The sequence below is a fragment of the Alcanivorax xiamenensis genome (genome assembly GCF_009846745.1).
Taxonomy (GTDB): domain Bacteria; phylum Pseudomonadota; class Gammaproteobacteria; order Pseudomonadales; family Alcanivoracaceae; genus Alloalcanivorax; species Alloalcanivorax xiamenensis.
In genome coordinates, this window is sequence record NZ_AQPF01000001.1 from 1 (window position 1) to 114,835 (window position 114,835).

Annotated in this window: 104 protein-coding genes; 53 read left to right on the plus strand and 51 right to left on the minus strand. The window is 61.7% G+C overall.

Going from position 1 to position 114,835, the window contains the following annotated elements; genetic code table 11:
• The first annotated feature begins 179 nt into the window (after nucleotides 1-179).
• The 10 genes from A6D6_RS00005 (at nucleotide 180) to A6D6_RS00050 (ending at nucleotide 15,188) form a co-directional block, all read left to right on the plus strand.
• Nucleotides 180-1,235 carry a helix-turn-helix domain-containing protein gene (locus A6D6_RS00005; protein WP_159659587.1) on the plus strand — a complete coding sequence of 352 codons (1,056 nt, stop codon included), beginning with the start codon at nucleotides 180-182 and terminating at the stop codon, nucleotides 1,233-1,235.
• Nucleotides 1,232-2,764: a BCCT family transporter gene (locus A6D6_RS00010; protein WP_159659588.1), complete on the plus strand. Its 1,533-nt coding sequence runs from the start codon at nucleotides 1,232-1,234 to the stop codon at nucleotides 2,762-2,764. Before A6D6_RS00005 ends, A6D6_RS00010 begins: the two co-directional genes overlap by 4 nt.
• Nucleotides 2,765-2,936: 172 nt before the next feature.
• Nucleotides 2,937-3,356, plus strand: a complete 420-nt coding sequence (locus A6D6_RS00015; RefSeq protein WP_159659589.1) for a TA system antitoxin ParD family protein — start codon at nucleotides 2,937-2,939, stop codon at nucleotides 3,354-3,356.
• 3 nt (nucleotides 3,357-3,359) lie between these two features.
• Complete coding sequence (locus A6D6_RS00020; protein WP_159659590.1) at nucleotides 3,360-3,962, plus strand: ATPase; 603 nt, start codon at nucleotides 3,360-3,362, stop codon at nucleotides 3,960-3,962.
• Between the two features lie 3 nt (nucleotides 3,963-3,965).
• The gene (locus tag A6D6_RS00025) at nucleotides 3,966-4,331 is read left to right on the plus strand and encodes a SecDF P1 head subdomain-containing protein (RefSeq protein WP_159659591.1); all 366 of its coding nucleotides are present in this window, start codon (nucleotides 3,966-3,968) and stop codon (nucleotides 4,329-4,331) included.
• Nucleotides 4,332-4,853: 522 nt separating this feature from the next.
• Entirely contained in the window at nucleotides 4,854-5,456 is a 603-nt protein-coding gene (locus A6D6_RS00030; RefSeq protein ID WP_159659592.1) for a hypothetical protein, read from the plus strand.
• Between the two features lie 45 nt (nucleotides 5,457-5,501).
• Nucleotides 5,502-6,101 carry a PI-PLC domain-containing protein gene (locus A6D6_RS00035; RefSeq protein ID WP_159659593.1) on the plus strand — a complete coding sequence of 200 codons (600 nt, stop codon included), beginning with the start codon at nucleotides 5,502-5,504 and terminating at the stop codon, nucleotides 6,099-6,101.
• Nucleotides 6,102-6,158: 57 nt separating this feature from the next.
• Nucleotides 6,159-13,040: an autotransporter domain-containing protein gene (locus A6D6_RS00040; RefSeq protein WP_159659594.1), complete on the plus strand. Its 6,882-nt coding sequence runs from the start codon at nucleotides 6,159-6,161 to the stop codon at nucleotides 13,038-13,040.
• A gap of 229 nt (nucleotides 13,041-13,269) precedes the next feature.
• Nucleotides 13,270-13,923: a hypothetical protein gene (locus A6D6_RS00045; protein ID WP_159659595.1), complete on the plus strand. Its 654-nt coding sequence runs from the start codon at nucleotides 13,270-13,272 to the stop codon at nucleotides 13,921-13,923.
• A gap of 89 nt (nucleotides 13,924-14,012) precedes the next feature.
• Nucleotides 14,013-15,188 (plus strand): hypothetical protein, encoded by a 1,176-nt coding sequence (locus A6D6_RS00050; RefSeq protein ID WP_159659596.1) that lies wholly within the window; start codon nucleotides 14,013-14,015, stop codon nucleotides 15,186-15,188.
• 197 nt (nucleotides 15,189-15,385) lie between these two features.
• On the opposite strand, the gene A6D6_RS00055 is transcribed toward A6D6_RS00050, so the two are convergent.
• The 5 genes from A6D6_RS00055 to aqpZ all read right to left on the minus strand — a co-directional run bounded on the left by A6D6_RS00055 (nucleotide 15,386) and on the right by aqpZ (nucleotide 21,244).
• Nucleotides 15,386-16,486 carry a fimbrial protein gene (locus A6D6_RS00055; RefSeq protein ID WP_097058302.1) on the minus strand — a complete coding sequence of 367 codons (1,101 nt, stop codon included), beginning with the start codon at nucleotides 16,484-16,486 and terminating at the stop codon, nucleotides 15,386-15,388.
• Nucleotides 16,483-17,199: a fimbrial biogenesis chaperone gene (locus A6D6_RS00060; protein ID WP_159659597.1), complete on the minus strand. Its 717-nt coding sequence runs from the start codon at nucleotides 17,197-17,199 to the stop codon at nucleotides 16,483-16,485. The genes A6D6_RS00055 and A6D6_RS00060 overlap by 4 nt, the downstream gene beginning before the upstream one ends.
• 20 nt (nucleotides 17,200-17,219) lie before the next feature.
• Nucleotides 17,220-19,700, minus strand: a complete 2,481-nt coding sequence (locus A6D6_RS00065; RefSeq protein WP_159659598.1) for a fimbria/pilus outer membrane usher protein — start codon at nucleotides 19,698-19,700, stop codon at nucleotides 17,220-17,222.
• Between the two features lie 98 nt (nucleotides 19,701-19,798).
• Nucleotides 19,799-20,341 carry a fimbrial protein gene (locus A6D6_RS00070; RefSeq protein WP_097058305.1) on the minus strand — a complete coding sequence of 181 codons (543 nt, stop codon included), beginning with the start codon at nucleotides 20,339-20,341 and terminating at the stop codon, nucleotides 19,799-19,801.
• A 210-nt stretch (nucleotides 20,342-20,551) separates the two neighbouring features.
• On the minus strand, nucleotides 20,552-21,244 hold the full coding sequence (gene aqpZ, locus A6D6_RS00075) for an aquaporin Z (protein ID WP_097058306.1): 693 nt from the start codon (nucleotides 21,242-21,244) through the stop codon (nucleotides 20,552-20,554).
• Between the two features lie 284 nt (nucleotides 21,245-21,528).
• On the opposite strand from aqpZ, the gene A6D6_RS00080 reads away from it, so the two are divergent.
• Complete coding sequence (locus A6D6_RS00080; RefSeq protein ID WP_159659599.1) at nucleotides 21,529-23,640, plus strand: TonB-dependent receptor; 2,112 nt, start codon at nucleotides 21,529-21,531, stop codon at nucleotides 23,638-23,640.
• Here the strand turns inward: A6D6_RS00080 and A6D6_RS00085 are convergent.
• Together A6D6_RS00085 and prlC are read right to left on the minus strand one after the other, a co-directional pair.
• Complete coding sequence (locus A6D6_RS00085; protein WP_097058308.1) at nucleotides 23,637-23,831, minus strand: YheV family putative metal-binding protein; 195 nt, start codon at nucleotides 23,829-23,831, stop codon at nucleotides 23,637-23,639. The two genes, A6D6_RS00080 and A6D6_RS00085, sit on opposite strands and share 4 nt — an antisense overlap.
• A gap of 232 nt (nucleotides 23,832-24,063) precedes the next feature.
• Complete coding sequence (gene prlC / locus A6D6_RS00090; RefSeq protein WP_159659600.1) at nucleotides 24,064-26,097, minus strand: oligopeptidase A; 2,034 nt, start codon at nucleotides 26,095-26,097, stop codon at nucleotides 24,064-24,066.
• Between the two features lie 45 nt (nucleotides 26,098-26,142).
• Here prlC and A6D6_RS00095 point away from each other — a divergent pair, with 45 nt between their 5' ends.
• On the plus strand, nucleotides 26,143-26,676 hold the full coding sequence (locus tag A6D6_RS00095) for a gamma carbonic anhydrase family protein (protein WP_133491250.1): 534 nt from the start codon (nucleotides 26,143-26,145) through the stop codon (nucleotides 26,674-26,676).
• 99 nt (nucleotides 26,677-26,775) lie between these two features.
• Here the strand turns inward: A6D6_RS00095 and A6D6_RS00100 are convergent, their stop codons facing one another.
• The 6 genes from A6D6_RS00100 to A6D6_RS00125 all read right to left on the minus strand — a co-directional run bounded on the left by A6D6_RS00100 (nucleotide 26,776) and on the right by A6D6_RS00125 (nucleotide 32,575).
• Nucleotides 26,776-27,759, minus strand: a complete 984-nt coding sequence (locus tag A6D6_RS00100) for a lipid A deacylase LpxR family protein (RefSeq protein WP_133491249.1) — start codon at nucleotides 27,757-27,759, stop codon at nucleotides 26,776-26,778.
• Nucleotides 27,756-28,574 (minus strand): shikimate dehydrogenase, encoded by an 819-nt coding sequence (aroE, locus tag A6D6_RS00105; protein WP_159659601.1) that lies wholly within the window; start codon nucleotides 28,572-28,574, stop codon nucleotides 27,756-27,758. The genes A6D6_RS00100 and aroE overlap by 4 nt, the downstream gene beginning before the upstream one ends.
• Nucleotides 28,571-29,479 carry an oxygen-dependent coproporphyrinogen oxidase gene (gene hemF, locus A6D6_RS00110; protein WP_133491247.1) on the minus strand — a complete coding sequence of 303 codons (909 nt, stop codon included), beginning with the start codon at nucleotides 29,477-29,479 and terminating at the stop codon, nucleotides 28,571-28,573. The genes aroE and hemF overlap by 4 nt, the downstream gene beginning before the upstream one ends.
• 37 nt (nucleotides 29,480-29,516) lie before the next feature.
• On the minus strand, nucleotides 29,517-30,065 hold the full coding sequence (tsaC, locus tag A6D6_RS00115; RefSeq protein WP_133491246.1) for an L-threonylcarbamoyladenylate synthase type 1 TsaC: 549 nt from the start codon (nucleotides 30,063-30,065) through the stop codon (nucleotides 29,517-29,519).
• A gap of 115 nt (nucleotides 30,066-30,180) precedes the next feature.
• Nucleotides 30,181-31,251, minus strand: a complete 1,071-nt coding sequence (dprA, locus tag A6D6_RS00120) for a DNA-processing protein DprA (RefSeq protein ID WP_133491245.1) — start codon at nucleotides 31,249-31,251, stop codon at nucleotides 30,181-30,183.
• 253 nt (nucleotides 31,252-31,504) lie between these two features.
• A complete protein-coding gene (locus tag A6D6_RS00125) occupies nucleotides 31,505-32,575 on the minus strand; it encodes a LysM peptidoglycan-binding domain-containing protein (protein ID WP_201303668.1) in 1,071 nt (356 codons plus the stop codon).
• Between the two features lie 150 nt (nucleotides 32,576-32,725).
• On the opposite strand from A6D6_RS00125, the gene def reads away from it, so the two are divergent.
• The 5 genes from def (at nucleotide 32,726) to A6D6_RS00150 (ending at nucleotide 38,635) form a co-directional block, all read left to right on the plus strand.
• Entirely contained in the window at nucleotides 32,726-33,232 is a 507-nt protein-coding gene (gene def, locus A6D6_RS00130; protein ID WP_097058313.1) for a peptide deformylase, read from the plus strand.
• A gap of 181 nt (nucleotides 33,233-33,413) precedes the next feature.
• Complete coding sequence (gene fmt / locus A6D6_RS00135; RefSeq protein WP_133491244.1) at nucleotides 33,414-34,379, plus strand: methionyl-tRNA formyltransferase; 966 nt, start codon at nucleotides 33,414-33,416, stop codon at nucleotides 34,377-34,379.
• Nucleotides 34,372-35,676, plus strand: a complete 1,305-nt coding sequence (rsmB, locus tag A6D6_RS00140; protein WP_159659602.1) for a 16S rRNA (cytosine(967)-C(5))-methyltransferase RsmB — start codon at nucleotides 34,372-34,374, stop codon at nucleotides 35,674-35,676. The genes fmt and rsmB overlap by 8 nt, the downstream gene beginning before the upstream one ends.
• Nucleotides 35,677-35,689: 13 nt before the next feature.
• Nucleotides 35,690-37,066, plus strand: a complete 1,377-nt coding sequence (gene trkA, locus A6D6_RS00145; RefSeq protein WP_133491242.1) for a Trk system potassium transporter TrkA — start codon at nucleotides 35,690-35,692, stop codon at nucleotides 37,064-37,066.
• 117 nt (nucleotides 37,067-37,183) lie between these two features.
• A complete protein-coding gene (locus A6D6_RS00150; protein ID WP_159659603.1) occupies nucleotides 37,184-38,635 on the plus strand; it encodes a TrkH family potassium uptake protein in 1,452 nt (483 codons plus the stop codon).
• 80 nt (nucleotides 38,636-38,715) lie between these two features.
• Here the strand turns inward: A6D6_RS00150 and A6D6_RS00155 are convergent, their stop codons facing one another.
• Both A6D6_RS00155 and A6D6_RS00160 read right to left on the minus strand, forming a co-directional pair.
• On the minus strand, nucleotides 38,716-39,750 hold the full coding sequence (locus A6D6_RS00155; protein ID WP_159659604.1) for an amidohydrolase family protein: 1,035 nt from the start codon (nucleotides 39,748-39,750) through the stop codon (nucleotides 38,716-38,718).
• A 209-nt stretch (nucleotides 39,751-39,959) separates the two neighbouring features.
• Nucleotides 39,960-40,607, minus strand: a complete 648-nt coding sequence (locus A6D6_RS00160) for a TetR/AcrR family transcriptional regulator (protein ID WP_159659605.1) — start codon at nucleotides 40,605-40,607, stop codon at nucleotides 39,960-39,962.
• A 230-nt stretch (nucleotides 40,608-40,837) separates the two neighbouring features.
• Between A6D6_RS00160 and A6D6_RS00165 the strand changes: the two genes are divergently transcribed.
• From A6D6_RS00165 to A6D6_RS00185, 5 genes are all read left to right on the plus strand, one after another.
• Nucleotides 40,838-42,022: a thiolase family protein gene (locus tag A6D6_RS00165; protein WP_133491238.1), complete on the plus strand. Its 1,185-nt coding sequence runs from the start codon at nucleotides 40,838-40,840 to the stop codon at nucleotides 42,020-42,022.
• Between the two features lie 332 nt (nucleotides 42,023-42,354).
• A complete protein-coding gene (locus tag A6D6_RS00170) occupies nucleotides 42,355-43,071 on the plus strand; it encodes an acyl-CoA dehydrogenase family protein (RefSeq protein ID WP_159659606.1) in 717 nt (238 codons plus the stop codon).
• Nucleotides 43,068-44,216 carry an acyl-CoA dehydrogenase family protein gene (locus A6D6_RS00175; protein ID WP_133491236.1) on the plus strand — a complete coding sequence of 383 codons (1,149 nt, stop codon included), beginning with the start codon at nucleotides 43,068-43,070 and terminating at the stop codon, nucleotides 44,214-44,216. Before A6D6_RS00170 ends, A6D6_RS00175 begins: the two co-directional genes overlap by 4 nt.
• Nucleotides 44,217-44,422: 206 nt before the next feature.
• Complete coding sequence (locus A6D6_RS00180; protein WP_159659607.1) at nucleotides 44,423-45,226, plus strand: crotonase/enoyl-CoA hydratase family protein; 804 nt, start codon at nucleotides 44,423-44,425, stop codon at nucleotides 45,224-45,226.
• A gap of 78 nt (nucleotides 45,227-45,304) precedes the next feature.
• A complete protein-coding gene (locus tag A6D6_RS00185; protein WP_133491234.1) occupies nucleotides 45,305-46,579 on the plus strand; it encodes an MFS transporter in 1,275 nt (424 codons plus the stop codon).
• Here the strand turns inward: A6D6_RS00185 and A6D6_RS00190 are convergent.
• Nucleotides 46,555-47,136: a GNAT family N-acetyltransferase gene (locus tag A6D6_RS00190; RefSeq protein WP_133491233.1), complete on the minus strand. Its 582-nt coding sequence runs from the start codon at nucleotides 47,134-47,136 to the stop codon at nucleotides 46,555-46,557. The genes A6D6_RS00185 and A6D6_RS00190 overlap by 25 nt on opposite strands.
• 164 nt (nucleotides 47,137-47,300) lie before the next feature.
• Between A6D6_RS00190 and A6D6_RS00195 the strand changes: the two genes are divergently transcribed.
• The gene (locus tag A6D6_RS00195) at nucleotides 47,301-47,999 is read left to right on the plus strand and encodes a response regulator transcription factor (RefSeq protein WP_133491232.1); all 699 of its coding nucleotides are present in this window, start codon (nucleotides 47,301-47,303) and stop codon (nucleotides 47,997-47,999) included.
• 7 nt (nucleotides 48,000-48,006) lie between these two features.
• Here the strand turns inward: A6D6_RS00195 and A6D6_RS00200 are convergent, their stop codons facing one another.
• Genes A6D6_RS00200 through A6D6_RS00215 form a run of 4 tightly spaced genes read right to left on the minus strand, consistent with a single transcriptional unit; the run spans nucleotide 48,007 to nucleotide 51,581 of the window.
• Complete coding sequence (locus tag A6D6_RS00200; RefSeq protein ID WP_159659608.1) at nucleotides 48,007-49,269, minus strand: sensor histidine kinase; 1,263 nt, start codon at nucleotides 49,267-49,269, stop codon at nucleotides 48,007-48,009.
• Nucleotides 49,259-50,281: an SAM-dependent methyltransferase gene (locus A6D6_RS00205; RefSeq protein WP_201303669.1), complete on the minus strand. Its 1,023-nt coding sequence runs from the start codon at nucleotides 50,279-50,281 to the stop codon at nucleotides 49,259-49,261. Before A6D6_RS00205 ends, A6D6_RS00200 begins: the two co-directional genes overlap by 11 nt.
• A complete protein-coding gene (locus tag A6D6_RS00210; RefSeq protein WP_133491230.1) occupies nucleotides 50,278-51,054 on the minus strand; it encodes a DUF1295 domain-containing protein in 777 nt (258 codons plus the stop codon). The genes A6D6_RS00205 and A6D6_RS00210 overlap by 4 nt, the downstream gene beginning before the upstream one ends.
• Complete coding sequence (locus A6D6_RS00215) at nucleotides 51,051-51,581, minus strand: DUF2878 domain-containing protein (protein WP_159659609.1); 531 nt, start codon at nucleotides 51,579-51,581, stop codon at nucleotides 51,051-51,053. The genes A6D6_RS00210 and A6D6_RS00215 overlap by 4 nt, the downstream gene beginning before the upstream one ends.
• 103 nt (nucleotides 51,582-51,684) lie before the next feature.
• Between A6D6_RS00215 and A6D6_RS00220 the strand changes: the two genes are divergently transcribed.
• Nucleotides 51,685-52,245: a nuclear transport factor 2 family protein gene (locus A6D6_RS00220; protein ID WP_159659610.1), complete on the plus strand. Its 561-nt coding sequence runs from the start codon at nucleotides 51,685-51,687 to the stop codon at nucleotides 52,243-52,245.
• Nucleotides 52,246-52,326: 81 nt separating this feature from the next.
• Here the strand turns inward: A6D6_RS00220 and A6D6_RS00225 are convergent, their stop codons facing one another.
• The 7 genes from A6D6_RS00225 to A6D6_RS00255 all read right to left on the minus strand — a co-directional run bounded on the left by A6D6_RS00225 (nucleotide 52,327) and on the right by A6D6_RS00255 (nucleotide 60,317).
• Nucleotides 52,327-53,583, minus strand: a complete 1,257-nt coding sequence (locus tag A6D6_RS00225) for an SAM-dependent methyltransferase (RefSeq protein ID WP_159659611.1) — start codon at nucleotides 53,581-53,583, stop codon at nucleotides 52,327-52,329.
• Nucleotides 53,567-54,352, minus strand: coding sequence for a DUF1365 domain-containing protein (locus A6D6_RS00230; protein WP_133491227.1), 786 nt, complete (start codon nucleotides 54,350-54,352; stop codon nucleotides 53,567-53,569). Before A6D6_RS00230 ends, A6D6_RS00225 begins: the two co-directional genes overlap by 17 nt.
• A complete protein-coding gene (locus A6D6_RS00235; protein WP_159659612.1) occupies nucleotides 54,349-55,614 on the minus strand; it encodes an NAD(P)/FAD-dependent oxidoreductase in 1,266 nt (421 codons plus the stop codon). The genes A6D6_RS00230 and A6D6_RS00235 overlap by 4 nt, the downstream gene beginning before the upstream one ends.
• Entirely contained in the window at nucleotides 55,611-57,056 is a 1,446-nt protein-coding gene (locus tag A6D6_RS00240; RefSeq protein WP_159659613.1) for a cryptochrome/photolyase family protein, read from the minus strand. Before A6D6_RS00240 ends, A6D6_RS00235 begins: the two co-directional genes overlap by 4 nt.
• On the minus strand, nucleotides 57,034-57,918 hold the full coding sequence (locus A6D6_RS00245) for a MerR family transcriptional regulator (RefSeq protein ID WP_159659614.1): 885 nt from the start codon (nucleotides 57,916-57,918) through the stop codon (nucleotides 57,034-57,036). The genes A6D6_RS00240 and A6D6_RS00245 overlap by 23 nt, the downstream gene beginning before the upstream one ends.
• Nucleotides 57,915-58,886 carry a YbgA family protein gene (locus A6D6_RS00250; RefSeq protein ID WP_159659615.1) on the minus strand — a complete coding sequence of 324 codons (972 nt, stop codon included), beginning with the start codon at nucleotides 58,884-58,886 and terminating at the stop codon, nucleotides 57,915-57,917. Before A6D6_RS00250 ends, A6D6_RS00245 begins: the two co-directional genes overlap by 4 nt.
• Nucleotides 58,887-59,168: 282 nt before the next feature.
• Complete coding sequence (locus A6D6_RS00255) at nucleotides 59,169-60,317, minus strand: alkane 1-monooxygenase (protein ID WP_133491223.1); 1,149 nt, start codon at nucleotides 60,315-60,317, stop codon at nucleotides 59,169-59,171.
• Between the two features lie 132 nt (nucleotides 60,318-60,449).
• Here A6D6_RS00255 and A6D6_RS00260 point away from each other — a divergent pair, with 132 nt between their 5' ends.
• The 3 genes from A6D6_RS00260 (at nucleotide 60,450) to A6D6_RS00270 (ending at nucleotide 63,812) form a co-directional block, all read left to right on the plus strand.
• Nucleotides 60,450-61,112 (plus strand): GntR family transcriptional regulator, encoded by a 663-nt coding sequence (locus tag A6D6_RS00260; RefSeq protein WP_159659616.1) that lies wholly within the window; start codon nucleotides 60,450-60,452, stop codon nucleotides 61,110-61,112.
• A 101-nt stretch (nucleotides 61,113-61,213) separates the two neighbouring features.
• On the plus strand, nucleotides 61,214-63,211 hold the full coding sequence (locus tag A6D6_RS00265) for a marine proteobacterial sortase target protein (RefSeq protein ID WP_159659617.1): 1,998 nt from the start codon (nucleotides 61,214-61,216) through the stop codon (nucleotides 63,209-63,211).
• Nucleotides 63,204-63,812, plus strand: a complete 609-nt coding sequence (locus tag A6D6_RS00270; protein ID WP_201303670.1) for a class GN sortase — start codon at nucleotides 63,204-63,206, stop codon at nucleotides 63,810-63,812. The genes A6D6_RS00265 and A6D6_RS00270 overlap by 8 nt, the downstream gene beginning before the upstream one ends.
• On the opposite strand, the gene A6D6_RS00275 is transcribed toward A6D6_RS00270, so the two are convergent.
• Complete coding sequence (locus A6D6_RS00275; protein WP_159659618.1) at nucleotides 63,784-64,923, minus strand: acyl-CoA dehydrogenase family protein; 1,140 nt, start codon at nucleotides 64,921-64,923, stop codon at nucleotides 63,784-63,786. The genes A6D6_RS00270 and A6D6_RS00275 overlap by 29 nt on opposite strands.
• Nucleotides 64,924-65,251: 328 nt before the next feature.
• Between A6D6_RS00275 and A6D6_RS00280 the strand changes: the two genes are divergently transcribed.
• From A6D6_RS00280 to A6D6_RS00290, 3 genes are all read left to right on the plus strand, one after another.
• Nucleotides 65,252-65,923, plus strand: coding sequence for a histidine phosphatase family protein (locus A6D6_RS00280; RefSeq protein WP_133491219.1), 672 nt, complete (start codon nucleotides 65,252-65,254; stop codon nucleotides 65,921-65,923).
• A gap of 125 nt (nucleotides 65,924-66,048) precedes the next feature.
• A complete protein-coding gene (locus A6D6_RS00285; protein ID WP_236563927.1) occupies nucleotides 66,049-67,206 on the plus strand; it encodes a C4-dicarboxylate TRAP transporter substrate-binding protein in 1,158 nt (385 codons plus the stop codon).
• Between the two features lie 30 nt (nucleotides 67,207-67,236).
• Nucleotides 67,237-68,397, plus strand: coding sequence for a C4-dicarboxylate TRAP transporter substrate-binding protein (locus tag A6D6_RS00290; protein ID WP_159659619.1), 1,161 nt, complete (start codon nucleotides 67,237-67,239; stop codon nucleotides 68,395-68,397).
• Between the two features lie 72 nt (nucleotides 68,398-68,469).
• Here A6D6_RS00290 and A6D6_RS00295 read toward each other — a convergent pair whose 3' ends face one another.
• Together A6D6_RS00295 and A6D6_RS00300 are read right to left on the minus strand one after the other, a co-directional pair.
• Nucleotides 68,470-68,922, minus strand: coding sequence for an OsmC family protein (locus A6D6_RS00295; protein ID WP_133491217.1), 453 nt, complete (start codon nucleotides 68,920-68,922; stop codon nucleotides 68,470-68,472).
• Between the two features lie 100 nt (nucleotides 68,923-69,022).
• Nucleotides 69,023-69,874, minus strand: a complete 852-nt coding sequence (locus tag A6D6_RS00300) for an esterase/lipase family protein (protein ID WP_133491216.1) — start codon at nucleotides 69,872-69,874, stop codon at nucleotides 69,023-69,025.
• Between the two features lie 184 nt (nucleotides 69,875-70,058).
• On the opposite strand from A6D6_RS00300, the gene A6D6_RS00305 reads away from it, so the two are divergent.
• Nucleotides 70,059-70,982, plus strand: a complete 924-nt coding sequence (locus A6D6_RS00305; RefSeq protein WP_133491215.1) for a hydroxymethylglutaryl-CoA lyase — start codon at nucleotides 70,059-70,061, stop codon at nucleotides 70,980-70,982.
• 76 nt (nucleotides 70,983-71,058) lie between these two features.
• Here the strand turns inward: A6D6_RS00305 and A6D6_RS00310 are convergent, their stop codons facing one another.
• The 3 genes from A6D6_RS00310 to A6D6_RS00320 all read right to left on the minus strand — a co-directional run bounded on the left by A6D6_RS00310 (nucleotide 71,059) and on the right by A6D6_RS00320 (nucleotide 73,584).
• Entirely contained in the window at nucleotides 71,059-71,607 is a 549-nt protein-coding gene (locus A6D6_RS00310; protein WP_022997221.1) for a YggT family protein, read from the minus strand.
• A 427-nt stretch (nucleotides 71,608-72,034) separates the two neighbouring features.
• Nucleotides 72,035-72,847 (minus strand): pyrroline-5-carboxylate reductase, encoded by an 813-nt coding sequence (proC, locus tag A6D6_RS00315; protein WP_133491214.1) that lies wholly within the window; start codon nucleotides 72,845-72,847, stop codon nucleotides 72,035-72,037.
• Between the two features lie 32 nt (nucleotides 72,848-72,879).
• The gene (locus A6D6_RS00320; protein WP_133491213.1) at nucleotides 72,880-73,584 is read right to left on the minus strand and encodes a YggS family pyridoxal phosphate-dependent enzyme; all 705 of its coding nucleotides are present in this window, start codon (nucleotides 73,582-73,584) and stop codon (nucleotides 72,880-72,882) included.
• A 118-nt stretch (nucleotides 73,585-73,702) separates the two neighbouring features.
• Here A6D6_RS00320 and A6D6_RS00325 point away from each other — a divergent pair, with 118 nt between their 5' ends.
• The 4 genes from A6D6_RS00325 to A6D6_RS00340 all read left to right on the plus strand — a co-directional run bounded on the left by A6D6_RS00325 (nucleotide 73,703) and on the right by A6D6_RS00340 (nucleotide 76,775).
• Nucleotides 73,703-74,737, plus strand: a complete 1,035-nt coding sequence (locus A6D6_RS00325; RefSeq protein WP_159659620.1) for a type IV pilus twitching motility protein PilT — start codon at nucleotides 73,703-73,705, stop codon at nucleotides 74,735-74,737.
• 18 nt (nucleotides 74,738-74,755) lie between these two features.
• On the plus strand, nucleotides 74,756-75,877 hold the full coding sequence (locus A6D6_RS00330) for a PilT/PilU family type 4a pilus ATPase (RefSeq protein ID WP_159659621.1): 1,122 nt from the start codon (nucleotides 74,756-74,758) through the stop codon (nucleotides 75,875-75,877).
• 276 nt (nucleotides 75,878-76,153) lie between these two features.
• Complete coding sequence (locus A6D6_RS00335) at nucleotides 76,154-76,438, plus strand: type II toxin-antitoxin system RelE/ParE family toxin (RefSeq protein ID WP_133491211.1); 285 nt, start codon at nucleotides 76,154-76,156, stop codon at nucleotides 76,436-76,438.
• Between the two features lie 22 nt (nucleotides 76,439-76,460).
• Nucleotides 76,461-76,775: a HigA family addiction module antitoxin gene (locus A6D6_RS00340; protein WP_133491210.1), complete on the plus strand. Its 315-nt coding sequence runs from the start codon at nucleotides 76,461-76,463 to the stop codon at nucleotides 76,773-76,775.
• Nucleotides 76,776-76,862: 87 nt separating this feature from the next.
• Here A6D6_RS00340 and A6D6_RS00345 read toward each other — a convergent pair whose 3' ends face one another.
• From A6D6_RS00345 to A6D6_RS00355, 3 genes are all read right to left on the minus strand, one after another.
• A complete protein-coding gene (locus A6D6_RS00345; protein ID WP_159659622.1) occupies nucleotides 76,863-77,717 on the minus strand; it encodes a pirin family protein in 855 nt (284 codons plus the stop codon).
• 357 nt (nucleotides 77,718-78,074) lie between these two features.
• Nucleotides 78,075-79,079, minus strand: coding sequence for a glutathione S-transferase family protein (locus tag A6D6_RS00350; RefSeq protein WP_159659623.1), 1,005 nt, complete (start codon nucleotides 79,077-79,079; stop codon nucleotides 78,075-78,077).
• Nucleotides 79,080-79,127: 48 nt separating this feature from the next.
• Nucleotides 79,128-79,736 (minus strand): FMN-dependent NADH-azoreductase, encoded by a 609-nt coding sequence (locus A6D6_RS00355; protein ID WP_159659624.1) that lies wholly within the window; start codon nucleotides 79,734-79,736, stop codon nucleotides 79,128-79,130.
• Nucleotides 79,737-79,833: 97 nt separating this feature from the next.
• Between A6D6_RS00355 and A6D6_RS00360 the strand changes: the two genes are divergently transcribed.
• Both A6D6_RS00360 and A6D6_RS00365 read left to right on the plus strand, forming a co-directional pair.
• Nucleotides 79,834-80,727 carry a LysR family transcriptional regulator gene (locus tag A6D6_RS00360; protein WP_159659625.1) on the plus strand — a complete coding sequence of 298 codons (894 nt, stop codon included), beginning with the start codon at nucleotides 79,834-79,836 and terminating at the stop codon, nucleotides 80,725-80,727.
• Nucleotides 80,728-80,774: 47 nt separating this feature from the next.
• Nucleotides 80,775-81,308: a DUF4136 domain-containing protein gene (locus A6D6_RS00365; RefSeq protein ID WP_159659626.1), complete on the plus strand. Its 534-nt coding sequence runs from the start codon at nucleotides 80,775-80,777 to the stop codon at nucleotides 81,306-81,308.
• On the opposite strand, the gene A6D6_RS00370 is transcribed toward A6D6_RS00365, so the two are convergent.
• On the minus strand, nucleotides 81,274-82,584 hold the full coding sequence (locus tag A6D6_RS00370) for a sensor histidine kinase (RefSeq protein ID WP_133491204.1): 1,311 nt from the start codon (nucleotides 82,582-82,584) through the stop codon (nucleotides 81,274-81,276). The genes A6D6_RS00365 and A6D6_RS00370 overlap by 35 nt on opposite strands.
• Nucleotides 82,581-83,243: a response regulator gene (locus A6D6_RS00375; protein WP_133491203.1), complete on the minus strand. Its 663-nt coding sequence runs from the start codon at nucleotides 83,241-83,243 to the stop codon at nucleotides 82,581-82,583. Before A6D6_RS00375 ends, A6D6_RS00370 begins: the two co-directional genes overlap by 4 nt.
• A gap of 273 nt (nucleotides 83,244-83,516) precedes the next feature.
• Here A6D6_RS00375 and A6D6_RS00380 point away from each other — a divergent pair, with 273 nt between their 5' ends.
• Nucleotides 83,517-84,326, plus strand: a complete 810-nt coding sequence (locus A6D6_RS00380) for a TlpA disulfide reductase family protein (protein ID WP_159659627.1) — start codon at nucleotides 83,517-83,519, stop codon at nucleotides 84,324-84,326.
• 4 nt (nucleotides 84,327-84,330) lie between these two features.
• Nucleotides 84,331-84,921, plus strand: coding sequence for a thiol:disulfide interchange protein DsbG (gene dsbG / locus A6D6_RS00385; protein WP_159659628.1), 591 nt, complete (start codon nucleotides 84,331-84,333; stop codon nucleotides 84,919-84,921).
• Nucleotides 84,922-84,943: 22 nt separating this feature from the next.
• Here dsbG and A6D6_RS00390 read toward each other — a convergent pair whose 3' ends face one another.
• The 3 genes from A6D6_RS00390 to pyrR form a co-directional block, all read right to left on the minus strand.
• The gene (locus A6D6_RS00390) at nucleotides 84,944-86,227 is read right to left on the minus strand and encodes a dihydroorotase (protein WP_159659629.1); all 1,284 of its coding nucleotides are present in this window, start codon (nucleotides 86,225-86,227) and stop codon (nucleotides 84,944-84,946) included.
• Nucleotides 86,217-87,224, minus strand: coding sequence for an aspartate carbamoyltransferase catalytic subunit (locus A6D6_RS00395; RefSeq protein ID WP_133491199.1), 1,008 nt, complete (start codon nucleotides 87,222-87,224; stop codon nucleotides 86,217-86,219). The genes A6D6_RS00390 and A6D6_RS00395 overlap by 11 nt, the downstream gene beginning before the upstream one ends.
• A 144-nt stretch (nucleotides 87,225-87,368) precedes the next feature.
• Complete coding sequence (gene pyrR, locus A6D6_RS00400; protein WP_133491198.1) at nucleotides 87,369-87,881, minus strand: bifunctional pyr operon transcriptional regulator/uracil phosphoribosyltransferase PyrR; 513 nt, start codon at nucleotides 87,879-87,881, stop codon at nucleotides 87,369-87,371.
• A gap of 184 nt (nucleotides 87,882-88,065) precedes the next feature.
• On the opposite strand from pyrR, the gene A6D6_RS00405 reads away from it, so the two are divergent.
• Complete coding sequence (locus A6D6_RS00405; protein ID WP_133491197.1) at nucleotides 88,066-88,668, plus strand: DUF2780 domain-containing protein; 603 nt, start codon at nucleotides 88,066-88,068, stop codon at nucleotides 88,666-88,668.
• A gap of 49 nt (nucleotides 88,669-88,717) precedes the next feature.
• On the opposite strand, the gene ruvX is transcribed toward A6D6_RS00405, so the two are convergent.
• From ruvX to gshB, 4 genes are all read right to left on the minus strand, one after another.
• The gene (ruvX, locus tag A6D6_RS00410; protein WP_133491278.1) at nucleotides 88,718-89,122 is read right to left on the minus strand and encodes a Holliday junction resolvase RuvX; all 405 of its coding nucleotides are present in this window, start codon (nucleotides 89,120-89,122) and stop codon (nucleotides 88,718-88,720) included.
• A complete protein-coding gene (locus A6D6_RS00415; protein ID WP_022997464.1) occupies nucleotides 89,122-89,685 on the minus strand; it encodes a YqgE/AlgH family protein in 564 nt (187 codons plus the stop codon). Before A6D6_RS00415 ends, ruvX begins: the two co-directional genes overlap by 1 nt.
• 70 nt (nucleotides 89,686-89,755) lie before the next feature.
• A complete protein-coding gene (locus tag A6D6_RS00420) occupies nucleotides 89,756-90,619 on the minus strand; it encodes an energy transducer TonB (RefSeq protein ID WP_159659630.1) in 864 nt (287 codons plus the stop codon).
• 111 nt (nucleotides 90,620-90,730) lie between these two features.
• Nucleotides 90,731-91,684: a glutathione synthase gene (gene gshB / locus A6D6_RS00425; protein ID WP_133491195.1), complete on the minus strand. Its 954-nt coding sequence runs from the start codon at nucleotides 91,682-91,684 to the stop codon at nucleotides 90,731-90,733.
• A 232-nt stretch (nucleotides 91,685-91,916) separates the two neighbouring features.
• On the opposite strand from gshB, the gene pilG reads away from it, so the two are divergent.
• From pilG to A6D6_RS00480, 11 genes are all read left to right on the plus strand, one after another.
• Nucleotides 91,917-92,300: a twitching motility response regulator PilG gene (pilG, locus tag A6D6_RS00430; protein WP_014992438.1), complete on the plus strand. Its 384-nt coding sequence runs from the start codon at nucleotides 91,917-91,919 to the stop codon at nucleotides 92,298-92,300.
• A gap of 46 nt (nucleotides 92,301-92,346) precedes the next feature.
• Nucleotides 92,347-92,715 carry a twitching motility response regulator PilH gene (gene pilH, locus A6D6_RS00435; protein WP_133491194.1) on the plus strand — a complete coding sequence of 123 codons (369 nt, stop codon included), beginning with the start codon at nucleotides 92,347-92,349 and terminating at the stop codon, nucleotides 92,713-92,715.
• 15 nt (nucleotides 92,716-92,730) lie between these two features.
• The gene (locus A6D6_RS00440; protein WP_133491193.1) at nucleotides 92,731-93,279 is read left to right on the plus strand and encodes a chemotaxis protein CheW; all 549 of its coding nucleotides are present in this window, start codon (nucleotides 92,731-92,733) and stop codon (nucleotides 93,277-93,279) included.
• 202 nt (nucleotides 93,280-93,481) lie between these two features.
• The gene (locus A6D6_RS00445; protein WP_159659631.1) at nucleotides 93,482-95,500 is read left to right on the plus strand and encodes a methyl-accepting chemotaxis protein; all 2,019 of its coding nucleotides are present in this window, start codon (nucleotides 93,482-93,484) and stop codon (nucleotides 95,498-95,500) included.
• Between the two features lie 11 nt (nucleotides 95,501-95,511).
• Nucleotides 95,512-96,375 carry a CheR family methyltransferase gene (locus A6D6_RS00450; protein ID WP_370450522.1) on the plus strand — a complete coding sequence of 288 codons (864 nt, stop codon included), beginning with the start codon at nucleotides 95,512-95,514 and terminating at the stop codon, nucleotides 96,373-96,375.
• A 38-nt stretch (nucleotides 96,376-96,413) separates the two neighbouring features.
• Nucleotides 96,414-102,752 (plus strand): Hpt domain-containing protein, encoded by a 6,339-nt coding sequence (locus A6D6_RS00455; protein ID WP_159659632.1) that lies wholly within the window; start codon nucleotides 96,414-96,416, stop codon nucleotides 102,750-102,752.
• Nucleotides 102,749-103,774: a chemotaxis protein CheB gene (locus A6D6_RS00460; protein WP_133491189.1), complete on the plus strand. Its 1,026-nt coding sequence runs from the start codon at nucleotides 102,749-102,751 to the stop codon at nucleotides 103,772-103,774. Before A6D6_RS00455 ends, A6D6_RS00460 begins: the two co-directional genes overlap by 4 nt.
• Nucleotides 103,775-103,799: 25 nt before the next feature.
• Nucleotides 103,800-104,309 (plus strand): chemotaxis protein CheW, encoded by a 510-nt coding sequence (locus A6D6_RS00465; RefSeq protein ID WP_133491188.1) that lies wholly within the window; start codon nucleotides 103,800-103,802, stop codon nucleotides 104,307-104,309.
• Nucleotides 104,309-105,337, plus strand: coding sequence for an MBL fold metallo-hydrolase (locus A6D6_RS00470; protein ID WP_159659633.1), 1,029 nt, complete (start codon nucleotides 104,309-104,311; stop codon nucleotides 105,335-105,337). The genes A6D6_RS00465 and A6D6_RS00470 overlap by 1 nt, the downstream gene beginning before the upstream one ends.
• 147 nt (nucleotides 105,338-105,484) lie before the next feature.
• The gene (locus A6D6_RS00475) at nucleotides 105,485-106,504 is read left to right on the plus strand and encodes a lysophospholipid acyltransferase family protein (RefSeq protein WP_133491186.1); all 1,020 of its coding nucleotides are present in this window, start codon (nucleotides 105,485-105,487) and stop codon (nucleotides 106,502-106,504) included.
• A gap of 28 nt (nucleotides 106,505-106,532) precedes the next feature.
• Nucleotides 106,533-107,018 carry an FKBP-type peptidyl-prolyl cis-trans isomerase gene (locus A6D6_RS00480; protein WP_133491185.1) on the plus strand — a complete coding sequence of 162 codons (486 nt, stop codon included), beginning with the start codon at nucleotides 106,533-106,535 and terminating at the stop codon, nucleotides 107,016-107,018.
• A gap of 204 nt (nucleotides 107,019-107,222) precedes the next feature.
• Here the strand turns inward: A6D6_RS00480 and A6D6_RS00485 are convergent, their stop codons facing one another.
• Entirely contained in the window at nucleotides 107,223-108,671 is a 1,449-nt protein-coding gene (locus A6D6_RS00485) for a helicase HerA-like domain-containing protein (RefSeq protein WP_159659634.1), read from the minus strand.
• A gap of 122 nt (nucleotides 108,672-108,793) precedes the next feature.
• Here A6D6_RS00485 and gloA point away from each other — a divergent pair, with 122 nt between their 5' ends.
• A complete protein-coding gene (gene gloA / locus A6D6_RS00490) occupies nucleotides 108,794-109,339 on the plus strand; it encodes a lactoylglutathione lyase (protein ID WP_133491183.1) in 546 nt (181 codons plus the stop codon).
• On the opposite strand, the gene A6D6_RS00495 is transcribed toward gloA, so the two are convergent.
• A complete protein-coding gene (locus A6D6_RS00495; protein WP_133491182.1) occupies nucleotides 109,336-110,199 on the minus strand; it encodes a LysR family transcriptional regulator in 864 nt (287 codons plus the stop codon). The two genes, gloA and A6D6_RS00495, sit on opposite strands and share 4 nt — an antisense overlap.
• 141 nt (nucleotides 110,200-110,340) lie before the next feature.
• Here A6D6_RS00495 and A6D6_RS00500 point away from each other — a divergent pair, with 141 nt between their 5' ends.
• Nucleotides 110,341-111,543: an MFS transporter gene (locus A6D6_RS00500; RefSeq protein WP_159659635.1), complete on the plus strand. Its 1,203-nt coding sequence runs from the start codon at nucleotides 110,341-110,343 to the stop codon at nucleotides 111,541-111,543.
• Here A6D6_RS00500 and A6D6_RS00505 read toward each other — a convergent pair.
• The 4 genes from A6D6_RS00505 to A6D6_RS00520 form a co-directional block, all read right to left on the minus strand.
• Complete coding sequence (locus A6D6_RS00505; protein ID WP_159659636.1) at nucleotides 111,526-111,945, minus strand: DUF6691 family protein; 420 nt, start codon at nucleotides 111,943-111,945, stop codon at nucleotides 111,526-111,528. The genes A6D6_RS00500 and A6D6_RS00505 overlap by 18 nt on opposite strands.
• Complete coding sequence (locus tag A6D6_RS00510; RefSeq protein ID WP_159659637.1) at nucleotides 111,942-112,406, minus strand: YeeE/YedE family protein; 465 nt, start codon at nucleotides 112,404-112,406, stop codon at nucleotides 111,942-111,944. Before A6D6_RS00510 ends, A6D6_RS00505 begins: the two co-directional genes overlap by 4 nt.
• Nucleotides 112,403-112,729: an ArsR/SmtB family transcription factor gene (locus A6D6_RS00515; protein ID WP_133491178.1), complete on the minus strand. Its 327-nt coding sequence runs from the start codon at nucleotides 112,727-112,729 to the stop codon at nucleotides 112,403-112,405. The genes A6D6_RS00510 and A6D6_RS00515 overlap by 4 nt, the downstream gene beginning before the upstream one ends.
• Before the next feature lie 414 nt (nucleotides 112,730-113,143).
• A complete protein-coding gene (locus A6D6_RS00520) occupies nucleotides 113,144-114,817 on the minus strand; it encodes an amidase (RefSeq protein WP_133491177.1) in 1,674 nt (557 codons plus the stop codon).
• Nucleotides 114,818-114,835: the final 18 nt, after the last annotated feature.

The following is a 114,835-nucleotide window of genomic DNA, read 5'->3' on the forward strand; positions in this document are numbered from 1 at the left end:
TGGGAAGCTTGCTTGCAAGCGAATGGGATTCGCCCAGGTGGTTTGGACTATTCGCTTGCAAGCAAGCTTCCCACGGCGGCTGCATGGCACGGTCTGGTCGCTCTCTCTGTTGATTTTCAAGCCTCTCCACGGCATAACATGAGCAAAGATCAGAATAAGGCCATGCAGCGGGGCGGGTTTTGGATAAGCGGCACTCAGCGGCACAGTGGGACTGGACACCGGACATTTGGGAATGGACACCGGAGCATGGGCGCTGGTCGCCGCGCTATGGCCAGCCCCGGGACTGTGTCTTCCTGACGCTCTCCACCGATGCCCTGCGTCCCCGGGATGCCTACGACTACTGGCGGGAAACCGTTTTCTACGGTTTCGAGGCCGATGTTCCCGACAACACCCAGCGACGCGGATTCCTGGCCCGGAGCGCCGCGCTGATCGCGCCGCGCGGTAATCTGTATTGGTATACATCGGACCCGGTGTCCGGTTATCGAGCACGCCGCCATTGCCTGGCCGATGATGAGGAGCGGCTGGACTTGGGGCTGGTTCTGGCCGGCGAGCGCCATCATCAACAAACCGGAGATCGCCCGCTTCGGGCCGGCCCGGGGGAGCTTTTCGCCTATGATTCCGCCCGCCCGTCCCAGGTCGCCTGGAACGCCCATAGCGGCTTACACCTTTCCCTGGACCGGCAGGCAGTGCGCCAGGCCCTGGGGAGCGATCTGCCCGCACCCAGCAAACTGATTCCAGCGTTACAACACCATCCTTTGTTTCCGTTCCTGCGCGATCAACTACAACTCATGGCCAAGCACGGCGCCAAGCTGAACCGCTCACAGCAGGCACTGGTTCTCGACCACATCATCGAGTTGACCTTCAGTGCGCTCAATGCCATCGGCGGGGCACCGGAACAAAATCCTCCCTCGTTGTTGTTCGCAGCCCGCCAGTTCATCCACCGTCATCTGGCCGACCCGAATCTGGACACGGAGCAACTGGCGCGCCAGTTGGGCTGCTCCCGAGCGACGCTTTACCGGGCCTTCGCCGAACATGATCTTACCGTGGCCGGCTATCTGCGCGAGGCACGGCTGCGCCGGGTGCACCGCTTGCTGGCACGCGCGCCGGATCAGTGGAGCATCGCCGATATCGCCGCCCGTTGCGGCTTTCTGGACAGTGCCAGTTTCAGCCGTCTGTTCCGTCAACGCTTTGGCGTGCGGCCCCGCGATCTTCGTCAGCGGCATCAATCCCGGTGATCCGGCAGCTCAAACCCATCGCCTTCTGGCCCGCCCTGACCGCCATGCTGGCCGCGCTGATCCTGATCGCCATTGACCAGCAGCGCTTCATCCACATCACCACCCAGATCAACACCATACTGATCCATACTTTGTCGCCCCTTTTTCTCTACTCGGCTCTGGGCCTGTTGCTACTGTGCCTGGCGACCTTCATCTCGCCTCTTGGCAAAGTACGCATCGGCGGTGCCGCGGCCGAGCCGATCTATTCGCCGTTTCGCTGGTTTTCGGTATCCCTGACCACGGTCATCGCCATGGGCATTCTGTTCTGGGCGGTGGCGGAACCGGTGGTGCATTTTCATGAACCGCCGGCTTTTTCCGGCTCCCATCCCGGTAGCGACGACGCCTTGCGGTTTGCCATGTCCTCCGTGTTCGTGCACTGGACGCTGGCCCCTTACGCCATTTACACCGTAGCGGCACTGACCTTCGCGCTCGGTTTTCACAATCGCGGCTACGATTTTTCCATCGACGCCTTGCTGCGCCCATTGATCGGCGACCGGTTTCAGGGCCGCTTCGGAGAGCTGGTGGACGGATTGGTTTTGTTTTCCGTGGTAGTCGGCATGTCCGCGGTATTGAGCGGCGGCCTGCTGCTGATCGGTGACGGCCTGCGGGTACTGTTGGACATCCCCAAGAGCGGCACGGTCTACGCGCTGGCCGCGTCGTTCATTATCTCCGTGGCGTTATTATCGGCGGCCACCGGCCTTCGCGGTGGCATCCAATTGCTTGCCCGCGTCAATGCCGTGCTGTTCATCGCCCTGATGCTCTATCTGCTACTGGTGGGGCCGGGCGGCTTTATTCTCCGGGTAAGTGGTGACGCCCTGACCGCCTATCTGGGCGATTTTTTTCCACGCCATCTGATGACCCGGGAGCCCGCATCCAGCCAATGGTCCGCCTGGTGGACCACCGCGTTCTTCGCCAGTTGGTTCGCCTGGGCGCCTCTGTCCTGCCTGTTCCTCGGCAAAATCGCCCGGGGCTATACGGTGCGTCAGTTCATTCTCGTCAATCTGGTGCTGCCTTCGGCGTTCGGCATCCTCTGGTTCTCCGCCTTTGGCGCCTCCGCGCTGTATTTCGACATCCACGACCATGGCGCTTTGTACCAGACCTATAAGGACCAGGGACTGGCGGCCATTTCCTATCAGTTGTTCAGTTATCTGCCCGGCAGTTTTGTCCTCGGCCTGTTTTTTATCTTCGCCTGTCTGATCTCCTTCATCACCGCCGCCGACTCCAACACCGATGCCATCAGTGGCCTGTGCACCCGGGCAGTGACGGCGGAAGCCATGACCTCGCCCTTCACCATCAAACTGCTCTGGGCGGCCATCATCGGCGCCGTGGGTTGGAGCAGCGCCACCTATCTGGGGGTGGACGGCATCAAGATGCTCGCCAACCTGGCCGGGCTGCCCGGTTTGGTCATCGTACTTGGCAGCGCCGGCAGTTTGATCCGGATGCTCACGCAAGCCACCAGGCAAAGTGCCCAAGTCGAGTCGGAAAGCTGAGCCGTTATCCCGTCCACAATTCACGGGCGCCCTTAGAGCCTGTGCGCCTATACATCAATTCGCTGCCAAGGCAGCTTCCCACAAACCCCTCTACAAAGCCGACGATATTCGCCATTGCGAGCCTTGTAGCAAAATGCTACAAACAATCAAAAGCGATGATTGGGAGACACTCATGGGTAAATCCGCCTCGCCGGTCCGGCTGCAATCGGAATTGATGGATGCCGCCAAAATCTATGGAGAGCTGCTGCATCGCAGCGCCGCCGAGCAGATCGAGCAATGGGCCGATCTGGGCCGCGCCGTGGCGCAACAGCTCAGTCCACAGGACCTCCTGGAGATCACGGCGGGCATTGCCACTCTGCGGGTGGAGCGGACAGTGGCCAATCCGGTCACAACCGAGACGGTATTCGACAACCTGGAGGCCCGCCGTGCTGCCGGCACCCTGAACCAACGGGTCTCCTCCTGTGCCGTGCGCTACCAGGCCTCGCGCCGGCATCCCGGCCGTCTGGAGCAGATCAGCGCCTCCGGCGAAATTCGCGTGGGGCGGTTCGTTGACGGTACTTTTGTTGCCGATACTTTCACCAACGAGAACTGAATCATGGCCTCGCAACCCCCGCCGGAAAAACAGTTGTGGATTCTGGTGGGCGGCAACGGTGCCGGCAAAAGCACCTTTTATCGGGAAGCCCTGCGGAGCACCGGACTGCCATTCGTCAATGCGGATGTGATCGCCCGCCAACGCTTTCCCCAGGCCCCGGAAGCGCATAGCTATCAGGCCGCCGCCCTGGCCCGGCAACTGCGCGATATACTGATTCGTCAGGGGCAAAGTTTTTGCTACGAGACGGTGTTTTCGCACCCTTCCAAAATCGACTTTATCGCCGACGCGAAAGCCGGAGATTATCAGGTGATCCTGGTTTTCATTCACCTGGGTGATCCGCAACTCAACCAGGCCCGTGTTCATCAGCGCACCGAGGAAGGTGGACACCAGGTGCCGGCCGACAAGATCCGCGCCCGTTTGCCCCGCACTTTCAGGCATGTGCGCCTGGCCCTGCCGCTTTGCGATCAAGCCCATCTGATCGACAACAGCAGCGCGGAAGTTCCGCTTTTACGAGTGGGTCATGTGGAGGCAGGGCAATACACTCCCCTTACCAATGTACAACCGGACTGGGTCGACACTTTGCTGTTCGGCCAGGAGAAGGACTAAGCCATGCGTATTCTGAAATATTTTCCGGTGTTGTTGCTGTCCACCGCGATACAAGCGGAAACGGTAACCCTGCATGTGGACAGCGCGAAGAAGAGCCCGTCACCCGACACCAGCGGCGACGTCATTGATATCGTGCTTGAATCGGAAAGCCGGCAAGCCCTGGCGGATTTCACTCGCGACCGTGTCGGCCGGCCAATCCATCTGTTCGTGGATGGCCAGTTGCTGACTTCGCCCACCTTGCAAAGTGTCATCGACACAAGCAGCCTGCGGCTGTCCGCCGGGGAGGACGGCTTTAACGGCAAAAGCGCCGGAGAAATCGCCGAAACTCTGAACGAAGGTGGGGCGCTGACGCTCTCCGACGATCGCTGACCGCCAGAGTGAAAGCGAAGAGGCGTTGGAAACCCCGAACCGGAAGCTCCGTCCGTGGGGCTACTCCGGCCAGGCCCGGCAAAGCCGGGAAGGAGAAATGAAGAAAGCTATGAAAACCAAATCATGAAATCGACATGCGGGAACGCAATATCCCCGAATGACGATTCAAACCATGGCCTTTTTTGTGCCATGGTGCAAGAAAAACCCACCCCAAAACGCCAAGTAATAAGAGCGGTCCGCGCTCCAGGTAACTTCTGAAAAACACCCGGTCATCCGGGGGTAGAGAGTTCCACCGCTTAAGACCACTGAACGCCCCCGCGGGGCGTCCAAACGGTGCTCCAAGCACCGTTGTGTGACCCGGGATCTCCCTCCGCAGGGCGTACAATAATCCTGCCCCCTGAGACATCTTGCAAAGTCGCCTGAGACGCCTCGCATAACACCCTCTCTCTGTTTACCCCAATAATGTGCCCGAAAGCGCATAAACATCAGTTTGACCATGGGGTTCTTTCAAAGGGGATAGCCATGCCAACGATTCGAGATAACTACGCCTACATTCACAGCAATGAAATTGAAAAAATTACCGCCTTGCCCGACACCTGGGCCGTCTCCGAGGGGCAGCCGATGGAGCCTCCACCGAAGGTAATTGCGAAGGGAGAGCAATTCTTGATCCTGTTCCAATCCGGTCGTCATAAAACAGGCGAGGTAGCGGATAAGTTCAGCAATGATAGCGGCGGCAGAAGCCACCTTTTCTCTCCATTCTCGATAATGGATGAGGAACCGAGCCAACTGAACTTTTGTTTCGGCCTAAGGGTTCACTGGAAGTCCGGCGAAACGTCCGAAGTTTACCTGGGGCAAGGCAGCACCATGGGACGTAATAACTGGTGGATAGGCTCGACTTCCATCACCAATAAGAATGGCAGCGCCATCCTACAGGCGGGCGGGGATGTTTTTCGTATCACAGGCTACGACTCGAAGAAGGATTCGATCTCCAGTATCGAAGACATCGGCGCACAAGCCATACCTCCGGCACTCGTTTGGATCATCAAGGAAGTTGGACAAAAAGTCGCGGAGGGGGTGATTAAGCTGATCACGGCCAACGTCAATTCATTCAGGATATCCAAATAACCTGCTTCTTTTAGGGGAAAAGGGGATGGTGTCGTGCTGAGGCCCATGAATAAATCATCGATCTTGTTTATACGCAATGCCATTTCTGACATTGGAGACGAACTCACGGACCGGGGTGACTGGCTCTCTCATATCAGCGATGACACGCTCATATCCGAGATTAATCTGCCGGGCACGCACGACACCGCCGCGATAAGTACCCGATTCAATCCGTATGCTTGTCATCGCTTCTCCGTCACTGATCAGCTCAGAGGCGGCATCAGACTTATGGATGTACGGTTAAAGGTCAAGAAATCCGAAGAAGGGCGATATGAATTTACAACCTGCCATGGAAACTTAGGCAGCGGGATCGGGCTCAATGAGTTCCAGAGTTTTCCCTCGCTACTGCAAGAGTTTAGAAGTTTTCTTGAAGCGCACGGCACGGAAACCGTGCTCAACAAAGGTCTGCCTGATTCAGGCGCGACGGAAGAAAAACGGACGGAAGTTATCTCGACGTTTACACCAGCTGAATTTTCGGCCCGGGTAAGGTTGGCGGCACAGCAAAACGGAGTCTGGCACGGCACTCGTATTTTCGGTCACAGCGATGCCGTGGCGGGGCCGGTTCCACCGCCTGGTGATATCCGCTGGTTCGAAATATTCGCCTGACCACGGCCTGCAATCCGCTCCGCCCGCGCCTTGTCACACGATCAACGGGAAGACACCATGAACCGCATTTACCGCACCCTCTTCAACCGCCGCACCGGGACCTGGCAGGCGGTGCCCGAATTCACCAAGAGGCGGGGCAGAGCTTCCGGCCACCGGGCCACCGCCCTGGCTGCATTATCAACCGCTCTAGGGACACTGACACTCCCCTTCCGCCTCACGCTACTGCCGTCACTACTGGCGCTGGCTTTGACATTGCACGCATTGCCCGCGCAGGCGGACTGCGAGTGGACGGGGGGCACGGGAAGCTGGTTCGACGCGGACAAGTGGACCAGCCGGGACGGCACGTGCTCCGGGATCCCCACCTCGTCGGACTGGGTCGAGATCAGCCGGTCCGACGCGGACATCGTCATCAGCGGCGGGCAGGCCTACGACAACTCGTTCCACTTCCGCTCCGGGCGCGTGGTCATCCTCGACGGTGGCAGCCTCGACAGCGACAGCAGCTACCACTTGGTGGGCCAGACGCGAGACGGACAGGCGGAGCTGATCATCTCCGGCACAGGTTCGGCCTGGAACGTCCGGGGCGAGGCCTGGGTGGGCCGGGGCTCAACCGGCACGATCCGGCTCACGGACGGCGGCCTGCTCAACTTCACCCACGGGGACGATCTGGTCCTCGGGGACGCCCCGCCGAGCCAGCAGGCGTCCCGCGGCACCCTGGTGATCGGCGCGGATGCGGGCGCGGGCGCCGTTGCCCCGGGGCGCGTGCAGACCCCGTTGATCGAAATGGGGCGCGGCGACAATGGTGAGCGCAACGCCACTGGCTTGATCGTGTTCAACCACACTGACCTCAGCGGCACCTATACCTTCACGCCAGATATCACCGGCACTGGCGACATCGAACACCACGCCGGCATCACCGTGTTAACGGGCAGCAATGACTATATTGGTGCTACCCGTCTGCAAGGCGGCACCCTGCGCGCCGGCAACGCCGGCGCTTTCGTCCAGAACGGCGCCTACACCCTCAATGGTGGCATCCTCGACCTGAACGGCCACGACCTGGCGCTGAGTGCCCTTTCCGGCTCCGGCGGCCAATTGATACTGGGAGGTGCCGTCGGCCGGCTCAGCCAGTCCGGGGATACCGCCTATGGCGGAGAGATCAGTGGCGCGGGACGATTTATAAAAGACGGGCCCGGCACTTTGACGTTGGAAGGGGAGGTCACCGGTTTGAACCAGGGGCTCTATGTCCAAGGTGGCACGCTGGTGCTCAACGGCGACAACAACCACGGTTATACCAATCTTCAACAAGGCGCCGTTCTGGAGCTCGGCCACGACCGGGCGCTGGGGGACGCGGCTTTGGCGTTGATGGGCTCCGGCACCCTGCGGGCCAATACCCAGGTCGTGCTCGCCAATCACATCTCATTCCAGAACTCGATCGAAAATACCTTGACCATCGCCGGAGACCACGACATCACCCTGCTCGGCGACCTTATCATCCCTTTTCCCGATGAAACCACCAGAAACAGCCTGACCAAAGCAGGCAACGGCATTCTGACCCTGGGCGGCGACAGCGGCGGCTTTGCCGGCGCCACCACGGTAACTGGCGGCGCTCTACGCGTGGATGGCACCCTGGGCGGCTCCCTCACCGTGGAAGACGGCGCCACGCTGGGCGGCAGCGGCACGGTGGGCGACACCACCATCGCGTCCGGCGGTACGCTTCTGGGCGTGCAGGGCGACACTCTGGCCTTCGAGGGCAATCTCGTCCTTTCCAGCGGCGCCCATGTCAATGTTCAACTCGGTGCAGCGGACACAATGGCGCTGTTCGATATCGCCGGCAACCTGGCCCTGAACGGCACCACCCTCAATGTCACCGATACCGGCGACTTCGGCGCCGGCCTCTACCGCCTGTTCGACTACGGCGGCAGCCTTTCCCAGAGCAACGGCGGCCTGCTGTTCGGCACCACGCCGGGCGGCTCGGCACTGTCGCTACAGTACCTGACCAGCCAGATCAACCTGCTCAATGCCGACGGTGTGACCCTGATCTTCTGGAACGCCAACGGCCAGGCAGGCCCGGGACAATTGGGGGGTGGCAGCGGCACCTGGTCCACCACCTCGGCGGTGTGGTCGGACGCCAGCGGCCGCTTCACCGGTGCCATGCAGCCGCAGCCGGGCTTCGCTGTCTTCGGCGGCGAGGCGGGCACGGTGACACTGGATGACGGCGATGGCGACATAAGGGCCACCGGCCTGCAGTTCGCCGGCGATGGTTATCGGCTCACTGGCGCCGCGCTACACCTCACCGATGGCAACGAAATCCGCGTCGGCGACGGCGGCACCGGCAGCGAAAACTGGACCACCACCATCGACAGCGAAATTGCCGGCGGCGAGGGCCTCACCAAGACCGGCGCCGGCACCCTGCGGCTTACTGGCGCGAATACCTATACCGGTGGCACCACCGTGCAGACCGGCACCTTGATCGGCGACACCGGGTCCCTTCGCGGTGATATCGCCAATGCCGGCACCGTGGTGTTCGAGCAGACCGGCGATGCCGCCTTCGCGGGCAACGTCACTGGCCTGGGGGAGACTGACGGCACCATGATCAAACGCGGCGCCGGCGATCTGACTCTCAACGGGGTTTCCTCCCTGGATTGGGCCGTGGACGGCGGCGGTCTGATTACTTCCGCCGGCCGATTCACCGGCGACATTGCCATCGGCGACGGGGCCTCCGTTACCTTCGAGGACACGAACGACACCGACTATAACGGCGCCCTCACCGGCCAGGGCCGCATGATCAAGGAAGGGGCCGGCACCCTTACCCTCACTGGCGAGCAACAGATCGGCCGCCTCTATATCGGCCGGGGCACGGGCACCCCTTGGGGTGAGCAAATGGATGGCGGCACCCTGCTACTGAGCGACAGCGCGCGGCTCACCGGCAGCTATCTGCACCTGGGTGGCGTCAATGGCCGGGGCGTGCTGGCACTGACCGGCGAGGCTACCCGCGCCACCTTCAGCAACAACGCGCTGATCGGCGACATCAACAGCGATGCCGAATTACGCCTCAGTGACGGCGCCCTTCTGGAAAACGGCAACGGCTACCTCGGCCGCTCCCCGGACTCCCGGGCCATCGCCATTATCCAGGACCAGGGGTCCCTGTGGCGCAACACGGGCACCTTGTATGTAGGGGGTTCCGGGCAGGCCGGCGAGGGGGAATTGCGGGTCGAGAATGGCGGGCGCGTTGAAAGCGGCGCCGCACGGATCGGCTATGGCGCGGGCGCCATCGGCAACGTTACCGTCACCGGCCCGACAAGCCATTGGGAGACGCAAGGCGAAATCGAGGTGGGCTACGCGGGCGACGGCACGCTGGTGATCGATGACGGCGCCACCGTAACGTCCCATGTCGGCACGAGTTGGATGACAGGGCAGATCGCTCGGTACTATGACTCCGCCGGGGCGGTTTCCCTCCGCAATGACGGTTCGTGGGTAAATGACGGCGCGGTGATCGTCGGCGGTTACGATGGGGCGGATGGGCACCTGACGCTTTCCAGCGGCGGGCGGTTGCAAACAGGCGTCACATCCTCGGATTGGGACTTCGTGCGCTTGGCGGATTCAACGGCGTCCTCCGGTACGTTGAATATCGGCGCGGCCGCCACCGAACAGGCCGTGAGTGCCGGCACGCTGGAAAGCGCGCGTGCCGAGTTCGGCGACGGGATCGCGACGCTCAATTTCAACCATAGCGAAGACAATTATGTGTTTGCCGCCGCGCTCGCAAGCACGGGTTCCGGCGCTCACCGCATCAATCACTATGCCGGCACCACGATGCTGATCGGTGAAAGCTCGGCGTTCACCGGCATCACTCAAATCAAAGGCGGTACCCTTAAAGTCAACGGCACCCTCGGTGGCACGGTCACCGTTGATAATGGCGGCGCCCTGGGCGGCGACGGCAACATCGGCGACACCACGGTTGCGGCTGGCGGCACACTGGCCCCGGGCAACAGCCTGGGCCACCTCACCGTGGACGGCGATCTCACCCTGGCACAAGGCTCGCTGCTGGATTTCGAGTTCGGCGCCCCGGGCGGGGACTTCCATACCCTGGGGCAAAGCGACAGCGTCACCGTCAACGGTGATCTGACCCTCAACGGCTCAACACTCAATCTGATCGACGACGGCGGTTTTGGTGTGGGCCTGTATCGGTTGTTCGATTACAGCGGCACCTTGACGCAAAGCCATGACGGTATTGCCCTGGCCGGTGAGCCAGAAGGGGCTCAGTTGCAGTTCCTTGGCGATCAAGGCCAGATCAATCTGCTCAACACCGCCGGCATGACCCTGAACGTCTGGAGCGGCGACAACGCGGATGGCGGCGAGGGTGTCTGGTCCAACGGCACCGCCAGTTGGACCGACGTCGATGGCCGGGTCGTCGCACCGATGCAACCGCAACCGGGCTTCGCTCTGTTCGGTAATATCGGCAACGGCGAAGGCGGCACCGTCACGCTGGATGACACCGACGGTGACGTCCAGGCCACCGGTCTGCAGTTCGCCGGTGACGGTTATGTCCTGCAAGGCGACACGTTGACCCTGACGGACGGCGACGGCGAAATCCGTGTCGGCGATGGCAGTGGCGACAGCACGGATTACACCGCCACCCTCAACAGTGTTATCGCCGGTACCGACGGTGTTAACAAAACCGGCGCCGGCACCCTGGTACTGGGCGGCGACAACACCTATAGCGGCGGCACCACTCTCAACGGCGGGGTGTTGTCGGTGGCCAGCGACGCCAACCTGGGCAACACCGACGGCGGGCTCACCTTCAATGGCGGCGTATTGCGGGTGACCGACGGCCAGTTCCTCTCCACCCAGCGCTCGATCACCTGGGGCGACCAAGGTGGCGGTTTCGATATCGTCGGCACTCAACAGCAATTCTTCGTCAATCAAGACCTGGCCGGCGCCGGCGACCTGATCAAACGCGGCGAGGGCCTTCTTCATTTGCGTGGTGACAACAATTACGGCAACACCTTTGTCGAGGCCGGCCGCCTGTTTGGCACCGCCACCTCGATCCGCGGCGATCTGGCCAACGCCGGCAACGTGGTATTCGAACAGGATACCGACGGCACTTTCACCGGCAATATCAGCGGCTTCGACGGTACCGACGGCACCCTGATCAAGAACGGCGGGGGCGTCCTCACACTGACCGGCGCCTCGACCCTGGACTGGTCCGTGCATGACGGGGCACTGGTGACGGCGGCCGGGCGCTTCAGCGGCGACCTCGTCGTATTGGCCGATGGCGGCGTCACCTTCGATCAGCAGCAGGACGGTGAATACCAGGGGCAATTGTCCGGCACCGGCACGGTGCGGAAAACCGGCGACGGCCAGTTGCGGCTCAACGGTGGCCATGGCGGCTTCGGCGGCACCACTGAAGTGGCCGCGGGCCGATTGAGCGTCGGTGGCCGTCTGGGTGGTACGGTTCTGGTCGGTGACGGCGGCACGCTCGGCGGCGACGGTATCGTCGGTGACACCACCATCGCCTCGGGTGGCACCCTGGCGCCGGGCAACAGTATCGGCACCCTCACCGTGGACGGCGATCTTACTTTCGAGAACGGCGCCGTCTACGAGGTGGAAACCGATCCCGACAACACCGACAGCGATCTGACCCACGTCACCGGCACCGCCAGTCTGTCCGGTTCCGTGCTGCACGTGGGTAACGACGGCGACTACCAGCCGTTCACCGAATATACGATTTTAAGCGCCGATGGGGGGATCCTCGGCCAGTTCGAGGCGGTCCGATCCCGCTTCGCTTTTCTTGATGCCGGTCTGAACTACGGGAACAATGACGTTCGGCTGGAACTGACCCGCAATGACGTCACGTTCGACAGTGTCGCGTTGACCCGCAACCAGCGCTCGGTGGCCAGCGCGGTAGAGACTCTGGCGCCAGATCATGCGGTGTATCAGGACATCGTCACCCAGGCGACCGACGCGGCCCCGGCCGCCTTCGATCGCTACAGCGGCGACGCCCTGGTGGCCGGGCTGAGCGCCACGGACCGGCTGATCGGCCAGTTCGGTGATCGGCTGCGGCAACGGGATCAAGGCGAAACCGCGTCCAGGGAGCAGCGTACCCTGACCGGTGACAAGGCCAACGGCGTCTGGTTGCAGGCCGGCGCGCTGGACAGCGAGGAAAAGCGCAACGGCTACACCGGTAATGCCGGCTACGAAATGACCGGCGAGCACCTGACCCTGGGGCTGGATCGGACCCTGGAAAAAAGCCGTGTCGGGTTCGCCGTGAGCCAGGCTCAAGGACGCCTGGATTTCGACCGGCGCCGGGCCGAGGGCGATCTGGACGGTTGGTTCGTGGGCGCCTACGGCCGTCGCGACCTCACCGACACCCTCTATGTGCGCGCGGATCTGAGTTACGGCGAAACCGATCAGGACCACAAGCGCACCTTCGAGAACGGCACCCAGGCGCGATCTTCCAGCACCATCAAGGCCATACGAGTAGCACTGGAGAGTGGCCTGAATCTGAGTGCCGGGCGCGCCGACCTACGACCTTACGCCCAGGTGGCGATGACTCGCCTGGAGCGGAGCGGCTTCCAGGAGGAGGGGGCCGGAGCGGCCAGTCTGGAGGTGGAGAGAACCACGCTGCAGTTGGGCGAAGCGGAATTGGGCGTGGATCTGGGGCGGACCTTCTGGTCAGACCGCCATCCCACCCGGCTCCACGGCGGCCTGGCCCTGGTCCAGCCGTTTGGCGACACCCAGAGCGAACAAGACTCCCGATTCGTCGACGCCGGCGACACCTTCACGGTGTACGGCGCGGACCGGAACGATCCGCGCTTGCAGGCGCGCCTGGGCGCCGCCGTACGACTGAGTCCGCGTGTCGAATTGTCGCTGGATTATCAGGGCCGGGTGGATGATCAAGGGGACGAGCATCTCGGCCAGTTGGGGATCTCCGTACACTGGTAAGGACACGTGGTGTCACCCTTCTTGCGGTAGAGGCTACGGAGCCGCTGTGGGACGCTTGCTTGCAAGCGAATGAAGTTTGCTCAGGCCTTTAACTATTCGCGAGCGAGCTCGCTTCCCACAGCGGCTCCGTGGCAAGTTCATGGGAAAGCGACGGCAGCGCGATTGGCGCCCTTCCACATTCCTATGCGATCATCGCGCTCATTGTCCGCCTCAATGAGAAGGAGCTCCCATGTTCGATCCAGGCCAAGCGCTGATCTCCCTGATGTATGCACTTCCCTTGCTGATCCCCTCGGTCGTTGGCGTCATTCTTGGTGCCATCCACATGCAGCGGGCGCGCAAAGCCTCGACTCTGGTGATCATCGCCAGTGTCTTGCTGTTCCTGGAAGGAGGATACAACGTTGTTTCCCAGATTTTCATCATACCTCTGGTAGGCGATGCCCTGTCCTGGGAGGTGTACGGCGCCATCAATGGCGGCGTATATGCTCTCCTCACGCTGTCCGCCACCCTTCTGTTGATCTCCGCCGCTTTTGTGGGTCGTGAGAAGAACCCGGCCGCGACCGACGGCAATACCCACCAGGATGCCGGCGCGGGACTTTCCCACGAGCCCCCGCAACTGGCTCAGGCGCCAAATCATCGCGGCGCCCTTGTGCTGACGCTCGGTCTGATCTCTTTGCTGGTGTTCCAACCATTGGGCATCGCCCCCTGGGTGATCGGCGTGCAGGATCTGCGTGCCATGCGCGAAGGCCGTATGGATCCGGAGGGCCGTGGCACCACCATGGCGGGCATGATCCTGGGTATCATCGCCATTATCTTGTTCGTGCTTACCTTGATCGCCGTGGGGTTCTTTATCGCCGCTTTGGCGAATACTAATTGGAGCTATTAAGCGGGCCACATTTGACGCGGGCGCCGCTACGGCGCCCGCCAATATTGCACTGAAACCTGGATTTTATTGTTTTCAGGAGAAGGAACTCCATGTCATCCGATTCAGATCTGTCGATCCTCACCGCTTTTAATATTCTGCAACTGCTGATCCCTTTCCTGGTCGGGGTCTCGCTGAGCGCAAAGCACATGCGGCATTATCGCGTGCCCGCCCTTCTGGTTCTGATCGCAAGCGTTCTGATGCTCCTGGATATGGGCTATGGCGCTCTTGCGCCAGCGCTGTCGTTTTTCAGACTCCCATCAATCACCGGCGTTTTTATCAACAACAGCATCCACAGCATACTCGGCGTCTCTACCGTTCTGTTGCTGATGTCCGCCATCTTCGTCCGGCACGGCCCTCCTCCAGCAACCGTTACTTTGGACACTGACCGGACATCCCGGGTGCCCGCTCATCGGGGCGCTCTGATTGCGACGCTTGGCCTGATTTCCTTTCTGCTGCCACCGGTCGGATTGCTTGCCTGGATCCTTGGCGCCCGGGATCTGCGTGCCATGCGCGAAGGCCGTATGGCAACAACAGGAAAGGACAGCACCCTGGTTGGCATGATCCTCGGTATCATCGTCTGCACCGTCTTTATTCTGGCTCTGCTCACGGCGGGTTGTTTTATTCTCGGTGTTTCGAGCTCAACCATGCTCTCCGTGCCACCCGGCTTGCGGACCCTGGTTCAGTTTGGTGTCGGTATCAGTTTCGCGGCGCTGCTGTTGTCGCGCGATCGCAAAGCCGCGCTACTCATGTTCATCGCCAGCATTCTGGTGCTCTTGCCGGTGGTTTACGGCTTCATCGTCAGCCTTTGGCTGCCGACAGGAGGCCCGTTGCCAGATCTCGCCTTGATCAGCGGCAGCGTCCTGGGCGTGCTGACCCTTTCCCTATTGCTCCTTTTGATCGGCGCGGCTTTTTCCGGATGCCGACATCGTTCTCCAGGTTCAACCGAGGAAGAGGCTCAACAGTCCACCCATCACCACGGCTCCCCGGTACTCGCCCTCGGCCTGGTTTCACTACTTGCGATCCAACCTCTAGGCATCATGGCCTGGGTTCTCGGTGTACAAGATCTGCGCGCCATGCATGAAGGTCGCATGAACCCGGAAGGCCGCACGGCTACGCTGGTCGGCACCGTGCTGGGTATTATCTCCGTCGTCCTCTTTCTGGCGGCCCTGAGCGCATTGGCTTTTACCGTTACGCACTTCTTTGAGCGTTATCGACCTTTTCACTGACCCCGACAGTCGCAGGGGCGCCACCACGAAGTTTCTTCCATGCTTTACTGGGTGCGGAGCCAACATTCTTGCCAGCGATCATGACAGTGATTGGCGGCGGCTTGTATTTCCGCCATTTTCTCGCAAACTCGCCTTTCCTATAGTCGTGATAATCGCGGCCGGCTTGGCCGTGCGGATTGTAACAATGCCTCTCCCTACTATCGGTATTCCACTTCGAATGTCACCGCACCACTCAACAGGCCGGGGACCACGGTTTCCCCAGCCACCGGCACCAGTCCCACCTTGAACTGAAAGATTTCGGTGGTATCGGCCGGATCACGGCCACCAAACGGCGCCGTGATTTCAGTTGCGCCATCCAACACTACTGGAGCGTTGCTGGCACGCTGGCGAATCTGGAACGCCACACCACCGGCCACACCAGGCTGTCCGGCATCAGCGGGCAGCAAATCCGTGCCGCTGCCCGAAGCCAACTGCCCCGAGGAGGGAAGGAAAGTCATTCGAATCAATGAGCCGGCGAAGGTGCTGGTGCTGATGGACAACGACCGGGGTACGACACAGTTGTTCAAACGAATATCGAAATCCGTACTTCCCGCGAAACCACCCGTAGTGATATCCGTGCTACCCACTGTCGGCAGATTGATCACCTGAGAGACATCCACAAGGTCACAACTGGCGCGGTCGAACACATAGTTCAGACCTGCATTTACGTCCACATAGATCGACCCCAAAAGGCCTTGGGTAACGGTCAGACGCCCCAGGGAGCTGGAAACTGACTGCGTGGTACCGATGAGGCTATTGATACCGTCGACCACCAGCACTGTGTAAGTGCGAAATGTAACCGAAGAGCCGATTTGCAAGCCGATCAGACTGAGATCACATAATCCGCCGGTGAGACCACAATAAACGCTACTGCTACTGCTTATAATCTCAAAAAAATTCTGAATGTAAATGTTTCCGTTAACCTGGAAGCGGCGAGCGCTTATTCCGCTGAATCCCGCTGGCAAACCGGCCGCTGCCGGGGCAGTACTGTTCCCACCATTACCAAAGCTGCTGTTTATAGTACTGGATACAGAGGGAAGCAGGCCGAGGCTGGTGCAGCCGGTATAGGTGGAATCCTGCTGAATCACCAGTACGTGCTGTCCTGCGTCATCCTGAGGCACACGCACGGACAAACCATCTCGCTGAAAGGTGACCGTCTGCGTATAAGGCCCGCCGTTACAAAACCCGATTGCCGACGCCAATTCCGGAAATAGCAGAAGGTATAGCATGAGCCCCATGGTCCATTGCAAGGTTTTCACCCTTTCACCTCAAGGATAGGACCATCGTGGTGGCCACCATAATCACTGATGTAACGAAAATAAACCTTAAATGGAGGCGTGACCCCGGGTGGCAATGACACCATTTCCATATGTTTGGGCAGTATCATGGCCGGCTCCTTAAGAGACCATTCCTTCCCGCCTTTTTTAATTACCATCTGAATAAAGGAGATGGAAAACGGGCTGTTGTTGGAAAGGGCCAGCCTGCCCCCGGAAAAAGCAGCGCCGAGCTTTCTTGCCGCCTCCCTGGAATCGGTGCCGAGCATACTCCGGGGCCGGTAGAACAGTTTGATCCGCACTCTCTGAGCAAACTGGACAACATTTTTTCCTTTCACCTGAGGCGGGATTTCCTGAACGTTCAACCAGAACACGCTTTCTTTATCCTTTGGCAAAACACCTTCCGTACGGAAGAAACGAAGTAATTGCTCTTTCCCACTCTCCAGCCGGAAAAGAGGTGGCGTTACCGCGAAGTACGAAGGGGGTTCACCATCGTTTTTCTCACCCACGGGAAAAGGGTCCAGCCACACCTGACCGGCATAGGCTATCGACGAAGTATTGGTCACCGCCAGACTGACATCCCGGTCATCTTCATCGAAAACGATCCGGGTACTTCCCAGTACGAAGGCAGCATGAGTGGATGAGACGAGCATCCATATCAGAGCGGATATTATTCCGCTACGCGCCACCACGCTCATAGTGTTTCTCCTCTCTGGCATCACAGCTCGCACTGTTTCGATATTGTTTCCACTGCTGTTTCCGTCGCCGCCGTCAAGCGCTCCAGAGCAATCCTGAATCGGCAAACGCGATCGTCCAGGTGTACGCGAAACCAGCCCTTATCAGTTGATTTCACGGTGATCATCGCCCGACTATGCTCGGCCACCATGCCAACAACGTCGGACTGCTCGTTCAGAACCTCAGCTCCCAATGGCAAGGTCTCCGCGTCAGGCCACTCCAGAGAAACGAGGAAACGCTTAACTCGGTGCGCCGGAAAAACCACTCTGGCGATTGCCCCTCTTTCTGGCACCACTGATTGAGAACGACCGGGCACCTCCACATCGTAATCCACGGATTCCAGGCCAACCCGTAGGCGATTCGGTCGATACGGCTGAGCATAGGGTAGCAACGCATACCCGTTGGAATCAGTTCGCACGGGGGCGGCGCCGCTGGCAAAACTGGCACCCTGGACTTTCGGAACATAGGCCAACAACGCAGTCTCACCAACTCCCCGCCCAAAGGCTAACCCGGCTTGATGCAGAACCGCCGAGCCCTGTGCCTGTAGGTATTGCCTGCGGCTGTCACCATCGAAAGCGGCTCCGACGGATAATCCGATACGATCGCCGGCATAGGCCAGCTGTGCATTACCATTGTTTCTCCTCTGCTCCTCCTGGTGCCCGGCCCGGATACCATAGGACCATTCAGGATGTTCGCTCAGCATCCCACTAGTACCGATTCCATGGTCCGCATTGCCGTCTTCATCGACAGTCAGCCGGTAGTCGACATAGCCACGACTGACCGGAGTATCAAGTGGCAAGCTCAAGGACAACATATACAGTCGTTCGCGCTCCGCGCCCTGATAGCGGCTATCGGTGACGGTCAACCCAAAGCTCAGAGGCCCGACATGCCCGTTATAGCCTAAAGAAAAGAGACTCTGGCGATTATTGTTATGCCAATAGCTTTCCTGGCTGGCGGAAACATAAGCCGATCCATAGCGTCCCAGATTCTGAGATATTGTGGCTTCCATTCTCTGCTTGCGACCCGGTACTAAAACGACGCTTTGGTCCTGCATAAGAACGGCTTCATTGAAAGTGCGAAAACGCTCCGAGGAGTAGCGGTAACCTAATAACTGTAAATTGGTTCCCCGTCGCAACCCCTTCGCGTACAGCAGACGGTAACTTTGACCATGCCAGATATCCTCGTTCCATGTGCGTGTCCGCGCGTGGGTAATATCGGCGGAGACACTCCCAACCCTACCCAGGTTCAACCCCACACCAGCCAGGCCATTATAATAATTCTCGCTGATCGTCAGTGAGCCATAGGCGGTTACATTTCCCGGCAAACCGTGACTCAACTCTGTTTGCACAAAACCAGGTTCATCGCCATGATCACTGCGATAGCGACCCGCCACCAGGCTGTATTCCCAGAACCCTTCCCGAACCAGATTGGGAACCAGACTGTAAGGCTGACTGAATCGGCGTATCTCACCATCCTGTTCCTGGATCTCAACGTCTAGGTCACCATTGCTCAAGGAAGGTAGATCATCAATGGAGAAGGCACCAGGCGGAACATAGGTGCTATAAATAACGAATCCGTTCTGACGTACCACGACCCTGGCATTACCCCGTGCAATACCACGAATCACCGGAGAAAAGCCCTGCTGGGAAACTGGCAGCATGGCGGTATCGGAGCGCAGCTGAATACCAGTATACGGGAGGCTTTCGTTGATACGGCTCCGAGTAAAACTCTCGCCCAGCGTCAGCTCTCCGCGAACTCCAGGCAAGGCCCGATAGGCGTACATCTCCCGATCCGCCCACCTCCCCCGTTCACGGTCGTCGCGCTGATACACATGGCTGCTGCGTATATGCCAACCCCGCCAATCGACTCCAAGGCGGAAGTCTCCGTATTCGTCGCGGTAGCGCCCTCCATCAGCTTCCTCATTCCAGGCATGATTGACGGTATAATCCAGGCGTAACGCGGTAATACCCTGGTCCCACTCATCCGAATCAATGTAATCAGCGGCACGACGCTGCAGAGCCGCCTGAGGAATGCTGAGCTCAAGTACCAATCGGTCCGGTCGAAAATGGGCCTCGGCCTGCTCCATAAAATAAAGAAGGTCACAACCACTGTATTCCGGCGCCACCCCCCGAACCAACAAGTAAGCAGAATTAATCCCAAGCCACTCAGCGCTCCGCGCCGAGAGACATGGAGTCAGCCCGGAGGCTTCCTCCGACTGGTTGAAAGTAACGGGCATGCGCCCCACGGGGTGGCCATTCACCAGCACGTCAACCTGGTATTCACCGGCGGGTAGTTTCCGATCACGGGCCAGGGACTGGAGACTTACGGCGGATTGTCCACCTTCCAGAGACAGAAAGTGAGGGTTGAATTCAAGCGTACCCTCTCCCACACCCTGTTCCAGTTGCCGATCCGCCCCCCCGGCCCGAACCATGGTCGTCGCGCCGACAAACAGTATCGCACCCATCAGGCACGCGCCTACCCACCCACTCCTTGGGGCCATAGCGCACCAGATCAGTTAAACGATGGGACGGGGAACCTCTATTCCCCCTTCCGGTTCGGTACTTAGTTGAATACCACCGAGTAGTTGGCCACGGCACGAACATGCCCCGCTGTCACGGTGGCCGTATCCGTTGTGCCATAGGCGGCGTTGAACTGAAGTTCACCCGATGAGGCATCAACAATGCCTACCGAAGCCCCATTGATCTGCACTGGCGTGGTGCCATCCTGTTGCAGCAACATCACACCGACAGAAGCGGCGGGGTCCGTGGCGATATTTTCGAGAATGTTGTGTCCCGCATAGGCTTGTCCAGTCCATAGAACCGTAGCGCCAAGGCCGGTGAGATCACAGGTCGCACTGCCAGCATCGGTGGCAACCAAAGAAAAAGCAGCCGGCGAATATGGTGTGTCCGCCGCAACGAAGTCGGCGGTAGCGATCGGAGCCAGCGTCACGGTGTTGTCGGCTTGCAGAACACCGTTCTGTGCCACGCCCACCGTACAGGTGGTGTCCGTAACTACCCCATTAAAATACACCTCGCCGCTATTGGCGAAGACAACGGAAGTAGAAAGTGTTGAGGCCATCAACACAGCCAGTTTGAAAGTGCGCATCGTTCAGTTCCCTCTAAAAATCCCGTTTTGGAATAATCGCGCCGTTGTGATGGGCATCACAAAACAATGCCCATTTCCAAGCTAGCACAGTGCATGTCGGAGGAAACCTAATCACGGAATATTTTACATTTCCCTGATAAACGGATAAATATCAGCTCCATTGCCCCATTTTAGAAATTTATATCAATACATTGATTTATATTAATTTCTCTATTCATTATTTCTGGTAAGCAGCGCACGGTAAATGAGCGCCCCCGAAACCCCGCCCACCATTGGCGCCACCCAGAACAGCCACAGTTGCGCGGTGGCCCAGTCTCCAACATAGAGTGCCACTCCAGTGCTGCGCGCCGGGTTCACCGAGGTGTTGGTGACAGGAATGCTGATCAGGTGGATCAGAGTCAGTCCCAGGCCAATGGCGATGGGGGCAAAGCCTTGCGGGGCACTGCCATGGGTCGAGCCCATGATGATGATCAGAAACATTGCCGTCATCACCATTTCAGTCAATGCGGCAGCCATCAGAGAGTAGCCACCGGGAGAGTGTTCGCCATAGCCGTTGGAAGCGAAGCCGCCACTCACGTCGAAGCCCGCCTTGCCAGAGGCGATCAGGTAGAGCACACCGCCAGCGATGACCGCCCCGATCACCTGAGCCAGAATATAGGGGATCACCTGTCCACCAGGGAAACGTCCGCCGGCCCACAATCCCACCGAGACCGCCGGGTTCAGATGGCAGCCAGAGATGTGCCCGATAGCAAACGCCATGGTCAGGACGGTAAGCCCGAACGCCAAGGCCACCCCCACGAAACCGATACCCAGTTCCGGGAAGGCGGCGGCCAGGACCGCGCTACCACAACCACCAAGAACGAGCCAGAAAGTCCCAAAACATTCCGCTATGTATTTGTTCATTACACAATCCTTTGTACGAGGGTTGCTTTTATATACATAAGGACCGCTCTCCATGACCAGCGTTATCTCCGTCAAGTAACGCCTTAGTGTCATTGTTTTACGAAGACAAGGTCTTTGTTCACCAAGGGCGGCCGGTCCGCCCTGCATGCCAACACCCTTCATTGACTTACATTTCTTACATGATATGATAATGGTTTTCATTCGTGATTGATGTTCCTGGCAAGCTTTCCGGCCAAGAACGTCTCGTTGTCCTTTCGTGTTTTTCAAGGTAAGGGAGAATCCCCATGCACCACAGACAGCTCTGGCCGGCATCGGCCATCGGGCTGGTATTGGCATGCCCGGTATATGCCGCCGAACCGCCCCAGAACCATGTTCTCGACCCCGTGGTTGTCACCGCCTCCCGAACCGGTACCACGCAAGAAGACTCTCCCCAGGTGGTCCGGATCATCCAGAAAGAGGAGATCGAGGAACAGCGCCGAATCACCTCCGATTCCTCCCAAATCCTGAGCAACCTGCTGCCCTCGTTCTCGCCCAGCCGTCAGAAAATGAGCGGCAGCGGCGAGACCCTGCGTGGCCGCACGCCTTTGGTACTGATCGATGGTATTCCCCAATCCAATCCGCTGCGCCCCACCGGGCGGGAAATGCACACCATCGACTTCGCCATGGTCGAGCGCATTGAGGTGATTCAGGGCGCCAACGCCACCAATGGCCTGGGCGCCACCGGTGGGGTCATCAACCTGATTACCAAAAGACCCGAACCCGGCTCTCTGAATCAAAACATCGACGTACAGGTCTCCACTCCCACCTCCGAAATGAAATCGGAAACGCTAAGCTATAAAACCCATTACGGTGTGAGCGGCAACGCCGGCAACGTCGATTATCTGTTCGCCCTTGGTTACGAGGAACAGGGCATGTTCCTGGATGGCGACAATCACCTGATCGGGGTGGACAACACCCAGGGTGACCTGATGAATTCGCGCGCCTATGACGCCATGGGGAAACTGGCTTACTGGCTGGATGACAATCAGCGTTTGCAGTTGAGCGTGAACCGGTACCGGATCAAAGGCCTGAATGAGTACGTCAGCGTTACCGGAAAACGGGACGATGGTGTACCGACCACCTCCACTCGTGGCACCCCCGAAGGCGACGCGCCTTACAACGAAGTGTGGACCACCGGCCTCAGTTACGACCACTACGATCTGGCGGGTATGCAGTTCAGCGCTCTGGCGTTTTATCAGGACTACGAGTCGCTGTTCGGTGCCACTGATTCCAATTCTTTTCAGGACCCGGCCATCGTCCCGGCTCCAGGCAGACTTTACGACCAAACCATGGCGGAAACCACCAAGTACGGCACCAAGGTTTCCCTGACCAAGGACGGCCTCTGGAATGGCCGGCTGAAATTCACCGGCGGCTTCGACACCCTGTTTGATAATACCGAGCAGTTCCTGTGGCTGACCGACCGCACCTACGTGCCGGAAGTGGAGTACACCGATCTCTCGCCCTTCATCCAGATTCAGCTCAAACCCATTGACTCCCTGACGCTCTCCGCCGGCGCCCGTTATGAATATGCGGAGTTGAAGATCGACGGCTATCACACCGTGGCCGCCAATAATGGTGTGTATGTTGAAGGCGGCGACCCCAGCTTCAATGACACTCTGTATAACGTGGGATTGGTCTGGGCGCCGCGGGATAACTGGAGCCTGTTCGCCAGCTACTCGGAAGGGTTCGCGCTTCCCGATGTGGGTCGCGTTCTGAGAGGCATTCAGGACCCTGGCCGGTCAGTGGAAGACTTCCAGAACCTGCGCCCGATCGTCACCGATAACGTGGAAGGCGGTGTTCGTTATCAGGACGGTCCATTCAATGCCGAGGTGAGTTATTACGTTTCCTCATCGGATTTCGGTACCCGCGTGGAATTGGAAAACGATGCGTTCGTGATGCGGCGGGAGAAAACGAAGATCGACGGCATCGAGGGCACTCTCGGGTACCAGTTCACACCAAATCATAGCGGCAAGCTGTCCTATTCCCATATGCGCGGCCGTTACGACAGCAATGATGACGGCTCGCTGGACGCCCGACTGAACGGCCTGAATGTGGCTCCCGACCGCCTGATCACCAGTTGGTCGGCACGCTGGTCACCCAAGCTGACTTCCATCGTGCAGGCCAACTACGCTTTCGACAAGAACTTCGACGGCGAGGACGAAGACTTTGACGGCTTCCTCCTGGTTGACGCGGCTATCGGCTATCAATTACCCAAAGGGCAACTCAGCGTGGCGCTTTCCAATCTACTGAACAAGCAGTACGTCACCTATTATTCGCAAAGCGCGCTGGTTAATAATGATCGCTATTTCACGGGCCGGGGGCGCACTCTGACCGTGGGTTATCGTCTGAACTTCTAATGCTTCCCGGGTGGGCGCAGGTCCACCTTCTGCACATTCGCGTCCGTCGCTTGTGGTTCCGCGTCCAGATCACGCACCAGACCACAGGCGACGCATTCCATCCACTGCTTGTCACCATCGATGACGCGCTGGATCTTGTCCATTTTTCCGCATTCCGGACAGGTGGCGCCGGCGATAAATTGACGTTTCATAATTTTACTCGCTGGACAATTTTCAGATTGCAGGGCCATACCGTGGTCATAACACAGTGACACGTCTACACGACCATTCACTGCCAAGGCAGTTTCCCACAGCAGTATCACTAAGGAGCCGCTGTGGGAAACTGCCTTGGCAGTGAATGCAGAGCGAATACATGTCTCCAGAACCAACGGACTGAGACACGGCCCTCTTCATATAGAAAAGGAGCCGCGATTTCCTGACTATCTATACGTCGATACCGCTGTGCCGCAACAGCGGTTCCACGCTCGGTTCGCGGCCACGGAATGCCTTGAACAGTTCCATCGGTTCCCGGCTGCCGCCCAACGCAAGAATGTTGTCACGGAATGCACGGCCAGTTTCCTCATTGAATGTGCCTTCTTCCTCGAATCGCGAATAGGCATCGCTGGAAAGCACTTCCGCCCATTTGTAGCTGTAGTAACCCGCGGCGTAGCCGCCGGCGAAGATGTGTGAGAACCCGTTCTGGAAACGGTTGAACGCCGGCGGCTGGATCACCGCCACTTCATCACGAACTTCGTCCAGTACATTCTGAATATTCAGTTCCGGTGTGTATTCCGCGTGCAGACGCATGTCGAACAGGGAGAATTCCAGTTGTCGCATCATGGCCATGGCACTTTGGAAATTCTTCGCCGCCAGCATCTTGTCCAGCATCGCTTTGGGCAGCGGTTCGCCGGTTTCGTAATGACCGGAGATCATTGCCAGACCTTCCTCGGTCCAGCACCAGTTTTCCAGGAACTGGCTGGGCAGCTCCACCGCGTCCCAGGCAACGCCGTTAATGCCGGAAATCCCGGACACTTCCTGCTCGGTGAGCATGTGGTGCAGACCATGGCCGAACTCATGGAACAGCGTCACCACCTCGTCATGAGTTAACAAACCCGGTTTGCCGCCCGCCGGCGGCGCGAAATTACAGGTCAGGTAAGCGACCGGAGTTTGCACGGAACCATCCAGCCGACGACGGCGGATACGGGCGTCATCCATCCAGGCGCCGCCGCGTTTGCCGGTACGCGCGTACATGTCCAGGTAGAAAGCGGCGCGGACACCGTCATCGTCGTCCACCAGCTCGAAGAAACGGACATCCGGATGCCAAGTGTCCACGTCATCACGCTGGCGGAAACGAATTCCGAACAGCTTGCCGACCACGGCGAACATGCCATCGATGACTTTTTCCGCCGGGAACCAGGGGCGAAGCGCCTCGTCGGAGAGGTCGTAACGGGCTTCCCGCAAACGCTCGCTCCAGAAACCGATATCCCAGGGTTGCAGATCCGTGGCGCCCTGCTCGGCGGCGAAGTCCCGTAATTCCCGCAATTCCTTCTCTGCCTGCGGCCGGGCTTTGCGCGCCAGGTCGTGCAGGAAGGTGATCACTTCATCAACGTTGCGGGCCATCTTGGTGGCCAGCGATTTCTCCGCATAGCTCTCGAAACCCAGCAGTTTCGCCTGAGCATCACGCAGCGCCAGAATCTCGTCCATGACAGGGCCATTGTCGAAACGGCCAGCATCCGGTCCTTGATCGGAGGCACGCGTGGTGAACGCTCTGTACATTTCTTCACGCAAGGCGCGGTTGCGGGCATGGCTCATTACCGCCAGGTAGACCGGAAAATCCAGCGTTAACAGCCAGCCGTCCAGCTCCTCGGCCCTGGCACGATCGGCGGTACCCGCCAGCGCGGTTTCCGGCAGGCCGTCCAGTTCCTGTTCATCGGTAACGTGTTTTTTCCAGTTCTGGGTGGCGTCCAGAAGCTGGTTTTCATACTGTGTAGTGAGTTCGGAAAGACGCTTGGCGTTTTCCATATAACGGCGTTTGTCTTCCTCTCCGAGGGCGACGCCGGAAAGACGGAAATCACGCAGGGTATTATTAATGTCCTTGCGCTGGGCCTCGCTGAGGGTGGCGAACTCCGCGCTGTCGTGAAGCGCCTGGTAGGCCGCGAACAAGGCGCTGTTCTGGCCCACCTCGGTACCGTATTCGCTGAGCAGCGGCAGGCAGGCGTTATAGGCTTCACGCAGGGCCTCGTTCTGAGCAACGGCGTTGAGATGCCCCACCGGCCCGAAAGCCTTGCCGAGACGGTCGTCTTCCTCGTCGAGGGCGGCCACCAGCGCCTGATAACCCACGTCACCGGTTTTCAGCACCGACTCGATTCGCTGACGGCCATCCGCGATCAGCTGCTCCACCGCCGGTTTGACATGCTCGGGACGGATCTCGGAAAAGGGGGGCAGATCCGGGTAGTCGATCAACGGGTTGTGACTCATGGGGCCTCTCGTTATAAACGGCATTCACCTGATTGGGAGAAAGAGATGGGGATTCGTCGCTTCGAAGACAAGGTACCGCAACTGAGCGAACGGGTATATGTGGACCCCGCCGCCACCGTGATCGGTGATGTAACCCTGGGCGAGGACTGTTCGATCTGGCCGGGGGCGGTGGTGCGCGGCGATATGCACCGTATCCGCATTGGCGCCCGCACCAGCGTTCAGGACAACGCCGTGCTGCACATTACCCACGCCTCCCGTTTCAACCCGGACGGCTTTCCGCTGACCATCGGCGACGATGTCACTCTTGGCCACCAGGCCATGTTGCATGGCTGCACCGTGGGCAACCGGGTCATGGTGGGCATGCAGGCGATGATCATGGACGGCGCGGTGGTGGAAGACGACGTGATGATCGCCGCCGGCACCCTGGTGAGCCCGGGCAAACGCCTGGAAAGCGGCTGGCTGTACCGGGGCAGCCCGGCCAGACCGGCGCGCCGGCTCACCGAGGAGGAACTGGCGTTTCTGCCCTACGTGGCGGGGAATTACGTGAAGCTGAAGGACCAGTATCGGGCACAGGAGTGAATTTGTCGGGGAGGGATCGCGGTCCCACAATTCGCAGCCAAGGCAGTTTCCCACAGAGGGAGCCACGGAGCCGCTGTGGGAAGCTGCCTTGGCTGCGAATCAAATCGCCCACATGAACGACATATTACCGAAGCTGATCGGATCGCTGTCGCGGATCGGCGAGGTAGAGTGCTGCAAGGTCATGGTGAAGCTGAAACGATCATTGCGGACACCCACCCCTCCGATCATGGTGACGGTCCAATCTTCCTTGTCGATATTGTAATCCTCGCCCTTGCGCTCGATATAGGAATAACCGTTGTATTGCACGGATGAGCCCAGAAACAGCTCCCAGCCGAACCCGGGGTTATCGAACAGCCCCACCAGGGAGCCGGCGGTGCCGATACCCGCATAATCCGGAATGAAATTGCCGGGCAGATTGCGGCCGAAACGGATGAACCCTCCGGTCTGCGCATTACCGTCGAAATTATTGACGTCAACGCCCCAGGCGCCGCCCAGCTCCAGTTGATAGCCGCTATCGTATTCCCGCTTGAGGAAGCGGTGGGCGTGCAAAAAATAGACCCCTCCAATGAGATCCGGACCGAGCTGATTGTCCCACCCTCTTGGCCGGGTGGAGCCGGTGATCTTGTGGACGATCTTCTGGCTTTCCTCCGCGCCGGAGTCCGGGCCCACCACGCCACCTCTGATACCGTAGCCGTACAGATTATGGGTGTCCCAACTGAACAGGCCCAGTTCCAGATTGCTGTAGCCCACATAGGGCACATCACTGTAATCCGGCGTGGCACGCTCAATATCGTCGGGCGTCACCATGATCTGTTCCAGGCTGACGGTGAGAGCATGGCGCTCATCCGCCGCTGACACTCCCGGCAGCGGATCCAGAGCCCGCGCCACCGCGCAGGTCGCTCCGCCATTGTCATCGCATTTGCCATGACCATCGCCAACCCAGCTGATACGCAGGCCATTGGTGTAGTTCTTGTCCAAACCGACGAACAGGTCGTTATCCCACGAAAAACCGAGGGTATCCGCACCACATACGCCAGCGAAGGAAAGGCCGGCACCGAGGATCCAATTCCGCATCCGAATCATGACGCGCTCCGTAGGCTATTGAGCACCGGACGAGTGTCCGGCCGCCACCCCCGCCAAACCTGAAAGGCCTCCGCCGCCTGCTCCACCAACATGCCCAGGCCATCCCGAACAGCCGCCGCGCCAGCGGCGTCCGCCCACCTCATGAACGGCGTCGGCTGATGGCCATAAACCATGTCGTAGGCCACCGTATCCCGGTGCACCAGGTTCGCCGGCAACGCCGGCATTTCTCCTTGTAATCCCGACGAGATAGCGTTGATGATGAGGTCGAAGTCACTGCTTAATTCCGTTAATCCCGCCGCCACCACAGGACAATGCGGATTCTGGAATAATGTGATCAGCGTCTCCGCCCGGGCTACGGTGCGGTTGGCGATCGTCAGCGCCGCCGGCTCACGCGCCAACAGCGGCCCGAGCACACCACGAACGGCACCGCCGGCACCCAGAATCAGTATCCGCCGCCCTTGCAACACCCAGCCCTGGTTATCGCACAAATCGGTGATCAGTCCGGCACCGTCGGTGTTGTCTCCGCGCAGCTTGCCCCGTTCCCACCACAGCGTATTCACCGCTCCGGCCTGACGCGCCCGTTCAGTGAGTGTTGCGCACAGGTCATGGGCCTGTTCCTTGAACGGCACGGTAACGTTGGCGCCTTTGCCACCAGCCTGGAAGAAAGCGTCAACCAATTCGGCGAAGCCATTCAGAGGCGCTTCGATACGCTCGTAGCGGAGGTCCTCGCCGCGCTGAGCGGCAAAGGCATGGTGGATGTCCGGCGATCGCGAGTGGCTCACCGGATTGCCGAATACCGCGTAGCGATCGGTCATATCCACTCCTTATGAATCAGAAACTGCTCGTACAACGCGGCTTCCTCACTGCCCGGCTCCGGGCGCCAGTCGTAATCCCAGCGCACCAACGGCGGCAGCGACATCAGAATCGATTCGGTGCGACCGCCGGACTGCAGGCCGAACAGGGTGCCACGGTCGTAGACCAGGTTGAACTCCACGTAACGTCCCCTCCGATAAAGCTGGAAGCGGCGCTGGCGTTCCCCAAAGGGCGTGGCCTTGCGGCGCGCCACGATAGGCCGGTAGGCGCGAATGAAAGCGTCACCAACGCTGCGCATGAAAGCAAAGCTGTGGTCAAAACCAAGCCGGTTGAAGTCATCGAAAAACAACCCGCCGATACCACGCGGTTCGTCCCGATGCTTCAGATGGAAGTAGCGATCGCACCAGGCCTTGAACTCCGCGTACAGGTCCTCGCCGAACGGCGCGCAGGCGTCCCTGGCCGCACTGTGCCAGGCCACCGCGTCCTCTTCGAATCCGTAATAGGGCGTCAGATCAAAACCACCACCGAACCACCATACTGGCGATTCCCCCGGTTTTTCCGCCAGGAAGAAACGGACATTGGCATGACTGGTGGGCACATAGGGATTGTGTGGATGCAGAACCAGAGAAACGCCCATGGCCTGAAACGAACGCCCGGCCAGCTCCGGCCGATGAGCACTGGCGGAAGGCGGCAGGCTCTCGCCATGCACATGGGAGAAGTTGACCCCGCCTTTCTCAAACACGGCCCCCTCGCTGATCACCCGGCTGCGGCCGCCACCGCCCTCCGGGCGCTCCCAAGCGTCCTCGATGAAGCGGGCGCCGCCGTCCTCATCCTCAAGCTCCCGGCAAATGCGGTCCTGCAGTTCGAGCAGATAGCGCTTTACCGCTTGCGGCGCCACCTCGGTCATCGGCATTTCTCCGTGGTTATCTGGACGGTCGCGCCGGTCAGGCCCGCACGACTCGCCCGGTTTCCAGATCGATAATGGTGGAGGGCCGGGCCCTGGGATCGCAGTCACCAGTAACGATGAAATCCAGCTCCTCCCCCATTACCCGGGCGACCTGAAAGCGATTGCGAGCGGGGGGCTGGCCGGCGCGATTGGCGCTGGTGGAAATGATCGGCGTGCCCACGGCCCGGGCCAGGGCCCGCACCAGCGGATGCGGACTGACCCGCACCGCCACCTTGGCGTGTTCGCCGCGAACCCACTCCGGAACCGCCGGGGTGGCCGGCAGCAGGTAGGTCACCGGTGCCGGCCAGATATCGCTCAATTGCCGGCGTTCCGCGTCACTCAGAACCACCAGCCCGTCGAGCTGGGACAGGTCCGCTGCGACCATGATCAACCCCTTACGCCAGGGCCGGGATTTGATCGCCAGCAGTCGGTTCACCGCCTCGCGGTTGAACGGGTCACAGCCAAGGCCGTAAACGGTTTCCGTGGGGTATGCGATTACGCCGCCCGCGTGAACAATGCGGGCCGCTGTGTCCAGGTGCAGATTCATGTGAAAAGCGCGTTGGGACGAATGGGGAGAGCCTCTCCGGTCGGCACGTAGGATACCCGTTGTAGCGTCCATCCCGCCAGCACCGGACGGTTCGCCGCCTGGCCACCCCGGCGGGTCAACCCTGCGGGCGGCTCACATAGCCGCCGCCGACCCGTTCGATATACCCCTCCCGCTCCAGTTCCAGCAAGGCGGCGGTCAGCTCCGGCAGCGCCAGGCCGGAGCGTTCGCATAGCTGATCCAGGGTATTCACGCCGCCGATGAAGTACCGCGGCAACGGCGACGGCGGTTCACTCAGTGACGGGCTGTGCGCCACCGTGCGATGAAAGTCCTCGAAGGCCGCCAGCACATCATCCACACATTCCAGCCAGTTGGCGCCCTCGCGCAGCAACTTATGGCAGCCCTTGCTGAGCGGGTTATGAATGGAACCGGGGATGGCGAATACTTCCCGCCCCTGTTCAGCGGCACAGCGGGCGGTGATCAGGGAGCCGCTGCGCAGCGCCGCCTCCACCACCACGACGCCCAGACTCAGGCCGCTAATAAGGCGATTGCGTTGCGGGAAAGAGCGCCGGGAAGGCGGCCGCCCCGGGGCGAATTCGCTGACCAGGGCACCGCCAGCGGCGACGATGTCCCCGGCCAGCCGGCAATGACGTGGCGGGTAAAGCTTGCCGGGGCCATGCCCCAGCACCGCCAGGGTGATCCCCGGGGCCGCCAGCGCGCCACGGTGAGCGGCGCCGTCCACGCCCAGGGCCAGCCCGCTGGTGACGGCGAATCCCGCCCCGGCCAGACAACGTCCGAAACGAAAGGCATTGGCTTCCCCTTCGGCGGAGGCGCCGCGGGCGCCGACCAGGGCGATCTGGGGACGCGCCAGCGCGGTCACCTCGCCCATTACCGCCAGCACCCCCGGCGCGTCCGGCAGATCCGCCAGCAGTGGAGGATAATCCTCGTCCCCCAAGGCCAGCCAACGCCACCCCTGGCTGGCCAGCGGCCGCCACAGCGCTTCAAGGGACTCCGGGGCCGCCAGCCAGCGCCGGCGTTCGCCCGCATTCGGCAAACGCCCGGGCAAGGCCTCGCCATAGCGGGTCAGAGGGGTTTCGGCGATGGGGTAACGACGCAGGGCCTCACCGAGGTGCATGGAAGCGGGATCGAACGCCTTGGCCAATGCCAGGCGCGCAAGCTGGTCTCGCATAAAAACGCACCTCCCTGTGCGCGTTATGGACTCTGTAAATCGGCCTCAGGCCGAGTGCCAAAGGATTGTAGAACGACTCCAGTAAGAGATAGCTACGAAGCCGCTGTGGGAAGCGGCCTTGGCCGCGAAGTCTCTGGGCCGTTGGCCATTCGCTTGCGAGCAAGCTTCCCACAGCGGCTTCGTAGCATGATCCGCGGGAGCCAGCCTGCTGGCGAAGGGCGTGATAGGCACCATGGAACCTCCCACAGCAGGCTCAGTAGCTGCCTTCCGGGCTTTCCACCATGTCATTCATATAAACCGGACGCTCGGACTCCATGATCAGCCCATAGCTGACTTTCTCGAACACCCGGAACAGCACCAGGGAACCGGCCCGGGTACGGGGCAGACGCACCATCTCATCCTGCTGCCGGTCCCGAACCTGCTCGCCCTGCTGGAAGATATCCAGCACGTGGCCTTCCTCCATGCCTTCCCGGGCGCCGCGGTTGATCACTACCACGTCATTGCGGGCGACGCTGCTGATCCGGTCGAAGAAGCGGATGATACGGCCCTCCACTTTTTCCTCCGGCGCGTGTGGATACAGCAAAGCGCGCACGCGCTGATCCGGTTGCGGGAACAGCCGATCATCCACCCGCAGGTCCTCGGAAGAGCGCAACACCTGCATGGTGGCCATGTCTTCCTCGATACGCGCCACCGAGGCCAAACCGACCTGACGGGCCTCGTAGCCCAGCACCTCATCGGTGACCGGGTCCACGTATTCTTCCCCCACTCGATACAGCCCATAGCGCTGCTCGGCGTTTTCCCAACGCTGCTCCGGGTCACGGGCGTGGACGGTATCGCCACCGCCGAAGATGACACGGCGGTCCTGCCCACCGAGAATATAGGGCGCGGCGCTGATATCCGCGCGCTCCAGTACCAGGGCCTGCTTGAGATAGCTTTGGATGGCGTTCATCGGAATCGCCGGGATGGCGTCCTCGCGGCTCATTTCCCGTATCCTGGGTGACAGCTTCACGGTGCCGTCGGGCAACTGGCTTTGCTCACCGCTGGCGCGATCCAGCTCCAGCCGTGGTTCACCATCCACCCAGGACAGGCGAATGGCGTCACCGGGAAAAATCAGGTGCGGGTTCTTGATGGCGGGATTAACGTGCCAGATCTCGGGCCATTGCCAGGGATGTTCCAGGAAACGCCCGCTGATGTCCCAGAGAGTATCGTCTTTCTTGACGTAGTAGACGTCCGGGTGATTATCGCGCAGGGTTACGGCGGAAACGCCGGCGGCCACCACCAGCATCGCGCACGCCGCCGCCAGGCGCCGGAGCGTTTTGATCATCAGTGGTTTCCTTTTATGATTATGAGCACCCACGTTGTGGATGCATCCCCCAAATCGGCGTGAGCCGATTCTCGATACTAGCAACGTGATCATAGAGTTAGCAACCAAATCTAAAGTAGTCTGGCAACAGCAGACTAGCCGGGACCCCAAATGGCCAAACTGGAAATACTTGAATTCCCCGACCCCCGACTCCGCACCGTAGCAAAACCGGTGGAGCAGGTGGATGACGCGCTTCGCAAACTGATCGACGATATGATCGAAACCATGTACGAGGCATCCGGCATCGGTCTGGCGGCGACCCAGGTGAACGTGCATCAGCGTTTGCTGGTGATCGACATCTCCGAGGAACGGGATCAGCCGCTGGTGTTCATCAATCCGGAGATCACCCCGCTCACCGGGGATCTCGCTCCCTATGAGGAGGGCTGCCTGTCGGTGCCGGGCTTCTACGAACAGGTGGAGCGGCCGGCGCGGGTGATGATCAAGGCCCTGGACCGGGACGGCAATCCGTTTGAGATGGAGGCCGACGGCCTGCTCGCCACCTGCATCCAGCACGAGATTGATCATCTGGACGGCAAGCTGTTCGTGGATTACGTATCGCGGCTCAAGCGCGACCGTATCAAGAAGAAACTGCAGAAGATTCACCGCCAGCAAGCCTGAGCGCCTGTTTAACGCTTCTAAGAAGCCGCTGAAGAACGTCATGCCGGACTCGATCCGGCATCTCCCTCTACCAAGCCATGCGCCCTGCAGAGGAAGATCCCGGGATGACGGGGTGTTTTTCAGAGGTTCCCTAACCAAGGGGCGGCAGCGCCGCCCTGCTTCCTGGAGACGGATCACCATCGTGGCCCATTCCGAACCATCTTCCCGATTACGGCTGGCCTTCGCCGGCACGCCGGACTTCGCCGCGAGCTGCCTGCAAGCACTGCTGGACAGCTCGCACGACGTTGTCGCTGTCCTTACCCAGCCGGACCGGGGCGCCGGTCGCGGCAAAAAGGTCAAGCCGGGGCCGGTCAAAGCACTGGCGGAGAGCGCCGGCATCCCGGTTCTGCAACCCGCCACTCTTAAGGACGAGGCGATCCAGACCCGGCTCCGCGATCTCGAACTGGACGCGCTGATCGTGGTCGCCTACGGCCTGATCATCCCCCAGGCGGTGCTGGATATCCCCCGGCTGGCCTGCGTCAACGTGCACGCTTCACTGCTGCCGCGCTGGCGCGGCGCGGCGCCGATCCAGCGCGCCATCATGGCCGGTGACCGGCAAAGCGGCACCACCATCATGCGCATGGACGCCGGCCTCGACACCGGCCCCATGCTGCTGGCCGAAGCGCTGGACATCGGCGACCGTGAAACCGGCGGTGAACTGCACGACCGGCTGGCCGCACAGGGCGCGCGCCTGTTGATCACGGTGCTGGCGGATCTGCCCGGCCATTTACAACGGGCACGGCCGCAGCCGGACGACGGCGTCACTTATGCCCACAAGCTGAGCAAGGAAGAAGCGCGCCTGGACTTCCGCCTGCCGGCCCGGGCCCTGAGCTGCCGCATCCGCGCGTTCAATCCCTGGCCGGTGTGCTGGTTTGATCTGGATGGCAAGGCGGTGCGGGTATGGGAAGCGCGGGAGTGCGACGCCGACACCACCCTGCTGGAACCCGGCGACATCGTCACCGCCGATGCCGACGGCGTGGTGGTGGCCTGCGGCGACATTGCCTTGCGGCTGCAACGGATCCAGTTGCCGGGCAAGAAGCCGATGAGCGTGGCCGAGGTGCTGCGCGGCCATCCGGATCTGTTCGCGCGGGGCGGTCATCTTGGCTGAGCCGGCCCCCAACCCCCGTCTGGCGGCGGTACGCGCGCTCAATCGTGTGCTGCCGGGCAGCGGCGACGGCGCCAGTCTGCGTGAAGTGCTGCGCGCCCAGGCCCTGGAGGGCGCCGCCGGCGGTCTGATGCGCGATCTCTGCTTCGGCGTCTGCCGCTACCTGCGCCCGCTCAATCACTGGCTCAATCAGCAGCTGAGCAAGCCGCTCAAACCCAGTGCCCAACCGGTGCGTCTGGCGCTCCTGTGCGGCCTTTACGAATTGTGGTTCAGCGATCGCGCCGACCATGCGGTGGTCAACGCCTATCCGGACCTGTGCCGCAAATTGAAGGCAGGCTGGGCCAGCGGCCTGGCCAACGCGGTCCTGCGCAAGGCCAGCCGTGTTGACGCCGCCACCGCCTTCGCCGGCTACCCTGACGCGGTGCGCTGGTCGCTGCCGGACTGGCTCTGGCAGCAATGGCAAAATGACTGGCCGGATCAGGCCGCCACCATGGCCGAGGCCAGCCTGGCGCCGCCGCCGCTGACTCTGCGGGTGAATCAACGGCACCACGACCGCCACTTCTGGCTGGCGCGGTTCGGAGCCGAAGCCCGCGCCGGCGCCCTCTCTCCCTGGGCGTTGTATCTGTCACCACCCCGTCCAGTCACCGCCCTGCCCGGTTTCGCCGAGGGCGAACTGACGGTGCAGGACGAGGCGGCGCAACTGCCGGTGACCTTGATGGCGGTACCCGACGGCGCGCGCATACTCGACGCCTGCGCCGCACCGGGCGGCAAGACCGGGCAGTTGGCCGAAACCTTTCCCGACGCGCGGCTGGTGGTACTGGACGTGTCCGAACCTCGCCTGCGTCAGGTGCGCGAGGCGCTCAAGCGTCTCGGCGCCGAGGCCACCGTGCTCCAGGGTGACGCCGCCGAACCGCGAAGCTGGTGGGACGGCGAGCCCTTCGACGCCATTCTGCTGGACGCGCCCTGCTCCGCCACCGGCATCCTGCGCCGCCAGCCGGACGTGAAATGGCATCGCCGCCGCCAGGACCTGCCGGCACTGGTGGATTTACAAGCGCGCATGCTGGATGCACTATGGCCGCTTCTGCGCCCCGGGGGTACGCTGGTGTACGCCACCTGCTCGGTGCTGCGCGCCGAAAACGATCAGCAAATCAGTGCGTTCCTGGAACGCACCGAGGACGCCACCGAGGACACGCCGGGCGTTGACGCCCCGTCACCGGCGGCGCGAGGCTGGCAATTGCTGCCGCGGGATCAGGGGCCGGACGGTTTTTATCTGGCCCGCCTGCGCAAAACCATGGGGTGATCGGACCGCGATCATGAAGATCATTATTCTGGGTGCCGGCCAGGTGGGCGGCACATTGGCGGAAAACCTCGCCGGCGAACGCAACGATATCATCGTCATCGATACCGACGGCGAGCGCCTGCGGGAACTGGGGGACCGCCTCGACATCGGCACGGTGCAGGGCATGGGCTGCTACCCTACCGTGCTCAAGGACGCCGGTGCCGAGGACGCGGACATGCTGATCGCGGTGACCAACTCCGACGAGGTCAACATGGTCGCCTGCCAGGTGGCGTACAGTCTGTTCCGCACTCCCACCAAGATCGCCCGCATCCGCACCGCCCATTACACCAGCCGCGCCGACAAGCTGTTCAACGAAAGCGCCATTCCCATTGATGTCATCATCAGCCCCGAGCAGGTGGTCACCGACTACATCAAGCGTTTGATCGAACACCCCGGTGCCTTGCAGGTGGTGAACTTCGCCGGCGGACGGGTACAGTTGGTGGCGGTGCGCGCCTACTATGGGGGACCGCTGGTGGGTAACGAGCTGCGCGAGCTGCGCAAGCACATGCCCAACGTGGACACCCGGGTGGCGGCGATTTTCCGCCGTAACCGGCCGATCATTCCAGAAGGCAACACGGTCATCGAGGCGGACGACGAAGTGTTCTTCATCGCCGCCAAGAACGACATACGCGCGGTCATGAGTGAACTGCGCCGGCTGGAACACAACTACAAGCGCGTGCTCATCGCCGGCGGCGGCAACATCGGCTACCGCCTGGCGAAAAGCATTCAGCACCGCTACAACGTCAAGGTCATCGAACGCTCACCGCAACGGGCCGACTGGCTCGGTGAAAAGCTGGAGCACACCGTGGTGCTGCAGGGCCTCTCCACGGACCGCGACGAGCTGCTCAAGGCTAACATCGAAAACACCGATGTGTTCTGCGCGCTGACCAACGACGACGAGGCCAACATCATGGCCTCGCTGCTGGCCAAGCGCCTGGGGGCGCGCAAGGTGATGACGCTGATCGCCAACCCGGCCTACGTGGACCTGGTCCAGGGCCATGACATCGACATCGCCATCTCGCCGCAACAGTCCACCATCGGCAGCCTGCTGACCCATGTACGCCGTGGTGACGTGGTCAACGTCTATTCGCTGCGCCGTGGCGCCGCCGAGGCCATCGAGGCGATTGCCCACGGTGACGCCAAATCCTCCAAGGTGGTGGGCCGCGCCATCGAGGACATCGACTTGCCGGAGGGCACCACCATCGGCGCCGTGGTGCGCGGTGAACGGGTGCTGATCGCCCATGACGATGTGGTGATTGAACCGAACGATCACGTGATTCTGTTCCTGATCGACCGCCGCCGCATCCGCGATGTGGAGAAGCTGTTCCAGGTCGGGTTTACGTTCTTCTAGGAAACGTATGCACGCTGACACGCCAACACGCTTGCACGCTCGCAAGCGCCACTTTCCAGCCCACGTTTTTCTGCGTGTTGCGTGTTGCGTGCTGGCGTGTCAGCGAAGGAAGAAAGCATGCATTTCGCGCTGATCTCCAAAGTGCTTGGCCTGCTGCTGGTGGTGTTCAGCTTCACCATGATGCCGCCGGTGGCGGTGTCCTACTTTTACCAGGATGGCAGCGAAGGGCCTTTCCTGGCCTCTTTTGTGATCTCATTGCTGCTCGGCCTGGTGCTGTGGCTGCCGTTCTTCCGCCACCGTGCCGAACTGCAGACCCGTGACGGCTTCCTCGTGGTGACCCTGTTCTGGTCGGTACTGGGGGTGATTGGCGGCCTGCCGTTTCTGATCTCCGCCGATACGCCGGTGGGGTTCACCGACGCGGTGTTTGAATCCGTGTCCGGCTTGACCACCACCGGCGCCTCGGTGCTCTCCGGTCTGGATACACTGCCCAAATCCATTCTTTACTACCGCCAGCAACTGCAGTGGTTTGGCGGTATGGGCGTTATCGTGCTGGCGGTGGCGATTCTGCCCATGTTGGGCATCGGGGGTATGCAGCTGTACAAGGCGGAGATTCCCGGGCCGATGAAGGACGCCAAACTGACGCCGCGCATCGCCGAGACCGCCAAGGCCCTGTGGTATTTGTATCTGTTCATTACCGTGGCCTGCGCTTCCGCCTACTGGCTGGCCGGTATGTCTCTGTTCGATGCTATCACCCACAGCTTCAGCACCGTGGCCACCGGCGGTTTCTCCACTCACGATCAGTCCATGGCCTATTGGGACAGTGCCGCCATTGACTGGATCACCACCGTTTTCATCATCATCGGCGGCACCAATTTCGCGCTTCATTTCGCTGCTATTCGCGGCCTCTCGCCCCTGACGTTCGTGCGCGACCCGGAATTCCGCTTCTATATCGGCATGGTGTTCCTCTACATCCTGCTGGTAACCCTGGGACTGCTGGCCTTCAACGTGTTCCAAGACGCCGACGAGACACTGCGTCACGCCGCGTTCCAGGTCGCCTCGTTCAGCACCGGCACCGGCTATACCAGCACCAACGCCGCCGCCTGGCCGGGTTTCGTGCCGTTTCTGCTGATCTTCACCAGTTTCCTCGGCGCCAGCGCCGGCTCCACGGGCGGCGGTATGAAGAGTGTGCGTGGCGCCCTGGTGTTCCATCACAGCATTCGCGAACTGCGGCGGCTGATCTACCCCAACGGTGCTTTCGCCCTGCGCTTCGGCCGCCATACGGTGAATGATCGGGTACTGCAGGCGGTATGGGGTTTCGTCGGCGTATACATCACCATCGCGGTGGTCTTCACGCTGCTGTTCACCGTCACCGGGCTGGACCTGACCACCGCGGTCAGTTGTGTTGCCGCCAGTCTCAACAACCTGGGCGTGGGTATCGGCGGCGTGGCCGGCGGCTTCGCCGACATCTCTCCCGCCGCCAAGTGGATGATGACCCTGCTGATGCTGCTCGGCCGTCTGGAGATCTTCACCCTGCTGGTGCTGTTCACGCCGCTGTTCTGGAAGCAGTGATATCTAACGCTGTATTCGCGAGCAAGCTCGCTTCCCACATGAGGCTACGGGCCGCTGTGGGAAGCGAGCTTGCTCGCGAATCATTGGCCCCGCGGAATTTCCAGCCGATACGTTTCAATGGCGTTTCCCCGGAACAGCGCCGCTTTCTCTGTCTCGGAAAAACCGGCGGCGTAGCGTTTAAAGGCGTTCCATAACACCTGGTAGGAGCAGGACACCTGATCCACCGGGAAGTTACTTTCGAACATCGCCCTTTCCACGCCGAAGGCGGACAGACAAACGTCCAGATAAGGGCGCCAGAGAGCCACCAGCGTTTCCGAGGACGGCGGCAGAGCCTGACCATCCAGATCGAAACCACAACTGTGCATGCCCAGCCCACCCAGTTTGATCCGTACGTTGGGGCAGCGTGCCAGCGACTCGATCGCCATGCGCCACTCGGAAAACAGATCCTGACGCCGCCCGGCATAAGGCCCCACGCCAAGCACCCCGCCGACATGATCGAGTACGATGACGGTGTCGGGGAAAGCCCGCGCCAGATTCTCCAGCTCCGGCAGTTGGTGAAAGTAGGTCCAGCAATCAAAGCTTAGTCCCAACGGCGCCAGACAGGCGAACCCTTCGCGGAAATTGGGATCCAGCAGCAGCTTCTCCGGTGGAATCCGGGTGGTGGTGCGTACCGTCGGATCCGGATCCCAGACGCTGGACTGACGGATGCCACGAAAACGACCACCGCCTTCCTTCAGGTGGCCTTCCAGAACCCGATTCACCGACGTGCCCAGGCGCAGATCGGCGTGACCGACGATGCCGGTACAAACCCGGCCACCGGTGGCGTCCGCCACGCTTCGGGCAAAACGGGTCTCGCCCAACGGGCGCATCGGTTCCGGGCCGCTGTCACGATACTGTTCCAGGCATTCCACGAAGACCGTGCCAATGACGCGGTGGCCGGCGTTCAGATCGGTTTCGATATCCGCTTGCAGATAGGTGGCCCGTGGCGGCCCCCACAGATGATGGTGCGGGTCGACGATGGCCAGATCCGGCTCCAGCACCGGTTCCTGATGTTGTGCCAGCCAGTCCCGATCCGGACCCGGCAGCACCGGTTTTTGCGACGTTGTTGTTGTCATCGAGGCTCCTGATTGTCCCGGTCTGTTGTTTTCATTTCCGGGTTTCCGATCCCGGACAGGCCGGAATCAGCCCGATACTTTTCCACTTTTCACGACGACAATCAAAGCTGATTTTTTATAACCGCCATTCGCTTGCAAGCAAGCTTCCCACAACGGCTTCGTGGCGTAATCCGCGGGAGCCAGTTTGCTGGCGAATGCGGCTGGCTGAATTATTCAGCCAGCCGCCCCACCAAGCTGGTCTTGAGCAATGCCAGCGCCGGCCGCACCCGCTCCTCCGGCCCCATCTCGATACGCCTGAGGGCAATACCGCGCAAGGCATCCATCATGAACGTGCGCACCCCGACCAGAGTGTCGGTGTCCAGGGACACGTCGGCGAACAGACGCACCCATTCCCGATGGCGGGTCTCGGCCAGCTCGCGCATTTCCTGGCACAGCTGCGAGTGGAGCGCGCCATTGAAACGCTCATACAAACGGATCTCCATGGCCGCCACATAGTCGTCGCTGCCCAACACCGACCAGTAATGGTCCACTACCCAGGCCACCCGATCGGCCAAAGGCCGGGCCGCCAGCTCCGCCACCGGAAACCCCCAGTCCAGGCGCAATGCCAGACGGCTGCGAACCGCCACGAACAGATCGTCGCGGGAGGCAAAGTGGTATTGCAGAGCGCCCCGGGAAACCCCCGCGCGACGCGCTACCAACGGCGTGCTCAGGGCGGCGTAGCCTTCCGTGCGAATCAACTCCAGGGCGGCGGTCACCAGTTTCTCCCGGGTATCCAGACTGCGCGCCTGCCGGGGGGCGCGCCGGGCACCGGGGACTTCCGCGTCCGTCGCCGGAGAGTTCTCTACGTCTTCGGTCATGGTTGTGATCCATTGCGTTCGCCGAATGCCGATCATCTTGACCGGCAAAAAAAATCATGGTTGATTGTTTATCCCGTTTTGTCGAGCCCCGGGCGCTCTTTTTCGCGCCAGGTTCCCGGACCCAACGGGCGATGCCTCCCGGATATTCCCGGATGGCGGCCATCGGAACAATAAGGAGCACAAAATGAATCCCCCCCTGCCGCCGGGAGATCCCCGGCATGGAGTCCGTCATGACTGAAGCCGCCGTTATCGTCGACGCCCTGCGTACCCCCATGGGCCGTGGCAAACCTGATGGCGGGCTGGCCAGCCTGCACCCGGTGGACCTGCTCGCCGCCCTGTTGAAAGAGACCGTCCAGCGCCACGACCTTGATCCCGGCCTGGTGGATGACGTCATGATCGGTTGCGTCAGTCAGTCCGGGGAGCAGTCCGCCACCCCCGGCCGAATGGCCTTGCTCGCCGCCGGCTTTCCCGAGCATGTCCCCAGCACCACCATTGATCGCAAATGCGGCTCCAGCCAGCAAGCGGTGCATTTCGCCGCCCAGTCGATCATGGCCGGCGCCAATCAGCTGGTGATCGCCGGCGGCGTGGAGTCCATGAGCCGGGTCCCCATGGGCAGCGCGCGCATGGGCCAGGATCCGTTCGGCCAGGGCGTGAACGAACGCTATGCCCCCGGCCTGGTGTCCCAGGGCGTAGCCGCCGAGTTGGTGGCCAGCCGTTACCAGCTGGACCGCGATACCCTGGATCAGTATTCCGCCCAGTCCCACCAGCGGGCCGCGGCTCATCGCGAAGCCGGTGCTTTCCGCGACGAGATCGTGCCGGTGACCCTGCCCGACGGCCGTGTCCTGTCCGAGGACGAAACCATCCGCCCCGCCACCACCGCCGAACGGCTGAGTGAATTGCGTCCGTCATTCCAGGACGACGCCCTGAAACAGCGCTTCCCGGAAATCAACTGGAGCATCACCGCCGGCAACGCTTCTCAGATCACCGACGGCGCCTCCGCCCTGTTGATCATGAGTGAAAGCCTGGCCAACAAACTGGGGCTTCAACCGCTGGCCCGTTTCGTCAGCTTCGATGTCCGCGGCGACAGCCCGCTGACCATGCTGACGGCGCCGATTCCGTCCAGCAAACGGGCCCTGCAAAAAGCCGGCATGAGCGTGGATCAGATCGACCATTTCGAGGTGAACGAGGCCTTCGCGCCGGTCCCCCTGGCCTGGCAAAAGGAGCTGGGCGCGGACCCTCAACGGCTTAATCCTCGCGGCGGCGCCATCGCCCTCGGCCATCCGCTGGGCGCTTCCGGGACCCGGCTGATGACCACACTGGTGCACGCTCTGGGCCAGAACGGCCAGCGCTATGGTCTGCAGACCATGTGCGAGGCCGGCGGCATGGCCAACACCACCATCGTCGAGCGGCTGTGAGGTTCCATGGACGACAGTCGTAGCTTGTTACTGGACACCGCTGGACGACTCTTCGCCGAACTGCGGGACACACCGGACGATGCTGACCTGGCCTGGCGGCGGGTGGCCGAACGGACGAGGCCCGCGGCGGCTTCGACCTGCCGGCTGCGGATGCGCTGGCGCTGGTTCGCCTGGCCGGTCAATACGCACTGGCGGCACCGCTCGGCGAGGCCCTGCTCGCCAACCGTCTGCTCGCCGAGGCCGGCGCCGATATCGACGAAGGGCGCCCCACCATTGCCGTGGCGGACCCGCGCAATCCATTGGAATTGAACCGGGAGGAGAACCGCTGGCGGGTGACGGGCCGGCTGCCGGCGGCCCCCTGGGCGGAACACGCGGAAGTGATCGTCACCATCGCCCGGCACGATCGGCAAAACCGGCTGCTGCTGCTCGACCCCGGCAGCCTGGCGGCGACGCCCGAAACCAACCTGGCCGATCAGCCGCGCACCGACCTGACCCTGGACCTTGAGCTGAACGACCAGCGGGTGCGCGAGTTGCCCGAGACGCTCAGCCCTGAATGGCTGTTCGAAAGCGGCGCCCTGCTGCGCTGCCAGGAAATCGCCGGGGCCCTGGCCACGGTGCTCGACATGACCGTCCAATACGCCGGCGAACGGGTGCAATTCGGCAAACCCATCGCCCGGCAACAGGCGATCCAGCAGCAACTGGCGGTGCTGGCCACCCAGGCAGCGGTGGCCGCCGGGGCCGCCGACATGGCGGTGGACGCGTTCCATGATCCCCGCCGCCAGTCACTGATCGCCGCCGCCAAGGCCCGCTGCGGTGAAGCCGCCGGCCAGGCACTGGCCATCGCCCACCAGGTCCACGGCGCCATCGGCATGACCCGGGAATACCGGCTCAACCTGTACAGCCGGCGGCTTTGGAGCTGGCGTGACGAATTCGGCGGCGAACGCTACTGGCAGGTCCGGTTGGGCGAGCAGGTGCTGGCGCGCGGCGCCGATGGCCTTTGGCCCTTTATCACCGAACTGGGCAGCAGCACCGAAGGAGCGCGCCAATGATCGATTTGTCCTTCCCGACGCCTCCGGAATCACAACAGGCGGAGAGCTTCCGTGAACAGGTACGCGACTTCCTCGCCACCGAACTGGCTGGCCGCGCGCCGCTTCAGCGGGTCGAATCCTGGATGGGATTCGATGCCGGCTTCAGCCGCCGCCTTGGCGAGCAGGGCTGGATCGGCCTGACCTGGCCGAAACAGTACGGCGGCAGTGAACGCAGCGCCTTGGAACGCTACGTGCTGCTGGAGGAACTGTTGGCCGCCGGCGCGCCAGTGGCCGCGCATTGGATCGCCGACCGGCAGAGCGGTCCGCTGCTGCTGCGCTACGGCACCGAAGCCCAGAAGCAAGCGATCCTGCCGCGCATCACCCGTGGCGAATGTTTCTTCTGTATCGGCATGAGCGAGCCGGATTCCGGTTCCGACCTGGCCGCCGCCCGCACCTACGCCGAGCCGGTGGACGACGGCTTCATCGTCAACGGCACCAAGTTGTGGACCACCTACGGCCACGAGGCCCATTACATGGTGCTGTTCTGCCGCACCAGCCGCGACAATGAGGACCGCCATGGCGGCACCAGCCAGTTGCTGATCGATCTGACCCTGCCGGGTATCACCATCCGGCCGATCCACGATCTGTCCGGCGCGCATCATTTCAACGAGGTAGTGTTCGAAAACGTGCGCGTTCCCCGCGACGCCCTGATCGGCGAAATGGGCGATGGCTGGAACCAGGTGCTCAGTGAACTGGCGTTCGAGCGCAGCGGCCCGGACCGGTTTCTCTCCACTCTGTGGGTGCTGATCGAGTTGATCCGCGCTCTGCAAGGCCGGGATGACGATCAGTCCCGCATCGCCGTTGGCCGCCTCACCGCGCACTTAATGAGCCTGCGCCGACTGTCACGCAGCGTCGCCGGCATGTTGCAGCGGGGCGAGAATCCAACTTTGCAGGCGGCCATCGTCAAGGACCTGGGAGCCTTGCTGGAACAGGAAATTCCGGACATTGCCCGGCAACTGGTGGACACCGGCCATGCCGACGCCGCGCACCGGGACTTTTTCCAGGTGCTCCACTACGCTGTGCAACAAGTACCCGCATTTTCATTACGAGGCGGCACCCGGGAAATCCTGCGCGGTATCATCGCGCGTGGCCTGGGTTTGCGTTGAGAGGCGATTGACATGCATGGGCATGCACGCTTACACGCAACACGCTTGCACGCTACTGCCAAAGCAGAGCGCAATCCGGCCCTGACTTCCCGAGCAATCAGACCTTTCCGTCTGGCTCTGGGCTGGCAAGCATGGCGTGCAAGCGTGTTGCGTGTAAGCGTGTCTGCGTGTCCACGAACCACCACACACACGAAGAAGAGCGTTTTATGAGCGAACTGGTTACCTATCAAATCAACGACGGCATCGTCACCCTGACCCTGAACAGCCCGGAAAACCGCAACCCGATTTCCGACGCCGACATGATCGAGGCGCTGCTGGACGCCCTGGAGCGCCTGGAAGCGGACCCACAAGCCCGGGTGGCGATTCTTACCGGTGCCGGCAGTGCCTTCTCCAGCGGCGGCAACGTGAAAAAAATGGGCGCCGCCGGCGGCCTCAACGACGCCACCGCCCCGGTCAAAACCCGGCGCAACTACAAAACCGGCATTCAGCGCATTCCGCTGGCGTTCGAAAAACTCGAGGTCCCGGTCATCGCCGCCGTCAACGGCCCTGCGGTGGGCGCGGGCTGCGATCTCGCCTGCATGTGCGACATCCGCATCGCTGGCGAGCGCGCCTGGTTCGCCGAGAGTTTCGTCAAGTTGGGGATCATTCCCGGCGACGGCGGCGCCTGGCTGCTGCAGCGAGTGGTGGGCTTTTCCAAAGCGGCGGAAATGGCACTCACCGGCGACCGCGTCGGTGCCGAGGAAGCTCTCGCCTGTGGCCTGGTGTCCCGGGTGGTGGCGGACGACACATTGCTGGACGAGGCCCGCGCCCTGGCCGCGCGTATCGCCGCCAATCCGCCGCAGGCGGTGCGCATGACCAAACGCCTGCTGTGGAGCGCCCGTTCCTCACGCCTGGATACGGTGCTGGAAATGTCCGCCGCCATGCAGGCGCTGGCGCACACCACCGACGACCACGACGAAGCCGTGGCCGCTTTCATCGATAAGCGGGACCCGAAATTCAGCGGCCAATAATCCCCGATCAGGGCGCCCGCGCGCCCTTTTCGTTTCCTGCCCGGCACGGCTCGCATGCCGGTCACTGGACGGACTCCGATGCCCCTTCCCTCCGCCGACGCCGGGCCCCGCGTCTATCAACACCCGGGCTTCGTGCCTTTCGTTCTCGCCCGTCTGGGCGCGGCGTTAGCCATGCAAGTGCAGGCCATCATCGTCGCCTGGCAGGTTTACGCCTTGACCCGGGATCCGCTCAGCCTGGGTTATGTGGGTCTGGCCCAGTTCCTGCCGATGGTGGTGTTGCTGCTGCCCGCCGGCGATCTGGTGGATCGCTTTGATCGACGTCTGATCCTGCACGCCAGTTGGGCGGCGCAAGCCGTGTGCAGTGCTCTGCTCATCGTGCTTTCCCTGAACCCGCCGGCTCACGCCGGTCCTTTCTATGTGGTGTTGGTGCTGTTCGGCGCCGCCCGCGCCTTCACCGGCCCAACCTTGCAAAGCCTGCTGCCGCAAATCGTGCCACAAGCCATACTTGGCAAAGCCATCGCGCTCAATTCCTCGATCATGAAGATCGCGGTCATTGGCGGGCCGATGCTGGGCGGATTCCTTTATCCGCTCGGTGCCACCACCGCCTACAGTGTGGTCCTCGGTTGCTTTCTGTTCGCTCTGGCCATGCTTTTTCTGGTGCCGATCCGCTACCGACAGCGCCCTCTGCATTCTGGCGACACCACCTCCTGGCAACGCTTTACCGCCGGTATTCTTTATATCCGCGATAAGCCGGTGATTCTCGGCATCATCTCCCTGGACCTGTTCGCCGTCTTGTTCGGTGGCGTGGTGGCACTGCTGCCGATCTACGCCGATGAAATCCTGCACGTGGGTTCGGAGGGACTTGGTGCCCTGCGCAGCGCCATCGCCCTCGGTGCTTTCGTCATGGGTTTGTATCTGGGAGTACGCGCCATTCGCCAGCACACCGGCCTGGTGATGTTCGCGGCGGTGGCGATCTTCGGCGTCGCCAATCTGGTGTTCGCCCTGTCCACCTCATTCTGGCTATCCCTGGCTGCCCTGTTCATTGCTGGCGCCGCCGACATGATCAGTGTCTATGTGCGGCTGACATTGCTGCAACTGGCCACGCCGGATGAAATGCGGGGACGCGTCAACGCCGTGAATATGCTGTTCATCGGCGCCTCCAATGAGTTGGGGGAATTCGAGTCGGGCATTACCGCGTCCTGGTTCGGCACCGTGCCGGCGGCGGTAATTGGCGGCGTCGGCACACTCGCGGTGGTTGGCTTGTGGATGTGGGGCTTTCCGGTCTTACGCCAGGTGGATCGACTTGAGGACGTCGCGGTGGAGGACGGTCAGAGCAGCGTCTTACGTAAATAGATCCGGCGATAAATACCCTGCTCCAGGCGCCGCTCGCATTCTTCATAGCCGTGATCAAGATAAAACACCAGATTCTCGACCATGGCTTCGCTGATGTAGATATAGAGCATGTCATGACCGGCATCACGAGCCAGCTGTTCGGCCTGTTTCAACAGCCTCCGGCCCAGCCCCTGTTTCTGAAAATCAGGGTCCACCGCCATGTTTTTTGTGAGCAGCCCGACGTCGGTTTCTTCCAGCTCCACCACACCCTGAATACCGAGCCCATCGTCCGCCACCCACACGATGTTCCGCAACACAACTTGATTGTAGTCGTCGGTCATCGGCGCCGGAGGGCGCCCCATGCGGGGAACGAAATGTTGATACGCGCGCAGCACGCAACGGGAAATAGCCGCCGCGTCCTGCCGACGGGCCGGACGTAGAACGACGGGACGGTGCCTATCCATGACGGCCATGACGTGTGAAACGCTTTCCTCCTGACAGCGCCCGGGTCCGAGGTCCCAGACAATGGAAGTTGCACTGTAAGAAGAATCCTGCTCGATGAGAAGAGGTTGTTCCATAATACGAGAAACCCGGCCCAGCCAATGTCGCAATTTGCTTATGCCTGGTGATTCGCGACAGTGGTTTCCGTTCACTGGTGCCGGTTACCCATTCGCGTGATGATGATTGACAACGCCTTGACGCGATCAAGGGCAAAATGGGTGGCCGAAAAGGAGATAACATCGTGAAGAATCTATCTGTTCTTCTGGTCGAGGACCATCGCCAGCTGGCCCAAACCGTGGTCGAATATCTTGAGCAGGAAGGCGCGATGGTGGACTACGCCGGCGACACCAGCCTGGCTCGTTCGTTGGTCAAGGAACACCATTACGACATCCTGATACTCGACGTGATGCTGCCCGGCGAGGACGGTTATAGTTTCTGCCAATATCTGCGCCATGATCTGGCTCTGGATACGCCGGTGATTTTTCTCACCGCGCGGGATCAGCTCGATGACAAGCTGGAGGGCTTCGAACGGGGTGGGGACGACTATATCGTCAAACCTTTCGCGCTTCCGGAGCTGGTTGCGCGGATTCGTGTTCTGGTGCGCCGGGAGCGTCGCGAAGTCACCCCTAATGTACTCACCATCGATGATCTGCAATTGGATCCTGCCCGGCAGGAAGTCCGCCGCGGCGGCCAGATTCTGAAGCTCTCTCCCACCGCGTTCCGAATATTACGCATTCTTATGCGCGAATCGCCCAAGGTGGTGAGCCGTGAGCAGCTCGAACAGGAACTCTGGGGCGACCTGGTGCCGGACTCGGACGCACTCAGAAGTCATCTCTACAATCTACGCAAAGCGGTGGACAAGCCGTTCGCTCACAACCTCATGGAGACTTTGCCAGGTGTCGGTTTCAGCATCCGGGCTCCGCGGAGCGAGAGCGCCTGAGAAACGGTTAACGAAATCGTACGCGCACTTCCGTGCCTTTGCCTGGCTGGCTGGCCACGTCCAGGTGCCATTCGAAACGCTCGCAAAGGCGCTGCACTATGGCCAGTCCCAAACCATACCCGCCCTCACTGGCGGCACCGCGTTCAAACGGCTTCAATAGCCGCGCCAGTTCCTCACGATCCATTCCGGATCCGGTGTCCACCACGTGCACGGCGTCATCGACCACGACCAGAGTAACGCGGCCCGAGCCGCTGTAATTGATGGCATTGCGGATCAGATTGGTGAAGACGATGTTCAGTACGGTCTCCGACGCCTCCAGTGACAGTAATGCTTTTTGCTTCACCCGGAGTTGAATCCGCTTGCGCTCCGCCAGCGGTTGCAGCCGATCGATCAGATTCGCCACGACGTCGTTCACAACCAGCGGCTCCGGCGACACTGGCCGCTGTTCCGTGCGCGCCAGCAGCAACAACGTCTCCACCAGCGCTTCCATGTCATCGACGGTATCCGACATCCTGCCGATCAACGGCCGATCGCCAATCTGACGCTCCAACAGCTCAAGATTGGCACGGAACACCGCCAGAGGCGTACGCAGCTCATGACTGGCATCCCGGGTGAACTGCCGTTCCCGTTCAACAAAACGCAGCAGACGGTCCGCATAAGCATCCAGCGCGGCGATCAACACCGAGGCTTCGCTGCCCGGCTCCGCTTCCACCTGGGAAAAATCCGGCCGTGCCTGCTGCGGATCAAGCACATTGGTATGACGCAGTGTTTCCGACAATCGAACCAGCGGCGACACTAACGCTCTGGACTTCCTCCAACCCAGAAAGGAGGTCAGGTAAATCACCAGCAATACGCCGGTCAAAGGCAGGATGCCAAACATGAACGCCAGGGCGGAAACCCTCTGTTCATCGAAAATCAGATAGAGGCGGGCCTCACCATTATGCTCGATATAGATCAGCGGCTGTTCGCCATCCAGCGTCACTCTCTGATAACCATCGGGCAATGATCTCAGCACCTCGGGCACCGGATCCCGGATCCGCTCATCCACCAGCAGCCCGAGCAGGTGGCGAGTGTTGGGACGGGCGGAACCCGGATCTTGCTGATAGAGCCGCCAATAGTGCTCGGCCTCCTGCATCAGGGCTTCCTTGACCAACACGTTTTCAATGATTTTCGCCGTGGCCCAGACTCCCAGCACCGTGGCCGTGCTGATAAACAGAACCTGTATCAGAAAAACCCGAGTGAGCCGGTGCTGAACCCCTTTACGTGTCATCTTGGTCCCGACAGAACAAATAATGGCCAACGAACCATTCCTTGCCTTCACCATAGTTGAACAGTTCGGCGCAGGCCATGAAAAACATCCGCCAACGCTGTAGCCAGATCACCCCTTCATTGCCGCCGTATAGTTCATCCAGTAGTGGAATCAACTCTTCCCGTTGGCGATCCGTTGCTTCCAACCAGGCTTCGAGGGTACGACCATAGTGGCGGCCATTTATGGCCCAGGACTGTTCCAGGTTGAGCCGATCGGCACAACGGGGCAGCCAATCGAAGGACGGCATGACCCCGCCGGTAAAGAAGTAACGCCCCATCCAGTTGGCATCACCCTCCGTTTCGAAAAGATATGTCAGCTGCCGATGGCAGAATATGTGCACGAACAGCTTGCCACCGGGCTTCAACCAATGGTGAATACGGCGGGTCAGCTCACGATGATTACGCATGTGTTCAAACATCTCCACCGAGACCACGCGATCAAAGTTCCGATCCGGTTGGAACACGGTCACATCCGCAGTGATGACACGAAGATTATCCAGTCCCCGCGCCTTGGCCCGGGCCAGAATCCATTGCCGTTGCGAGTTTGAATTGCTGACCGCGGTAATATGGCTGCGCGGGTAGCGGTCGGCCATCCACAGGGAAAGCGATCCCCAGCCGCAACCCAACTCAAGTACCTCCTGACCATCACTGAGCTTCGCCCTTTCGCAGGAGAGTGACAGCATTGCTTCCTCCGCCTCGGTCAGATCGTCCACGCCATCCGCCCAGTATCCGCTGGAGTATTTAAGATGCCGTCCAAGAATCCGCGAATAGAAGCGAGCATCCACCTCGTAGTGCTGTTCATTGGCTTCTCCCTGTGCCACCGCCACCGGGCCGCCGGAGAGTGTGTCGAGCAGTTGACGCTGTTCGGTTCGGCGGGGCTGTTCCCGCCGCAGACGTTTGCCAAGCAAGTAACGAATACCTTGGCGGACCAGTCTGTCAGGCAACAAGCCGGATTCAGCCAGACGAATCATCATGAGGCGGATCTCCAGGGGATAAACGGACTGGTGGTACGTTGGTAATCACGGTAATCCGCGCCACGGGATTTCAGCGCCTGCTTCTCGGTATAGGGAATGCCAGTGACGAACCAGAGAAACAGCAGCATCAGTACCGGCAGGCCCCACAGCCAGACGCCACCTTTCGCACCAACGGCGATCAGTGGATAGCTGAACCAATGCAACCACTCAAAAAAATAGTTGGGGTGCCGTGAGTATCGCCACAGGCCGTCACGGCAGGTTCGCCCGTGACTGTCGTCTCGTGCCTTGAAGCGCGCCAGTTGATGATCAGACAACGCCTCTCCACAGATCGCCACCAGCCCGATGGCGATGCCCGCGGTCATCGTTATCGGGTGGAATAGCGACTGGCTGGCAATAACATGGAACGGCAAGGCGAACACCCAGGCCAATCCGGCCTGAGCCCAGAACACCAGGAGGAACACAGGCTGCGCGCCACGCCCCAGTCGTTCACGCATCGCCCGGTAACGGCCGTCTTCCTGCTTCTCGTTGGTCACCCGCTTGAAAATGTGGCCACCAAGGCGGGTCGCCCAGACCAACAACAAAGCCCCCGCCACCAACCTCGGCAACCCTTCACCACTTCCGGCAATGAGATAGGACAATCCGGTCAGACCCGTTCCCATACTCCAGGCCACGTCCACCCAACCCGCGTTCCCGGTCAGCCGCTGAACCCACCACGCCATGGTAAAAGCCAATAACAACAGAACCAGACTGACAATCAGAACACCGGAGATCATCGTGTTTCCTTCCTTTCACGCCGCGACAAGGAGGCCAGAAACGGCACAATTACCGCCCAGATCGGCGCATAGCATAGCGCCATCGGCATCCAGCCCAGCGGTGCGCTCGCCGCACCGAAACGAATCCCCGCGGTTACCGAAAACACACCACCCATCGCCCCGACAACGGCAGCCCACCGCGGCCGGCGCCGTAACCAGGCCAGCGAATAATTAAAGCTCACCGCGAAACCCAACCACAGACTCCATATCCATGACGGCGGCCACCAGGTTCCGCCGCCTGTCACGTAGTGCAGCACTCCCGTGAACATCAAAAACGGCTCCACCAGAACACAGCACAATGCACCGGCCACCAACAATCTCAGATCCGCACGCCAGTTCCGCTCCAGCGTCCACAGCACCGCCAGCATTATCACCACCACGCTCCATGCCGGCACCACCCATTGGCGCGCGGATCCGATCACCGCCACCGGCCATAGCACCTGAAATCCTACGAAATTAGCCACAGTGGCGGCGACAACACGATTCATACACCGCAGCATCCTCCGTGTCTCGTCAACGGCCTGTGAACCAGGCTCACAACGGATTCACAACCGTCGTGAAATTGTAGCCACTGGTATTGAGGAGAACCCCATGAAACGCCTTTTGTGGTCCATGGCCACGGTATCGTTGCTGGCCGCCGCCGGTTGTGCCCATAGCCCGGATTCACCGGGTTATTCACACCTCTATGAGCACGCCCTTGAACAGCAACGCGGTGTAACGCCAGTGCCGGCAGGGGCACTGGAACGTTTTATCGCGCTCTATTCCCCGATCGACGCCCACTATCTGCGCGCCCATCTGGATGAGGTCTACGCGGAACGGATTTACTTCAACGATACTCTGGCCACGTTCTACCAGCGTGACGAGTTGAAGGCGCATATGTTGAAAACCGCCGAACGACTTAATGATATGCGGCTGCGCATCCGTAAGATCTGGCGGGACGACGATGATGTTTTCCTGCAATGGATCATGGAAACCCGCTTTACGGTTCTCGGCCGGGAACGCGGCTCACGTACCATTGGCATCTCGCAACTGCGTTTTAACCGGCAAGGCCAGGTGATCTTCCATCAGGATTTCTGGGACAGCAGCCAGGGTCTGGATCAGCATCTTCCCATCATCGGCCCCGTGACCCGAATGCTGCGGCAGCATCCCTGATAGGGCGTCTCTTCCGGTGTCGGCGGAACACTGGCGCCACGCCGCCGCCTCGGGTCTACGTTGAAGAGCCCGATACCGACTTTATCGGTGTTCCAAGCCCAGGCGGATCATGTCACCCCGATAGCACGGCCCGACTGCCAGAAGATGGACGGTACTGATAGCTCTTTCCAGAAAAGCCCCCTGGCAATAGCAAAGATAGTAGTCCCACATTCGGCAGAAGCGCTCATCAAATCCCATCTCCCTGATCCTGGGCAAAGCGGAAACAAATCTCTGCCGCCAGTGCCCCAGAGTACGCGCATAATCATGACCGATATCATGCAGCGCCACGGGAACCAGACGAGTACGACGACGCAGAGCGTCACTCATTACCGTTACCGATGGCAGAAAACCGCCGGGAAAAATATACCGCTTTATAAAATCGACGTTATCCCGCGCATACTCATAACGTTGGTCGGGCACCGTGATCGCTTGTAGCAGCAACATGCCATCCGGTTTGAGCCGGCTATTCAGAATGTCGAAGTATCCGTCCAGGTATTGATGCCCCACCGCCTCGACCATCTCCACCGAAACCACTCGATCGTAAACACCGCTCAGTTCCCGATAATCGCGCTCCAGCACCTCGATACGGTGGTCCAGACCGGCCGTTTTGATTTTCTCGCGGGCGTATCGTGCCTGCTCGCGGGAGAGGGTCGTGGTTGTTACCCGAACACCATGATGACGGGCTGCGTGGATCGCCAGCCCACCCCAGCCGGTACCGATCTCCAGCAGGTGCATACCTTCGGACAAACGCAGGCGGCGGCAGATCAGATCCAGTTTATGCACCGAGGCGGTTTCCAGGTCCACCTCCGGGCCGGGATAGATGGCGCTGGAATACATCATCCGCGCATCTAGAAAAAGAGCGAAAAACTCATTGCCCAGGTCGTAATGAGCGGCGATGTTACGGCGCGAGCCGTTCACGGAATTACGATGGGCGGAATGCAGGACCTTCAGTAGCGGTTTGACCAATAGTGCAGCGCCGCCCTCCAAGGACCGCATTGCTTCTATATTCGCAGCGAAATAACGCATCACCGCCACCAGATCGGGACTGTCCCAGCCTCCGTCCATATAGGCTTCGGCTGCCCCCAGAGCACCTCCGGTCACCATTCGTCTGTAGCAGTCCCAATCAGCGATCCGCAGACTGGCGGCGCCGTCGCCGAAGCGTACCTGAGTACCGTCCGGCTCATAAAGAGACAGGCCGCCGACAGGCAGGGCCGCCAGCCGCTTATGCACCAGCTTACGCGCCACCCCTTGCAGCCAGGTCGGATGCCGCATTACCAGAGCTTTATCCCCGTCCATCATGGCCGTTGTCCCCTCCTCTCGACTCACCTCGCCCGGGATGGGCATGAAACGGCACGCCTTTTCGCCACAATCTCCAGGCTTGCCAGTAAATCCCCGCCATGGTTTTCAAACTCTGAGCGCCAAAGCGACAGACGATTCTCGCCATGGCGCCGGGATCCGCGTTGGTCATTCGCATGTTCAGGCCGGCGGAGAACACCAGCTGATCGCCGTCATGGTCCTCCAACGTTAAGCGAAGGTCGGGAAACAGCGCGTGAAGGTACCAGTGGTAGCGCAGCGCCATGGGAAGAAACGGGGAAACATGAAACGTCTTGGCGTGGGAGGCCGTCAGCCCCTGTTCTGTCCACGCCAGCGGCAACGCATAGAAATGCCGCTCATGCCAGGGCGTATTCCTCACTTCCGCCAGCATCGCCGAGGGATAATCGGCGCCGGGAGGAAAGTGCATATACAGCACCAACGGATTGAACAAAGCACCGAAGGTACGCCATTGCCCCAACATACAAATCCGGCCCGACGACCAGTCGAGTCCATGCTCCCGGGCCTGCTGGCGGACTTTTTCCCCCAGCGGCCGGTCCCGGCCATCGATGAAATCCCGGTCCCGGAACGTCACCAGGCGCCAACGCCGCCCCCACAGTTTCTGCCTCCGCAGCAACCGGTCAGGCTCGTCCACATTGCACCACACCAACCACAGCGGGTAGCGGAACGAATGCACCACCGGCGTCCGGCGGCAATGCCAGACGTGTCCGCGGGCCAGAGCGAAATCCGGAATCACGAACTTCCCCCGGAACGCTCAAACCCGTCAACCACGTTCAGGGCGGACACCACCCCGTCCTCATGGAATCCGTTGCGGCACCAGGCGCCGCAGAACCAGGTTCGCCGTTCGCCGTTGCGCTGCAAAAGACGCTGACGCGCGGCGAGCCCCGCCGGGGTGAACAAAGGATGGCGAAAGGTGCGGCGGTGTAGCACTTTCTCCTCGCGAATCCGGTCCCCCGCATTCAGCGTTACACAGAATGTCTCCGGGGATGTCAGCCCCTGCAGCAGGTTCATGTTGTAAGTCACTTGTACCGGCTGAGTCTCATCGGCCATGCCCAGCATGGCGTTCCAGCTGGACCAGGCACGCCGGCGGCGTGGCAGCAGGCGGGTGTCGGTATGCAGAACCACATCATTGGACTGATAAGGCAACACCCCCAGACACTCTCTTTCCAGCGGGTCCGCGTCCTCCAGTATTTCCGAAACCTGGTCGCTGTGACATGCCAGGATCACCTGATCGAAACGGCGCGGCTTTTCTTCCCCCGCCAGCGTCAGATTCACACCAGCGGCATCGCGGCGCACCGAGATCACCGCGCGCCCGGTAACCCAGTGCGCCGGACAGGTTGAACGCAACGCCCGCACATAGCCGCGGGAGCCCCCGGGGATAACGTACCACTGAGGCCGGTCACGTAACGTCAACAGGCCGTGATGTTGAAAAAAGCCCACGAAAAAACGAGCGGGAAACGCCTCCATCTGCGCCAGTGAGCAGGACCAGATAGCACCGCCCATGGGCAGAATGTAATGCCGCCGAAAGGCATCGCTGTAACCGCCTTCCCGCAAAAACATCCCAAGCGGTTGCTCGCCACCGGGTTCGGTCAACAGAGCCGGGGCATCGCGATTGAAACGCAGGATGTCACGCAACAATCGCCAATGCCGCGGACGGGCCAGGTTGGCGCGCTGAGCGAAGAAGCCCGACAGACCATCGCCACAGTATTCCAGCCCGGTACGTGCATCGGACACCGCGAACCCCATGCGGGTCGGTTGGCGCCCTACTCCCAACAGCGTCAGCAAGCTTTCAAAGTTCGGGTAGGTACGGTCATTGAAGACAATGAACCCCATATCCACGGCGTAATCGCCATGTTCGCGGCGCACATCCACGGTATAGGTGTGCCCGCCCAGTTGCGCTTCGGCCTCGAACACCGTGACCTGATGACGGGCGCCGAGATACCAGGCCGCGGTCAACCCGGCGATGCCACCGCCGACAATGGCGATACGCTGACTCATGCCCCCTGCTCTCCGGCCTGCCGATGCCAGGCGTCACGCGCGGCGCGAAACGCTGTTTCCACACGCTGCTTGACCCCTTCGTGCGGCACCAGCGGCGGCGGATAGTCTCCGGTCAACAACGGCTGCTTCCAGGGCTCATGGATGGTCTCGTTATCGAGCTCCGCCAACTCGGTGACATAGCGTGCGATAAAGCGCCCTTCCGGGTCGAACCGACGGCTTTGTCGGACCGGGCTGAAAACCCTGAAATACGGCGCCGCGTCGGTACCGGTGGACGCGCTCCATTGCCAGCCACCGTTGTTGGCGGCGAAATCCCCGTCGATCAAATGTCGCATGAAGAACCGCTCCCCCTTTCGCCAATCGATAAACAGATGCTTGGTCAGAAACATGGCGGCCAGCATGCGCAAACGGTTATGCATCCATCCGGTGCTGACCAGTTGCCGCATCGCCGCGTCCACCAGCGGATAGCCGGTGCGGCCCTCACACCAGGCGTCAAAATGGGCTTCGTTATCGTTCCAACGCAGAAATCGCGTTTCCGGGCGGAACGGGGCCCCCTTCGCCAATGCCGGAAACCGGTGCAGGATTTGCCGGTAAAAATCCCGCCAGGCCAGCTCACCGATCCAGGTCGCCGCGCCTTCCCTGGCCACCGGGTCCTGCATCGCCATTCGCGCCGCCCGCCAGGCCTCCGCCGGCGCCAGGGTGCCAGCGGACAATGCCGTTGACAGTTCACTGGTGGCCGTCTCCGCCGGCCGGTCGCGCAGTCTTTTGTAATCTTCGATGTGCCACTTAACGAATGCCGACAATTGCCGGGCGGCGGCGTCTTCTCCCGGCTGCCACTGCGCCCTCAATGCCTGCCCAAGCGACAGTTCCGATAATGCCGCCTCCACCCTGCCGCGCCCGGCAAAACGACCCCGCCGTGCCGGCCAGCACGGCACCTCCGGCACCCGTGGGCCGTTTTCCTCCATCCAACGGTCCCAGCGTCGTTTGTACGCGGTGAAAACCGTGTAAGGAGTGCCTTTACCGGTATTCAAGGCTCTGGGCGGTACCAGAACCCCGTCGTCGAAACCATGAATACGGACGCCATCCTTCTCCAATTCATACGCCACCGCTCGATCCCGGTTCAGCTCATTCAACGGGTATTCGCGATTGCAAAACACATCGGTAATGCCGTGTTCGCGGACGAAATTCGTTACCGCCACCACCGCACCATCGAAGTCCCCCCCGTCGACCACATGCAGATCCACGCCGCGCGATGCCAGCGTCTTCCCCAATTCCAGCAGACTCTCCAGCACATACCAGCGGCGCAGCGGCGCCACCTCATGCCGGTCCCACTGCAACGGGCACAATACATACAACGCCAGCGCCGGTTCACCCGCCGCCAACGCCCGCAGCAGGGGCGTGTGGCTGTGACAGCGCAAATCGTTACGGAACCAAATCAGACGCATCGTCTCCCCTCCTCGCCGCCATGGTCGTCGACCAATCCCTCATTGCCTGGGCCACTTCGGCGAAATCTCCCGGACAGCGGGCCAACCATTCCGGTGTCGATAATTCCGAAGTCAGAGCCGGGCCACAGCACCACAGAGCCGGCCCGAAACCCGGTGTGCGCTTCGGCCACCACCTGGCACTCTGACGTCTTACCGGGTGTTCCCCGAGCACCCATAGCAGGCCATCCAGACGGGGATGGTTCAGCCAGGTCCCCAGTTCCGTCCCCGCCACCGGCAACATCACACTCCATACCGGCACTTCCGAAAGCGCGGCCTGAAGCATCCCCGGCAGGGGGTCGCCCACCGCCATCACCAACCATCCGTGTTGACGGCGACTGGGCGTGGCCGCCAACAGAGGGCCGGACAGCTTCAGTCGCAAAAAGCTGTCAAACAGCGTACGCGCGGCGAGACGACCCGGCGTTCGCAGGTGCGACCGCAACGGCTCGCACCAGCCGCTCACCACCTTCTCCAGCGGGTAGTCGCCGGTCAGCCGCCGGAATAACTGTTCCAATCGGCGAACATTGAGGTCATCCAGAGCGGACCAGGCCTCCTCCATGGCCTGGCGCCAAGGGCCGCTCGCCGCCTCCGGGGGCGTTCCCTGTTCCAGAACAGCACGCACCTGACTGATCGGCAGCCCGCGATCCAGCCAGGCGAGGATAGAGTGGATACGAGCGACATCCGCTTCAACATACCGGCGATGGCCCCGCTCGGTCCGGGCGGGACGGATCAGTCCATAACGCCGTTCCCAGGCCCGCAGCGTCACCGGGTTCACACCGCAACGTTGGCCAACCTCCTGGATGGTCAGGGTCTCTTCCGTGCTCATAAACGGTTCCTCAATCCCAGGGCATCCGGATACGGACACAAATATTCCTGGGTCGCCAGATAAGGCTGCTCCACTTTGCTCTGAGCGCTCCGCAGCATCGTCATCGGTACGACCAGAGGCACTTCTTCACGCTGGTAAGCCTCGATCTGCTGATGAATCAGGCGGCGGTCCTCGGTACTCAGTCCCTCGCGCAGAAAGCCGGTCAAGTGCAGCATGGTGTTGACGTGGCTGCCCCGTGACACCCGCCGCGCCAATGCCGGCATCACCCGGGCGATGTATTCGTCGGCAATCACCGGCAGAGGCCGGCGCTTGAGGTCGGACAACAACGGGCCCATCCGCCGGTAGGTGGCCTGGCAGTGCGCCAGCAACTGGAACTTGTGGCGGCGGTGGAAGGCCAACAACCCTTCCGCGGTCACCCCGTTCTCCCGCAAACGACACCAGTCGTCATACACGAATACCCGCTCAACGAAGTTTTCCCGCAGGCCATCGTCGTTTAGGCGCCCTTCCTCCTCCAGTGGCATCAGGGGAAACCGGCGCGCCAGCGCCGACGCGAACAGCCCGCTGGCGTCCCGCCTCGCCACCTCACCATCGGCGCGATAGACGCGGACCCGTTCCATGCCGCAACTTGGCGACTTGGCCATCAATACGAACCCTCGGAGGTGCGCGAGACGTTCCAGCCCCTGATCGATAAAACCGTGCATCAGCGCGGTGAAATCCTTTTCCCCATGCGTGGCGCACAACCGGATCCCGCCATCGATTTCCACCAGCCGCATAGCCTGACGAGGCGCGGGCAAGCCGGCGCCCATCTCCGGGCACAGGGGATGAAACTGGAAGTAGCGGTCCAACACCTCCGTGCAGTAACGGGAGTGCTTATGCCCGCCATCGTGCCGTACCGGACTGCCCAGCAGGCAGGCGCTGATCCCCACGGGGATGCGTGAATCTTTGGTGATTACCGGATGCGCGGTCATGGCCAGGCTCCATTCGCGTTCTTTGATCTGTACAAGAATGCCGTTTTGTACAAGTTTCAGCGAGCGGCGATGAAGGCGCCGTGAAGATCAGTGAACGCTACCGCGTCAGACTGGCATCGGGAGTCATACTCGGGGCGGCGCCGGTGGCAATCCGTGGGGCGGTTTACCATGGGCGGTGAACCATAAAAAAACCCCGGGTACCGCAGTCGATACGGCCCGGGGTCCTGAAGGGAACCAGGAAATGGGCCCGGCAAGGCCGGGCTTCGTGTCATCAGCGGGGATTCAGGCGATGTTGTTCACGCGGCGCGCATTGCGGAACAATTGATCCATTTCCCCTTCATAGTAAGCCTCGACGCGGGGATTCATGACCTTTTTCCACAGCGGCGGGAACAACGCCAGCACATACATGGCGGCGTATCCACCGGGCAGTTGCGGGCTTTCCTCATAGTGGCGCAGGACCTGATAGCGCCGCTTGGCGTAGGCATGGTGGTCGCTGTGGCGTTGCAACTGAAACAGCGCCAGATTGGTCAGCAGGTAGTTGGAGTTCCAGCTATGCGCCGGGGTTACCCGCTCATAGCGGCCGCTGTCCTGCAATCGACGGTGCAGACCGTAGTGTTCGACGTAGTTGATAATTTCCAGGGTCACCGCGGCCACGAAGCTCTGCGCGGCGAAGAACAACACGCCCTGCCAGCCAAATGCGATTCCGAACGCCACCGCGAACAACGCGGAGATGCCGTACCACCAAATCAGTTCATTATGGATGCTGAAGTTCTTTTTACCCTTGCGCTCCAGATATTGCTTTTCCAGCTTCCAGGCATTGAGGAAGTTGTGCTTGATGGCACGCGGGAGAAAACTGTACAGCCCCTGATTGTACTGGGATGAGGAGGCATCCTGCGGGGTGGAAACATGGACATGGTGGCCGCGCACGTGCTCCACCTTGAAGCCGGCGTAGGTCACGGAGGACAGCAGCAGCCCGCCCATCCAGTTCTCCAGTTTGGGATCCTTATGGACGAATTCATGGCCCAGGTTAATGGCGATGATGCCGCCCACTGTGCCAATGGACACAATCCAGCCCAGCTTGCCGAACCAGCTGTAGTCGTTACTGATGAACACATGGCCGGCATAGAACAGCACGCCCAGCCAGATAAAGCCCATCAGAAACAGGAAGAACGTATAGATGCGCTCCTCGCTCAGGGACGGCACCTGGACCTGCTCGTCCGGGTTGGACGGATCCTTGCCGATGAGATAGTCGAGCAACGGCACGATGCCGAAGACAACGAAATAGATGAACCAGGCCCAATAGTCCTGGGTGCCGGAATCACGTCCCACATAGACGCTGAACGGCAACAGCGGCAGCACCGCGGCCCAGAACAGGAGATAGCCCCACTTTTTTATTTTCAACATGGTGTCGGACGACATTTTGGCGAACATGATCGGCCTCGCTAGTGACGGTAACAGTCTTCGATGGCAACGTTATCATGATTAACTCAATTGTCAAACAATTCAATTAGTGACACATGCACCGATAATGGCGATAATTGCTCTCATCAAAAGGAGCCCTTTATGACCTTGAGAGCCGTGAGCCTCAGCGAGCAGATTGCCGATCATCTGGCCGAGCAGATTGTCCGCGGCGAGCGTAAACCCGGAGAGAAGCTGCCGGAATCGGAGTTGGCCAAACAGCTGGAAGTGAGCACCAACTCACTCCGGGAGGCTTTCAGACTCTTGGAAAAGCAACATTTGATCGAACTGCAGCCGCGCCGTGGCGCGCGGGTTTGCGAGGTCAGCGAAAGCGAGGTTCGCGACCTTTATGATTTCCTGTTTCTGCTGCTTTCACGGCTTGCGGCGCAAGCTGCCAGCAACTGGCAGCCCGGCCAGATCGAGGACCTCGCCGCCATGCTGCCGGACTTCCAGCGCTGTTATGACCAGGGCGATGTCCAGGGCGGCCACCAACTGGCCTTCCGGTTCGTCGAGATCGCCACCGATCGTTTCGCCGCCAACCGCTACCTGGCGGCGGACATCACCGACCTGATGCCCTTGTTGAAGCGGTTTTCCTTCATTGCGCTGCAGGAGGAAACCACCGAGTTCGATGTGTCCCTTCGCATTTTCCAGCGCCTGTTGGAAAACGTGCTGGCGCGGGATCCCGAGAAAGCCGCCGCGGACATTCGCGAGTATGGCGAGAACCAATGCCGGATCGTGCTGCGGGCCGTGGCAAAGCGGAAGTTTTGACACGGAACGAGCTCTCCCCACCGCTTCCACACAAAACCCACATAAGAGTCCCATTCAGGCCGTCCATGCTCCCCCCGACCTAACCTGCGAGGGGAACCGACATGACCATTCGCCTGCTTGCCACGCGGCCCGGTGCCGCACTCCGAAACACCCTGCCCTGGGCCTTGTTTTGCCTGGCCGCGCTGCTGTTGTCCGCCACCGCCCACGCCCTGCCCCGGGACACCCCGGCGGAGCCCGGTAGCGGCGTCTTCCTGATGTTCGATGACCAGGGCCGGGAGGTGCCGGCCACCCTGCTATCCTCCGATGTGGATATTGATATCAGCGGCCCGGTCGCCCAGATCACCCTGGTGCAGTCGTTCCAGAATGAGGGTGCGCTCTTCAGCGAGGGGCGTTACGTGTTCCCGCTGCCGGAGCAGGCGGCGGTCACCGGCATGACCCTGACGGTGGGAGAGCGCCGCATCGTCGGTGAGATCCAGCCCAAACAGGAGGCCAAACGCCGCTACCAGCAGGCCAGGAGGGACGGCCATCGCGCCGGGCTGGTGGAGCAACGTCACAGCAACCTGTTCACCACTTCCGTGGCCAATATCGCTCCCGGCGAACGCGTCGAGGTCACCTTGCACTACAGCCAGACCGTGGATGTGCGGGGCAATGACTTCCGGCTACGGGTGCCGATGACGCTGACGCCGCGTTACCAGCCGGAAGGCGGCGAGAGCCTTTCCGGCCCCTTCCAGTCCCCGGATAGCGGTGCCAGCCCCAATATGGCGCGTGTGCAGGTGGAGCTTGATGCCGGCCAATCGATCCTGCCGCCGGACAGCGGCAGTCATGATTTGGACGTGAGCGGCGCCCGTGGCGTCTATCAGCTCCATCCCAGCGAAGGCCTGGTGCCCATGGACCGGGATTTCCTGCTGCACTGGCGCATCGCCAACGCCGAACAAAGCCGCGGCAGCCTGTTCGTGGAGACGGTGAATGGCGAACACTACGCGCTGGTGATGCTGACCCCGCCCTCGCGACCCGCCGCCACCCGCGCCCTGCCCCGGGAGACGCTGTTCATTATCGATACCTCCGGCTCCATGAGCGGCGCCTCCATCCGCCAGGCCCGCGCCAGTCTGCTGGAAGCGCTGGCGCACCTGCGGCCTGGTGACCGCTTCAATGTGATCGAATTCAACAGCGTCCATCACGCCCTGTTCGAAGCCCCAATGCCCGCCGACGAGGCGCACTTGCAGCAAGCACGCCGCTTTGTCGCCGGACTGGAAGCCAGCGGCGGCACCGAAATGCTGCCCGCTCTGAATACCGCGCTGACCATGCCCACTGATGCCGAATACCTGCGCCAGGTAATGTTCATCACCGACGGCGCGGTGACCAACGAGGACGGCATCTTCAGCCTGATTCATCGGCGCCTGGGCTCGGCCCGTCTGTTCACCGTCGGCATCGGCTCCAGCCCCAACAGTCATTTCATGCGCAAGGCAGCGCAGTTCGGCCGTGGCACCTTCACCTACATCGGCAACCTGCAGGAAGTGTCGAAAACCATGACCGACCTGTTCGAGAAGTTGGAGAATCCGGTGATCCGCGATGTACAGCTGACCCTGCCACCTGGCGTGGAGGCGGAAATCTGGCCGCGCCGCATTCCTGACTTGTACGCCAGTGAGCCGCTGCTGCTGACGCTGAAGCTGAATCGCGTTCCCGAGTACCTGACACTGACCGGCCTCACGCCCACGCCGTGGGAACAGACCCTGCAACTGCCCGAAGGACGGCAACACCCCGGCATCGCCCGCCTCTGGGCCCGCAACAAGATCGAGGCACTGAATGACCGGCTGGCGCTGGGCGAATCGGAAGAAGTGATCCGTCCACTGCTCACCGACGTGGCACTGGAGCACTCGCTGATGAGCCGCTACACCAGCTTCGTTGCCATCGAGCGCATCCCTTCCCGCCCGCTGGACGAGCCGTTGATCCGGGAGGACCTTGCCAACACCCTTCCCGATGGTCTGGCCTGGCCCGCTACCGCCACCGGTGTCGACCGGCTCTGGCGACACGCCGCGGTACTCGCCCTCACCGGCCTGCTTCTGATCCTGGTGTTCCGCCGGAGACACCGCCGTGACTAGGGGCGAACGTGGGTTGCTCGGAGCAGTGCTGGTCTTTCTGGTGCTGGTGGTCGGCAAGGCGACCTGGATCGAGGCCAAGGCCTGGGTCGCCCAGGTTCTGATCGCCCGGGCCTGGGAACAAACCCTGGCCGACGGTGGTCACCATCCCCCCTGGCCCTGGGCGGACACCTGGCCGGTGGCGCGGCTGACCGATCACAACGGCAGGGATTTGTATGTCCTGGAAAGCGCCAGCGGCCAGGCCCTGGCGTTCGGTCCCGGCCGCATGGCGACCGGCGATGGCGGCTGGGTGGTGGCCGGACACCGGGACACCCACTTCCGCTTTCTGGAAGGGCTGGCAAAAGACCACCGGCTGAGCTTGCAGAAGGCGGATGGGCACTGGTCCCGTTACCGGGTGACCGCCACCGAAGTGGCCGACATCCGACGGGACACCCTGCAACCGCCGGCGGACCCGCGGGCGCTGGTCCTGGTCACCTGCTATCCCTTCGACGCCAGCGCAGCGGGAGGGCCGCTGCGCTATGTGGTCAGCATGAGAACGGTGGCCAGCACGGAATCCGTGGCCAACGCGGAAACACTTAGCGGCCGAGGATATCCCGGGCAATGATTTCCTTCATGATCTCGCTGGTACCGCCGTAGATGCGCTGAATACGGGCATCCACATAGTCCCGGGAAATCGGATACTCCTTCATGTAACCGTAACCGCCGAACAACTGCAGGCACTGGTCCGCCACTTTGCCCTGCAGCTCGGTGGTCATCAGTTTGGCGATGGAGGCGTTGGTGGTGCTCAGCTCACCCCGGCCATACTGATCGATGCACTGGCTGGTGAAGGCCTTGTTGACCTCAACCATGGCGTGCAGGTTGGCGAGCACGAAGCGGGTGTTCTGGAATTTGGCCACGGACTGCCCGAACGCCTGACGCTCCTGGACGTACTCGATGGTCCGCTCCAGCATGCCTTCGCACGCGGCCACCGCGCTCAGCGCCAGAATCAAGCGCTCACGGGGCAGCTCGTTCATCAGGTTGAAGAAACCCTTGCCTTCTCCGCCCAGGATCTGGTCGGCACCGACGCGGACATCCTGGAAGAACAACTCCGAGGTGTCCGCCGCGTGATGACCCATCTTTTCCAGATTGCGGCCACGGGAGAAACCCGCCGTCGTGGCGTCCACGGTAAACAGGGTCACGCCCTTGGCGCCGGCATCGGGATCGGTTTTGGTGGCCAGGACGATAACGTCGCTGTGCTGGCCATTGGTAATGAAGGTCTTCTGGCCATTGATCACATAGTGATCGCCGTCTTTTTCCGCGCGGGTTTTCATGCCTTGCAGATCGGAACCGGCACCGGGCTCGGTCATGCCAATGGAGCCCACCGCCTCCCCGGTCACCATCTTCGGTAACCAGCTCTGTTTCTGCTCCTCCGTGCCCAGGTGCAGGATATAGGGCGCAACGATGTCGGAGTGCACGGACAGGTTGGACGCCAGAGCGCCGAACCCCAAACGGGAGGCCTCTTCCACGATCACCGCGGAAAGCCGGAAATCGGCGCCAAAGCCGCCGTAGGCCTCCGGCACGTCGACACACAGAAACCCGTTTTCACCCAATTGATTCCACAATTCGCGGGGGAATTTCTCTTCTTTCTCCCACTGGTCATAGTGTGGCGCGACTTCCTTCTCGAGGAACTTGCGGACATTATCGCGGAACAGCTCAATTTCGTTTTGGTCAAGCATGACTCACCTGTTTTGTAACCTGGCCATTTGAAAACGGGACCTTCCCGGCCCCGTAACGGGTACCCGAACCATCCGGATACCGCAAAGGACATACCGGTTTGCCGGAAAGCGCCCTATTCTAAGGTGTGATTCTTCAGGATAACACTTGACGTAACGTCAACCCGAAGCCCTGGCGGTTGCCGCCCAAGCGACATTTTTTACCTATCCTCTGCCTTCCCGGCGTGCCCCCGCCTCGTCCATTCCGCCGATTGTCACTGGGCACGGGTGGACAGCGCCGTCACCGCCATGGATCATCTGCCGTTTCCCGAATCGGCAGGACGGAGCGTTCATGGCCAAACTGTTTCTGGTACGCCACGGCCAAGCGGCCTTCGGCGAAGACAATTACGATCAGCTTTCCAAGCTCGGTCACCAGCAGGCACGCTGGCTTGGTGAGTATTTCCGTGAACGGGGGGTCACTTTCAAGCGAGCCCTGGCCGGCGGGTTGATGCGGCAACAGGACACCGCCAAGAGCCTGCTCGCCGCCACCGAAAACCCTCCTCCTCTGGACACCCATCCCGGCCTGGACGAGTACGATGGTCACGCGCTTTATGTCAGCCATACTGGCAGCGCTGATGTGGCCGGCCACCAAAAACGGGACGCGGTGGATTACTGGCGGACGTTCCGTGGTGCTTATCAAGGCTGGGTGGACGGCACCCTTATCGGAGAGCACGAGAGCTGGGCGGATTTCGGCGGCCGCATCCACCAGGCATTGGGTGGTCTGTGCACGGGTTTGTCCCGGGAAGACAATGTTCTGGCGGTCAGTTCCGGCGGTGTCATCGGCACCACCATAGCCGGCCTGTTACAGACCGCGCCGCGTTCCGCCATCGAGTTGAATTTCCAGTTCCGCAACAGCGCATTCTGCGAAATTATCGTTGGTCGTTCCGAATGGCGCCTTTCCACGTTCAATGCCCTGCCCCACCTGGATCGCCCTGATCGGCGCGACGCCATTACCTTCGTTTGACGGCTCGAGCCCCTCCCGGCAAATCGTCGTAACAGACGATAACCGGTTATGGCTTTGTCGATAGGGTAAGGACGGCCAGACTCGCCTTTTATGGTGGGTTACTCACCTTTTTTGGGAGGTCGTCCATGCACCTTTTGCTTGTCGTTCTACGTCCGGTCTTAATAGGGATTCTGCTCGCCGGCATGGCCGGCGCCCACGCCACCACCTTGCGTTATGCCACCGGCTATCCTCCGGGGTCCCTGCCCGCCAAGGCAGCGGAAAATTACGCCAAAGCGGTGGAAAAATATTCCGATGGTGATCTGAAGTTACGCGTCTTCGCGCTGTCTCTTCTCAATGCTTCAGAAACTTCCGATGGTGTCCGTGATGGTATCGCCGACGGCGGCTATTTGCTGACGGTGTACTTTCCCGCCATGTATCCGCATACCAATCTGGTCAACGAATCCTCCATGCAGCTGTTGCTGTTCGACGAGAAAGCGCTGAATGGTAAAGGCGCCCTGGCCTATGAAGGCGCCATGACGGAATTCACTTTCTTCAACTGCCCCGAATGCCTTGAAGAGTACGAACAGCAAAAACAGGTTTATACCGCCAACGCCGCCAGCTCCAGTTATGGTTTGCTGTGCAACAAACCGGTCACCAATCAGGAACAACTCAAAGGCAAACGTCTTCGCGTAGCCGGCTCCCACTGGTCCCGCTGGTCCGAACATTTCGGCGCCACCTCCATGTCACTGACCATCAACGATACGCTCGAAGCGCTGCACCAAGGCGTGATTGACTGCACCATCGCATCAGCGCCGGAGTTGATCAACCTGGGACTGATCGAGGCCGTCAGCGATATCACCATGAGCGTTCCTGGTGGCGTCTATGCTGGTGCCAATGCCGGCAGTTTCAATGTTGATGTCTGGCGCAAACTCAATGAGAAACAACGACAGGCTATTCTCCGCGCCGGTGCCCGTTACACCGCCGAAACACCCTGGAGCTACCTGCAACTTGAAAAGGAAGCTCTGAAGAAGACCGAGGAAAAAGGCGCCGAACTGCACCAGGCATCACCGGAACTGTTTGAGGCCAGCCGTGAGTTCATTAAGCAGGATCTCAACACCATCATCGACTACTACGCTAAAAATCATGGCGTCGAACGCGGTGAGGAAATGCTCGATACCTTCCATGATCTTCTCAAAAAATGGGTCGGCCTGGTTCAGGATGTGGACAGTCTCGACGATCTGGAAGCGCTGTACTGGGACGAGGTTTTCTCCAAAGTGGATGTATCCAGCTACGGAATGAAGTAAACCGATAACACAGAGAAAAGGTGACTGATTATGGCGATAACAAAAAGTGTCACCCGTGCTTTTCTCGTGGCCATGTTCCTGGTCGGTTTCGGCCAGGCTAGCGCCGCGGACACATTGAGATTGGCACTGGGCTACCCGCCGGGTTCAAAAGCCGACGAGGTCATGCAGAAGTACGCGGAGACGGTAAAGCAATATACCGACGGCAGTCTGTCGGTGAAGGTGTATCCGATGTCATTGCTGAGCGCCGCGGAAATTTCCGACGGTGTGCGTGACGGCATCGCCGATATCGGGGTCATGTACACCGTGTACTTCCCCGCCATGTATCCGCATACCAATCTGGTCAACGAATCCGCCATGCAACTTCTGTTGCTGGATCCGGAAACCCTGAATGGCAAGGAAGCGCTGGCTTTCGAAGCGGCCATGTCGGAGTTCACTCTGTTCCACTGCCCCGAGTGTCTGGAGGAATACGAAAAGCAGAATCAGGTTTATACCGCCAATGCCACCAGCATCAGTTACGGCCTTTTATGCACCACCCCGGTGACCAATCAAGACCAACTGAAAGGCAAACGCATCCGCGTCGCCGGCTCTCACTGGTCCCGCTGGGCCCAGCATTTCGGCGCCTCCTCGGTTTCCCTCACCATCAACGAAACCCTGGAAGGACTCAGCCAGGGCGTGATCGACTGCAGCATCACCTCCCCGGTGGAACTCATCAATCTCGGCCTCGGCGAAGTGGTCACCGACATGACCCTGGCTATCCCTGGCGGTCTGTACGCGGGCGCCAGCGCCGCCGGTTTCAATCAGGACGTCTGGCAGGGGCTCACCGAGGAGCAACGCCGCGCCGTACTCCGCGCCGGCGCCGCCACCACCGCCCTGTCACCCTGGGCTTCCCTGGAACAAAAAGCGGAGGCCATGGCGCTGGCGGACAAGGAAGGAATCAAACAGCACGATCCGGACCCAGCCCTGATGGAGGCCACCCGCGATTTCGTCAAAGCCGACATGGATACCATCGTCAACTATTACGCCAAGAATCACGGCGTTGAACGCGGCAAGGAGATGCTCGATTCATTCCATGAAATTCTGGTTCGCTGGGTCGACCTGGTACAGGATGTCGATAGTGTCGAAGAGCTGGAAAAACTGTACTGGGACGAGATCTTTTCCAAGGTGGATGTAGGTACTTACGGTATGAACTAGACGTGTTGTCAGCACATCGAAAACAGTAAAAAGGCCGGCATCAAAGCCGGCCTTTTTACTTAAAGAAAACGACTACTTTTCTGGTTTTACGCTCACTGATGCTTTTAACGAATTGGCCACGAAGCAGTTACGGTGCGCACTCTCATGAAGCCTCCTCAACGTCTCTTCATCCACCTCATCGCCGTCGAAAACCACTTTCGGATGCAGCACTACCTCGGTAATGGACATACGTCCTTCCGCGTTCTTGTCCACCACGCCCTGAGGCCGGTCCACATAGCTGAGCACTCGCAGCTTTTTCTTGGCGGCGATGGAGAGAAAGGTCAGCATGTGGCAACTGGAGGTGGCGGCGATCACCGCCTCGTCCGGATTCACCCGGCTATGACAACCATGGTAATCCGGCGACGCCGACGCCTGGATCACCTCGCCCCCGGCGAACGTCCATTCATGGTCGCGTGGAAAAGTCTCATACTGGAAATCCGCGCCCGGCGGCAGATGCCAGGCGACGCTGGCGGTGTACTCGGTCATGGCAATTCTCCCTTCGGCCCTCTGAACAAGCTCCTCTTCAACCATGCCCCCGGGCATGCTTCGTGGCAAGTGATCAAGGTCAATACCCGCCGCGAAAACGTTACCCCTCGTTCTCACCCTGTAACCCTTCGGCCACCGCCCGCGCTACCCGGCGACTGTGGAGCAGGGCGCAATGGCCGAGATAGGGCACATGCACGGTGCGCTCGGCACCGTCCAGCAAGGCACTGGAGGCGGGCAGAATAAAGTTGTCCATGGTGGAGTAGATCACCTGGTAGAGCGCCCCTCCGGGGCAGGCTCCGCCTTCTTCCAGCTCCTTGATGAAAGGACTGTCATAGCGCATCTGGGCGGCGGCGCCACGGGGCGCGAACAGTGCCGAGATGCGCGATCCGTGATGGGGGCTACCCAGGGTGATGACCCGATCGACCTTACCGGCCAGCCCCAGATTCTTGAGCGCATAGCGGGCCAGGGGGCCGCCCATGGAATGGCATACCAGGTCGGCTTTCTCCGCTCCGGTCAGGGCCAGGATGCGGTTCACGTGATCCGCCACTTGTTGGGCCAGTTTGCGCGCATTAATGTGGGGTGGGGTATAACTCACCGAATACACATTGGCCCAACCACGACGGCGCAACCACCATTGCAGCCAGAGAAAATTGGTACTGTTGCCGCCATACCCGTGCACCAGAATAATCGGTTTCCGCCCCTGCTGACGGGAGCGACGCGGCGACGCGTCCTGGACCAGCCGCAGTGGATAACTCAGTACCAGTATGGTCAGACTGAGGGCCTCCCGCGCCACCGCCAGTAAAGCGGGCAGGGGATGCAATGCGGCTTCCCGGTCCGCTGGCGTGGGAGAGGGGAAAGCACGCCGGTCATAGTACCAAAGCAGATAGAACACCAGCGTCAGGGCCCCAGGGACAAGCAACAGAGCCAGCAGCAAGCAGAAAATCCAGGACATAGGGGGTTCTCCTTTATAACCGGCACTCTTGGCACCGGGCCGTTCCGGAAAACTACGCGCCCCCGGCGCCCGGCTCAACGCGGTACTGGCACCCGCGTACCGCCGACGGTCATTGACATGACCGCACCGGGGGTGTCATGGCAAACTGGCTGACCTTTTCGGGAAGAGCACGAACGAGAACAATATGAGCGACACCGTTATAGTCAACGAAGTGGGCCTGCGTGATGGCCTGCAGAATCAGCCCGTCACCGTGGATACCGACACCAAGGCGCGATTGGCCCGCCTGCTGGTGGATGCCGGTGTCCGCTATCTTGAGCCGGTCAGCTTCGTCAGCCCGAAAGCGATCCCGCAGATGGCCGACGCCGCCGCGCTGACCCCCCGGTTACCGGCCGGCGAAGGGCTGCACTACACTGCCCTTGTGCCCAATTTGAAAGGCTATCAACTGGCCCGGGATGCCGGTTACCGCACCGTTGCCCTGGTGCTGTCCACCACCGACACCTTCAACCAGCGCAATCTGAACATGACCCTGGAACAGGCCGCCGCCAGCTGCGAGAGCATCATCGCCGCCGCCCGCGAGGACGGCGTGGTCACCCGGACCTACATTTCCGGCGCTTTCGCTTGCCCTTACGACGGCCCGGTGCCGGTCAGCCTGCCACAACAGCTGACCGGGCGCATGTTCGCCGCCGGCAGCGATGAGGTCGCCATCGCCGACACCATCGGCGCCGGCAACCCGAAGCAGATGAAGGACATCATGACGCCGCTGATCCGTGAATACGGTGCCAACAAGTTCTTTGTCCATTTACACGACACTCGCGGGCTGGCGGCGGCCATGGCCTGGGAGGCGGCGGACCTGGGTGTGCGCCGCTTCGACGCCTCGGTGGGCGGCCTCGGCGGCTGTCCGTTCGCGCCAGGCGCCACCGGCAATATGGCCACCGAGGATCTGGTTTATTTACTCGAAAGCTGTGGCCTGAAAACCGGCATCGACATCCAGGGCCTGCGCGAAGTGGTGGCGCTGGCGGCGGAAGCGACCCAGCGGCCGCTGGGCGGGCGAATTCTGGAGTGGATGGCCTCACAGGAGAAGCGCGGCAAAACGCCCTGTCTTTGGTAATCTTCTGGATTGAGGGGCCAATGTCCGCCATTTTCACCGAAAATGAGGAGATTGGCCCCGAAAACACCAAAAACGTCTAGTGAAGCTGGAACAGGATCTTCAGCAGTTGCACCCCGAGCAACACGATCAGCGGACTTAAATCCAGCCCCCCCATATCCGGCAGCAGGCGCCGCGCCGGGGCCATGATCGGCTCGGTGATCTGCACGATGACCCGCACCATCGGATTGTACGGATCCGGCGCGATCCAGCTCAGGATTACCCGGATCAACACCATCCAGAACACATAGTTGAGGATCAGCGACGCCAGCTCGCGCAGGGTGTAGATCAAGAGTTGCGGCCCCAGACCGGAGGGCAGGGAGCCGTAATGGATGGCACTGAGCACCAACACCTTGGCGATGATCAGGATCACCACCAACACCAGCGAGGCAATGTCCAGCCCCCGCCAACCGGGGATGATCCGACGCAGCGGCGCCAGCAGGGGGTTGGTGGCGCGCAGCACGAACTGGGAAATCGGGTTGTAGAAGTCGGCCCGGGCCAGTTGCAGTACAAAGCGGGTCAGAACAATGAAAATGTAAATACTGAACGCCACATTGATCAGGAAGATCGCGGCACCCTGGGGGTTCATAGGCTCTCCGGCGGTGTCATTTGGCGAAAGAGTATTGGGGCAAATCGGCGTGAATTCAAACCGGATCGGTGGGGGAGGGTGATTGGAAGGAGCCGGCACCCGAGATCGAGGGCGGGTCGCCGTTGCAGGAAACGCCCACGAGGGCAGTTGACAGCGGAAAAATAAAAACAGCTGATCTTTAGCCGCTGTGGGAAGCTTGCTTGCAAGCGAATATTGCAAACGCCTGAGCGGACCCTTCGCTTGCAAGCAAGCTTCCCACAGCCATCCCTGGCCAGTCGTAAATCACGCTGCGAAGCATGCTTCGGCGGAGGATCCTACACAGGCCGTGCCCGCCATCCGTGGCGCGACGCCGTGCCGGTTGGAAAGCCCGGCCTGGCCATCCATGGCCAGTCGTAAACCGAGCTGCGAAGCATGCTTCGGTCTCGGTTTACCCAGCCAGCTCTTCGGAGCGTTCGCGGGCGGCGGCGACGGCGGCCTGGACGTGCTCACGGAAGCCGGCTTCCTCGAAGACTTCCAGGGCGGCGGCGGTGGTGCCGCCAGGGCTGGTGACGCGCTGGCGCAGCACATCCGGGCCCACCTCGCTGGTGATCGCCAGTTGCGACGCGCCCCAGGCGGTCTGCAGCACCAATTGGCGAGCGGTGGCGGCATCCAGGCCCTGGGCCTTGGCGGCGTCGATCAGCGCTTCCATCAACAGGAAGAAATAGGCCGGACCGGAACCGGAAACGGCGGTCACCGCGTCCAGCGCCTGTTCGTTATCAAACCAGAAGGTAAGGCCCACCGCCCCCAATACCTGGGCAGCCAGGGCTTTCTGGCCGTCATCCACGCCCTCGGCGGCATACAGACCGGTGGCCCCGGCCTGCACCAGTGCCGGCGTATTCGGCATGCAGCGCACGATGGGCACTTCCTCACCGAGCCAGGCACGCAGGTTCGCCACCGTGACACCCGCGGCGATGGAAATCACCAGTGGTCGCCGTTCCGCCACCACCGAACGCAAATCAGCGCATACCGATGCCATCATCTGCGGCTTCACCGACAGCACCAGGGCATCCACTCGCTGGGCCACTTCCAGGTTCTCCGTGGCCACGTGGACACGGTGCTGCTGGGACACTTCGTCGAGCCGATCCCGGGAGGGGTCGCTCATCCAAATACGGGCGGGGCGAATGCCCTTGGCGATCATGCCTCCGGCCAGGCTGGTGGCCATGTTGCCGGCGCCGATGAATCCGATTAGCTGTTGTGCCATGCGTTCCTTCCCATGTTCAGATCCCGCCGTGGTCATACCGCGGGATTACTCGCCTTGGGCGGGCGCGGACCGAACAGGGCGGTGCCCAGGCGCACGATGGTGGCGCCTTCATCGATCGCCACCGGATAGTCCGCGCTCATGCCCATGGAAAGCGTATCAAGGGCCGGCATTGTATTGCGCAATTGTGACAGTGTCATGGCGAGTCGACGAAAGGCATCCCGGCCACCATCGGCGGCGTCCGCCTGGGGAATCGCCATCAGGCCGCGCAAGCGCAGGCGCGGCCATTGCTGGAAACGGGCGGCGAGGGCGGGGACGTCCACCAATGCCACGCCGCTTTTGCTGTCTTCCTCATCCACATTCACCTGAATGCAAACATTCAATGGCGCCAGCCCTTCGGGACGCTGAGCATTCAGGCGTTCGGCGATCCGGGCCCGGTCCACGGAGTGCACCCACTGAAAATGGGCAGCGATGTCACGGGTCTTGTTGGACTGGATCGGTCCGATGAAATGCCAGGTCAGCCGCCGATCCGCCAGTGCCCGGATCTTGTCCAGCGCTTCCCGCAGATAGTTCTCGCCAAAGTCGCGCTGGCCCTGATCCGCCAGCGCGGCCACATCCCCGGCCGATCGTGTCTTGCTGACCGCCAGCAGGGTCACCCGCGCGGGATCCCTTCCGGATCGGCGGCAAGCGTCGTCAATTCGTGCGCGAATCGAGGTATATGGTGTTTCACTGTGCTTCATGATTGAACGGTGGGCATCCAGAGGTTAGTTTATGGCTGATACTTTTTACTGAGTGTCTCGGTCATCGGGTTTTCGGGGGGCGGCCGGGACGAATTACACAACACTATATAAGCAACCCATGGATATCACCGAATTGCTCGCCTTCAGCGCCAAGAACGGCGCTTCGGATCTGCACCTGTCCGCCGGCCTGCCGCCGATGATTCGGGTGGACGGCGATGTGCGCCGTATCAATCTGCCACCCATGGAGCACAAGGAGGTGCACTCGCTGATCTACGAGATCATGAACGACAAGCAGCGCAAGGACTACGAGGAGTTCCTGGAAACCGACTTCTCCTTCGATGTGCCCAGCGTGGCTCGTTTCCGGGTCAACGCCTTCAATCAGAACCGGGGTGCCGGCGCCGTATTCCGGACCATTCCCTCCAAGGTGCTGAGCATGGAGGAACTGGGCATGGGCAAGGTATTCCAGAACATCGCCTCGCTGCCACGGGGCATCGTGTTGGTTACCGGCCCCACCGGCTCCGGTAAATCCACCACGCTGGCGGCGATGATGGACTACATCAATAACACTCGCCACGAGCACATCCTCACCATCGAGGACCCGATTGAATTCGTCCATGAATCCAAGAAATGCCTGGTCAACCAGCGGGAAGTGCACCGGGACACCCACGGCTTCGCCGAAGCTCTGCGCTCGGCACTGCGGGAGGACCCGGACATCATTCTGGTGGGGGAGATGCGGGACCTGGAGACCATCCGGCTGGCGCTGACCGCCGCCGAAACCGGCCACCTGGTGTTCGGCACCCTGCACACCACCAGTGCCGCCAAGACCATCGACCGGGTGGTGGATGTGTTTCCCGCCGAGGAGAAAGCCATGGTCCGTTCCATGCTCTCCGAGTCCCTGCAGGCGGTGGTATCGCAAACGTTGATGAAGAAAAACGGCGGCGGCCGGGTAGCGGCCCACGAAATCATGATCGGCACCCCGGCGATTCGCAACCTGATTCGCGAGGACAAGGTGGCGCAAATGTATTCGGCGATCCAGACCGGCGCCTCGGTGGGCATGCAGACCCTGGATCAATGTCTGCAAGGGCTGGTGCAGCGGGGCCTGGTAGCCCGCGAGGTGGCCCGGGAAAAAGCCAAGAGCCCGGACTCAATCTGAACACAGCGGTGAGCGCTCATGGAATTTGAAGACCTGCTTAAACTGATGGTGCAAAAAGACGGTTCGGACCTGTTCATCACCGCCGGCGTCCCGCCCAGCATGAAAGTCCACGGCAAAGTCGTGCCGGTCACCCGCAACGCCCTGACCCCGGACATGACCCGGGATCTGGTGTTCGGTGTGATGTCGGAAAAACAGCGCAAGGAATTCGTCGACCAACACGAATGCAATTTCGCCCTGTCCTCCCGGGGCATCGGCCGCTTCCGCGTTTCCGCCTTCTACCAACGCAATCTGGTGGGCATGGTATTGCGGCGCATCGAGACCAAGATCCCCGATGCGGACGAACTGCGGCTGCCGCCGATCATCAAGGACCTGGCGATGACCAAGCGCGGCCTGGTGATCTTCGTTGGCGCCACCGGCACCGGGAAATCCACCTCGCTGGCGTCGATGATCGGGCACCGCAACCGCAATTCCAAAGGCCACATCATCTCCATCGAGGATCCGATCGAGTTCATCCACCAGCACCAGGGCTGCATTGTCACGCAACGGGAGGTGGGCCTGGATACGGACAGTTTCGAGATCGCCCTCAAGAACACGCTGCGACAGGCGCCGGACGTGATTCTGATCGGTGAGATCCGCAGCCGCGAAGTGATGGATTACGCCATCGCCTTCGCCGAAACCGGCCACCTGTGTCTGGCCACCCTGCACGCCAACAACGCCAACCAGGCTCTGGACCGGATCATTCACTTCTTCCCGGCCGACCGTCACCGACAGCTATGGATGGACCTCTCCCTGAACCTGCGCGGCATCGTCGCCCAGCAACTGATCCCGACTCCGGACGGCAAGGGCCGCCGCGCCGCCATTGAGGTGCTGCTGAACACGCCACTGGTGGCGGACCACATCCGTAAAGGTGAAGTGCATTTGCTCAAGGCGCTGATGGGTAAGTCCCGGGAGCAGGGCATGCAGACTTTCGATCAGGCCCTCTATGATCTTTATGACGCCGGCGAAATCACTTACGAGGACGCGATTGCCCACGCCGACTCTCCCAACGACCTGCGTCTGATGATCAAGCTCGCCAATGAAACCGATGCCTCCAGCCTGGACCACGCCACCCGTGGCCTGAGCATTGAGGACTCGGACTGATTTTTCCTGCCTCGGCGGCGCCATCTTCGCTGGCACGCTTACACGCGACACGCTACCACGCCTATCGCGGCTCGTGAGCCGCTTCCACAGTGATGGACTCCGTAGTTCTGTGGGAGCGCTGGGCGTGCCTGCGTGTTGCGTGCCAGCGAATTGTGCGACAGCCGCGTTCTTCCTACTTTTATTTCAGCCTGGGCTGACAGCCAGCCCGGGCTCTTCATGACATCCTCGTGGTGCTGCCCTTTCCATTATTGACATCCATCACGTGACACGCTACAAATGATTCTGACCTTCGCCGATAAACGAACCCGGACATTGTTCAAACAAGGCCGGGGCCCGGGTCTGCCTCCGGATATCGCCCGGCGGGCCGTGCGGAAGCTGGATTATATCCACTTCGCCAGCACGCTTTTGGATCTGGCGGTACCAGCGGGCAACCGGTTGCATGCCCTCAAAGGCAATCGCCAGGGGCAACACGCCATACGCATCAACGATCAATGGCGTATTTGTTTCCGCTTCCGTGATGGTGATGCGTTCGAGGTGGAGGTTTGTGATTATCACGATTGATCAACGAGTCAGGGGAAATCTCATGACGCCGGAAAGTCTGTCGGGTCTGAAACGCCGTCCCACCCATCCTGGCGAGATGCTGCGCGAGGATTTCATGCCCGATTACCAGCTCACCGTGACCCGCCTGGCCACGGCGGTGGGCGTGTCCCGTCAGTCCATCAATGAGCTGCTGCGGGAGCGGCGCGCACTGAGCCCGGAAATGGCGCTGCGGCTGGCGCGCTTGTTCGGCAACTCACCGGAGTTCTGGCTCAACGCCCAGCGCGCGGTGGATTTATGGGACGCCGCCAAAGCCATTGGCAAGGACGTGGCGCGGATCAAACCCTTGAGTGCGGCCTGATGCGCCACAAGGGCAGACGCCATGAACGGCGGGCTATGAAGAATCAAGCAGAGAAGCCCCGCCGAAGCGGGGCTTGGGGTATCGGCCTCAGACCGGTTCGGTGAGAGTCCCGTTGCGATAATCCTGCAGGGCCTGCTCCAGCTCCTCCTGCGTGTTCATCACAAAAGGGCCGTATTGGGCCACCGGTTCGCCCAGCGGCCGGCCCGCCAGCAGCAACAAGCGGGCGCCGTCCCGCCCGGCCACCAGAGAGACCTGGTCACCGTTGGTAAGCACCGCGACGTGATCCACCGGCACCGCGTCTTCCGCCACCGTCACCGCGCCTTCGAACAGATACAGGAAGGCGTTGTAGCCCGGCGTCAGCGGTACCGTGACGCTCTCGCCGGGACGCAAGATCACATCCAGGTAGAGCGGATCGGTACTGCCGCCGTGCACCGGCGCGGTGAGCGACTCACCGGCAAGGCCCAGTTTCCCGGCAATCGCCTTGATCTGTCCGCCCGTCGGCAGATCCAGCCGGGGTATTTCGCGATCATGGATATCGCGATAGCCGGCGGGTTTCATTTTTTCCGCCGCCGGCAGGTTGATCCACAGCTGGAACCCTCGCAGCAGGCCGTCTTCCTGCTGAGGCATTTCCTCATGGATGATGCCACGGCCGGCGGTCATCCACTGCACACCGCCCTGTTGCAGATCACCCTCGTTGCCCAGGTGATCGCGGTGGCGCATGTGGCCTTCCACCAGGTAGGTGACGGTCTCGAATCCCCGATGAGGGTGGGGCGGAAAACCGGCAATATAGTCGTCCGGATTCTCAGAGGAAAACGCATCCAGCATCAGGAACGGATCCAGACGCACCGCCGGGTTTTGACCCAGGGCGCGCTTGAGCCGCACGCCGGCGCCATCGGAGGTTTCCAAAGCCCGGATGGTATGCAGCACTTGCCTGTCTTTCATGTTTCCTCCTCGCCCCTCGGGGCTGTAGAGCCTGTTCATGATCTTTACGCCGCCGCGCCGGAGTTCCCTTCTCACCTGGTAGAAAGTGTCATCAGGCCGTGATTCCGATTGTGCGGTGTAGTCAATCTACATAAACAAGCGTAATTGCGGCCTGATGGCACTCTCCACCCAAAGAAAGTGGACCCGGCCCTTCGGGTTGCGCTGAAAAATACCCGGAGGGCACAGGGCCGCCAGAGGACGCTGCGGCCTTTGACTTTGGACCCACCAGAGCCTGCAGTCCGCAACGTCCTCTGGCGGCTTTTTCAGCAGCAACGCGGTGGTGTAAAGATCATGAACAGGCTCTCATGACGCCCAGGATCAGGCGCCCCGCACTTCCCGCTCGCCCAGCCGTTCACGCTGATGCGGCGTGGTGAAGTCCAGTTCCGGCCCGATCGAAATGATCCCGTTGGGGTTCACCGTCGGGTGACTGCGGAAATAATGGTGACGGATGTGATCCATGTGCACGGTCTCCGCCACACCAGGTAGCTGATACAGTTCACGCAGCAGCCCGCTTAGATTCGGGTAGTCGCTGATACGGCGCCGGTCGCATTTGAAGTGGGTGACGTACACCGCATCGAAACGCACCAGCGTGGTCCACAGCCGCAAATCCGCTTCGGTGAGTGTATTACCCACCAGATACCGCTGTTGGTTCAGCCGTTGCTCCAATTCATCCAGGGTGTCGAACAGTGACACCACGGCCTCGTCATAGGCCGCCTGACTGGTGGCGAAACCGGCCTTGTAGACGCCGTTATTGACGCGGTTGTAGACGGTGTCATTGATGGCATCGATCTCCGCGCGCAACGACTCCGGGTAATAGTCACCGGCCCGCGCACCCAAACCGTCAAAGGCCTGGGTGAGCATGCGGATGATTTCCGCCGACTCATTACTGACGATGGTCTCACGCTGTTTGTCCCACAGCACCGGCACCGTGACTCGGCCGGTGTAGTGCGGATCGGCTTTCAAATACAGCTCGTACAGCTTGCTCAGACGGTACAGCGGATCGCCCGTGGCGCCGTCGAAATCCGTACCCAGCTCCCAGCCGTTTTCCCGCATCAGCGGGTGTACCACGGAAACACTGATGTGTTCTTCCAGTCCTTTCCAGGCCCGCATTACCAAGGTCCGGTGAGCCCAGGGGCAGGCATGGGAAACGTACAGGTGATAGCGCCCGCTTTCCGCCTTGAAGCCACCCTCGCCACTGGGCCCGGCCTCGCCATCGGCGGTTACCCAGTTGCGGAATTGGCTTTCCGACCGCTTGAAGCGGCCACCGGTACTGTCGGTGTCGTACCACTTATCCTGCCATTTACCGTCCACCAATAATCCCATGGTGCTCTCCTGACTTTGCCGGTTATTGCGTCAGCCGATCGCGGTGGCTTACAGGGCCGCCAGCGCCGCTTCGGTTTCCACTCGCGCCTTTTCCAGGGCTTCCTGCTTCACATCCTCACTGATGTTCAAGCCCTCGGCGTGGATGAACCGCACGTCCTGAATGCCGATGAAATTGAAAATCGCTTTGACGAAGGTGGTGCTGGTTTCATGGGGCTGGCCCACATGAAAACCACCGTGGGAGGCGAACACCCGCACCGGCCGGTCGGCCACCAGCCCTTCCGCACCGTTGGCGGTATAGCGGAAGGTCACTCCGGCTCGGGCGATGTGGTCAAACCAGGCTTTGAACTGGGTAGGCACGCCGAAGTTGTACATAGGCAGGCCCAGGACCACCAGATCCGCGGCGCGCAGCTCTTCCACCAGGACGTCGGAAAACGCCAGGACCGCTTTCTGATCGTCATTCAGGCTGTCGCTGAACCCGCGCAGTGCGCCGGCCCGTTCCAGGTCCAGGTGTGGCACGCCGTCATTGGTCAGGTCACGCACCACCACTTCGGTGCCAGGGTGCCGAGCCTGGTAGGACTCGATGAAGGCCGCGGCCATCTGGCTGGACTGGCCCTGGTCGCCAAAGATGCTGCTTTGCAGGTAAAGAATCCGGGTCATGGCTGCTGCTCCGTAATGATCGAATGACACCATTGTCTTTTCGTCTGATCCGATATAAAACAGCAACTATTCGAGCAATATCTTCGAAATATCTGATATGTCGACCAAAATCTCCCTGGACCAATGGCAAGCACTGATCGCGGTCGTGGACGAAGGCGGTTATGCCGCCGCCGCCGAGGCACTGGGCAAGAGCCAGTCGGCGATCAGCTATGCCGTACAGAAAATCGAGACCGAACTGGGTGTTCGCGCCTTCACCCTGGAGGGGCGGCGGGCCAAACTCACCGAAACCGGCGACATGCTGTACCGCCAGGCCAAACTGCTGCTGGAAGAAGCCGGTCGCATCGAACACTCGGCGATCCAGTCCAGCCACGGCTGGGAACCGCTGGTGCGTCTGGCTGCGGACGCTCTGTTTCCCCGTCAGCAAGCGCTTTGCGCTCTGGTCTCGCTGGCCGAGGAGAGCCCGCTGACCCGGGTGGAGTTCCAGGAAACCGTGCTGTCCGGTTCCGATGAAGCCCTGCTTCGGCATGAAGCGGACGTGGTGGTTACCGGCCGGGTACCGCCGGGATTCATGGGCGATCATCTGATGCGGGTGCGCTTCATTGCCGTGGCCGCTCCGGATCATCCGTTGCACCAAAAGGGCGAACTGAGCCTGGAAGATCTGCGCGCGCACCGCCAGCTGGTGATCCGGGATTCCGGCAAGCGCCGCCTGGATTCCGGCTGGCTCGGCGCTGAGCAACGCTGGACCTTCTCCTACGGCGGTAGCCGGAGGGAGGCTCTGCTGCGCGGGCTGGGGTTCGCCTGGGCGCCGGAAACCGAGGTGGAAGACGATCTCAAAACCGGCAGCCTCAAACCTCTGCCGCTCAAGGAGGGAGGGGAACGTTACGGAGACCTGTACCTGGTCTACGCGGACGGGCAATACGCCGGCCGCGCCGCGCGATTCCTCGGTGAAAGCCTGAAAGCCAGTTGTCTGAACTTCGACGCTGACCACTAATCATACCCAGTCTATACTGAAGCTGGATTCACTCTGGAGGCGTTCCCATGCGTAGTACCGTTGCTCTGATCCTTGCCCTCCTGCTCACCGGGTGTGTCGCGCCCGTGGTCATCGACCAGCGCGCGCAGACCGATTTCAGCCAATACCGCAGTTATGCCTTCGACCCTCCGAAGGAAGATCAGGAAGCGCTGAGCCTGGACGGCCAGCGCGTACAAAAGGCGGTGCGCGCGGCACTGGCCAACGGCCCGCTGCAACCCGCTGACGAGAGCAGCGCCGATCTGCTGGTGCGCTACCGCTTCGTTCCGGTGGACCGCTTCCAGGGCAGTTCCGTGCAGTTTGGCTTCGGTTTCTGGCGTGATCGCTACGGTCTGTCCACCACGACACCGGTGGAAGGACAAACCAACCAGGAATACCGCCTGCGGATCGCCCTGGTGGACCGCGGCGACAAGCAGGTGGTCTGGCAAGGTACCAGCCGCGATACTCTCTATTTCGAGATGGCCACGGAACGGCGGGCGGAGCGCATCGAGACCATGGTGCGGGAAATGTTCAATCGCTATCCGCCGGCGGCCACCCCAAACTGACTCGCAGCCCGCCCGACGGACGGTTCTCCAGCCGCAGCCGCCCTCCGGTACGGGTCATGATGCTGGCGACAATGGCCAATCCCAAGCCATGGCCGCCGTCATGGCCATGCCAACCCCGATCCAGAGCACGCCGTTGCCGCGCCTCGGGAATACCGGGCCCCTGGTCAGCAACCGTCAGCCAGCACAGGCCCTCCTGCTCCTCGAACCCGATGCTGATCACGCCCTGCCGGGGGCTGTGGCGCAGCGCGTTATCCAGCACATTGCGTACGGCGATCCGAACCAGTCCTTCCGGTGCCAGCGGCGCCGATTGACCGCCCTGCGCCAGCTCCCGCCGGGCACCCTGGCCAGGAAACTCCTCCAATACACCGGCCGCCACTTCGGCCAGGGACGGGCAGGGCGGCGCCTCGCCGGGGACGCGGTCTTCACGCGCCAGCGCCAATAATTGCTCCAGGCTTCCTCCCAGCCTCACGGTGGCCTGCTCCGCCGCCGCCAGCGCCCGCTCCGCCTGTTCTCCGGAAGTAATCCGCGCCACCTGGAGCTGAGTGCGAATCGCCGCCAACGGCGTGCGCAGCTCATGAGCCAGGTTATCGGTCAGTTCCCGCTCCCGGGTCAGCGCGCGGCCACTTTGCGCCAGCCAATGATTCATTGACGCCACCATCGGCGCCAGTTCACCGGCTCCCGGGGCCAGTGTCAGCGGCCGGGCATCCTCCAGGTCTCGCGTCATCAATTGCTTACGCAGCGAGGACACCGGCTTGAGCGCCCGCCCCACCGCCCACCAAACCAGCGCCAGGCTGGCCAACAGCCCGGCCACCAGCGTCACTATCAGCATCACCGCCATACGATGCAGGAAACGGGTCCGGCCGCTAACGCGCTCGGCGGAAGCCACCCGCAGATCACCCTCGGTGACGGTATAAATCCGCCAGGCCTCACCATCCAGCCAGCGCTCGCCGAAACCGTCCTCCGGCAACACCAACTCCCCCGGCGGCGCCCCGGCACTGCGCGCCAGAATCTCGCCGCGCAGCATGCTGACTTCGCAGGCGATGCCCTGGAAGGGCATGTCATCCGGGCGGTCCACGGCCTGATTCGGCGTCGCGCCGCTGGCGGTGATCAGCGACACCACCATCCGCGCCGAGGACGCCAGGCGATGGTCGAGCATATCCGACAGCCGGTCCCGGGTTTCACCATGCAGCCAAATCGCCAGGGGCAGCCATAACAGCGACAGCCCCAACCCCAGAGCCCAAAGCAGGCGCGCACGCAGGCTTCGTGCACGAATCATGGCGGGCTCCCCAATCGGTAGCCTTCGCCACGCACCGTCTCGATCAGACCGTCCCCCAACTTGCGACGCAGGTTGTGAATGTGCACCGCCAGGGCGTTGCTCTCGACACCACCGGTCCAGCCGTACACACGGTCGGTAAGCTCGTCCACGGTCAGCAACCGCCCCCGGCTTTGCAGCAACGCTTGAAGCAGCGCCCGTTCACGGCGGGCCAGTGAAACCGGTTGCTGATCCAGCCAGACTCGCTGCTGCCCCGGATCGAACCGCAGGCGGCCATATTCGATCCACGGCACGGCACGGCCCTGGGCGCGGCGCAGCAAGGCCCGCAGGCGCGCCACCAGTTCATCGAGATCAAAAGGTTTGACCAGATAATCATCAGCGCCGGCATCGAGACCATCGACTCTGTGGGCAACCCGGTCCCGGGCGGTGAGCACCAGCACCGGCTCGTCCCGCTGACGGCGCCGCCAGCGGCGCAGCAATACCAGACCGTCCTCATCCGGCAGCCCCAGGTCCAACACCACCACATCGAAATGACAGCTGGTCAGCGCCTGATCCGCTTCCGCCGCGCGGGTCACCCACGCCACGGTAAAGCCGTGGGCTTCAAGGCCGGCGCTCACACCGTCACCCAACAGGGCGTCGTCCTCCACCAGTAGTACGTGCATTGTCTAGCAGACTCCAACGAACGAATCACCAGGACCTCCAGTCCCGGGTGCTCCAGAATAACACCGCCGCATTAGCCAACCATTAACAGGGGCTGGCCAACACGGCTATTCGCTGCCAAGGCAGCTTCCCACAGAGGGGCCAGGAAGCCGCTGTGGGAAGCTGCCTTGGCAGCGAATGAGCACATCCCCAACTGCGGTTCGAAAGCCGCGGCGGGCTAATGGTGCGTTAATCCGCACCCTGCATACTGATCCGCATTGCTGGAGGAGCGGCGAATGACCACCTTTACGTTGGGCCCGTTGGCCCTGCCATGGATGGCGATACCCTGGCTGGCTCTACTGCTGGGTGCCTGGCTGACCACCGTGTGGCGACGACGACGCGGCCGGGCGGACGCCGAACCCCTGTTGTGGTGGCTGCTGATCGGCGCCCTGGTGGGGGCCCGCCTCGCCTTTGTCGCCCGCTACTGGGATCAATACGGCCTGAGCGGGTCGCTCCTGGACATCCGTGACGGTGGCTGGTGGTGGCCCGGGGGCGTTGCGGGCGCCGTCGTCGGCGCTGCTCTGGGATGGTTGCGTCATCGTCAGGCCGGCGGCGAACTGCTGCGGACCCTGACGGCGGGCGCCGTGGTCGCCGTGCCGGTACTGGCCGTGGTGATGGCGTTCAGCGGCGTGCGCCCCCCGGCCCCGGACGTGGCCCTGCGGGACCTGCAAGGGCGCACCGTCAGCCTTCTCGATGACGGTCCGGCCACGCTGACCGTGGTCAACCTGTGGGCCAGTTGGTGTCCGCCATGCCGCCGTGAAATGCCGGTACTGCAACGGGGGCAACAACACTACCCCGAGGTGGATTTTGTTTACGTCAATCAAGGCGAGAGCGACAGCCGGATCCGCGCTTACCTGACGGAACAATCGCTGCGCCTGCAACGGGTCCTGGTCGATCCGCACAGTGATCTGCTGCGCGCCCTGGGCAGCAGCGCGCTGCCCACCACGGTGCTGATCGATGCCGACGGCCGCCTGGTTGGCAGCCATGTGGGTCCGCTTTCCGACGCCAGCCTGCGCCATCTGCTGGCCCCGTATATCAAGGAGTAACACCATGCTTCGTTCATTATCCCTGCCGCTGTTGCTGGTGGCCGCCCTTTTCACCAGTACCACAACCCACGCCGAAGACCAGGCGGACCAGGCCGCCATGCAAGAACGGGTGTTCGGGATGCTGGAAAAAAGCCACTGGGTGGCGGAAGGCGCGGACGACCCGGAACGCGTGGTGTACATGTTCACCGACATGGAGTGCCCGTATTGCGCCAGCCAGTGGCAAATGATCCGGCCGTTTCTGCAAAGCGCGGACAATGATGTCCAGGTGCGTCACATCATCGTTGCCCTGATCAAGCCCACCAGTCTGGGCAAGGGCGCGGCGGTGCTCAATGCCAAGGATCCGCAAGCGGCTCTGAATACAGCCCAGGGTGATTTCGACCAAGGTGGCATCGAGCCGTTGCAGGACATCCCCGCCGAAGTGGAAAACGCCCTCCAGGCCAATACCATCCTGATGATGCAGCTGGGCTTGCGCGGCACGCCGGCGACTCTGTTCCTGGACCCGAACGGCCGCCTGCAGGCAGCGCCGGGACTGATGAACGAAGACGCCTTGGCCACTTACGTATTCCAGACCCGGCCGGCGCCGAAGGCGCCATAGCCGGTGGCACCGGGGGCCGGGGCTATCCGGCCAGCCAGCTCACCTCGCCATTACATACCGTACGGCGCACCGAGCCCGGCAACAGGGTATTGAACCAGGGTGAGTTACGGCCGCCGGAGAGCCAGCGTTCACTCATGACACGCTGTTCATCCGGCGCCACCACCGTCAGATTGGCCATCCGTCCGGTTTCCAGCTGACCCGCCGGAATGCCCAGGCAACGGGCCGGCGCCGCGGTCACCGCATCCAGCGCCCGATGTAGCGGCAGAGCCTCTTCCCGGATCAGCTTCAGCACCAGCGGCAACAGCGTATCGAGCCCGGAAATACCCGGTCGGGTGGACGGGAACGGCGCCGCCTTGCTGAACGAACCCAGCGGTTGATGTTTGGAGCAAATGGCATCCAGAGTGCCGTCGGCCACGGCGTCCAGCAACGCCTGCCGGTCCCGCGCCGTACGCAGCGGAGGCATGACATGGCAATGGCTGTTGAAGCCTTCCAGAGCGGACTCATCCAACAAAAGGTGGTGAATACTCACATCCGCTGTAACCGGCAGCCCCCGTCGTTTTGCTTCCCGGATCAGGGCCAAGGAGTGGCGGCTGGAGATCTGCTGGAAGTGCGCCCGCACCCCGGTGGCTTCCACCAACAGCAGATCCCGGGACAGCGCCACCGATTCCGCCACCGCGGGAATGCCCGGCAGGCCGAGGCGGGCCGCCACGGCGCCATCATGGGCACACCCTCCGGCGGTGAGGGAGGCATCCTCCGGCCGGAACAGCACCAGCAGATCAAAGGTGGCGGCGTATTCCAGACAGCGCTTGAGCGTGAGCGAATCCGCCAGCGGCGCGCCGGCCTGGCCCACCGCGATACATCCGGCCTGGGCCAACGTCTGCATTTCCGCCAGATGCTCGCCCGCCAGCCCCTGGGTCAACGCCGCCACCGGCAGGGCCCGGGCAAAGTTGGCCTGCCCGGCTTGCTCCCGGATCAGACGCACCACCGCGGTACTGTCCACCGGGCCACAGTCCGGCTGCACCGCCATATGCGTGATGCCGCCGCCGGCGGCGGCGCGGCATTCCGAGGCCACGTCACCGGCCCAGGGACCCTCGCCGGGCAGAGACAGGTGCACGCAGCTGTCCACCAGGCCGGGAATCACCCACAGCCCTTCCGCTTCCATGATTTCCGCCCCGGGCGCGTCCAGGCTGGCGCCGACCCGCACCAGACGCCCCCCTTCCACCAACAGGTCGGCGACATCATCACGACCAGAGGCCGGGTCGATGACCCGTCCCTTGCGGATCAGCAGGTTGGCTTTAGTGTCCATGGTCATCCTCCTGAGCCGCGTCCAGACTTTCCTGGCCGCTGATGGCCATGGACATCACCGCCATGCGCACGGCGATGCCGAAGGTCACCTGGTTAAGGATCACCGAGCGGGGCCCGTCGGCCACTTCCGAAGCGATTTCCACGCCACGGTTGATCGGCCCCGGATGCATGACGATGGCATCCGGCTTGGCGTGGCCGAGCTTTTCATTGGTCAGTCCGTAGAGACGAAAGAACTCGCCTTCACTGGGCAGCAGGGCGGAATCCATGCGCTCCCTCTGCAAGCGCAGCATGATCACCACATCCACATCCTCGATGCCCTGGACCATATCGGTGAATACGGTGGCGCCAAGCGCATCGGCGTCGGCCGGCAGCAAGGTGCGCGGCGCGATTACCCGCACTTCCTCGGCCCCAAGGATATTGAGCGCATGGATCTGTGAGCGGGCCACGCGTGAGTGCAGGATGTCACCGACAATGGCCACCTTGAGCCCCTCGAATCCGCCTTTGTAATGGCGGATGGTGTACATATCCAGCATCGCCTGGGTGGGGTGCGCGTGGCGCCCGTCACCGGCATTGATGACCGCCACTCTCGGCGTTACCTGCTCGGCGATGAAAAACGGGGCACCGGAGTCCTGGTGGCGCACCACGAACATGTCCGCCGCCATCGCCTCCAGATTGCGAAGCGTATCCAGCAGCGTCTCGCCCTTGCTGGTGGCGGACTTGGCGATGTCCAGCGTGAGCACGTCCGCACTCAGGCGTTTGGCGGCCAGCTCAAATGTGCTGCGGGTCCGGGTGCTGGACTCGAAAAACAGGTTGACCACGGTCTTGCCGCGCAGCAGCGGCACTTTCTTGATCGCCCGTCCACCGACGTCGACGAAACCGGCGGCGGTATCGAGGATGTCTTCCAAAAGCGGGCGAGACAGGTGTTCCACGGAGAGAAAATGGCGCAGCTTTCCATCATCGGTGAGCTGCACGCGGGAGGAGGGCGGCGCAAGCGTCATTCCTGAAACCTTATTTCCAGGGTCTGTGGGCACGGACAGAACCTATGGCATGCTCCGCGGCCGGAGGGCGCGGATCCGCCACATTCTAACTATTGACCGGGGCAGAATGCTATGGACCGGGGCACAATGCCAAGGATTACGACATCAACGGCCGTTGCCGACGGCCTGCACCGATGCTTCCAATCGATCCGGCCCGCTCAGTTCCACCCGTTGCTCGGCGGGCAGGGACAACACCTCACCGCAAACATCGGCGCGAATGGGCAACTCGCGCCGACCGATATCGAATAACACCGCCAGACGAATCGAGGCCGGACGGCCAAAATCAAACAGCTCGTTCATGGCGGCACGGATGGTTCGACCCGTCATCAACACATCGTCCACCAGGATCAGATGCGCCCCTTCCACGTCGAACGGCAATTTGGACGGCTTGACGCTTTTCTTAAGACCACGTTTCTCGAAATCATCGCGGTAGAAATTGGCGTCCAGAAACCCCAGGGGCAGCGGTTTGCTCAGGCGCTCGTTCAAGGCCTTCGCCACCCAGGCGCCACCGGATTCGATACCAACCAGACCGGTGGCACCGTCCGTCTCTTCCAAACGCTCCAGCGCGGACGCCATGTCCCGCAGCAGGGCGTCAATCTGTTCCGGATTCCAATGCAAGTCTATCTCCTCGGCCTGCTGTTCTGGCAGTCACCGCCGCGCGCTTCGCCCGCGTTATCACTTCGCAGCAGTCTAGCCGTTGCCGGGCGAATTGAAAAACAGGTTTACACCACGGGACCCGCTAAGACTTTAAGAGTACACTGCGCGCCCTGTTTCATGTCATTTTGATTACTAAGGAACGGTTATGAACAAGTCAATCCGGATTGCAGCGGGCACGATACTGGCGGCGGCTTTGGGTGCCAACGCTCATGCCTTCGACCTGAAAGGCCTCACCGACAAAGCCACCAAGGCGGTGGACGAAGCCAGCAACAAGGTCAACGAGCAGACCGACAAAGCCAACAGCGCCATTAACTCTGCTTCCGAGAAGGGCCAGGCCAACCTGGATCAGGCCACCGGCCAGTGGCAAGTGGCCGGTGACGCCAAGAACATGGTCGACACCCTGTCCAGCGACCTCGGCGTCAGCCGGGCGCAGGCCGCCGGCGGTTCCGCCGCGCTGCTCGCCCTGGCCCAGACCAAGCTGGATGCCAGTCAGTTCAGCGGCATCACCGACAAAGTCTCCGGTCTGAGCAACATGCTCGGTTCCAGCGAACAAAGCAGCGGCCTGCTTGGCAATGTGCTGGGTAATGTGAAAAGCCTGCAAGGCGCGCAGACCGCCTTCAGCGCCATGGGCCTGAGCCCGGATATGATCGGCCAGTTCGCGCCGGTCATGCTGAAGTTCCTGGGTGGTCAGGGCGTTGCCGATGGCGTGCTCGGATCCCTGCAGCAGTTGTGGACTCCGGCCGGCTAAACCCTTCCGGCGTCGCGGCCAGCCGGCCGTGGCACCGCCGGGCCGGGGATCAAGGCATCACCGGCTCGGCGCCATTCAGGTACCCCTCCGCGATCACCACCGCGGCCATGGAATCCACCTTCGGATCCGGCCCTCTTGTGGCGGTGCGCTCCCGCGCTTCCCGGGTGGAAAGACGTTCATCCACCATATAAACCTTCAGTCCGAACCGCCCCTGGATACGCCGGGCGAACTTGCGCGCGCGCTCGCTGGAATGGCTTTCACTGCCGTCCATGTTCAGAGGCAGGCCCACCACCACCCGTTCCGGGCGCCACTCATCCAGCAAAGCGGCCATCTGTTGCCAGTCGGGTTGTTCGTTTTTGCAGGGCAGGGCCGGTAACGGCGAGGCGGTGCCGATCAGGGCATTGCCACTGGCGACACCGATTTTGCGGGTTCCGTAATCAAAGGCGAGCAGAATCAACCGTGTCCCACCTGAGTGGCGATCAGGCTCATATCCACGCCCATGCGGGCGGCGGCGGCATGCCAGCGCTGTTCAAACGGGATCTCGAACACCAGTTCCGGAGCGCTGGGCGTGCTCAGCCAGACATTATCCGCCAATTCCTGCTCCAGCTGGCCCTCGCTCCAACCCGCATAGCCCAGACACACCAGGGTGGATTCCGGCCCCTCGCCCACGGCGATGGCCTCGAGAATATCCCGCGAGGTGGTCATGCACAGCCCATCCGCCAGCATCAGGGTGGACTGCCAGTGGCGTTCCACGTCCCGGTGCAGCACGAACCCCGCTTCCTGCTGGATCGGGCCACCGGCGACCACCTGATGGCGGCTGGAGGGTGGCACCTCCACCTCGATCTCCATGTCCGCGAGAATATCGTGCAGGCTCAAACCCGCCGGGCGGTTCAGAGTCAGCCCCATGGCCCCTTCCGGATTGTGTTCCACCACATAGGTCACGGTGCGGTCGAAATTCGGATCGTCCAGCTGCGGCATGGCGATCAGAAACTGGTGTTTCAGGCTGTTGTGCGTCATGGGCCCAGTATCCGGGGAGCGCGGGACCAGGGCAAGAGTAGAGAGGCGCCGGAGTCGACGGAGCGCCGGATCAGCGTGAGGAAACCTGCCGGTTGGCGTCGAACTGCCAGGTGCGGATGATCTCCAGCACGTCCATATTTTGACGCATCTCCGGGGAAAAAGGCTCAAACGGCGCCGACAAGCGCACGCTCTGCACCGCCGCCTCGTCCAGGAACGCATGCCCGGAGGACTGCAATACGCGAATGTCGCGGATGTCACCGCTCTTGCCCAGCGCCACCATCAGGCGCACACCGCCGAAGGTGTTACTGGTCAGCGCCCGGGCCGGGAAATGGCGAGTACCGGTGCTCTCCACTTTGCGACGAAAAGCATCGATGTAAAGCGCTTCATAATGGGCCTTGGTGGAAACCGAAGTGAGCCGACGCACCCGCGGCCGCTTGGCGTAGGCTTGCTGCTGCTGATCCAGACGTGCCTGCAGGCTGGCGATCTCGCGGCTGAGCTGATCCAGACTGTCATCCTGGCGCTGCTCGCGGGGCTCCTGTTCCTGCTCTTGTTGCGGCGATTGCGCGCGGGGGGCGGAGGAGTGGGTCACGATCACTTTCTGACGCGACACCGGACGGGGTGGCGGCGCGCTGGCCGGCTCCAGCCGCACCGGTCGCGGCCGCGCATCGGTGTACGGCGCCTGCTCGGTGGTGGTCAATTCCTGTTTTTGCTGCTCGTCACCCGCCCCTTCCTGATTGGTCTGGGCAATGAAGTCCGCCTCGTCCGGCGCCTGATCGCTTCTGTGGGTCGCCAGCGTCACATCCAGCGTTCGCGGCGCGGCGCGGGGTTGCTCCGGAGCGAAGCCGACACCGAACAGCACCAGGCCATGCACGGCCAACGCCATGAAGAGTGTGAAGCCGAGGCGATCGGCGGCGGTAACCTGAGCAGAGGCCATGGGCAGTTATCGAAATGTATTATTGGAAAGAGTGTGTTATCCACAATTCGGTCGGGCCGGTGGACCGGCCCTTGTTATGGCGGGTATTGTCCCGTCGGTTTTACGTTTTCGCTAGGACCGGTTACGCATTTCCAGCAAAGCGTCGAAAAGCTGGCCGGCGATATTGATGCCGTAAATGGCGTCCAGCTCCCGCGCGCAGGTGGGACTGGTGACGTTGATCTCGGTGAGATAGTCACCGATCACATCCAGCCCGACGAAATACAATCCGCGCTCGCGCAACACCGGCCCCACTTGCTCGCAGATCCAGCGATCACGGTCGCTCAACTCCCGCCCCTGGCCGGTGCCACCAGCCGCCAGGTTGCCGCGGAATTCACCTTCCTTGGGAATGCGCGCCAGCGCATAGGGCACCGGTTCCCCATTGATCATCAGGATGCGTTTGTCACCGCTGGTGATCTCGGGAATGAACTGTTGCGCCATGATCGGCGTGCGGCCGTGATCGGTCAGCACCTCGATGATCACGCTGGTGTTGGGGCTGTCCTTGGACACCCGGAAGATATTAGCGCCGCCCATGGCATCCAGCGGCTTCATGACGATGTCATTGAACTCCGCTACAAAAGCCCGCAACTGATCGGCGCGGCCGGAAACCAGGGTCGGCACACAGCATTGCGGGAAATCGGTGGCGAACAGTTTTTCGTTGCTGTCACGGACACTGCCGGGACGATTCACCACCAGGGCGCCCTCGCGCTCCGCTTTTTCAAGAATATAGGTCGCGTAGACGTACTCGGCGTTAAACGGCGGATCCTGGCGCATCAGGATCATGTCCAGATCCGGCAAGGACGTCCGCACGGCGTCGCCGAGTTCGAACCAGTGATCGTTATTGTCTTCCACCCGCAGCGGTCGGGTGATGGCCAGGGGCCGGCCGTCACGAACATACAGATCCCCCGGTTCCATGTAGTGCAGCCGCCAGCCGCGCCGCTGAGCTTCCAGGAGCAGGGATAAAGTGGTGTCTTTCCAGGGTTTTATGTGAGCGATGGGATCCATCACCACACCGATATCAAGGCTCATGGTGGCTCCAGGCAAAAGGACGACACCGCATGTTAGCAGCGCGTGGGCATGCTCGCTACGGGATGCTTTTCTCAAGTCCCACAGGGTCTTATAGATTGATTGTAGAAACTGTGTTAAAACCTCGGCGTGGGCTGAAAGACCCCGAAGCCCTGCCTATCGCGACACTATAAAAAGATTCCTCATTACAAGGTGTCGCGGCCTGTATTCGAATCACGGTGAAAGGCAGTTCTCAATGACTGATAATTTTCAAGACCTCAAGGTCATGGTGATCGACGATTCGAAAACCATTCGTCGTACCGCCGAGACCTTATTGAAGAAAGCGGGTTGTGAGGTGATTACCGCCACCGACGGGTTCGATGCGCTTGCCAAGATTGCCGACAGCAAGCCCCGGATCATTTTCGTGGACATCATGATGCCCCGGCTGGATGGCTATCAAACGTGCGCTTTGATCAAGAACAACAGCGCGTTCAAGCAGACACCGGTGATCATGCTCTCCTCGAAGGACGGCTTGTTCGACAAGGCCAAGGGCCGCATCGTGGGATCCGATGAATACCTGACCAAGCCTTTTTCCAAGGACGAGCTACTGGGCGCCATCCGTCAGCATATCAGCGCCTGAAACGGGCGCCTGACCGATGTGACCCTGCTCAACCATAGAGGAAAAGATGGCACGGATTCTTATTGTCGATGATTCTCCCACGGAGACGTACAAGCTGCGGGAGATTCTGGAGAAGCACGGCCACCAGGTGCTGGAAGCCAGCAACGGGGCCGACGGTGTGGCGGCTACCCGTTCCGAACAACCGGATCTGGTATTAATGGATGTGGTGATGCCCGGCCTCAATGGTTTTCAAGCCACCCGGCAGTTGACCAAAGGCGCGGACACCCGACACATCCCAATTGTTATCGTCACCACCAAGGATCAGGAAACCGATCGGGTTTGGGGTAAACGCCAGGGAGCTCGGGATTATCTGACCAAGCCGGTGGATGAAGCGGTTTTATTGGAAACGGTCGAGCGTCAGCTCACCGGAGCGTGACGAGGGGGATCGCCGATGAGCGCCACGTCCACAGCCTATTTGAAACTGGCGGACTATTTCATCCGTTGCCGCGACAATGCCGCCAACCTGCCGGAAGAGCAGGATGCCACACCTTATTGGAGTGGTGTCGGATTCTCCCTCAACGGCCACCGTCTGGTGGCGCCGTTGACGGAAGTGGCCGAGATTCTGTCGCCGCAGGCCTGTGCCCGGGTGCCCGGCGCTCAGGATTGGGTACGCGGCGTGGCCAATGTTCGCGGGCGTTTGATGACCGTGACCGATTTGAGCCGATTTCTTGAACGCGCCTCGGAAATCGCCGAAGGCCGGCGCCGGTTGCTGGTGCTGGACCGAGACGAACTCTACACCGGCGTGATGGTCGATGATGTTCTGGGGATGCAACATTTTCCGGTGGAAAACCGTGTCACAGCGCCGCCACGTCCGGAGGAAAGTCCGATGGCCGCCTATCTGGACGGGGGTTACCGCCGGGACGGGGAATACTGGTCCGTGTTCAGCCTTGCCCGGCTGGCACGGGATCCGCGCTTTATGCGAGCGGCCAGCGGGGAATGAGCAGAAGGGAGTGACCGTGGGGGGAGGACGTCGTGCCGGGGGGAACATCGGCATGCCTCCAATCAACCATCGCGGTTCCAGAATCGTCGGGAACGGTTTTTGACGTGCCAGTGACTGCCCGGGAAAAGGGGGAGACCGCCATCGACGGCGGCCACGCAATACGGTCACACAATAAGAGCTGAGTCAGGCCAGGAGCCAAGCTATGAAGTTCAAACCGGGGCTTGTGTTAGACAAGATGCGGGGGGGAGCGGGTAACAATCCGCTGGGTGTTGCTCTGTATGTCGGGTTACTCGCCTTTATCGTTCTCGCCTTGATGAATTTCGTTCTGTCCGCCATCGGCGCCAACCACGCCCGGGATAATATTACCCAGGCGTCGGACATGCGTGTCTATTCCCAACAGTTGCCGAAAAACGCTCTGGAGGCGGTGTCCGGCAACGCCGAGGCCTTCGCCTTGCTTGAGCAGGGCCGCCAGGGCTTTCTGCGCGCTTGGACTCAGGTCAAGGACGAACCGGTGTCGGATCCGCGGGTGCTGCAACGCCTGCAAAACTTGTGGGACGAAGCGCTACGGCAGGTGAACACGGTCCTTCAGGGACGTGCCACGGTGCTGGATCTGCACCAGGTGTCCGCCACCCTGGCACAGACCATTCCGGAACTTCAGAACAAGTATGACGAGGTGGTGCGCATCCTGATCGCCAACGGCGCCTCCGCCGATCAGGTGGCACTGGCACAACGTCAGTCATTGCTCACCGAACGTTTGATGCGATCCTTGTCGAAAATCCTGGAAGGCCGTGACAGCGCGGTGGCGGCGGCGGAAACGTTTGGCACCGACGCGGTGCGATTCGGCAATGTGGTCAACGGCATGCTGCGCGGCAACAGCCGTCTCGGCATTCAGAGAGTCAGCGACCGCGATGCTCGCGCGCGGTTGGCGGATATCGCCGATGTTTTCAATCAATTCATCAATCCCTCCGTGGACAAGGTGCTGGAAACCGCGCCGGATCTGATGCAGATCCGGGCCGCCGCCGACAGCCTGTTCCTGCGCTCCCAGGACCTGCTACAGGAAGCTTCCAATCTGGACAACCTGTTCGAGAACGCCAACAGCGGCCTGTTCCCCTCCATATGGCTGGGAATCCTGTGCGCGGCGATCTCGGTGCTGCTGTTTTTCCTGATCATGCTGCAGGGCAACCGCAGCGCCAGCAAACAACGCGGTGAGCTGGAAAGCGAGAATCAGCGTAACCAGGCGGCGATTCTGCGCCTGCTCGACGAGCTGGGGGATCTGGCGGACGGTGACCTGACCGTGGAAGCGACGGTAACCGAGGATTTTACCGGCGCCATCGCCGACTCCATCAATTATTCCATTGACCAGCTACGCAGTCTGGTACAAACCATCAACCAATCCGCCGTGCAGGTGGCCAGCGCCGCCCAGGAAACCCAGTCCACCGCCATGCACCTGGCGGAAGCTTCCGAACATCAGGCCCAGGAAATCGCCGGCGCCTCCGCGGCGGTGAATGAGATGGCGGTGTCCATCGATCAGGTGTCCGCCAATGCCGCCGAGTCCGCGGCGGTGGCGGAACGGGCGGTGGCCATCGCCAACAAAGGCGCCGAGGTGGTGCAGGCCACCATTCATGGCATGGACACCATTCGAGAGCAGATCCAGGAAACCTCCAAACGGATCAAACGCCTGGGCGAGTCCTCCCAGGAAATTGGCGACATTGTTTCGCTGATCAACGACATCGCCGACCAAACCAATATTCTGGCCCTGAATGCCGCCATCCAGGCCTCCATGGCCGGGGAAGCCGGCCGTGGTTTCGCCGTGGTCGCCGACGAGGTGCAGCGCCTGGCGGAGCGTTCCGCCGCCGCCACCAAGCAGATCGAAACCCTGGTGAAGACGATTCAGACCGACACCAACGAAGCGGTGATCTCCATGGAGGCTACCACCGCCGAAGTTGTGAAGGGAGCCCGTCTCGCCCAGGACGCCGGCGTGGCACTGGAAGAAATCGAAACGGTATCGAAGAACCTGGCCGACCTGATTCAGAACATTTCCAACGCCGCCCGCCAGCAGGCCGCGTCCGCGGGACACATTTCCAACACCATGAACGTGATCCAGGAAATCACCTCGCAGACCTCCGCCGGGACCACCGCCACCGCCCGTTCCATTGGCGATCTGGCGGAGATGGCGCAGGACATGCGTAACTCGGTGGCCGGCTTCAGATTGCCCGGCTGATGGACATCGCCGTGACGCCGCCCTGGGCCCTTCGCAACGCGCCGGCCATGGACGCGGAGCAATTTCAGCTCTGGCGAACATTGCTGGAAGAGCGCACCGGCATGACATTGCCGACGGAACGGAAATCCTTTCTGGAAACCAGCCTGAGTGCACGCATGCGTGAGCTGGGCCTGGAGGATTACCAAACCTATTACGCTCAATTGGTCACCGGCGCCAGCGAGTCCCGTGCCATGGAATGGTCGATTCTGGTGGACCGGCTCACGGTGCAGGAAACCGGCTTTTTCCGTCACCCGGGATCCTTCGCGCTGGTCAAAGCGTTCAGTCGTGAATTCGCCCGCCGGCATGTCAACGGCGGCACCCTCAATGCGTGGAGCGTGGGGTGCTCCACCGGCGAGGAAGCCTATTCGCTGGCGATGGTGATCAACGAGTGTTTCGCCGGTGCCCGCGACAAACTTTTTTACGGCATCACCGGCACGGATATCAGTCTGCCCACCCTGGCCAGGGCACGCCGTGGCGTGTTCCCCTTGCGCCGGGTAAACCGCGTGGCACCAGCGTTACGCGAGCGGTATTTTCAACCCCACGACACCCAGCACCTTCAGGTTACCGCCACCTTGCGCGAGCGGGTGTGCTTCGCCCATCTGAATGTGCTGGATCTGGATCAGGCTCCGATGGAAAACCTGGACCTGATCTTCTGCCAGAACATGCTGATTTATTTTCGCCGCTGGCGAAAACGCCAGATCGTCAATCGTCTGGCCGCCCGTCTGGCGCCGGGGGGCGTCCTGGTCCTCGGACCCGGCGAAATCACCGACTGGCAAAACGATAATCTGGAGCGGGAAGTCTATCCCGACACGTTGGCGTTCCGGCGCCGCGTTTGACGGCCAGGGGCTGGGGGCAGCTCCGGGGGGATCATCAAATGAGCGACCATCACGACTATCTGGCTCTCGACTGGGTGCGTGGCGAAATCCAGGAAACACTGGATCAGGCCCGCGAAGCGTTGGAAGCCTATGTGGAGAACCCGGGCGACTCGACACGCATGCGGTTCTGCCAGACCCATCTGCATCAGGTCCATGGGACCTTGCAAATGGTGGAGTTCTACGGCGCCGCGCTGCTCGCCGAGGAAATGGAAAAGCTGGCCCGGGCCCTGCTTGATCGGCGTATTGACCAGGAAGCGGAAAGCCTGGAGCTGTTGATGCGCGCGATCCTGCAGTTGCCCCCCTATCTGGATCGGGTGGCCAGTAACCGCCGGGATCTACCGGTCGTGTTGCTGCCACTCTTGAACGACCTGCGCGCCGCGCGCGGCGAACCACTGTTGTCCGAAACCGCGCTGTTCAAACCCGATCTGAGCCATGCCCGGGGCGACGGTCGCATTGACGAGAGCATCCGCAACGACGCCCGTTTCCCGCAGTTGATCCGCAAGATGCGGCAGACGTTTCAGGTAGCCCTGGTGGGCATCATGCGCGGCGACCAGGTGAAGCGTAATCTCGGCTATCTGCGCCGGGTGTTGGAGAAGCTCCGGCAAATCAGCGGTGACGCCGCCCGGGCCCCATTATGGGGGATCGCCGATGCCATGGTGGAAGGACTGGAGGAAGACGTTATTCCACTGGGCTCCTCGGCCAAACAGATGCTCGGCCAGCTGGATCGCACCCTGCGTGAGCTGGCCGCCGACGGCGCCGACAGTCTGGAACGCCCGGCGCCAACGGAGTTGATCAAGAACCTGCTTTATTACGTGGCCCGGGCGGAGCGCGCGACACCGGCCATCGATGCCATCCGGCGGCGCTTTCGTCTGCGGGAGGCTCTCCCCCCGGAAGCACTGGTCAACGAGGAACGGGCCCGCCTCAATGGCCCCGATGCCGCGACCCTGCATTCGGTGGTGACCGCTTTGTCCGAGGAGATCACCAAGGTCAAGGATCACCTGGAGCGGTTCGTTCATGCCCCCCGCTCGGATCCCGCCGACCTGGCCCCCCTGGTCGGCACGCTGAAACAAGTGTCCGACACCATCGCCATGCTCGGTCTGGGCCAGCCCCGGGTACTGGTGGATGAACAACGGCGGGTCCTGGACGACATCGCCGAACGTCGTCAGCCGCCGCAACGGGAGCGGCTGATGGATGTGGCCGGTGCTCTGTTGTACGTGGAAGCGACGCTCGCCGGCTTTGGCGGCAACAACCCGCGCCGCCCCGCCGGGAATACTCTTGAAAGCACCAACGCTTCACCGCTGCCTGATCATATCGGCCAGGCCATGGAAGCGGCGCTGCGAGAATGCCGGGCGGGCCTGGAAGAAGCCAAGGACGGAGTGGTGGAATTCATCGCCTCGCATTGGGATCGCGCGCATTTGCAATCCGTACCAGACCGCCTGCAGACCGTCCGTGGCGGCCTGGAGATGGTGCAACTGCAGCGCCCGGCCCTGGTACTTCGCCAATGCGCCCGTTTCATTCGGGAACGGCTGTTGGACGATGAGCAGGCCCCGGACTGGCAAAGCATGGATACTCTCGCCGACGCCATGAGCTCGGTGGAATACTACCTGGAACGTCTCAGCGACGACCCGCATACCGGCGACGATGTTCTCGAAGTGGCGCATCGCAGCATCGCCGCCCTGGGTTATCCGCTCCAGCCCGAGGAAAACCACGCGGAGCCGCCGTCGAGCACAACGGAAGCGGCGCCGGAACCACCCTACGCCGACGACGATGATCTGGTGGATGACGAAATCGTCGAGATTTTTGTCGAGGAAGCGGACGAAGTCATCGAGGCGCTGGACCAGTACTTTCCCCGCTGGGCCGCCAATACCGGCGATGAAACCGCTCTGGTGGAGTTCCGCCGCGCCTTCCACACCCTGAAAGGCTCCGGCCGCATGGTCGGCGCCACCACCGTGGGTGAACTGGCCTGGGCCATCGAGAATATGATGAACCGGGTCATTGATCACAGCATCAGCGCCGACGCCACACTGATTGGTCTGGTGCGCGAGGTTCACGCTCTGATCCCCGATCTGGTCGGCGCTTTCGCCCAACGCCAACCGGATCCGGTGGACGTGACCCCACTGATCGAGGCCGCCGGCATTCTTGCTGACGGCGGCAGCCTGGATCAGGTGCCTTCAGCGGGTGGCGCCCAGGGGAAAGAAGAGGCGCGGAAAGCCGGCACCAGGCCCTCCGTCACACTCAGTGATGAGGACTACCAGGCCCTCACCGGCAACGCGAAGATGGATCCGGCGGAGACATCGGACGACACGCTGGATGACCTGGACAGTCTGATATTGCCCGATGCTTCCGTGGACCAGCCCGATCCCGTGCTGCTGGATATTTTCCTCCGCGAGGCCGAGCGCAACCTCGCGCTGCTGGCGCAATGGCTGGATGCGCTGGACCCGGAACTCAGCGAGCAGGACCTGGATGACCGCGTCCATCGCGCCTTGCACACTCTGAAAGGCAGCGCGCGCATGGCCGAATTGACTGCCATGGCGGAACTGGCGGAGGCGGGTGAAAAGCTGGTGAAGGAGCTGATCGCCGCCGGTCTGCGCGCCAGCCGCGATCAGGTGGCGCTGATCCGCGACAGCCACCAGCAACTGGGTGACACCCTGCGGCGGTTGGCCACACAGGGCGATGCCTCTTTACCCGATGCCGGATCTTTGTTGAACGCCCTGGACGACGCCCGCCACCAGATTCGCGGCGACCATCACGACAATAACGCCCAGGTACTGTCCATGCTGTTGTCCGACAGCATGGACCTGGTGATGGATGCGGACACACTGTTACAGGCCTGGTCCACCGATCCCGAACAGATCCGACCGTTGGCCCGGTTACGTGATGACCTGCAGAATCTGGCGCAAGGTGCCCGCAAGGCCGGCCTGGAGGAAATCGAAGGGCTCGCCCTGGCCCTGGCCAACACCTACGCTACCATCACTCAGGGCCGTCTGATCTTCCATCCGGAGCTGCTTGCACAGCTTAACGAGGGGCATGACGCGCTGATCAACATGCTCGATTGTCTGGCCGCCGGCCAGACCGTCCGCGCCGAGCTGGGGTTAGTGGACGGCCTGCGTGATTTGACCGAAACCCGGCGGGCAGGGAGCCCGGCCCCGCAGGCAGCGACGATACCGGCCTCGGAACAGAATGCCGGGCTTTTGCGGCAGGCCGAGGAGATCCTGCTGCGCGCCAACGAACATCTTGCCACCTGGCAATTGGGGCAACCGGCCAGCCTAGATCAACTGGACCAGGAATTCACCGAACTGGCCACCAGCGCCGGCAAGGCCGAGGTCCCCGCGCTGGCGAACCTGGCCGGCTCCCTGGCCCGCCTGTATCGCCGTCTGGCATCACCGGAAACGGCGGCCCCCACGCCCTCGGTGTTCGATATTCTGCAAAGAGCCCATCACCGCCTGGCCGATATGATCGACCAGCTGCGCTCCGGCTCATTGCCGTCCACGGACACCATTCTCGAGGAGATGTTGGCACTGGCCGATACGCCCTGGACCCCGCCGGTCGAGACGGGAGCCAAGAAGCAGCCGGCGGTGAGGGAAGCGCCACCGGAACCGGCGGCGCGACCGGCCGTGGTGGAACGAGACGCGGAATTGGTCGGCATCTTTCTGGAAGAGGCGGAGGACATTCTCCACAGTTGCACCGAAAGCCTGGAACAGTGGATCGCGGAGCCAGAAAACATTCTGCTGGTGCAGGCCCTGCAGCGGGACCTGCACACCCTCAAAGGCGGGGCGCGCATGGCCGAACTCCGCGAGCTGGGTGATCTGGGCCATGAGATGGAAACGCTCTACGAGCGCCTCGCTCTTGGCCGCGTGGAGCGGCGGCCGGCGGTTTTCGATCTGCTGCATCGCTGCCACGACCGCGTGGCGGAGATGATTGACCAGGTCACCGCCCGGCGGGCCCTTGCCCCGGCCCGGGATTTGCTTCAGGCCATCCACGACTACCTGACCGATCCATCCGCTTTCCGCCTCGCGAGTCCCGCCCCGGAGATCAGCCCCCAAGTCCCCGCGGACCAACCCACCACGCCGCCGGGCGACAACCGCGATACCGGCGGTATCGATCCCGATATTCTCGATATTTTTCTGGAGGAATCGGAGGAGCTGGGCGAGACCATCGAAGTCACCCTGACCGCCTGGCGGGATCAGCCGGAAGACCGCCAGCTCAACGACCAGCTCAAGCGCGCTCTGCACACCCTCAAGGGCGGCGCGCGGCTGGCCGGGGTGGTGCCCCTTGGCGACTTGAGCCACGATTTCGAGCAGTTCCTGGAACGACTGGACAGTCAACGCCGGGCGCCGGAAGAAGACGACTTCCTCACCATGCTTGGCTGGCTGGACGCGATCAATCAGCAACGCGGACAACTGCGCGGGCAACCGGCGGACACCCGCGCACCGGACACCCTCCCGGAACCCGGCACCGCCGCCGAACCGCCCGCCACCGCGCCGGCGGCGCCCCAGGAAATGGTACGGGTGAGCGCCGAAGTACTTGAGGCGCTGGTGAATCTGGCCGGGGAAACCTCCATCAACCGGGGCCGGGTGGAACAGAGCCTCAACGACTTCGTCTCCCATGTGTCGGAGATTGGCGCCACCGTTACCCGGCTGTACGAACAATTGCGGCGGCTGGACGCGGAGACCGAAGCCCAGATTCTCTCCAATTATCAACAGGGCGTGGACCGGGGTGAGTTCGACGCCCGCTTCGACCCTCTGGAGATGGATCAGTATTCCGAACTGCACCAGATCACCAAACAGCTTTCCGAATCCGCCTCGGACTTACTGGATCTGAAAAACACGCTGCTGGAACGGACCCGCGACAGCGAGACCCTGCTGCTGCAGCAACAGCGTATCAATACCGAGCTGCAGGAGAAGCTGATGCGCACGCGCATGGTGCCGTTCTCCCGGCTGGTGCCGCGCCTGCGCCGCATCATCCGCCAGGTTTCCGGCGAGGTCGGCAAGAAAGTCGACTTCGAGGTGATCAACCCGGAAGGCGAGCTGGACCGCACTTTGATGGAACGCATGGTGGCCCCTCTGGAACACATGCTGCGCAACGCCATCGATCACGGCATCGAGTCACCACGGGAGCGGCGTGCGGCCAGCAAGAACGAGACCGGTCAGGTACGCCTGGAGCTGACCCGCGAAGGCGGCGAGGTGGTGCTGACCCTGGCCGACGACGGCGGCGGCATCAATACCGAGGCGGTACGCGCCAAGGCCGTGGAGCGGGGTCTGGTGGCCGCCGACGCCAATCCCGGCGACCAGGACGTGCATCAGTTCATTTTCCACGCCGGCTTCTCCACCGCCAGCCAGGTCACCCAACTCTCGGGCCGGGGCGTCGGCATGGATGTGGTGGCCAGCGAAATCAAACAACTCGGCGGCACCGTGCACATTGAGTCGCGCCGGGGGCAGGGCACCCGTTTCGTGGTGCGTCTGCCTTTCACCCTGGCGGTGAACCGGGCCTTGATGGTGCGGGCCAACGACGACACTTACGCCATTCCGCTCAACCAGATCGAAGGCATTGTGCGGGTCAGCCCGTTCGAATTACTCGATTATGTGGAAAATCAGAATCTGGTGTACCGCTACGCCGGCCAGGACTACGACCTGCATTACCTGGGCCGTTTCGTCCATGATCTGCCGATGCCGCATCCGGATGTGCAGAGCCAGCCGTTGCCGTTGCTGTTGATCCGCGGTTCCGACCACGCCGTGGCCCTGGTGGTGGACAACCTGGTGGGTTCCCGCGAGGTGGTGGTGAAATCCCTCGGGCCCCAGCTCACCAGCGTGGCCGGTATCAGCGGCGCCACCATTCTCGGTGACGGTTCCGTGGTGGTGATCCTCGACATCCACTCCCTGATCCGCGCCGCCCAACTGCGCCAACCGGCACCGCTGACCGCCCCGGCGGACCAGCGCGATACCGCTCGCGAGCAGGCGCCGCTGGTAATGGTGGTGGACGATTCGGTGACGGTGCGCAAGGTCACCGGACGCTTGCTGGAACGCCAGGGTTATCGGGTCATCACCGCCAAGGATGGTCTGGACGCCATCGCCAAATTGGAGGATCACACGCCGGACGCCATGCTGCTGGACATTGAAATGCCACGCATGGATGGCTTCGAGGTGGCGTCCCATGTCCGTCATGATGCGCGGCTGGCGCGGGTGCCCATCATCATGATCACTTCCAGAACCGGCGAGAAACACCGTGACCGGGCTTTCGATATCGGCGTCAACGGCTACATGGGGAAACCCTTCCAGGAAGGTGAGCTGCTCACCACCCTCGGCGAATTGCTGGAGGAAAGCCGGGAGAGCGTGGGATGACGCCACCGGCGGCCCGCATCGGCGTGATCGCCGATGACACCCTGCAAGGTCACTTGCTGTCCACGGCGATTCGCGGCCAGGGTTATCAGGTGGTGATCAGCACCGACCCGGAGAACCTGGCGGCCCACTGGCTTGATGACAGCGGCCTGGATCTGTGGGTGGTGGACCTGTCCCGGGAAGATCGCTGGCAGCACTTCCTTGACCACTTGCTGGAAGGCGCCCGCGCGCCGTTGCTGTTCTGCGATGGCCAGGCTCCGCCGCGTAACGCCGCCCATTATCCGCGCTGGGAGCGGCGTCTGCTGAGCAAACTGCTGGACTATGTGGGCCCACCGGCGCTGCGGGAACGCCTGCAAAGTCTGCCCCCGGACACCCGCGCGCCAATCCCGGAGCCCCGGGAATTCCGTGACCTGCCGCGGGACGATCAGGGCCGTCCGCGAAGGGTCTGGGTGCTGGGCGCCAGCCTGGGAGGGCCGGCGGCGGTGAAACGTTTTCTTGACTCGTTACCGGAACATCTGCCGGTGGCCTTTGTTCTGGCTCAACACATCGATCCCGGCTTTCTTGGCACGCTCCGTCAGGTCCTGGACCGGAACCCGTCGATCCGCTGCCGGATCGGTGCGGGCGGCAGCCGTCTGTGTCACGGCGAGGTGTTATTGGCGCCGGTGGAACACGCCATCCGTTTTCATTCCGATGGCCGGGTCATCACCACCGGCCACCGTTGGGAAGGCCCTTATGCCCCCAGCATCGACCAGTTGATGACCCATGTACTGGAGGGCATCGGTCACTGCGCCGGCGCCATTCTGTTTTCCGGCATGGGCAACGACGGTGCCATCGCCGCGCCGCGCCTGGCGGCTGCCGGCACCCTGGTCTGGGCCCAGTCAACGGACACCTGCGCCGCCAGCAGCCAGCCGGACTCGGTGCGGGATACCGGCTGTGTCAGCTATAGCGGCAGTCCGGAACAACTGGCCGGCCAGTTGGTGGAACAGGTACGCCGGGAATTATCGGCCCCGGCACCAGGCCGGTGACCCCGGCCCTTGCAAGGAGAAGACCATGTTCGATAAAACCGTGTCGGATAATACTATGTCCGATGATCGCCATGCCGACGCACTCCCCGACGATATCGCCGGTCTGCTGATTCCCATGGCGGAACGTCCCTGGCTGATCCCCAATATGGTGGTGGCGGAAGTGATCCCGCTGCGCCACCCGGACCGCCCCGGCCATGGCCCGGAGTGGCTGCTTGGCTGGATGCACTGGCGCGAACAGGAGTTGCCGCTGCTGTCCTTCGAGAAGCTGAATGAGTCCGGCCCCGTTCATATCGGGCCACAAGCGCGTATCGCCATCCTTCATTCGGTATCCGGGGCGTGCCGTTTCTACGCCATGGTGGTACAAGGGATACCAAGATTGCTGCGGGTGACACCCGGCGCCCCCCGGGAGGAACCGGGGGAGATCGGTCCGGCGGCGGCGATGAACGTGCAAATGGGAGGCGATCTGGCGGTGATTCCTGATCTCGACGCGGTGGAAAAAGCGGTGGCGGGCCTGCAATCCGGACAATGCCGGTAATGATTGACTGGTCTCTGCTGGAGCACTGGGCACGGCGCGATGCCCGTCCTCGCGGACGCTTCCGCAATCTTTATCCGACCCCCGATCACGGACTGGCGGCGTTTCTGCGTTGGCAAAGGGAAACCCGTGGCCGCTTCCCGTCCCATCTGCCATTCCCATTACAGCAACCGGACCCGGCGTTGCTGGCCCGGCCGGCACCTCGGCCGCGTTTCACCTGGATTGGCCACAGCACCTATCTGATCCAATACCAGAACTGGAATCTGCTCACCGACCCGGTGTTCTCCGAGCGCTGCTCACCCGTCTCCTTCGCCGGCCCCAAGCGTGCCGTTCCGCCGGCACTGACCATCGACGCACTCCCCCCCATCCACGCGGTGCTGGTTTCTCACAATCATTACGACCATCTGGACCGGGCGGCGGTGGACGCACTGCAACGGCGCTTTGGCGATCAGATCACCTGGTTCGCCCCCACCGGAGTGGGCGCCTGGCTGCGCCGCCGGGGCATCACCGAGGTGGTCGAGCGGGGCTGGTGGCAGCACGCGGACTGGCATGACGCTCAGGCGTTCTGCCTGCCGACCCAGCATTTCAGCGGCCGTGGCCCCCGTGATCGCAACACCACCCTGTGGTGCGGCTGGCGCCTGCAGTGGCCGGAGTTCAGTCTGTTTTTCGCTGGCGATACCGGTTACGCTCCGGTCTTTCAGGACATCCACAAAGCGATGGGACCGGTGGACACGGCGTTGTTACCGATCGGCGCCTATCTGCCTCGCTGGTTCATGGCGCCGGTGCATATCAATCCGGAGGAAGCCGTGCGCATTCACCAGGATCTGCACGCGCGCCATTCCCTGGCCATGCACTGGGGCACCTTCGTACTCACCGACGAGCCGATGGACGAACCGCCGCGACTGCTCACCCATGCCCTTGCAACCCGGGGCATTCCCGCCGGACAATTCCGCGTTCCAGCCCATGGCGAAACCGTGACCCTGCCCTTGCGCGACACCGTTGCCGCCATTGACCCTGTTTTGCGGGACTAAGCGCGGGTCGACCATGGGTCTGATCCGCGGCTCATGTAGAATGTGCTCATGGACGGCCCCCGCCGGCACACCTTGACTCCGGACCCGGGACCACAAGAATTCAGCCTTCGCACGCGGAGGCAGCGAGATCCAAGGAGAAAGCGGAACATGACACCACGGCAACGGGGGCGGCGTCTCTGGTGGCTGATGCGTCTGTTTGCGTGGCTGCCGTTACCCGTGGCGACAGGCTTGGGGGCGTTTCTGGCGGGATTGATGACCCGGGTGCCATTACGTTATGCCAGTGCTTACCGGGTTGCTCTGATCAATGTGTTGGCGGCGTATCCGGACATGCCCCTGTCCGAGGCGCGCCGGATCGCCCGGCAAAGCGTGTGCGAGCTGGGCCGCACCCTGACTGAGTTCGCCCATGTCTGGAGCCGGCCGGTGGAGGAAACACTGGCGCGCTTCTCCCATATCCATGGCGAAGCCGCTTTTCTCGAGGCCACCGCCAGCGAACGGCCGGTGCTGCTGTTGTCGCTGCACCAGGGCAGTTGGGAAAACATCAATCTGTATCTGGGGCAGAAAGGCGACACCACGGTGATGTACCAGCCGCATCCGGCCACACTGCTGGACGAAGTGGTGAAGCTGGCACGCGAACGTACCGGCTGCCGGCTGGTGCCCACCAACAGCCAGGGGGTCAAGGAAGGGCTGGCCACCATGCGCGCCGGCGGTACTCTGGCGTTGCTGGCCGACCATAACCCCGGCAGCCGCGCCAATCCCTATGCGCCGTTCTTCGGCCACCCGGTACCCACTCCGGCGCTGGTGGGAAAACTGGTGCGCCGCTTCCGGCCTCATATTTTCGTGGTGTCCTGCTACCGTGGCGACGGCGGGGTGCGGGATATCCAGGTGCATTTCGAACCGGCGCCGGACATTGAAAACGCCGAGGACGACGACGCCATTCTGTCCGCCTTGAATCGGCATCTGGCCCGCTGCATCAGCCGCAAGCCGACCCAGTATCAATGGACGTACAAACGCTTCAAATGGCGTCCCGGCGGCCGCCGTCTGTGGTACCGGCAATCCCTGGTGCTGTTGCACCGCGCCGCCCACGGGGAGGACCGCTCGGCGCTGGGCTTGGCACCGGACACCACGCCGCCGCGGAGCGCTTCCGTCCCCTCGGAAGGACAAGCATAATAGCGCCTTCGTTTTCGAGGACTGGTCCATGCCGATCAATAAAGACAAGGTCGTTACCCTGCACTACACCCTGCTCGATGGTGCGGATGGCAGCGAACTGGAACGCAGCGCCGAAGATGCGCCCCTGTTGTATCTGCACGGTGCCGGCAACATTCTGCCCGGCCTTGAGGCCGCGCTGGAGGGCAAGGACGTCGGCGAGGATGTGGAAGTGACCCTGGAAGCCGGGGATGCCTACGGCGAACGTGACGACAGCCTGCGGCAACGCCTGCCGGCCAAGCACTTCAAGCACGCCGGCAAGCTGAAACCCGGCAAAGTGGTGCGGCTGCAAACCGAACAGGGCCCGCGCCTGGTTACCGTGGTGAAAGTGGGCCTGAAAACCGTGGACGTGGATGCCAACCATCCACTGGCGGGCCGCGCCTTGCGCTTTCAGCTCTCGATCAAGGATATCCGCGACGCCAGCGCCGAGGAAATCGCCCACCGCCATGTTCATGGTCCGGGCGGCCACCAGCACTGAAATATCGCGGGCCATGGATCGTTGGTGTCCAAAGTTCCAGGACAGCGCACCGATACGCATCACGCTAACACACCATTCGCTGCTAAAGCAGCTTCCCACAAAAGCGATTACGAAGCCGCTGTGGGAGCTGCTTTGGCAGCGAATCGGCGGATCATTCCAAGCCTATGGAACAACAGGGATCTGCCGACCGCGATCCGCACCGCTTCAACGCCCCTTCAGAAACCGCTCCAATACTCGCACCAATACCCGGCCCAATTGCGTGGCCAGGGTTCTCAACAGACTTTTGGTGAACGCCTCGCCGGCGCTTTGCCGGCGTGATGCACGCTTCATGCTGGCTTTTTTCTCCGGCTCCGGCTTCGCCTGTTCCGCTTCCTTCCGCTGCTGTCGGCGGGCCTGCAGACGCTCGTGGGCGGAGTCCCGATCCTCCGCCTGATCGTATTTGGCGGCCAACGGCGACGCCGCTTTCAGTTGCGCCAAGGCATCCTCGTCGGCCGGCCCGATACGGCCGCGCGGCGGCGCCACCAGGGTGCGCTCCACCGGCGTCGGAATACCCTGGTCGTCGAGCACACTGACCAGCGCTTCGCCAACGCCCAGTTCGGTGATCACCCGGGCGGTGTCCAGATCCGGGTTGGCGCGGAAAGTCTGGGCCGCCACTTTTACCGCTTTCTGATCCTTGGGCGTGTAGGCCCGCAGGGCATGCTGCACCCGGTTGCCGAGCTGTCCCAGCACACTGTCGGGGATATCCGACGGCGATTGGGTGACGAAGTAAATACCAACGCCCTTGGAGCGGATCAGCCTGACCGTCTGTTCAAGCTTTTCCAATAACGCTTTCGGTGCGCTGTCGAACAACAGATGGGCTTCATCAAAGAAAAACACCAGCAACGGCAGAGGCTGGTCGCCACGTTCCGGCAGCCTTTCGAACAGCTCCGCCAGTAGCCAGAGCAGGAAGGTGGTGTACAAACGGGGCTGCAGAATCAGCTCGCGACCATCCAGCAGATTGACCACGCCGTGTCCGTTCCGCTGCTGTATCAGATCCATGATATCCAGCGCCGGCTCGCCGAAGAACACATCACCGCCCTGGCTCTTCAGTACCAGCAGCCGGCGCAAAATAGCGCCGAGACTCTGCGAGGACAGCGTGCCATAGCGCTCGGACAATGGTTTGCGCTGCTCCACCATCCAGTTCAGCAGGCTCTCCATGTCCTTCAGGTCCAGCAGCGGCAGGTCCTCGCTGTCGGCGTAGTCGAAGGCGATGTGGAGCACACCGCTTTGTACCTCGTTGAGCTCCAGCAGGTTGCTCAACAGCGCCGGTCCCATGTCGGCCACGGTGGTGCGAACCGCTTGACCGGTACGACCATACAGATCCCAAAGCCGGGTCGGGCAGGCCTGGGCGGCCCAGTCCGTGATACCGATGCGCTGAACCCGCTCCTGGATCTTGTCATTGCTCTTGCCGGCCACCGCGATACCGGACAAGTCTCCTTTCACGTCGGCGGTGAACACCGGCACACCGAGACGTGAAAAGCCCTCCGCCAGCACCTGCAGGGTCACGGTTTTACCGGTACCGGTGGCGCCGGCGATCAATCCATGGCGATTCGCCATGGCCCCGTTGAGTGCAATTCGTCCCTGTTCCGTACCGCCGATCAAAAGCTGCTGCATGGCCCGATCCCCGTTGTATCCTGACCGCAGTCTGCGCGATTCAGCGGATTTTGTCCGTGAGGAGTTGTAAAAGCGGCGCTCAACCCCATGTGCTGGAGAGCCGTTTTATTGGAGAGCGCGATATGCCCCGCCATTTCGAGTCCGCTCCCGGCCTGTGCCAACAGCCGGACGCGGAAACCAACGATTATCTGTTCAATCAGACCATGCTGCGAGTCAAGGATCCCGAGCGCAGCCTGGACTTCTACACCCGCGTCCTGGGTATGCGCTTGGTGCGCAAACTGGACTTCCCGGAGATGCAATTCAGCCTCTACTTCCTGGGCTATCTGGCACCGGATGAGGAACGTCGGGTACCCGAGGACGATGCCGCGCGGCTGACCTACACTTTCGGCCGTGAAGCGATGCTGGAACTGACGCATAACTGGGGCACGGAGAAAGACACCGATTTCGCTTACCACAACGGCAATGAAGACCCGCGTGGCTTCGGCCACATCGGCGTCACCGTGCCGGACGTCTACGCCGCCTGCGAGCGTTTGGAAAAACTCGGCGTGGATTTCGTCAAGAAACCGGACGACGGCAAAATGAAAGGCCTGGGCTTTATCCGTGATCCCGACGGCTATTGGATCGAGATCATCCAGGCCGACATGATGGAGAAACAGGTCAAGAATTAAAGATCGAGCAACGCCAGAAAGGCCCGCGTCGCCGGTGTCGGATTGGGATGCCACACCGCCCGCACCACCCGGCGCGGGGCTTCCCGCACCGGTCGCGTACAGACACCGGCAAGGCGGGGGGCCAGACTGGCCGGAATCAGGCCGATCGCCAGGCCACGGCGGACGATATCCACCAGCAGTGAAATGGTGCTCACCTCGAATCGGACCGCATATCGCAGACCGGCGGCGGCGAACGCTTCCTCTGATTGCTGGCGGGCTCCGGTTCCCTCACCAAAATCCGCCATCGGCCATTCGGTCAACTGCTCCAGGCGGACCCGCCGGCACCGGGTCAGTGGGTGCTCTTTAGGCAGCAGTGCCACCAACTCTTCTTCGCACAGATCAGCGCTTTCCAGCCGTTCAATCACCACACCGGGCCAGAGACCGACGAAGGCCAGGTCCAGGCTGTGCTCGTGCATGCGGTCGATCATCCGTTCGCTGCCGTCCATGCTCATCTCGATGTCCACATGGGGATAGCGGCGATGAAATTGGGCCGTCAGTCCGATCACGTCCGGTTCGGTCAGTGTGGAAATGGTTCCAAGAGAAAGCCGGCCGCGGACTTCACCGCTGCGCGCGGCCACCTCGTCTTCGATACGGCGCACCGCATCCAAAGCCCGCCGGCCGCTCTCCACGAACGCCTCGCCGGCGGGAGTAAGTCGCAAGGATCGGGAGTTACGCTCAAACAGGATGGTCCCCAACTGCTGTTCGAGCTGCGCCACCTGATGGCTCAGTGCCGATTGCACAATATGACAGCGGCGGGCGGCGGCGGTGAAACTGCCTTCCTCCGCCACCGCCAGCACATACTCGATCTGGCGCAGTTTCATGGTCCGCTCCCTGGGGCATCTCTTTTATAGATAGCTGGGATGATATTAATGCATTTGTCACATGGCGGCGATTGGCCGACACTGCGCCGCTCAGTCAACTATTGATCTCCAGCCCGCCAGGAAAATCCGCCAGGAGAGGCCATGAACACAGACCGCCAGCACGATACGGCACCCGGGCTCACTCCCATGCTGCTTATGCTGATGACCGTCACCACCGGGTTAGCGGTGGCCAGCAACTACTATGCCCAGCCGCTGCTGCACACCATCGCCGATGAGCTGTCGTTGTCCTATTCCGGTGCCGGCATCATCGTCACCGCCGCCCAGGCTGGCTATGCGGCCGGTTTGCTGCTGCTGGTGCCCCTGGGCGACATGTTCGAGCGGCGCCGGCTGATCGTCACCATGATCACGCTGGCCGCCGGCGGCCTGTTGATCAGTGCCAATGCCTCGACACTGACCATGCTGCTGGTGGGCACCGCCATCACCGGCGCCTTCACCGTGGTGGCTCAGGTGCTGGTGCCTTTCGCCGCCACTCTCGCGGCGCCGGGGGTACGCGGCAAGGTGGTGGGCACGGTAATGAGCGGTCTGCTGCTGGGGATTCTGCTGGCCCGGACCGTGGCCGGCGCCTTGTCCACCCTCGGCGATTGGCGCACCGTCTACTGGGTGGCCTCGGCACTGATGTTCATAAATGCCCTGGCGCTGTGGCGGCTACTGCCCACTCACCGACAATCGGCCGGGCTTTCCTATGGCCGTTTACTGCTGTCCATCGGCCAGTTGTTCGCCCGCCATCGCCTGTACCGGACCCGTTCCGCCTTGGGCTTTCTGACCTTCGCCATGTTCAGTGTGTTCTGGACCTCGGCGGCGTTTCTACTTTCCTCCGAGCCCTGGCACTTCTCCGACGCCACCATTGGCCTGTTCGGGCTGGCCGGGGCGGTGGGCGCCTTGTCCGCGCGCAAGGCGGGCAGCCTGGCCGATCGCGGCCATGCCCGCTGGACCACATTGGGCGGCGTGTTGATGCTGGCGCTATCGTGGGTGGTGATGGGCTTCAGTGAAGAGAGTCTGATCGCCCTGATCATCGGTATCGTGATATTGGATCTGGCGATCCAGGCGGTGCACATCAGCAACATGAACGTGATCTACGCGCTGGACGAGTCGGCCCGTAACCGCCTCAATTCCGGCTACATGTTCGTGTATTTTCTTGGCGGCGCCGGCGGCTCGCTGGCCTCCGCCTGGATTTACCAGCATTACCAGTGGAACGGCGTGGTCGGGCTCGGCCTGGGTCTGGCGGTGGCGGCCTGCCTGTTGGCATGGTTGGCGCCAACGGAAGCATCAACCACGACCTCGTGATTCCATAACACGGAACAGCACCATGCCGACGACCATCGCCACCACGAATACAATGCCCTGCCAATAACCCAGCGGCAGCAGTGTCAGGGCCGGGCCAGGGCAAATACCCGCCAACCCCCAGCCAACCCCGAATACCAGACTGCCGCCGATCAGGCGGCGGTCAATATCACGCCGGGAGGGCAACCGCATGGCACCGCCCAACCAGGCCCGGGAACGGCGGCGAGCCAGGGCCATCGGCACCACGGCCGCGGCAATGGCGCCCACCATCACCAGCGCCAGGGAGGGGTCCCAGGCACCGGCCAGATCAAGAAAGCCCAACACTTTGGCCGGGTCGGTCATACCGGACAGAATCAATCCAAGACCGAACAACAGGCCCGCGAGTAACGCCGTCAGCTTGTTCATACCGCGACTCCCAGCAGATGACGGACCACATGGACGGTCACGAAGCCGGCCCCCATGAAACACAGCGTGGCGATCAGCGAACGCGGCGATAGCCGCGACAGGCCGCAGACACCGTGACCACTGGTGCAGCCGGAGCCATAGCGGGTCCCGACGCCCACCAACAGCCCCGCCACCACCAAGGTTATCGGCGAGCCGCTGAAATGGCTTTCCGGTACCGTGGCGAACAGTTGCCACAACAGCGGCGCGGCCAGCAGCCCGAGCAAGAACAGGGCCGCTTCACCGCGCCCTTCGTCACCGGCTTGCGCCGATCCGGCAAACATGCCGTCCAGCAGTCCACCCAGCAATCCGCTGATGCCGGCGATACGGCCGTTGGCCAGGATCAGCAAGGCCGCGGCCAGGCCGATCAACACCCCTCCGGCCAGGGCGCTCCAGGGTGTGAACAGGCTCCACTCAATGTTCATCGGCGTGTCTCCTCACAGAACAACCGATACAGGGTTTCGATCACCGCCAGTGCTTCGTCACTGGCGATGCGGTAGTAAATCTGTTTGCCTTCGCGCCGGGTCGCCACCAGCCCCTCCCGGCGTAGTACGCCGAGTTGCTGGGACAGAGAGGGTTGCGGTACCCCCACCGCGCCTTCCAACTCCCCCACATTGCGCTCCCCCTGACAAAGCTGACAGAGCAGCAGCAACCGGTCCGGATTGGCCAGCGCCTTCAACAGGCGTCCCGCTGCCGCCGCGTTGTCACGCAGCTGATCCATATTGAGGTCGGGCATGGGATGGCTCATGGGCACTCTCACTTTCATTTTCTTTAATTTATATTTTTATATATTAACTGGCAATAGATGATTCACTGACCACGGCGCCATCCAGGCGCGATTCCCGGCCCGGCTTCCGCGACGGCCTAAGCATGGCCGGCATGGGGGCGCTCATAAAAAAGGGTCATCGCGGATTACCAGTAATGTGGGTCTCCATCGAAGGCACGGGTCTGCACGGAGGGCATCCGTATTCACCGGTCACCTCGAAGCGGAGCCGTGTCAGGCCTTTGCGGGAACCTGCTTCACGACGTTCCCGCAAAGGCCTGACACGGCTCCGCTGTCCCTGATGGAGGGGCGGGCCGTTTTCCTCTAAACCGCGATGAATCATAAAAAAGGGCACCCCAAGGTGCCCCTGTCCCGGAAATCTCCCGGGAAAAGCCATGGTTAAAGCTCTGGCGTGGATGTCGGCGGTTGCCGCGGGTGCACCAATTCCTGGTAGCCATAGGCGATTTTGATCAGGGTCGGCTCGGCGTACTCCCGCCCCAGCATCTCCATGCCGATGGGTTGTGCCGGATCCAGATTGGTGGCCATGCCGGCGGGCAACGTCAGCGCCGGGAACTGGGAAAACGGGCTTAGCCGGTTGTTGCTGCCAGCACTGGGGCTGCCCCCGAGATCACCGGCCAGACCGGTCATGGTCGGGTACAGCAGCACATCGTAAGGCTGGCCCAGGCTATTGCCGGCGGCGTCCACGTTATCCAGCGCCCGCATCAGCCGCTCGCGCACGAATACCGGGCGTTCCACCGTGTTCTTGGTGTACACCGCCTGTTGTTCCGGGGTGAGATTGTTCAGGTCAATGGTGCCGCGATACTCCAGGCTACCCTGATAGTTCGGCAGATAACCACCGCTGTCGAGCAACCCCTGGTAGGTCTGGATGTGGCCATCCATGACGTTGACCCAGCTGTTCAGGTACGCGACCAGATCATGCTGGAACTCATAACTGGACATGGAGGAGTAGTCGCCCAGTATGGCGCCAAGATCATCGACGGTAACATCCTCCAGCGTGGCACCGGCGGCTTCCATGGCGGCCAACGCCTCTTCCATCACCGCGTTGACGGTTTCGTTCTCGCCGAACAAGTCCCGCACCACACCGATACGAGCGCCATTCAGGCCATTGGCGTCCAGATAATCCGTATAGGTGTCCGGAACACCGGTAATGCTTTTGTACTCCTCCTCACTGGTCATCAGGGGCGCGTCGATCTCAAAGCTGATGCGCTGATTGGCGTGGGGTGATTCATCGAAGCCAACCATGGCGTCCATCATCAAGGCGCAATCTTCCACCGTGCGGCACATGGGGCCACCGGTATCTTGCCAGGACGCCAGCGGCATGATGCCATCCTGGCTCACCAGCTTCAGCGATGGGCGAATGCCCACCAAGCCCCCCAGACTGGAGGGCACCCGGATGGAGCCGCCGGTGTCACTGCCGGTACCCATCATCGCCAGACTGGCGGCAATGGCGGAGCCGGTGCCGCTGGATGAACCACCCGCGCCCTTGCTCTGGTCATAGGCGTTCTTGACCAACCCGCGAACCGAGCTGGCGCCCGTGTAGCCGAACGCGAACTCATCCATGTTGGCCTTGCCGATGATGATGGCACCAGCTTCGCGCAGGCGACGGACGGTGTAGGCGTCTTCCAGGGGCCGGTTGTACTGGAAGGCGATCGCACCACCCGTGGTCGGCATCTGCTTGGTGTTGAAGTTGTCCTTTGGCAGCACCGGCACGCAATAGAGCGGTCCATCAATGCCAGTGACCTCGAAGTTCAAATCCTTTTCCCGGGCTTCGAACAAGGCGTCCGGGTTAATGTTAACGACGCTGCGCAGTTCGGTCGCGGTACCATCGTCGTCATAAGCATGGATACGATCGATGTAGCCCTGAACCACTTCCTCGCAAGTCACGCCACCCGTTTCCAGAGAGGTATGCAGGCTGCTTACCGTGGCTTCAACAAAGGAGAACGGCACCGGCTCCACCACCGGCGGAATGGAATCACTGCTGGAAGAACCGCCGCACCCGGCGAGTACGGCAAGCGATAAGGCGGAAACCGCGAATAACCTGGTCTTGATCATGGAAACGTCCCCATCTTT

Coding starts and splice junctions, on each gene's coding strand:
- A6D6_RS00015 (WP_159659589.1), top strand. CDS start 2,937: ATGGGTAAATCCGCCTCGCCGGTCCGGCTGCAATCGGAATTGATGGAT.
- A6D6_RS00020 (WP_159659590.1), top strand. CDS start 3,360: ATGGCCTCGCAACCCCCGCCGGAAAAACAGTTGTGGATTCTGGTGGGC.
- A6D6_RS00025 (WP_159659591.1), top strand. CDS start 3,966: ATGCGTATTCTGAAATATTTTCCGGTGTTGTTGCTGTCCACCGCGATA.
- A6D6_RS00030 (WP_159659592.1), top strand. CDS start 4,854: ATGCCAACGATTCGAGATAACTACGCCTACATTCACAGCAATGAAATT.
- A6D6_RS00035 (WP_159659593.1), top strand. CDS start 5,502: ATGAATAAATCATCGATCTTGTTTATACGCAATGCCATTTCTGACATT.
- A6D6_RS00040 (WP_159659594.1), top strand. CDS start 6,159: ATGAACCGCATTTACCGCACCCTCTTCAACCGCCGCACCGGGACCTGG.
- A6D6_RS00045 (WP_159659595.1), top strand. CDS start 13,270: ATGTTCGATCCAGGCCAAGCGCTGATCTCCCTGATGTATGCACTTCCC.
- A6D6_RS00050 (WP_159659596.1), top strand. CDS start 14,013: ATGTCATCCGATTCAGATCTGTCGATCCTCACCGCTTTTAATATTCTG.
- A6D6_RS00060 (WP_159659597.1), bottom strand. CDS start 17,199: ATGAGCGTGGTGGCGCGTAGCGGAATAATATCCGCTCTGATATGGATG.
- A6D6_RS00065 (WP_159659598.1), bottom strand. CDS start 19,700: ATGGGTGCGATACTGTTTGTCGGCGCGACGACCATGGTTCGGGCCGGG.
- A6D6_RS00070 (WP_097058305.1), bottom strand. CDS start 20,341: ATGCGCACTTTCAAACTGGCTGTGTTGATGGCCTCAACACTTTCTACT.
- aqpZ (WP_097058306.1), bottom strand. CDS start 21,244: ATGAACAAATACATAGCGGAATGTTTTGGGACTTTCTGGCTCGTTCTT.
- A6D6_RS00080 (WP_159659599.1), top strand. CDS start 21,529: ATGCACCACAGACAGCTCTGGCCGGCATCGGCCATCGGGCTGGTATTG.
- A6D6_RS00085 (WP_097058308.1), bottom strand. CDS start 23,831: ATGAAACGTCAATTTATCGCCGGCGCCACCTGTCCGGAATGCGGAAAA.
- prlC (WP_159659600.1), bottom strand. CDS start 26,097: ATGAGTCACAACCCGTTGATCGACTACCCGGATCTGCCCCCCTTTTCC.
- A6D6_RS00095 (WP_133491250.1), top strand. CDS start 26,143: ATGGGGATTCGTCGCTTCGAAGACAAGGTACCGCAACTGAGCGAACGG.
- A6D6_RS00100 (WP_133491249.1), bottom strand. CDS start 27,759: ATGATTCGGATGCGGAATTGGATCCTCGGTGCCGGCCTTTCCTTCGCT.
- aroE (WP_159659601.1), bottom strand. CDS start 28,574: ATGACCGATCGCTACGCGGTATTCGGCAATCCGGTGAGCCACTCGCGA.
- hemF (WP_133491247.1), bottom strand. CDS start 29,479: ATGACCGAGGTGGCGCCGCAAGCGGTAAAGCGCTATCTGCTCGAACTG.
- tsaC (WP_133491246.1), bottom strand. CDS start 30,065: ATGAATCTGCACCTGGACACAGCGGCCCGCATTGTTCACGCGGGCGGC.
- dprA (WP_133491245.1), bottom strand. CDS start 31,251: ATGCGAGACCAGCTTGCGCGCCTGGCATTGGCCAAGGCGTTCGATCCC.
- A6D6_RS00125 (WP_201303668.1), bottom strand. CDS start 32,575: ATGATCAAAACGCTCCGGCGCCTGGCGGCGGCGTGCGCGATGCTGGTG.
- def (WP_097058313.1), top strand. CDS start 32,726: ATGGCCAAACTGGAAATACTTGAATTCCCCGACCCCCGACTCCGCACC.
- trkA (WP_133491242.1), top strand. CDS start 35,690: ATGAAGATCATTATTCTGGGTGCCGGCCAGGTGGGCGGCACATTGGCG.
- A6D6_RS00150 (WP_159659603.1), top strand. CDS start 37,184: ATGCATTTCGCGCTGATCTCCAAAGTGCTTGGCCTGCTGCTGGTGGTG.
- A6D6_RS00155 (WP_159659604.1), bottom strand. CDS start 39,750: ATGACAACAACAACGTCGCAAAAACCGGTGCTGCCGGGTCCGGATCGG.
- A6D6_RS00160 (WP_159659605.1), bottom strand. CDS start 40,607: ATGACCGAAGACGTAGAGAACTCTCCGGCGACGGACGCGGAAGTCCCC.
- A6D6_RS00165 (WP_133491238.1), top strand. CDS start 40,838: ATGACTGAAGCCGCCGTTATCGTCGACGCCCTGCGTACCCCCATGGGC.
- A6D6_RS00175 (WP_133491236.1), top strand. CDS start 43,068: ATGATCGATTTGTCCTTCCCGACGCCTCCGGAATCACAACAGGCGGAG.
- A6D6_RS00180 (WP_159659607.1), top strand. CDS start 44,423: ATGAGCGAACTGGTTACCTATCAAATCAACGACGGCATCGTCACCCTG.
- A6D6_RS00185 (WP_133491234.1), top strand. CDS start 45,305: ATGCCCCTTCCCTCCGCCGACGCCGGGCCCCGCGTCTATCAACACCCG.
- A6D6_RS00190 (WP_133491233.1), bottom strand. CDS start 47,136: ATGGAACAACCTCTTCTCATCGAGCAGGATTCTTCTTACAGTGCAACT.
- A6D6_RS00200 (WP_159659608.1), bottom strand. CDS start 49,269: ATGACACGTAAAGGGGTTCAGCACCGGCTCACTCGGGTTTTTCTGATA.
- A6D6_RS00205 (WP_201303669.1), bottom strand. CDS start 50,281: ATGATGATTCGTCTGGCTGAATCCGGCTTGTTGCCTGACAGACTGGTC.
- A6D6_RS00210 (WP_133491230.1), bottom strand. CDS start 51,054: ATGATCTCCGGTGTTCTGATTGTCAGTCTGGTTCTGTTGTTATTGGCT.
- A6D6_RS00215 (WP_159659609.1), bottom strand. CDS start 51,581: ATGAATCGTGTTGTCGCCGCCACTGTGGCTAATTTCGTAGGATTTCAG.
- A6D6_RS00220 (WP_159659610.1), top strand. CDS start 51,685: ATGAAACGCCTTTTGTGGTCCATGGCCACGGTATCGTTGCTGGCCGCC.
- A6D6_RS00225 (WP_159659611.1), bottom strand. CDS start 53,583: ATGATGGACGGGGATAAAGCTCTGGTAATGCGGCATCCGACCTGGCTG.
- A6D6_RS00235 (WP_159659612.1), bottom strand. CDS start 55,614: ATGAGTCAGCGTATCGCCATTGTCGGCGGTGGCATCGCCGGGTTGACC.
- A6D6_RS00240 (WP_159659613.1), bottom strand. CDS start 57,056: ATGCGTCTGATTTGGTTCCGTAACGATTTGCGCTGTCACAGCCACACG.
- A6D6_RS00245 (WP_159659614.1), bottom strand. CDS start 57,918: ATGAGCACGGAAGAGACCCTGACCATCCAGGAGGTTGGCCAACGTTGC.
- A6D6_RS00250 (WP_159659615.1), bottom strand. CDS start 58,886: ATGACCGCGCATCCGGTAATCACCAAAGATTCACGCATCCCCGTGGGG.
- A6D6_RS00255 (WP_133491223.1), bottom strand. CDS start 60,317: ATGTTCGCCAAAATGTCGTCCGACACCATGTTGAAAATAAAAAAGTGG.
- A6D6_RS00260 (WP_159659616.1), top strand. CDS start 60,450: ATGACCTTGAGAGCCGTGAGCCTCAGCGAGCAGATTGCCGATCATCTG.
- A6D6_RS00265 (WP_159659617.1), top strand. CDS start 61,214: ATGACCATTCGCCTGCTTGCCACGCGGCCCGGTGCCGCACTCCGAAAC.
- A6D6_RS00275 (WP_159659618.1), bottom strand. CDS start 64,923: ATGCTTGACCAAAACGAAATTGAGCTGTTCCGCGATAATGTCCGCAAG.
- A6D6_RS00280 (WP_133491219.1), top strand. CDS start 65,252: ATGGCCAAACTGTTTCTGGTACGCCACGGCCAAGCGGCCTTCGGCGAA.
- A6D6_RS00285 (WP_236563927.1), top strand. CDS start 66,049: ATGCACCTTTTGCTTGTCGTTCTACGTCCGGTCTTAATAGGGATTCTG.
- A6D6_RS00290 (WP_159659619.1), top strand. CDS start 67,237: ATGGCGATAACAAAAAGTGTCACCCGTGCTTTTCTCGTGGCCATGTTC.
- A6D6_RS00295 (WP_133491217.1), bottom strand. CDS start 68,922: ATGACCGAGTACACCGCCAGCGTCGCCTGGCATCTGCCGCCGGGCGCG.
- A6D6_RS00300 (WP_133491216.1), bottom strand. CDS start 69,874: ATGTCCTGGATTTTCTGCTTGCTGCTGGCTCTGTTGCTTGTCCCTGGG.
- A6D6_RS00305 (WP_133491215.1), top strand. CDS start 70,059: ATGAGCGACACCGTTATAGTCAACGAAGTGGGCCTGCGTGATGGCCTG.
- A6D6_RS00310 (WP_022997221.1), bottom strand. CDS start 71,607: ATGAACCCCCAGGGTGCCGCGATCTTCCTGATCAATGTGGCGTTCAGT.
- proC (WP_133491214.1), bottom strand. CDS start 72,847: ATGGCACAACAGCTAATCGGATTCATCGGCGCCGGCAACATGGCCACC.
- A6D6_RS00320 (WP_133491213.1), bottom strand. CDS start 73,584: ATGAAGCACAGTGAAACACCATATACCTCGATTCGCGCACGAATTGAC.
- A6D6_RS00325 (WP_159659620.1), top strand. CDS start 73,703: ATGGATATCACCGAATTGCTCGCCTTCAGCGCCAAGAACGGCGCTTCG.
- A6D6_RS00330 (WP_159659621.1), top strand. CDS start 74,756: ATGGAATTTGAAGACCTGCTTAAACTGATGGTGCAAAAAGACGGTTCG.
- A6D6_RS00335 (WP_133491211.1), top strand. CDS start 76,154: ATGATTCTGACCTTCGCCGATAAACGAACCCGGACATTGTTCAAACAA.
- A6D6_RS00340 (WP_133491210.1), top strand. CDS start 76,461: ATGACGCCGGAAAGTCTGTCGGGTCTGAAACGCCGTCCCACCCATCCT.
- A6D6_RS00345 (WP_159659622.1), bottom strand. CDS start 77,717: ATGAAAGACAGGCAAGTGCTGCATACCATCCGGGCTTTGGAAACCTCC.
- A6D6_RS00350 (WP_159659623.1), bottom strand. CDS start 79,079: ATGGGATTATTGGTGGACGGTAAATGGCAGGATAAGTGGTACGACACC.
- A6D6_RS00355 (WP_159659624.1), bottom strand. CDS start 79,736: ATGACCCGGATTCTTTACCTGCAAAGCAGCATCTTTGGCGACCAGGGC.
- A6D6_RS00360 (WP_159659625.1), top strand. CDS start 79,834: ATGTCGACCAAAATCTCCCTGGACCAATGGCAAGCACTGATCGCGGTC.
- A6D6_RS00365 (WP_159659626.1), top strand. CDS start 80,775: ATGCGTAGTACCGTTGCTCTGATCCTTGCCCTCCTGCTCACCGGGTGT.
- A6D6_RS00370 (WP_133491204.1), bottom strand. CDS start 82,584: ATGATTCGTGCACGAAGCCTGCGTGCGCGCCTGCTTTGGGCTCTGGGG.
- A6D6_RS00375 (WP_133491203.1), bottom strand. CDS start 83,243: ATGCACGTACTACTGGTGGAGGACGACGCCCTGTTGGGTGACGGTGTG.
- A6D6_RS00380 (WP_159659627.1), top strand. CDS start 83,517: ATGACCACCTTTACGTTGGGCCCGTTGGCCCTGCCATGGATGGCGATA.
- dsbG (WP_159659628.1), top strand. CDS start 84,331: ATGCTTCGTTCATTATCCCTGCCGCTGTTGCTGGTGGCCGCCCTTTTC.
- A6D6_RS00390 (WP_159659629.1), bottom strand. CDS start 86,227: ATGGACACTAAAGCCAACCTGCTGATCCGCAAGGGACGGGTCATCGAC.
- A6D6_RS00395 (WP_133491199.1), bottom strand. CDS start 87,224: ATGACGCTTGCGCCGCCCTCCTCCCGCGTGCAGCTCACCGATGATGGA.
- A6D6_RS00405 (WP_133491197.1), top strand. CDS start 88,066: ATGAACAAGTCAATCCGGATTGCAGCGGGCACGATACTGGCGGCGGCT.
- A6D6_RS00415 (WP_022997464.1), bottom strand. CDS start 89,685: ATGACGCACAACAGCCTGAAACACCAGTTTCTGATCGCCATGCCGCAG.
- A6D6_RS00420 (WP_159659630.1), bottom strand. CDS start 90,619: ATGGCCTCTGCTCAGGTTACCGCCGCCGATCGCCTCGGCTTCACACTC.
- gshB (WP_133491195.1), bottom strand. CDS start 91,684: ATGAGCCTTGATATCGGTGTGGTGATGGATCCCATCGCTCACATAAAA.
- pilG (WP_014992438.1), top strand. CDS start 91,917: ATGACTGATAATTTTCAAGACCTCAAGGTCATGGTGATCGACGATTCG.
- pilH (WP_133491194.1), top strand. CDS start 92,347: ATGGCACGGATTCTTATTGTCGATGATTCTCCCACGGAGACGTACAAG.
- A6D6_RS00440 (WP_133491193.1), top strand. CDS start 92,731: ATGAGCGCCACGTCCACAGCCTATTTGAAACTGGCGGACTATTTCATC.
- A6D6_RS00445 (WP_159659631.1), top strand. CDS start 93,482: ATGAAGTTCAAACCGGGGCTTGTGTTAGACAAGATGCGGGGGGGAGCG.
- A6D6_RS00455 (WP_159659632.1), top strand. CDS start 96,414: ATGAGCGACCATCACGACTATCTGGCTCTCGACTGGGTGCGTGGCGAA.
- A6D6_RS00460 (WP_133491189.1), top strand. CDS start 102,749: ATGACGCCACCGGCGGCCCGCATCGGCGTGATCGCCGATGACACCCTG.
- A6D6_RS00465 (WP_133491188.1), top strand. CDS start 103,800: ATGTTCGATAAAACCGTGTCGGATAATACTATGTCCGATGATCGCCAT.
- A6D6_RS00470 (WP_159659633.1), top strand. CDS start 104,309: ATGATTGACTGGTCTCTGCTGGAGCACTGGGCACGGCGCGATGCCCGT.
- A6D6_RS00475 (WP_133491186.1), top strand. CDS start 105,485: ATGACACCACGGCAACGGGGGCGGCGTCTCTGGTGGCTGATGCGTCTG.
- A6D6_RS00480 (WP_133491185.1), top strand. CDS start 106,533: ATGCCGATCAATAAAGACAAGGTCGTTACCCTGCACTACACCCTGCTC.
- A6D6_RS00485 (WP_159659634.1), bottom strand. CDS start 108,671: ATGCAGCAGCTTTTGATCGGCGGTACGGAACAGGGACGAATTGCACTC.
- gloA (WP_133491183.1), top strand. CDS start 108,794: ATGCCCCGCCATTTCGAGTCCGCTCCCGGCCTGTGCCAACAGCCGGAC.
- A6D6_RS00495 (WP_133491182.1), bottom strand. CDS start 110,199: ATGAAACTGCGCCAGATCGAGTATGTGCTGGCGGTGGCGGAGGAAGGC.
- A6D6_RS00500 (WP_159659635.1), top strand. CDS start 110,341: ATGAACACAGACCGCCAGCACGATACGGCACCCGGGCTCACTCCCATG.
- A6D6_RS00505 (WP_159659636.1), bottom strand. CDS start 111,945: ATGAACAAGCTGACGGCGTTACTCGCGGGCCTGTTGTTCGGTCTTGGA.
- A6D6_RS00510 (WP_159659637.1), bottom strand. CDS start 112,406: ATGAACATTGAGTGGAGCCTGTTCACACCCTGGAGCGCCCTGGCCGGA.
- A6D6_RS00515 (WP_133491178.1), bottom strand. CDS start 112,729: ATGAGCCATCCCATGCCCGACCTCAATATGGATCAGCTGCGTGACAAC.
- A6D6_RS00520 (WP_133491177.1), bottom strand. CDS start 114,817: ATGATCAAGACCAGGTTATTCGCGGTTTCCGCCTTATCGCTTGCCGTA.